Source organism: Agromyces lapidis (assembly GCF_009749405.1).
Classification (GTDB): domain Bacteria; phylum Actinomycetota; class Actinomycetes; order Actinomycetales; family Microbacteriaceae; genus Agromyces; species Agromyces lapidis.
This window is the reverse complement of sequence record NZ_WBIQ01000001.1, coordinates 624796-730151: the sequence shown is the minus strand read 5'-3', so window position 1 is coordinate 730151 and position 105356 is coordinate 624796. Positions and strand designations below refer to the sequence as shown.

At 71.4% G+C, this 105356-nt stretch carries 104 protein-coding genes and 1 pseudogene (1 of these 105 running past the window's edge); 27 read left to right on the top strand and 78 right to left on the bottom strand.

Annotation, left to right across the window (positions count from 1 at the left end; translation table 11 throughout):
• Positions 1–390: 390 nt before the first annotated feature.
• Entirely contained in the window at positions 391–1692 is a 1302-nt protein-coding gene (gene tyrS, locus GQQ93_RS03210) for a tyrosine--tRNA ligase (RefSeq protein WP_246192040.1), read from the bottom strand.
• 112 nt (positions 1693–1804) lie between these two features.
• On the opposite strand from tyrS, the gene GQQ93_RS03205 reads away from it, so the two are divergent.
• Positions 1805–2425, top strand: coding sequence for a DNA-binding protein (locus tag GQQ93_RS03205; protein ID WP_157422749.1), 621 nt, complete (start codon positions 1805–1807; stop codon positions 2423–2425).
• Positions 2422–3027, top strand: a complete 606-nt coding sequence (locus GQQ93_RS03200) for a hypothetical protein (RefSeq protein ID WP_157422748.1) — start codon at positions 2422–2424, stop codon at positions 3025–3027. The genes GQQ93_RS03205 and GQQ93_RS03200 overlap by 4 nt, the downstream gene beginning before the upstream one ends.
• A gap of 67 nt (positions 3028–3094) precedes the next feature.
• On the opposite strand, the gene GQQ93_RS03195 is transcribed toward GQQ93_RS03200, so the two are convergent.
• From GQQ93_RS03195 to infC, 17 genes are all read right to left on the bottom strand, one after another.
• Complete coding sequence (locus GQQ93_RS03195; protein WP_376863678.1) at positions 3095–3703, bottom strand: DNA-3-methyladenine glycosylase; 609 nt, start codon at positions 3701–3703, stop codon at positions 3095–3097.
• A gap of 5 nt (positions 3704–3708) precedes the next feature.
• The gene (argH, locus tag GQQ93_RS03190; RefSeq protein WP_157422747.1) at positions 3709–5139 is read right to left on the bottom strand and encodes an argininosuccinate lyase; all 1431 of its coding nucleotides are present in this window, start codon (positions 5137–5139) and stop codon (positions 3709–3711) included.
• Between the two features lie 64 nt (positions 5140–5203).
• A complete protein-coding gene (gene argF / locus GQQ93_RS03185) occupies positions 5204–6133 on the bottom strand; it encodes an ornithine carbamoyltransferase (RefSeq protein ID WP_157422746.1) in 930 nt (309 codons plus the stop codon).
• A gap of 23 nt (positions 6134–6156) precedes the next feature.
• Positions 6157–7308 carry an acetylornithine transaminase gene (locus GQQ93_RS18020; RefSeq protein WP_246192061.1) on the bottom strand — a complete coding sequence of 384 codons (1152 nt, stop codon included), beginning with the start codon at positions 7306–7308 and terminating at the stop codon, positions 6157–6159.
• A gap of 32 nt (positions 7309–7340) precedes the next feature.
• Positions 7341–8270 (bottom strand): acetylglutamate kinase, encoded by a 930-nt coding sequence (argB, locus tag GQQ93_RS18015; RefSeq protein WP_246192038.1) that lies wholly within the window; start codon positions 8268–8270, stop codon positions 7341–7343.
• A 2-nt stretch (positions 8271–8272) separates the two neighbouring features.
• Positions 8273–9430 carry a bifunctional glutamate N-acetyltransferase/amino-acid acetyltransferase ArgJ gene (gene argJ / locus GQQ93_RS03175; protein WP_157422745.1) on the bottom strand — a complete coding sequence of 386 codons (1158 nt, stop codon included), beginning with the start codon at positions 9428–9430 and terminating at the stop codon, positions 8273–8275.
• The gene (gene argC, locus GQQ93_RS03170; protein WP_157422744.1) at positions 9427–10470 is read right to left on the bottom strand and encodes an N-acetyl-gamma-glutamyl-phosphate reductase; all 1044 of its coding nucleotides are present in this window, start codon (positions 10468–10470) and stop codon (positions 9427–9429) included. Before argC ends, argJ begins: the two co-directional genes overlap by 4 nt.
• Before the next feature lie 285 nt (positions 10471–10755).
• Positions 10756–13281: a phenylalanine--tRNA ligase subunit beta gene (gene pheT, locus GQQ93_RS03165; protein WP_157422743.1), complete on the bottom strand. Its 2526-nt coding sequence runs from the start codon at positions 13279–13281 to the stop codon at positions 10756–10758.
• Position 13282: 1 nt separating this feature from the next.
• Complete coding sequence (gene pheS / locus GQQ93_RS03160; protein ID WP_157422742.1) at positions 13283–14323, bottom strand: phenylalanine--tRNA ligase subunit alpha; 1041 nt, start codon at positions 14321–14323, stop codon at positions 13283–13285.
• 47 nt (positions 14324–14370) lie between these two features.
• Positions 14371–15300 (bottom strand): amino acid ABC transporter permease, encoded by a 930-nt coding sequence (locus GQQ93_RS03155; protein ID WP_157422741.1) that lies wholly within the window; start codon positions 15298–15300, stop codon positions 14371–14373.
• Positions 15297–15947, bottom strand: a complete 651-nt coding sequence (locus tag GQQ93_RS03150) for an amino acid ABC transporter permease (RefSeq protein WP_157422740.1) — start codon at positions 15945–15947, stop codon at positions 15297–15299. Before GQQ93_RS03150 ends, GQQ93_RS03155 begins: the two co-directional genes overlap by 4 nt.
• Positions 15948–16016: 69 nt before the next feature.
• Positions 16017–16883, bottom strand: a complete 867-nt coding sequence (locus tag GQQ93_RS03145) for a glutamate ABC transporter substrate-binding protein (RefSeq protein ID WP_157422739.1) — start codon at positions 16881–16883, stop codon at positions 16017–16019.
• A 63-nt stretch (positions 16884–16946) separates the two neighbouring features.
• On the bottom strand, positions 16947–17735 hold the full coding sequence (locus GQQ93_RS03140; RefSeq protein WP_157422738.1) for an amino acid ABC transporter ATP-binding protein: 789 nt from the start codon (positions 17733–17735) through the stop codon (positions 16947–16949).
• A gap of 89 nt (positions 17736–17824) precedes the next feature.
• Complete coding sequence (locus tag GQQ93_RS03135; RefSeq protein WP_157422737.1) at positions 17825–18625, bottom strand: TrmH family RNA methyltransferase; 801 nt, start codon at positions 18623–18625, stop codon at positions 17825–17827.
• Between the two features lie 236 nt (positions 18626–18861).
• Entirely contained in the window at positions 18862–19248 is a 387-nt protein-coding gene (gene rplT, locus GQQ93_RS03130; RefSeq protein ID WP_157422736.1) for a 50S ribosomal protein L20, read from the bottom strand.
• A 32-nt stretch (positions 19249–19280) separates the two neighbouring features.
• Positions 19281–19475, bottom strand: a complete 195-nt coding sequence (gene rpmI, locus GQQ93_RS03125) for a 50S ribosomal protein L35 (protein ID WP_157422735.1) — start codon at positions 19473–19475, stop codon at positions 19281–19283.
• Positions 19476–19529: 54 nt separating this feature from the next.
• The gene (infC, locus tag GQQ93_RS03120; protein WP_157422734.1) at positions 19530–20150 is read right to left on the bottom strand and encodes a translation initiation factor IF-3; all 621 of its coding nucleotides are present in this window, start codon (positions 20148–20150) and stop codon (positions 19530–19532) included.
• A 336-nt stretch (positions 20151–20486) separates the two neighbouring features.
• Here infC and GQQ93_RS03115 point away from each other — a divergent pair, with 336 nt between their 5' ends.
• Positions 20487–20798 (top strand): DUF1844 domain-containing protein, encoded by a 312-nt coding sequence (locus tag GQQ93_RS03115; protein WP_246192059.1) that lies wholly within the window; start codon positions 20487–20489, stop codon positions 20796–20798.
• A 27-nt stretch (positions 20799–20825) separates the two neighbouring features.
• Here GQQ93_RS03115 and GQQ93_RS03110 read toward each other — a convergent pair whose 3' ends face one another.
• From GQQ93_RS03110 to GQQ93_RS03070, 9 genes are all read right to left on the bottom strand, one after another.
• Positions 20826–21620 (bottom strand): DNA-formamidopyrimidine glycosylase family protein, encoded by a 795-nt coding sequence (locus tag GQQ93_RS03110; RefSeq protein ID WP_157422733.1) that lies wholly within the window; start codon positions 21618–21620, stop codon positions 20826–20828.
• Positions 21607–26217, bottom strand: coding sequence for an ATP-dependent helicase (locus tag GQQ93_RS03105; protein ID WP_157422732.1), 4611 nt, complete (start codon positions 26215–26217; stop codon positions 21607–21609). The genes GQQ93_RS03110 and GQQ93_RS03105 overlap by 14 nt, the downstream gene beginning before the upstream one ends.
• A gap of 67 nt (positions 26218–26284) precedes the next feature.
• Entirely contained in the window at positions 26285–27730 is a 1446-nt protein-coding gene (locus GQQ93_RS03100) for a pyridoxal phosphate-dependent decarboxylase family protein (protein ID WP_157422731.1), read from the bottom strand.
• Positions 27731–27838: 108 nt separating this feature from the next.
• Positions 27839–28666, bottom strand: a complete 828-nt coding sequence (locus tag GQQ93_RS03095; RefSeq protein ID WP_157422730.1) for an SseB family protein — start codon at positions 28664–28666, stop codon at positions 27839–27841.
• A complete protein-coding gene (gene priA / locus GQQ93_RS03090) occupies positions 28650–29396 on the bottom strand; it encodes a bifunctional 1-(5-phosphoribosyl)-5-((5-phosphoribosylamino)methylideneamino)imidazole-4-carboxamide isomerase/phosphoribosylanthranilate isomerase PriA (protein ID WP_157422729.1) in 747 nt (248 codons plus the stop codon). Before priA ends, GQQ93_RS03095 begins: the two co-directional genes overlap by 17 nt.
• A 114-nt stretch (positions 29397–29510) precedes the next feature.
• Positions 29511–30149, bottom strand: a complete 639-nt coding sequence (gene hisH / locus GQQ93_RS03085) for an imidazole glycerol phosphate synthase subunit HisH (RefSeq protein ID WP_157422728.1) — start codon at positions 30147–30149, stop codon at positions 29511–29513.
• A complete protein-coding gene (gene hisB, locus GQQ93_RS03080; protein ID WP_157422727.1) occupies positions 30146–30760 on the bottom strand; it encodes an imidazoleglycerol-phosphate dehydratase HisB in 615 nt (204 codons plus the stop codon). The genes hisH and hisB overlap by 4 nt, the downstream gene beginning before the upstream one ends.
• Positions 30757–31872, bottom strand: coding sequence for a histidinol-phosphate transaminase (locus tag GQQ93_RS03075; protein WP_157422726.1), 1116 nt, complete (start codon positions 31870–31872; stop codon positions 30757–30759). Before GQQ93_RS03075 ends, hisB begins: the two co-directional genes overlap by 4 nt.
• A gap of 67 nt (positions 31873–31939) precedes the next feature.
• The gene (locus GQQ93_RS03070; protein WP_246192036.1) at positions 31940–32377 is read right to left on the bottom strand and encodes a LysM peptidoglycan-binding domain-containing protein; all 438 of its coding nucleotides are present in this window, start codon (positions 32375–32377) and stop codon (positions 31940–31942) included.
• Positions 32378–32633: 256 nt separating this feature from the next.
• Here GQQ93_RS03070 and lexA point away from each other — a divergent pair, with 256 nt between their 5' ends.
• On the top strand, positions 32634–33317 hold the full coding sequence (gene lexA, locus GQQ93_RS03065) for a transcriptional repressor LexA (protein ID WP_157422725.1): 684 nt from the start codon (positions 32634–32636) through the stop codon (positions 33315–33317).
• A 100-nt stretch (positions 33318–33417) separates the two neighbouring features.
• On the opposite strand, the gene metE is transcribed toward lexA, so the two are convergent.
• From metE to hflX, 3 genes are all read right to left on the bottom strand, one after another.
• Positions 33418–35772, bottom strand: a complete 2355-nt coding sequence (gene metE / locus GQQ93_RS03060) for a 5-methyltetrahydropteroyltriglutamate--homocysteine S-methyltransferase (RefSeq protein WP_157422724.1) — start codon at positions 35770–35772, stop codon at positions 33418–33420.
• Complete coding sequence (locus GQQ93_RS03055) at positions 35769–36758, bottom strand: methylenetetrahydrofolate reductase (RefSeq protein WP_157422723.1); 990 nt, start codon at positions 36756–36758, stop codon at positions 35769–35771. Before GQQ93_RS03055 ends, metE begins: the two co-directional genes overlap by 4 nt.
• Positions 36759–36992: 234 nt before the next feature.
• A complete protein-coding gene (gene hflX, locus GQQ93_RS03050) occupies positions 36993–38519 on the bottom strand; it encodes a GTPase HflX (protein WP_157422722.1) in 1527 nt (508 codons plus the stop codon).
• 42 nt (positions 38520–38561) lie between these two features.
• On the opposite strand from hflX, the gene GQQ93_RS03045 reads away from it, so the two are divergent.
• The gene (locus tag GQQ93_RS03045; protein ID WP_157422721.1) at positions 38562–39179 is read left to right on the top strand and encodes a class I SAM-dependent methyltransferase; all 618 of its coding nucleotides are present in this window, start codon (positions 38562–38564) and stop codon (positions 39177–39179) included.
• Between the two features lie 105 nt (positions 39180–39284).
• Here GQQ93_RS03045 and dapF read toward each other — a convergent pair whose 3' ends face one another.
• The 10 genes from dapF to GQQ93_RS02995 form a co-directional block, all read right to left on the bottom strand.
• A complete protein-coding gene (dapF, locus tag GQQ93_RS03040; RefSeq protein WP_157422720.1) occupies positions 39285–40166 on the bottom strand; it encodes a diaminopimelate epimerase in 882 nt (293 codons plus the stop codon).
• A 5-nt stretch (positions 40167–40171) separates the two neighbouring features.
• Positions 40172–41092 carry a tRNA (adenosine(37)-N6)-dimethylallyltransferase MiaA gene (miaA, locus tag GQQ93_RS03035; protein ID WP_157422719.1) on the bottom strand — a complete coding sequence of 307 codons (921 nt, stop codon included), beginning with the start codon at positions 41090–41092 and terminating at the stop codon, positions 40172–40174.
• A gap of 1 nt (position 41093) precedes the next feature.
• Entirely contained in the window at positions 41094–42689 is a 1596-nt protein-coding gene (miaB, locus tag GQQ93_RS03030) for a tRNA (N6-isopentenyl adenosine(37)-C2)-methylthiotransferase MiaB (protein ID WP_157422718.1), read from the bottom strand.
• Between the two features lie 12 nt (positions 42690–42701).
• Positions 42702–43508 (bottom strand): regulatory protein RecX, encoded by an 807-nt coding sequence (locus tag GQQ93_RS03025; protein ID WP_157422717.1) that lies wholly within the window; start codon positions 43506–43508, stop codon positions 42702–42704.
• A gap of 17 nt (positions 43509–43525) precedes the next feature.
• Positions 43526–44593 (bottom strand): recombinase RecA, encoded by a 1068-nt coding sequence (recA, locus tag GQQ93_RS03020; RefSeq protein ID WP_157422716.1) that lies wholly within the window; start codon positions 44591–44593, stop codon positions 43526–43528.
• A gap of 285 nt (positions 44594–44878) precedes the next feature.
• On the bottom strand, positions 44879–45124 hold the full coding sequence (locus tag GQQ93_RS03015) for a DUF3046 domain-containing protein (protein ID WP_157422715.1): 246 nt from the start codon (positions 45122–45124) through the stop codon (positions 44879–44881).
• 73 nt (positions 45125–45197) lie between these two features.
• Complete coding sequence (locus tag GQQ93_RS03010) at positions 45198–45506, bottom strand: helix-turn-helix domain-containing protein (RefSeq protein WP_157422714.1); 309 nt, start codon at positions 45504–45506, stop codon at positions 45198–45200.
• A 155-nt stretch (positions 45507–45661) separates the two neighbouring features.
• Positions 45662–47221, bottom strand: a complete 1560-nt coding sequence (locus GQQ93_RS03005; RefSeq protein ID WP_157422713.1) for a tripartite tricarboxylate transporter permease — start codon at positions 47219–47221, stop codon at positions 45662–45664.
• A complete protein-coding gene (locus GQQ93_RS03000) occupies positions 47214–47786 on the bottom strand; it encodes a tripartite tricarboxylate transporter TctB family protein (RefSeq protein ID WP_246192034.1) in 573 nt (190 codons plus the stop codon). The genes GQQ93_RS03005 and GQQ93_RS03000 overlap by 8 nt, the downstream gene beginning before the upstream one ends.
• The gene (locus tag GQQ93_RS02995; RefSeq protein WP_157422711.1) at positions 47783–48865 is read right to left on the bottom strand and encodes a Bug family tripartite tricarboxylate transporter substrate binding protein; all 1083 of its coding nucleotides are present in this window, start codon (positions 48863–48865) and stop codon (positions 47783–47785) included. Before GQQ93_RS02995 ends, GQQ93_RS03000 begins: the two co-directional genes overlap by 4 nt.
• A 202-nt stretch (positions 48866–49067) precedes the next feature.
• On the opposite strand from GQQ93_RS02995, the gene GQQ93_RS02990 reads away from it, so the two are divergent.
• Complete coding sequence (locus GQQ93_RS02990) at positions 49068–50711, top strand: ATP-binding protein (RefSeq protein ID WP_246192032.1); 1644 nt, start codon at positions 49068–49070, stop codon at positions 50709–50711.
• A complete protein-coding gene (locus tag GQQ93_RS02985; protein WP_157422710.1) occupies positions 50708–51415 on the top strand; it encodes a response regulator in 708 nt (235 codons plus the stop codon). Before GQQ93_RS02990 ends, GQQ93_RS02985 begins: the two co-directional genes overlap by 4 nt.
• 4 nt (positions 51416–51419) lie before the next feature.
• Here the strand turns inward: GQQ93_RS02985 and GQQ93_RS02980 are convergent, their stop codons facing one another.
• From GQQ93_RS02980 to GQQ93_RS02940, 9 genes are all read right to left on the bottom strand, one after another.
• Positions 51420–51929: a CinA family protein gene (locus GQQ93_RS02980; protein ID WP_157422709.1), complete on the bottom strand. Its 510-nt coding sequence runs from the start codon at positions 51927–51929 to the stop codon at positions 51420–51422.
• Positions 51930–51961: 32 nt separating this feature from the next.
• Positions 51962–52564 carry a CDP-diacylglycerol--glycerol-3-phosphate 3-phosphatidyltransferase gene (gene pgsA, locus GQQ93_RS02975; protein WP_157422708.1) on the bottom strand — a complete coding sequence of 201 codons (603 nt, stop codon included), beginning with the start codon at positions 52562–52564 and terminating at the stop codon, positions 51962–51964.
• 21 nt (positions 52565–52585) lie between these two features.
• Positions 52586–55510, bottom strand: a complete 2925-nt coding sequence (locus GQQ93_RS02970) for an FtsK/SpoIIIE family DNA translocase (RefSeq protein ID WP_157422707.1) — start codon at positions 55508–55510, stop codon at positions 52586–52588.
• Positions 55511–55593: 83 nt separating this feature from the next.
• On the bottom strand, positions 55594–56085 hold the full coding sequence (locus GQQ93_RS02965) for a GNAT family N-acetyltransferase (RefSeq protein ID WP_157422706.1): 492 nt from the start codon (positions 56083–56085) through the stop codon (positions 55594–55596).
• Between the two features lie 104 nt (positions 56086–56189).
• Entirely contained in the window at positions 56190–57866 is a 1677-nt protein-coding gene (locus GQQ93_RS02960; RefSeq protein ID WP_157422705.1) for a ribonuclease J, read from the bottom strand.
• Between the two features lie 79 nt (positions 57867–57945).
• The gene (gene dapA / locus GQQ93_RS02955; protein WP_157422704.1) at positions 57946–58920 is read right to left on the bottom strand and encodes a 4-hydroxy-tetrahydrodipicolinate synthase; all 975 of its coding nucleotides are present in this window, start codon (positions 58918–58920) and stop codon (positions 57946–57948) included.
• Between the two features lie 107 nt (positions 58921–59027).
• Complete coding sequence (locus GQQ93_RS02950) at positions 59028–59945, bottom strand: type IV toxin-antitoxin system AbiEi family antitoxin domain-containing protein (RefSeq protein ID WP_170296102.1); 918 nt, start codon at positions 59943–59945, stop codon at positions 59028–59030.
• A 249-nt stretch (positions 59946–60194) separates the two neighbouring features.
• On the bottom strand, positions 60195–60743 hold the full coding sequence (locus tag GQQ93_RS02945; RefSeq protein WP_157422702.1) for a dihydrofolate reductase: 549 nt from the start codon (positions 60741–60743) through the stop codon (positions 60195–60197).
• Positions 60740–61549, bottom strand: a complete 810-nt coding sequence (locus GQQ93_RS02940) for a thymidylate synthase (protein WP_157422701.1) — start codon at positions 61547–61549, stop codon at positions 60740–60742. The genes GQQ93_RS02945 and GQQ93_RS02940 overlap by 4 nt, the downstream gene beginning before the upstream one ends.
• A gap of 91 nt (positions 61550–61640) precedes the next feature.
• Between GQQ93_RS02940 and GQQ93_RS02935 the strand changes: the two genes are divergently transcribed.
• The 4 genes from GQQ93_RS02935 to GQQ93_RS02920 all read left to right on the top strand — a co-directional run bounded on the left by GQQ93_RS02935 (position 61641) and on the right by GQQ93_RS02920 (position 64004).
• Entirely contained in the window at positions 61641–62087 is a 447-nt protein-coding gene (locus GQQ93_RS02935) for a TlpA family protein disulfide reductase (protein WP_157422700.1), read from the top strand.
• Positions 62071–62556, top strand: coding sequence for a DUF4395 domain-containing protein (locus GQQ93_RS02930; protein WP_157422699.1), 486 nt, complete (start codon positions 62071–62073; stop codon positions 62554–62556). Before GQQ93_RS02935 ends, GQQ93_RS02930 begins: the two co-directional genes overlap by 17 nt.
• A 113-nt stretch (positions 62557–62669) precedes the next feature.
• Positions 62670–63095: an OsmC family peroxiredoxin gene (locus tag GQQ93_RS02925; protein WP_157422698.1), complete on the top strand. Its 426-nt coding sequence runs from the start codon at positions 62670–62672 to the stop codon at positions 63093–63095.
• Positions 63096–63098: 3 nt separating this feature from the next.
• Entirely contained in the window at positions 63099–64004 is a 906-nt protein-coding gene (locus GQQ93_RS02920) for a TIGR01777 family oxidoreductase (protein WP_157422697.1), read from the top strand.
• Here GQQ93_RS02920 and GQQ93_RS02915 read toward each other — a convergent pair.
• Entirely contained in the window at positions 63976–64416 is a 441-nt protein-coding gene (locus tag GQQ93_RS02915; protein WP_157422696.1) for a hypothetical protein, read from the bottom strand. The genes GQQ93_RS02920 and GQQ93_RS02915 overlap by 29 nt on opposite strands.
• A pseudogene (gene dapB / locus GQQ93_RS02910) lies at positions 64376–65165 on the bottom strand (4-hydroxy-tetrahydrodipicolinate reductase); the annotation flags it as partial. The pseudogene dapB and the gene GQQ93_RS02915, both read right to left, overlap by 41 nt.
• Before the next feature lie 36 nt (positions 65166–65201).
• Between dapB and GQQ93_RS02905 the strand changes: the two are divergent.
• On the top strand, positions 65202–65687 hold the full coding sequence (locus GQQ93_RS02905) for a GNAT family N-acetyltransferase (RefSeq protein ID WP_157422694.1): 486 nt from the start codon (positions 65202–65204) through the stop codon (positions 65685–65687).
• A 99-nt stretch (positions 65688–65786) separates the two neighbouring features.
• Here the strand turns inward: GQQ93_RS02905 and GQQ93_RS02900 are convergent, their stop codons facing one another.
• The 9 genes from GQQ93_RS02900 to GQQ93_RS02860 all read right to left on the bottom strand — a co-directional run bounded on the left by GQQ93_RS02900 (position 65787) and on the right by GQQ93_RS02860 (position 75125).
• Complete coding sequence (locus GQQ93_RS02900) at positions 65787–66311, bottom strand: hypothetical protein (protein WP_157422693.1); 525 nt, start codon at positions 66309–66311, stop codon at positions 65787–65789.
• 148 nt (positions 66312–66459) lie between these two features.
• Positions 66460–67062, bottom strand: a complete 603-nt coding sequence (locus GQQ93_RS02895; RefSeq protein ID WP_157422692.1) for a histidine phosphatase family protein — start codon at positions 67060–67062, stop codon at positions 66460–66462.
• Between the two features lie 29 nt (positions 67063–67091).
• A complete protein-coding gene (locus tag GQQ93_RS02890) occupies positions 67092–68477 on the bottom strand; it encodes a M16 family metallopeptidase (protein WP_157422691.1) in 1386 nt (461 codons plus the stop codon).
• 44 nt (positions 68478–68521) lie between these two features.
• On the bottom strand, positions 68522–69628 hold the full coding sequence (locus GQQ93_RS02885) for an aldo/keto reductase (RefSeq protein WP_246192030.1): 1107 nt from the start codon (positions 69626–69628) through the stop codon (positions 68522–68524).
• 136 nt (positions 69629–69764) lie between these two features.
• Positions 69765–70577: an HpcH/HpaI aldolase/citrate lyase family protein gene (locus GQQ93_RS02880; protein WP_157422690.1), complete on the bottom strand. Its 813-nt coding sequence runs from the start codon at positions 70575–70577 to the stop codon at positions 69765–69767.
• Complete coding sequence (locus GQQ93_RS02875; protein WP_212277232.1) at positions 70577–71161, bottom strand: MaoC family dehydratase; 585 nt, start codon at positions 71159–71161, stop codon at positions 70577–70579. Before GQQ93_RS02875 ends, GQQ93_RS02880 begins: the two co-directional genes overlap by 1 nt.
• A 54-nt stretch (positions 71162–71215) precedes the next feature.
• A complete protein-coding gene (locus tag GQQ93_RS02870; RefSeq protein WP_157422689.1) occupies positions 71216–72397 on the bottom strand; it encodes an acyl-CoA dehydrogenase family protein in 1182 nt (393 codons plus the stop codon).
• A complete protein-coding gene (locus GQQ93_RS02865; protein ID WP_157422688.1) occupies positions 72394–74433 on the bottom strand; it encodes an acetyl/propionyl/methylcrotonyl-CoA carboxylase subunit alpha in 2040 nt (679 codons plus the stop codon). The genes GQQ93_RS02870 and GQQ93_RS02865 overlap by 4 nt, the downstream gene beginning before the upstream one ends.
• 110 nt (positions 74434–74543) lie before the next feature.
• The gene (locus GQQ93_RS02860) at positions 74544–75125 is read right to left on the bottom strand and encodes a TetR/AcrR family transcriptional regulator (RefSeq protein WP_157422687.1); all 582 of its coding nucleotides are present in this window, start codon (positions 75123–75125) and stop codon (positions 74544–74546) included.
• 103 nt (positions 75126–75228) lie between these two features.
• Between GQQ93_RS02860 and GQQ93_RS02855 the strand changes: the two genes are divergently transcribed.
• Complete coding sequence (locus GQQ93_RS02855; protein ID WP_157422686.1) at positions 75229–75951, top strand: MBL fold metallo-hydrolase; 723 nt, start codon at positions 75229–75231, stop codon at positions 75949–75951.
• 62 nt (positions 75952–76013) lie between these two features.
• Here GQQ93_RS02855 and GQQ93_RS02850 read toward each other — a convergent pair whose 3' ends face one another.
• Positions 76014–77621, bottom strand: a complete 1608-nt coding sequence (locus tag GQQ93_RS02850; protein ID WP_157422685.1) for a carboxyl transferase domain-containing protein — start codon at positions 77619–77621, stop codon at positions 76014–76016.
• A gap of 118 nt (positions 77622–77739) precedes the next feature.
• Here GQQ93_RS02850 and GQQ93_RS02845 point away from each other — a divergent pair, with 118 nt between their 5' ends.
• Both GQQ93_RS02845 and GQQ93_RS02840 read left to right on the top strand, forming a co-directional pair.
• Positions 77740–78366, top strand: coding sequence for a TetR/AcrR family transcriptional regulator (locus tag GQQ93_RS02845; RefSeq protein WP_157422684.1), 627 nt, complete (start codon positions 77740–77742; stop codon positions 78364–78366).
• Positions 78345–78827 carry a GNAT family N-acetyltransferase gene (locus tag GQQ93_RS02840; protein WP_157422683.1) on the top strand — a complete coding sequence of 161 codons (483 nt, stop codon included), beginning with the start codon at positions 78345–78347 and terminating at the stop codon, positions 78825–78827. The genes GQQ93_RS02845 and GQQ93_RS02840 overlap by 22 nt, the downstream gene beginning before the upstream one ends.
• 74 nt (positions 78828–78901) lie before the next feature.
• On the opposite strand, the gene GQQ93_RS02835 is transcribed toward GQQ93_RS02840, so the two are convergent.
• The 4 genes from GQQ93_RS02835 to pdhA all read right to left on the bottom strand — a co-directional run bounded on the left by GQQ93_RS02835 (position 78902) and on the right by pdhA (position 83022).
• Positions 78902–79231 carry a 4a-hydroxytetrahydrobiopterin dehydratase gene (locus GQQ93_RS02835; RefSeq protein ID WP_157422682.1) on the bottom strand — a complete coding sequence of 110 codons (330 nt, stop codon included), beginning with the start codon at positions 79229–79231 and terminating at the stop codon, positions 78902–78904.
• Positions 79232–79418: 187 nt separating this feature from the next.
• Positions 79419–80828: a dihydrolipoamide acetyltransferase family protein gene (locus tag GQQ93_RS02830; RefSeq protein ID WP_157422802.1), complete on the bottom strand. Its 1410-nt coding sequence runs from the start codon at positions 80826–80828 to the stop codon at positions 79419–79421.
• Between the two features lie 5 nt (positions 80829–80833).
• Positions 80834–81844 carry an alpha-ketoacid dehydrogenase subunit beta gene (locus tag GQQ93_RS02825; protein WP_157422681.1) on the bottom strand — a complete coding sequence of 337 codons (1011 nt, stop codon included), beginning with the start codon at positions 81842–81844 and terminating at the stop codon, positions 80834–80836.
• The gene (gene pdhA, locus GQQ93_RS02820) at positions 81841–83022 is read right to left on the bottom strand and encodes a pyruvate dehydrogenase (acetyl-transferring) E1 component subunit alpha (RefSeq protein WP_157422680.1); all 1182 of its coding nucleotides are present in this window, start codon (positions 83020–83022) and stop codon (positions 81841–81843) included. Before pdhA ends, GQQ93_RS02825 begins: the two co-directional genes overlap by 4 nt.
• Before the next feature lie 165 nt (positions 83023–83187).
• On the opposite strand from pdhA, the gene GQQ93_RS02815 reads away from it, so the two are divergent.
• The 3 genes from GQQ93_RS02815 (at position 83188) to GQQ93_RS02805 (ending at position 84602) form a co-directional block, all read left to right on the top strand.
• Positions 83188–83646 (top strand): Lrp/AsnC family transcriptional regulator, encoded by a 459-nt coding sequence (locus GQQ93_RS02815; RefSeq protein ID WP_157422679.1) that lies wholly within the window; start codon positions 83188–83190, stop codon positions 83644–83646.
• Between the two features lie 78 nt (positions 83647–83724).
• On the top strand, positions 83725–84381 hold the full coding sequence (locus GQQ93_RS02810) for an ArsR/SmtB family transcription factor (protein WP_157422678.1): 657 nt from the start codon (positions 83725–83727) through the stop codon (positions 84379–84381).
• Positions 84381–84602 carry a hypothetical protein gene (locus tag GQQ93_RS02805; RefSeq protein WP_157422677.1) on the top strand — a complete coding sequence of 74 codons (222 nt, stop codon included), beginning with the start codon at positions 84381–84383 and terminating at the stop codon, positions 84600–84602. Before GQQ93_RS02810 ends, GQQ93_RS02805 begins: the two co-directional genes overlap by 1 nt.
• A gap of 169 nt (positions 84603–84771) precedes the next feature.
• Here the strand turns inward: GQQ93_RS02805 and GQQ93_RS02800 are convergent, their stop codons facing one another.
• Positions 84772–87054 carry a polyribonucleotide nucleotidyltransferase gene (locus GQQ93_RS02800; RefSeq protein ID WP_157422676.1) on the bottom strand — a complete coding sequence of 761 codons (2283 nt, stop codon included), beginning with the start codon at positions 87052–87054 and terminating at the stop codon, positions 84772–84774.
• Between the two features lie 313 nt (positions 87055–87367).
• Here GQQ93_RS02800 and GQQ93_RS02795 point away from each other — a divergent pair, with 313 nt between their 5' ends.
• Positions 87368–87559 carry a DUF5302 domain-containing protein gene (locus GQQ93_RS02795; RefSeq protein WP_157422675.1) on the top strand — a complete coding sequence of 64 codons (192 nt, stop codon included), beginning with the start codon at positions 87368–87370 and terminating at the stop codon, positions 87557–87559.
• Positions 87560–87561: 2 nt separating this feature from the next.
• Here the strand turns inward: GQQ93_RS02795 and GQQ93_RS02790 are convergent, their stop codons facing one another.
• Positions 87562–89667: a GDSL-type esterase/lipase family protein gene (locus GQQ93_RS02790; RefSeq protein ID WP_157422674.1), complete on the bottom strand. Its 2106-nt coding sequence runs from the start codon at positions 89665–89667 to the stop codon at positions 87562–87564.
• Positions 89668–89845: 178 nt separating this feature from the next.
• Here GQQ93_RS02790 and GQQ93_RS02785 point away from each other — a divergent pair, with 178 nt between their 5' ends.
• The gene (locus tag GQQ93_RS02785; protein ID WP_157422673.1) at positions 89846–90052 is read left to right on the top strand and encodes a dodecin family protein; all 207 of its coding nucleotides are present in this window, start codon (positions 89846–89848) and stop codon (positions 90050–90052) included.
• A 57-nt stretch (positions 90053–90109) separates the two neighbouring features.
• Here GQQ93_RS02785 and GQQ93_RS02780 read toward each other — a convergent pair whose 3' ends face one another.
• Together GQQ93_RS02780 and GQQ93_RS02775 are read right to left on the bottom strand one after the other, a co-directional pair.
• Positions 90110–90742, bottom strand: a complete 633-nt coding sequence (locus GQQ93_RS02780; RefSeq protein ID WP_157422672.1) for an FMN reductase — start codon at positions 90740–90742, stop codon at positions 90110–90112.
• A complete protein-coding gene (locus tag GQQ93_RS02775) occupies positions 90739–91965 on the bottom strand; it encodes an LLM class flavin-dependent oxidoreductase (RefSeq protein WP_157422671.1) in 1227 nt (408 codons plus the stop codon). Before GQQ93_RS02775 ends, GQQ93_RS02780 begins: the two co-directional genes overlap by 4 nt.
• 130 nt (positions 91966–92095) lie before the next feature.
• Here GQQ93_RS02775 and GQQ93_RS02770 point away from each other — a divergent pair, with 130 nt between their 5' ends.
• Positions 92096–92902: a glycosyltransferase family 2 protein gene (locus tag GQQ93_RS02770; RefSeq protein ID WP_157422670.1), complete on the top strand. Its 807-nt coding sequence runs from the start codon at positions 92096–92098 to the stop codon at positions 92900–92902.
• Positions 92903–92958: 56 nt separating this feature from the next.
• Here GQQ93_RS02770 and GQQ93_RS02765 read toward each other — a convergent pair whose 3' ends face one another.
• Both GQQ93_RS02765 and GQQ93_RS02760 read right to left on the bottom strand, forming a co-directional pair.
• Positions 92959–93858 (bottom strand): alpha/beta fold hydrolase, encoded by a 900-nt coding sequence (locus GQQ93_RS02765; protein WP_246192028.1) that lies wholly within the window; start codon positions 93856–93858, stop codon positions 92959–92961.
• A gap of 154 nt (positions 93859–94012) precedes the next feature.
• Positions 94013–95581, bottom strand: a complete 1569-nt coding sequence (locus tag GQQ93_RS02760; RefSeq protein WP_246192026.1) for a M28 family peptidase — start codon at positions 95579–95581, stop codon at positions 94013–94015.
• 206 nt (positions 95582–95787) lie between these two features.
• Between GQQ93_RS02760 and trxA the strand changes: the two genes are divergently transcribed.
• Complete coding sequence (gene trxA / locus GQQ93_RS02755) at positions 95788–96186, top strand: thioredoxin (RefSeq protein WP_157422667.1); 399 nt, start codon at positions 95788–95790, stop codon at positions 96184–96186.
• A 15-nt stretch (positions 96187–96201) separates the two neighbouring features.
• On the opposite strand, the gene GQQ93_RS02750 is transcribed toward trxA, so the two are convergent.
• From GQQ93_RS02750 to GQQ93_RS02740, 3 genes are read right to left on the bottom strand one after another with little or no spacing between them, the layout of a single operon-like run.
• Positions 96202–96822 (bottom strand): hypothetical protein, encoded by a 621-nt coding sequence (locus GQQ93_RS02750; protein ID WP_157422666.1) that lies wholly within the window; start codon positions 96820–96822, stop codon positions 96202–96204.
• A gap of 50 nt (positions 96823–96872) precedes the next feature.
• Complete coding sequence (locus tag GQQ93_RS02745) at positions 96873–97760, bottom strand: LLM class flavin-dependent oxidoreductase (RefSeq protein ID WP_157422665.1); 888 nt, start codon at positions 97758–97760, stop codon at positions 96873–96875.
• A 9-nt stretch (positions 97761–97769) separates the two neighbouring features.
• Positions 97770–98771, bottom strand: coding sequence for an EamA family transporter (locus GQQ93_RS02740; RefSeq protein WP_157422664.1), 1002 nt, complete (start codon positions 98769–98771; stop codon positions 97770–97772).
• Positions 98772–98849: 78 nt separating this feature from the next.
• On the opposite strand from GQQ93_RS02740, the gene GQQ93_RS02735 reads away from it, so the two are divergent.
• Positions 98850–99395 carry a CGNR zinc finger domain-containing protein gene (locus GQQ93_RS02735; protein ID WP_157422663.1) on the top strand — a complete coding sequence of 182 codons (546 nt, stop codon included), beginning with the start codon at positions 98850–98852 and terminating at the stop codon, positions 99393–99395.
• Between the two features lie 195 nt (positions 99396–99590).
• On the opposite strand, the gene rpsO is transcribed toward GQQ93_RS02735, so the two are convergent.
• Positions 99591–99860 carry a 30S ribosomal protein S15 gene (gene rpsO / locus GQQ93_RS02730; protein ID WP_022890935.1) on the bottom strand — a complete coding sequence of 90 codons (270 nt, stop codon included), beginning with the start codon at positions 99858–99860 and terminating at the stop codon, positions 99591–99593.
• Positions 99861–100203: 343 nt separating this feature from the next.
• On the opposite strand from rpsO, the gene GQQ93_RS02725 reads away from it, so the two are divergent.
• Positions 100204–101565, top strand: coding sequence for an HNH endonuclease signature motif containing protein (locus tag GQQ93_RS02725; protein WP_170296101.1), 1362 nt, complete (start codon positions 100204–100206; stop codon positions 101563–101565).
• A gap of 161 nt (positions 101566–101726) precedes the next feature.
• On the opposite strand, the gene GQQ93_RS17825 is transcribed toward GQQ93_RS02725, so the two are convergent.
• Positions 101727–102320, bottom strand: a complete 594-nt coding sequence (locus GQQ93_RS17825; RefSeq protein ID WP_170296100.1) for a TetR family transcriptional regulator — start codon at positions 102318–102320, stop codon at positions 101727–101729.
• 132 nt (positions 102321–102452) lie between these two features.
• On the opposite strand from GQQ93_RS17825, the gene GQQ93_RS02715 reads away from it, so the two are divergent.
• The 3 genes from GQQ93_RS02715 to GQQ93_RS02705 all read left to right on the top strand — a co-directional run bounded on the left by GQQ93_RS02715 (position 102453) and on the right by GQQ93_RS02705 (position 104194).
• Positions 102453–103214 carry an SDR family NAD(P)-dependent oxidoreductase gene (locus GQQ93_RS02715; protein ID WP_157422661.1) on the top strand — a complete coding sequence of 254 codons (762 nt, stop codon included), beginning with the start codon at positions 102453–102455 and terminating at the stop codon, positions 103212–103214.
• A gap of 93 nt (positions 103215–103307) precedes the next feature.
• Positions 103308–103703, top strand: a complete 396-nt coding sequence (locus tag GQQ93_RS02710; protein WP_157422660.1) for a DUF488 domain-containing protein — start codon at positions 103308–103310, stop codon at positions 103701–103703.
• A gap of 35 nt (positions 103704–103738) precedes the next feature.
• The gene (locus GQQ93_RS02705; protein ID WP_157422659.1) at positions 103739–104194 is read left to right on the top strand and encodes a CHRD domain-containing protein; all 456 of its coding nucleotides are present in this window, start codon (positions 103739–103741) and stop codon (positions 104192–104194) included.
• A gap of 4 nt (positions 104195–104198) precedes the next feature.
• On the opposite strand, the gene GQQ93_RS02700 is transcribed toward GQQ93_RS02705, so the two are convergent.
• Together GQQ93_RS02700 and GQQ93_RS02695 are read right to left on the bottom strand one after the other, a co-directional pair.
• Complete coding sequence (locus GQQ93_RS02700) at positions 104199–105071, bottom strand: CPBP family intramembrane glutamic endopeptidase (protein WP_246192025.1); 873 nt, start codon at positions 105069–105071, stop codon at positions 104199–104201.
• Between the two features lie 32 nt (positions 105072–105103).
• Positions 105104–105356: the final stretch of a hypothetical protein gene (locus GQQ93_RS02695; RefSeq protein WP_157422658.1), read on the bottom strand. It continues 638 nt past the right edge of the window; 253 of the gene's 891 nt are visible here — the last part of the coding sequence; its start codon lies beyond the right edge, outside the window; it ends in the stop codon at positions 105104–105106.

Genomic DNA, 105356 nt, shown 5'->3' with positions numbered 1-105356 from the left:
GAAATCACCGAGTCGCAATCCTGCGCCTTCGAGGTTATTTGGCTAGAACCACCACCGCTCGACCCGGGCCCCACTCTCGCGCTTCCCGGCCGCCGCGGCGACAAGAGAAAATCTACGCGACCACCCCGACCACCCACAAATCCACCCCGCATCCCGGGCGTGTCGCGAACGCCTCGATCGGCCACCGAATCGCATGATGCCCTGATCAACCGAGCAATCGTCGGCGCATAGGCGGTGTTCGTGCACAAGGTACCCGCCGAGTGCGCCGATACTCCCCCGTGCTGCGCCCTCCGCCGACCGGGTCGATGCGCGTGCCGGGCGATGCGAAAGGGCCCCGGCCGATCACGGAGTGATCGACCGGGGCCCACTGGGACTCGGCGGAGCCGGCTGCTACTCGACGAAGATGCCGGCGAGCGTCTTCTTGCCACGACGGAGCACGGCCATTCCGCCTCGCTCGACGAAGCCGTCGAGCGTCGCGGCGACATCTTCGACCTTGCGGTTGTTGACCGAGACACCGCCCTGGGTGATCGCACGGCGTCCTTCACTCAGGCTCGACACCAGCTTCGTGTCTGCGAGGAGCTGTGCGATCTGGGCGTCGGGCTGGGTCGTCGTGTTCGGCAGCTCGCGCAGCGCCGACTCGAAGACCTCGGCGTCGAGCTCGGTGATCTCGCCCTGCCCGAACAGCGCCTGCGATGCGGCGATGACCGCCGCCGTGGCATCCGCGCCGTGCACCATCGTGGTGACCTCGGTCGCGAGGACCCGCTGGGCCTCGCGCCGGAACGGCTCGCTCGCGACGAGCGCCTCGAGCTGCTCGATGCGCTCGCGCCCGAGGAAGGTGAAGACCTTGAGGCGCGTGACCACATCGGCATCGTCGGTGTTGAGCCAGAACTGGTAGAAGCGGTAAGGGCTGCACATCGCGGCGTCGAGCCAGACCGCGTTGCCCTCGCTCTTGCCGAACTTCGTGCCGTCGCTGTTCGTGATGAGCGGCGTGCCGATCGCGTGCACGCTCGCCCCCTCGACGCGGTGGATCAGGTCGGTGCCGCTCGTGAGGTTGCCCCACTGGTCGCTGCCGCCCGTCTGGAGCACGCATCCGTACTGCCGGAAGAGCTCGAGGTAGTCGAAGCCCTGGAGGATCTGGTAGCTGAACTCGGTGTAGCTGATGCCGGAGTCGGAGTTCAGTCGCGAGGCGACCGCGTCTTTCTTGAGCATCGTGCCGACACGGTAGTGCTTGCCGATCTCGCGGAGGAAGTCGATGGCGCTGAGGCCCGCCGTCCAGTCGAGGTTGTTCACGAGGCGCACGGCATTGTCGCCCTCTTGCGAGAGGAAGCGCGTGACCTGTCCCTGGAGGTAGCCGACCCACTCGGAGACGGTCTCCTTCGTGTTCAGCGTGCGCTCGGCGGTCGGGCGGGGATCGCCGATGAGGCCGGTGGATCCGCCGACGAGTCCGAGCGGCTTGTGCCCGGCGAGCTGCAGACGGCGCATGGTGAGCAGCTGCACGAGGTTGCCGAGGTGGAGGCTCGGCGCCGTCGGGTCGAACCCGCAGTAATACGTGATCGGCTCGCCCGCGAGAAGCTCTTTGAGCGCGGCCTGGTCGGTCGACACGTGCACGAGGCCGCGCCAGACGAGCTCCTCCCAGACGTCGTCGAAAGAGGCGTCGTTCTGCTGGGTGGAGAGGATCACTGGGTCTGACACCACGTCAGATTATCAGCGGGCGAACGATGAGCGTTCCATCCCTAACCCTTCAATGATTAATGCTGTATGCTTACTCACATACGAATGAAGCCTGCAGAGTGAAGGAGGAGTCATGATCGTCATCACCGCAGACCAGGTCTCGAGCCGTACTCGCGCCGATCTCGCCGGCTCCGAGCGCGACCGCATCCAGCGCGCGCACGGCGATCGCCTCCTCCTGCCCGTGGCACGCAACGCCGGCGACGAGATCCAACTGCTCACGAACGACGCGCGCACCGCCGTCGACGTCGTGCTCGAGCTCACGAGGCACGGCGAGTGGAGCGTCGGCATCGGCTGCGGCTCCGTGCGCGAGCCGCTTCCCGACGACATCAGGGAAGCGAGCGGCGAGGCGTTCTTCGCCGCCCGCGACGCGGTCGAGCGCGCCAAGAAGAGCACCCCGCGGCTCGCGGTCGAGGCGCCGGGATCCCCGCTCGACGGTGACGCGGCGCAACTCGAGGCGCTCTTCAAACTCGCCCTCATCCTCCGCGAGCGCCGGTCCGCGCAGGGGTGGGAGGTGTACGACCGCATCGTCGCGGGCGCCCTGCAGTCCGACATCGCCGACGAGCTCGGCGTCAGCGCGCCCGCCATCAGCTCACGCATGAAATCGGCCAATATCCGCGCCGAGCTCGACGCGGTGCCCGCGCTCGCTAGGCTGCTTGAGACTCTGGATGCCTCGACGGGAGCCCGCCACCCATGAATCTCTTCGTCATCGCCGACGCGATCACCTGGTCGGCGCTCATGCTCGCACTCGTGGCGGCCGCGGTGCTCTCGATCCTCGCCTCCGTCCGCCCTCGTCGCAGCTTCGTCTGGTTCGCGACGGGCTCGCTCGGCGCCGCCCTCCTCGCCGCCGCATCGGCCCACGGCCCGGCGCCGATCGGGGTGGCGCCGCTCGTCGTCGTGCTCGGCCTGGCGGTCGCGGTGTTCGGCGGCAGCGCCGCAGCGGGCACCGCCCTGGATCTCGCGATGGGAGGCGCCGTCTCCCCCGGACTCCACGGCGGCATCATCGTGACCGACCGGCGCGTCGACGCCGACCTCGCTTCGGGCGTGCACGCCGTCGAGCGACGCCGGGAGGTGCTGCGCGGCGGGCTCACGATCGGCGTGCTCGAGCGCGTCGCCTCGGCCGGTGCCATCATCGCGGGCTTCCCCGAGGCGCTCGCGATCGTCGTCGCGATCAAGGGCGTCGGCCGATTCACGGAGCTCGAGGCGCCCGAGGCACGCGAACGGTTCATCATCGGCACCTTCGCGAGCCTCATCTGGGCGTGCGCCGCGGCGCTCGTCGTGCACTTCGCGATCCGCTGAGCCGCGCCCCGCTCGCGCCCGTGCGCGGGGACGCCGGGGCCGCCGGGCGTTATGCCGAGGCACCCTCTTACTCGGCGGCGAGCCGGTGTCGCCGATAGGGCGAGACACCCTCGTCGCCGGGCAGCCAGAAGCGCCACGGGTACGCCGCGCCACCGCCGTCGCCGCTCACGCCCGTGCGCGGTCCGGTCGCGTGGTGCAGCGGAGCATCGAGGATCTCGAGTGAGAACGGCGGCGCGAGCAGGTCGCTGCCGCCCACCTCGAGCGGCACCCCGAGCGCGCGCGACAACCGGCCGGGGCCCCGCGCGAGATCGCGGTCGGCGACGCCCGGACGGCGGCGGCGTGCGAGCTCGAGCCCGCGGACGACCGTCGCCCCGCGCATCAGCACGCCCGACGAGGTACCCGCCGGCCGCGCCACGATGTTCAGGCACACGTGCATGCCGTAGCTGAAGTACGCGTAGAGGCGCCCCGGCTCGCCGAACATGACGGCGTTGCGCGGAGTGCGTCCGCGGAATGCATGCGAGCCGGGATCCTCACCGACGCCGCGGTAGGCCTCGAGCTCCGACAGTCGGATCGCCACCTCGCCGTCGGGCGCGGCGAAACTCAGCACGGCTCCGAGCAGGAGCGGTGCGAGCCGCACCGGATCCTGCTCGAAGAACGCCCGCTCGGGCGTCAGCAGAGCCGTCAGGCGGCCCCCTCGGGAAGACCGGCCACGAGATGACGCACCCGATCGGCCAGGCGAGCGAACTGCTCGTCGACCCTGACGGGGGCCGTGCCCCCGATGCCGTCGCGGCTCGCCACCGAACCCTCGATCGTCAGCACCTCGCGCACCTCGGGCGTGAGGTGCGGCGAGATCGCAGCGAGCGCGGCGTCGTCGACGGCGTCGAGCTCGAGGGCGTGCTCCTCGGCGTAGCGCACGAGCGCGCCGGTGATCTCGTGGGCGTCGCGGAACGGCACATGCCGCTTGACGAGCCATTCGGCCACGTCGGTCGCGAGGGAGAATCCGGCGGGCGCGAGCTCCGCCATCCGATCGATGTGGAAGGTGAGCGTGGCCACCATGCCGGTGAACGCGGGCAGCAGCACCTCGAGCGTCTCGACCGAGTCGAACACGGGTTCCTTGTCCTCCTGCAGGTCGCGGTTGTACGCGAGCGGGAGGGCCTTCAGCGTGGCGAGGAGGCCCGTGAGGTTGCCGATGAGGCGACCCGACTTGCCGCGGGCGAGCTCGGCGATGTCGGGGTTCTTCTTCTGCGGCATGATCGATGAACCGGTCGAATAGCCGTCGTCGAGCGTGACGAAACCGAACTCGCGCGTGTTCCAGAGGATGATCTCCTCGGAGATGCGCGAGAGGTCGATGCCGATCATCGTGGTGACGAAGGCGAACTCGGCGACGACGTCGCGGCTCGCCGTGCCGTCGATCGAGTTCTCGGCGGGCGCGGCGAGGCCGAGATCGCGGGCGACGGACGCCGCGTCGAGCCCGAGCGTCGAGCCCGCGAGCGCTCCCCCGCCGTACGGCGAGACATCGGCCCGCTTCGTCCAGTCGACCAGGCGCTCGAGGTCGCGGCTGAGCGCCCACGCATGGGCGAGCAGGTGGTGCGCGAGCAGCACGGGTTGCGCGTGCTGCAGGTGCGTGCGCCCCGGCATGATGGCCCCCCGGTGCGCCTCCGCCTGCGCGGCGAGCGCATCGATGAGGTGCACGAGCTGCTGTCCGATGACGGCTGCATGATCCTTCAGGTACAGCCGGACGAGCGTGGCGATCTGGTCGTTGCGGCTTCGGCCGGCACGGAGCTTGCCGCCGAGCTCGGGCCCCACGATGCCGATGAGGGCCGCCTCGAGGGCGCCGTGCACATCTTCGTCGCTCTCGGCGGCGACGATCTCTCCCGAGACGACCCGCGCCTCGAGGGTGTCGAGCCCCGCGAGCATCGTCGCGAGTTCGTCGTCGCCGAGGTATCCGGCCGCGGCGAGCGCCCGAGCGTGCGCGCGCGAACCCGCCAGATCGTAGCTCGCGAGCTGCCAGTCGAAATGCGTCGACTTCGACAGTCGTGCGAGTTCGGGCGACGGACCGCTCGCGAACCGGGCGCCCCAGAGCGAGCCTTCGTTGGTGCCGTGCTCGGCCATCATGCGTCCTTCCGGTTCACGAAGCGAGCGAGAGATGCCCCCGCGTTGGTGCCGTGCTCGGCCATCATGCGTCCTTCCGGTTCAGGAGCCACGTGAGCAGCGCTTTCTGCGCATGCAGTCGGTTCTCCGCTTCGTCCCAGACGACCGACTGCGGGCCGTCGATGACCTCGGCGTCGACCTCGACGCCGCGGTACGCGGGCAGGCAATGCAGGAAGATCGCCGAATCGGATGCCTCGGCCATGAGCGCACCGGTCACGCGGTAGTCGCCGAAGGTCGCGAGACGCTCCGCCTTCTCGGCCTCCTGGCCCATCGACACCCAGGTGTCGGTGACGATCACATCGGCGCCGGCTGCCGCGACGGCCGCGTCGGTGGTGACGAGCACCGAACCGCCGGTGGCGGCGGCGATCCGCTCCGCGTCGGCCACGAGGTCGGCGCGCGGCGCGTAGTCGGCCGGCGCGGCGATGCGCACGTGCATGCCGGCGGTGGCACCGCCGAGCAGGTACGAGTGCGCCATGTTGTTCGCGCCGTCGCCGAAGTACGACATCGTCAGCCCCGCGAGCTCGCCCTTCTGCTCGCGCACCGTCTGCAGGTCGGCGAGGATCTGGCACGGGTGGAAGTCGTCGGAGAGGGCATTGACGACCGGCACCGTGGTGCCGGCCGCCATCTCCTCGAGACCCGACTGCGCGTAGGTGCGCCAGACGACTGCGGCGACCATCCGCTCGAGCACGCGGGCCGTGTCGGCCACCGACTCCTTGCCCCCGAGCTGGCTCTCGTTCGAAGCGATCACGAGCGGCACGCCGCCGAGGTCGGCGATGCCGACCGAGAAGGAGACGCGGGTGCGGGTGGAGGTCTTGTCGAAGATCACCGCGACGGTCTGCGGTCCCTCGAGCGGGCGCTCGGCGAAGCGGTCGGCCTTGAGCCTGGCGGCCAGTTCGAGCACCTCGGCCTGTTCGGCGGGGCTCAGGTCGTCGTCACGGAGGAAGTGGCGGGTCATGGGGTCCGTTTCGTGTGGTGAGGTCAGGAGGCGGCGACGGTGTCGAGCGCGGTGGAGAAGTGCTCGACGAACTCGTCGATCTCGGCGTCGCCGATGATGAGCGGCGGTGCCATGCGGATGGTGGCGTCGTTGGCGGCGTTCACGATGAGCCCGGCGTCCATCGCCGCGGCGACGAGCGCGCCCGCGACCGGCTCGGTGAGCCCGATGCCGATGAGGAGGCCACGACCGCGGACGCCCGCCACGAGCGGGGAGTCGAGGCCGAGGATGCGGGCGCGCAGCTGCTCACCGCGCGCCGCCGCGTTCTCGACGAGGCCCGCCGACTCGATCTCGCCGAGCACCGCGTTGCCGACGGCGGTCGCGAGCGGGTTGCCACCGAAGGTCGAACCGTGCTGGCCCTTCGTGTAGAGCGACGACGCATGGCCGAAGGTCACGAGGCCCCCGATCGGGAACCCGCCGCCGATGCCCTTCGCGACGGTGATCGCATCGGGCGTGATGCCCGCGTGCTGGAACCCGAACCACGCGCCCGTGCGACCGGCGCCGGTCTGGATCTCGTCGACGATGAGCAGCGCCCCATGGCGATGGGTCAACTCGCGTGCGGCTTCGAGGAACCCCGCGGGCAGTTCCACGACGCCGGCCTCGCCCTGGATCGGTTCGACGATGAGCGCGGCGACCGCGTCGTCCATGGCGGCCTCGAGTGCCTCCAGCGTGGCCGGGATGTGCTCGACCCCGCCGGGCAGCGGCAGGAACGGGTCGCGCATGTGCGCCTTGCCGGTGAGCGCGAGCGAGCCCATGGTGCGCCCGTGGAAGGCGTCGACGAGGGCGAGCACCCGCGTCCGGCCTCCGCCCGAGTTGTTCAATCGGGCGAGCTTGAACGCGGCCTCGTTCGCCTCGGCGCCCGAGTTGCCGAACCACACCCGCCCCTCGTCGCCGGCCCCGGCGAGCCGGGTGATGCGCTCGGCGAGCTCGAGCGTCGGCTCGGTCGTGAAGTAGTTCGAGACGTGCGCGAGGGTCGCGGCCTGGCGTGACACCGCATCGACGAAGGCCGGATGCGCGTGGCCGAGTGCGTTGACCGCGATGCCGGCGAGGAAGTCGAGATACGGCTTGCCCGAGTCATCCCAGACGCGAACGCCCTCGCCGCGTTCGAGCTTGGCGAGGGGCATGCCGATCGAGCGCATGATGCGGGTGTCGAACCGCTGCTGCCAGTCGTTCACTCGGCGCCTCCGGCGTTCTGGGGCACGACCTCGGTGCCGATGCCGGACTGGGTGAAGACCTCGAGCAGGATCGAGTGCGGAACCCGACCGTCGATGATCGCCGCCTTCGCGACGCCGCCCTCGACGGCATCGAGACAGGCCCGCATCTTCGGGATCATGCCCGATTCGAGCTCGGGCAGCAGCGTCAGGAGCTCTGGCACCTCGATGACGGAGACGAGCGAGTCGCGGTTCGGCCAGTCGCGGTAGAGCCCCGCGACGTCGGTGAGGATCACGAGCTTCGCCGCACCGAGCGCGACGGCGAGCGCCGCGGCCGCCGAGTCGGCGTTCACGTTGAGCGACTGCCCCGGCGTGTCGGCATCGGGCGCGATGGAGGAGACCACGGGGATGCGGCCGGCGTCGAGCTGCGCCTGCACCGCCTCGGGATCGACCGCCACGACGTCGCCCACGAGGCCGAGGTCGATCTCGACGCCGTCGACGACGGCCCCACGACGACGGCCGGTGAACAGCCCGGCGTCCTCGCCCGAGAGCCCGGCGGCGAGCGGGCCGTGCCCGTTGATGAGCGAGACGAGCTCGCGGTTCACCTGCCCCGAGAGCACCATGCGCACGACGTCCATCGCCTCGGGGGTCGTCACGCGGTACCCGCCGCGGAACTCGCTCTCGATGCCGAGCCGCTCGAGCATCGACGAGATCTGCGGCCCGCCGCCGTGCACGACGACGGGCTTGATGCCGGCGTAGCGGAGATAGACCATGTCCTCGGCGAAGGCGCGCTGCAGTTCTGGGCTGACCATGGCGTTGCCGCCGAACTTCACGACGATCGTCTCGCCGTGGAACCGCTGCAACCACGGCAGCGACTCGATGAGCACCCGCGCCTTCTCGGCGGCGAGGTCGGCGCCGGAGCCCGCTGCATCCATTTCGATGTCGCTCATGCTCAGCTCGCGTAGGCGCTGTTCTCATGCACGTAGTCGTGCGTGAGGTCGTTGGTGAGAATGGTCGCGGTCGCCTCGCCGGCGTGCAGCTCGATGAGCACGTGGGTCGCGCGGGGCGTGAGGTCGACCTCGTCGCGGGGGCGGTCGGGGCGCCCGGCGTGACACACCCGCACCCCGTTCATCGACACGTCTACGAGGTAGGGGTCGAAGGGCGCCTGCGTGGTGCCGATCGCCGCGAGCACCCGGCCCCAGTTGGGGTCGTTGCCGAAGATCGCCGCCTTGAAGAGGTTGTTGCGGGCGACCGAACGGCCGACCTCGACCGCGTCGTCCTCGGTCTCGGCGCCGCGTACCTCGATCGTGATGTCGTGACTCGCGCCCTCGGCGTCGGCCTGCAGCTGCGCGGCGAGGTCGAGGCACGCCGCCGTGAGCGCCTCGGTGAACGCCGCCTCGTCGGGCACGACGCCCGAGGCGCCGCTCGCGAGCAGCGACACCTGGTCGTTCGTCGACATGCAGCCATCGGAGTCGAGCCGGTCGAAGCTCACGCGGGTGGCCTGCCGCAACGCACGATCGAGGGCGGATGCCTCGAGCTCGGCGTCGGTCGTGATGACGACGAGCATCGTGGCGAGTCCGGGCGCGAGCATTCCCGCGCCCTTCGCGATGCCGCCGATACGCCAGCCCGCGCCCTCGACGACGACGGTCTTCGGCGTCGTGTCGGTCGTCATGATGGCGCGCGCGGCGTCGGCACCCGCCTGGGCCTCGGCCGAGAGGCGGTTCGCGGCGCTCAGCACGCCCTCCTCGAGCACTTCGCCGTCGAGCTGGTCGCCGATGAGCCCCGTCGAGCAGACGAGCACGTCGCCGGCCGAGACCTCGAGCGCCGACGCGGCCGCCTCGGCGGTGCGGTGCGTGACCTGGAAGCCCTCGGGCCCGGTGAAGCAGTTCGCCCCGCCGGAGTTGAGCACGATCGCCGCGACCCGCCCGTCGGCGATGACCTGCCGCGACCAGATGATCGGGTTCGCCTGCGCGCGGTTCGAGGTGAACACCGCCGCTGCCTGCTGCGAGGGCCCGCGGTTCACGATGAGGGCGAGATCGAGCGCCCCGGTGCGCTTGATCCCGGCGGCGATGCCGGCGGCTTCGAATCCGGCGGGGGCGGTGACGGTCACGGGGCGACTCCGTTCACGGGAAGGCCGGTCGACTCGGTGAGGCCGAGCGCGAGGTTCGCCGACTGGATGGCGGCACCCGCGGTGCCCTTGACGAGGTTGTCGACCGCGGTGACGACGACGACGCGACCCGCGCGCTCGTCGACGGCGAGGCCCATGAGGGCGGTGTTGGCGCCGAGCACGTCGGCGGTGCGCGGGAACTGTCCCTCGGGCAGCAGTTGCACGAAGCGCTCCCCCGCGTAGGCGTCCTCCCAGGCGGCGCGAACCGTCTTCGCGTCGGTGCCCGGCATGACGCGCGCGGTCGAGGTCGCGAGGATGCCGCGCGACATCGGCACGATCACCGGGGTGAACGAGATGGTCGGGTTCGCCGCGCCCGCCCAGCGGAGCGCCTGCTGGATCTCGGGGATGTGCCGGTGCACGCCGCCGACGGAGTACGGGTTCGCCGAGCCGAGGATCTCAGATCCGAGCAGGTGCGCCTTCAGGCTCTTGCCCGCGCCCGACGGTCCGACGGCGAGCACCGACACGAGGTCGCGGTCTTCGATGACGCCGGCGCGGATGCCCGGCGCGAGCGACAGCGCGACGGTCGAGGCGTTGCAGCCCGGCGCGGCGATGCGGCGCGACTTCGTCAGCCGGTCGCGCTGGGTGCTCGAGAGTCGCGGTAGCTCGGGGACCCCGTAGGTCCACGCGGAGTGGAAGTCACCGCCGTAGAAGGCCGCCCAGTCGGCGGCGCTCTCGAGCCGGTGGTCGGCGCCGCAGTCGATGACGAGCGTCTCGGGCGAAAGCTCGGCCGCGACCGCGCCCGAGGCGCCGTGCGGGAGCGCCAGGAAGACGACGTCGTGGCCGGCGAGCGTCGCGGCGGTCGTCTCCTGCAGCGTGAGGTGCGTGTAGGTGCGCAGGTGCGGCTGCACCGCGACGAGCGGCTGGCCGGCGTTGGAGTGCGCGGTCACGGTGCGGACCTCGAACTCGGGATGATCGGCGAGCAGCCGCAGGATCTCTCCTCCGGCATAGCCGGACGCGCCGGAAACGGCGACGGAGTACGTCATGGAATCCACCTTAGGGTCTGTCTGGTCGGGGCGATGTTCCGGCGACGCCCCGCGACAGGCCGCTACGCCTGTGCAGGGGTCGCCGAGATTCGGCGGCCGCCACGGCGTCGGCTGCGCACGACCGAGACACACGCGAGGCGTGCGGCGGCGGCGAACCGGGTGATGGACATGGATCGACCATATCCGCGCGGCGAGGCGAGGCGCAAACCGGGGGCGAATTGCGACGGCGGCGCCGCGCGGAGTGCGCGGCGCCGCCGTCGGCGTGCTCGGACCGGGCGGTCCCGGTCAGTCGCGGATCGCCGCCCCGGTGCGCTCGGCCGCGAGCGCCGCACCGGCGAGCTTCGCCTCACTGGCCTCGGCGGCGGTCAGCGTACGGTCGGGCGCGCGGAAGCGCAGCGCGAAGGTCAGGCTCTTCGAGCCCTCGGGCACACCCTGTCCGCGGTAGTCGTCGACGAGTCCGAGGTGCTCGAGCAGTTCACCCGCGCCCTCGCGCACCGCTGCGGCGACCTCGGCGGCCGGCACGGCCGCGTCGACGAGCACCGAGAGATCCTGCGTCGCCGCGGGGAACGTGCCGATCGGCGACGCCTCGACCGCGGGGTCGGCTGCGGCGATCACGGCGTCGAGGTCGAGCTCGGCGACCGCGACCACGCGCGGCAGGTCGTTCTCCTCGGCGATGGCAGGCAGTAGTTCGCCCGCGTAGCCGACGACGCGGCCGCCGACCCGGAGTTCGGCGGTGCGACCCGGGTGCAGCGCCTGGTGGGCACCCTGCACGATCTCGAGCTCGGCGCCCGTCGCGAGCGCGACCCGGCGCACCGCGTCGAGCGCGTCGACGATGCCGACCGGCTCGGCGGCCTGCCCCGGCTGCTTCGCGATGCGTTCACCCACGAGCAGCACGCCGAGGTGGCGCGGCTGCGGCGGGATGCCCGCGTCGAGCGCGGCCAGCGTCTCGTCGCTCGGCTTCGCGTCGCCCACCGGCAGTTCGGCGGAGCCGTAGTCGCGGCCGAGCTCGGGGAGGAAGACGAGTCCGAGTTCGAACAGGTCGACGTCGACGAGCCCGCGCGAGCGGTTGCGCTTGGCCGCGGCCATCAGGCCGGGAAGCAGCGAGCGACGCAGGTACGGCGTCGACTGGTCGAGGGCGTTCGCAAGGCGCACGGATGCCACGGGCGAGCCGTCGACGCTGCCGAAGCGCGCGTTCTCGGCCTCGGTCGCGAATGGGAAGCTCAGCACCTCGGTCGATCCGGCGCCGGCGAGCACGTCGGCGGTCTGCCGGCGAAGGCGCTGCGAGCGGGTGAGGCCTCGCCCGGGAGGCGCGACCGGCAGCACCGACGGGATGCGGTGGTAGCCGACGAGCCGGGCGACCTCTTCGGCGAGCTCTTCACGACCGGTGAGGTCGGGGCGCCACGCCGGGGGCACGACCGAGAAGCCGCCGTCGACGCGGGTGAGCACCCCGCCGATCTCGGCGAGCGCGTCGTGCACCTCGTCGTTCGTGTACTCGACGCCGATCAACTGCGAGACGAAGCCGTCGGGCAGCACGATCGCGTCGCGAGCGGGCGTCGTCTGGATGAGCGAGCCGCCGGCGTCGGCCGTGCCGCCCGCGAGGTCGACCATGAGCTGGGCGACGCGTGCGACGGCGACGGCGCCGATCGTCGGGTCGATGCCGCGCTCGTAGCGCTTCGCTGCTTCGCTCGGCAGCTTGTGCCGTCGTGCCGTGCGCGCGATCGACACCGGATCCCAGTGGGCGGCCTCGATGAGCACGTTCGCCGTGGTGTCGCCCATCTCGGTCTCGGCGCCGCCCATGACGCCCGCGAGGCCGATCGGGCCGCGGTCGTCGGTCACGACGATGTCTTCGGCGTGGAGCGTGCGCTCCTTGCCGTCGAGCGTCGTGAAGCGCTCGCCCTGCTCGGCACGGCGCACGACGATGCCGCCGCGCAGCGCGTCGAGGTCGTAGCCGTGGATCGGCTGGCCGAGCTCGAGCATGACGTAGTTCGTGATGTCGACGAGCACCGAGATCGAACGGATGCCTGCGAGCTTCAGCCGCGCGATCATCCACGCGGGAGTCGGCTTCGACGCGTCGAGGTCGCGCACGATGCGCGTCGCGAACGCGTTCGAGGCGAGTCGACCGCGGAGCGGCGCCCGGTCGTCGATCACGACGGGGAAGCCGTCGGCCGATACATCCGTGGCGGGAGTCTGCTCGACGGGGTCGCGGAACACCGCACCCGTCGCGTGCGCATACTCGCGCGCCACCCCGCGGATCGAGAACGCGTAGCCGCGGTCGGGCGTGACGTTGATCTCGATCGCGGCGTCGTCGAGGCCGAGGAGGCCGATCGCGTCGCTGCCGACCGGCGCGTCGAGGCCGAGCGTCGACAGGCGCAGGATGCCGTCGTGCTCGTCGCCGAGGCCGAGCTCGCGCGCCGAGGCGATCATGCCGTCGGAGACGTGCCCGTAGGTCTTGCGCGCGGCGATCGGGAACGGCCCGGGCAGGACGGCTCCGGGGAGGGTCACCACGACCTTGTCGCCGACGAAGAAGTTACGCGCGCCGCAGACGATGCCGTGCACGGCGTCGCCGCCGTCGGCGGCCTGCTCACCGTCGGGCGCCACACGCACCTGGCACCAGCGGATCGTCTTGCCGTTCGACTGCGGCTCCTCGACGAACTCGAGCACCTCGCCCACGACGATCGGGCCCTGGAGCTCGAAGGTGTGCACGTCTTCTTCTTCGAGGCCGACCTTGACGAGCGCGGCGTGGACGTCCTCGGGCGTCGTGCCCGGCACGAGCTCGACGTACTCGGCGAGCCAACTCAGGGGTACCCGCATGTCAGACCACCATTCCGAACTGCTGGGAGAACCGCACGTCTCCCTCGACCATCTCGCGCATGTCCTGCACGTCGTTGCGGAGCATGAGGCCGCGCTCGACCCCCATGCCGAAGGCGAAGCCCGTGTAAACCTCGGGGTCGATGCCCGCCGCGCGCAGCACGTTCGGGTGCATCATGCCGCAGCCGCCCCACTCGATCCAGCGCGCGCCGCCCTTGAAGGTCGGGTGCCAGAAGTCGAGCTCGGCGCTCGGCTCGGTGAACGGGAAGAAGCTCGGGCGCAGGCGGATCTTCGCCTCGTCGCCGAAGATCGCCTTCACGAAGTGGTCGAGCGTGCCCTTGAGGTGCGCCATCGTGATGCCCTTGTCGACCGCGACGCCCTCGAACTGCATGAAGACCGGCAGGTGGGTCGCGTCGAACTCGTCGGTGCGGTACACGCGCCCCGGCGCGAGCACGTAGAGCGGCAGCTCGCGGTCGAGCATCGAGCGCACCTGCACGGGGCTCGTGTGCGTGCGCATCACGAGGTGCGCCTCGGGCGGGTCGACGAAGAAGGTGTCCTGCATCGCACGCGCCGGGTGATCGGCGTCGAAGTTCAGCGCGTCGAAGTTGAACCACTCGCTCTCGACCTCGGGGCCTTCGGCGATCTCCCACCCCATGCCGGTGAACACGTCGCACACCCGGTCTTGCAGCAGGGCGAGCGGATGCCTCGCGCCCGCCGTGATGCGCGACGGCAGGGCGGTGACGTCGACCGCCTCGGCGGCGAGCTGCGCGGCGGCCTCGGCCTCGAGGATCTCGGCCTCGCGGGCGGCGAAGGCCTGGTTGACGCGGCCTCGGGCACCGCCCACGAGCTTGCCGAGGGCGGCCTTCTGGTCGTTGGGAACGTTGCGCAGCTCGGCGTTCAGCAGCGCGAGCGCCGACTTCTCGCCGGTGTGCTCGGTGCGCACGGTCTTCAGGGCGGCGGAGTCGCCGGCCGACGCGATCGCCGCGAGGGCTGCGTCGACCGCGGATGCGACCGCGGATTCGGTGATTTCGAGGGGCTCGGACACGAAGAACGAGTCTAGCGGCGTACGTGGCGCGATTCGTCGTGGCTGACTCAGAGTCGGGTTGCCGACTCCGACTCGCGGGCTGCCGCCTTCGCGTCGGCGACGAGCAGTGCCTGGCTCGGGTCGTCGGGGGCGGGCCCGGCCTTGCCCGGGTGGTAGCGGTGGTCGCCACGCCGGCCGAGCCAGCGCGCGAACCACGAGAGCGACAGGTTCATCGCGAGGTACAGGATGAAGGCGACGCACCAGAGCGTGAACAGGTAGCGGTTGCCGTAGAAGCTTCCGAGGTTGTTCAGGGTGACGCGCAGGAGCTCTTGATAGCCGACGATGTAGCCGAGCGAGGTGTCCTTCAGCAGCACCACGAGCTGAGCGACGATGATCGGCAACATCTGCCGGAACGCCTGCGGGAACTCGACGAGCATCTTCGACTGCAAGGGTCGCATGCCGACACTGAGCGCCGCCTCCCGCTGTCCTCTCGGCAGGGCGACGAGCCCGGCACGCAGCGCCTCGCCGATGAGCGCACCGTTGTAGACGGCGAGCGCGGCCACGACCGCCCAGTACTGACCGGTGCCGGCGACGAGCAGGATGAAGAGCATCATCAGCAGCACGGGCATGCCGCGGAAGAACTCGATCAGCACGGCGGTCGGGATGCGGATCCAGCCGATCGGCGAGCTGCGCAGGAGCGAGAGCACCACGCCGAGCGCGACCGCGAGCACGGCGGCGACGAGCGCGGCCCGCAGCGTGTTCCAGACGCCCGTGAAGATGACGAAGTTCCAGAACTCGGGATCGGCGAGGATGTCCCATCGCGACGGGTCGAACATGCCGGGCAGGGTGATCCCGCCCGACTCCCGCGGCGCGTTCAGCACCATGATCCCCCACGCGACGGCGCCGAGGACCAGGACCCCGCTGACCCACGAGAGGATGGTCGACAGCCGACGCGCCCGAGGGCCGGGTGCGTCGAAGAGGACGCTGGAGCCGCTCATCGCTGCACCACCCATTTCCGCTCGAGCTGGGTCGCGAGGAAGCCGAGCGGCACGGTCACGACGAGGTAGAAGAAGGCGACCCCGATGAGGATCGCGATGACGGCGTTGCCGTGGGCGTTGGCCAATGTGCGCCCGACCCCGAAGAGTTCGGTGACGAAGCCGACGCCGCCGACCACCGACGTGTTCTTCGCGAGGGCGATGAAGACGTTGATGAGCGGCGGGATCGTCATGCGGAACGCCTGCGGGAAGATCACGAGCGCCACGGACTGGCCGAACCCGAGCCCGAGGCTGCGTGCGGCCTCCGCTTGCCCGATCGGCACGCCGTTGATGCCGGAGCGGAGCGCCTCCGCCACGAACGGCGAGGTGTAGACCGCGAGCGCGATGAAGCCGGAGAGGAGGAACGGCACGCGGGCCCCCAGCAGCGGCACGATCACGACCGAGAAGAGGACGACGAGCGTGAGCGGGGTGTTCCGGATGATCTCGGTGTAGACCGTGGCGATGCCGCGCAGCGTTGCGATCGGCGAGATGCGCATCGCCGCGATGATCGTGCCCAGCACGAGCGCGCCGAGGCCGCTCACGCCGAGCAGCAGCAGCGTCACGGCGAAGCCCTCGAGGTAGAGGGGCAGGTTCGCGATGACGACGTCCACGCGGGTCCTCTCGGTTGCGGATCGGATGGGGCGGTCCGGGCCCCGCGAGACGGGGCCCGGACCTTCGGATCAGTAGCGGTCGACGGCCGGCGGCTCGACGAACGGCAGGATGGTTCCCGCCGTCGAGTTCCAGGCCTCCTCGTACGTGCCGTCCTCGTACGACTCCTCCAGCACGTCGTTGATCCACATGCGGAAGTCGGTGTCGTCGAGTGCGAGGCCGATGCCGTACGGCTCTTCAGTGAAGGGCTCGCCGACGACCTTGAACTCGCCCTCGTTCTGGGCGGCGAGGCCCGCGAGGATCACGTTGTCGGTCGACACTGCCACGACCTGGCCGTTGCGGAGCGGCTCGAGGCAGTTCGAGTACGTGTCGGTCTCGAGGACCTCGGCGCCGAGCTCCTTGAGGTTCGCCGCCGGCGTGGAACCGGTCACGGAGCAGACGGGCTGCCCGACCAGGTCCTCCTCGGACGCGATGTCCTCGTTGTCGGCGAGCACGAGGATCGACTGACCCGCCAGGTAGTACGGGCCCGCGAACGACACGACCTGCTTGCGCTCGTCGTTGATGGTGTAGGTCGCGATGACGATGTCGACCTGGCCGTTCTCGATGAACGGCTCGCGGTTGGCCGAGACGGTCTCGACCCAATTGATGCTGTCGGGCTGAATGCCCAGCTTGCCCGCGATGATCTTGCCGATCTCGACGTCGAATCCCTCTGGGTCGCCGGACGGCCCGACCAGACCGAAGAGCGGCTGGTCGAACTTCGTGCCGATGGTGATCTCGCCCGCTTCGGCGAGTTCGGCCATGGTGGTGCCCTCGTCGAACTCGGGCGTCTCCTCGACGGTGGGCTCCGCGTCTCCGCCGCCGCCGTCACCGGCACAGCCGGCGAACAGGAGCGCGGACGCCGCCGCTGCGGCGACGAGGGCGATTCTGCTGCGTTTCATGTCCCTGCCTCTTCTCTTTCCGTTGGGTCCTCGCCGCTCGTGGCAGCGGAGGTCTTTGGGTGGTCAGTGCTCGAGGATCTTGGAGAGGAAGTCCTTCGCACGATCGGACTGCGGGTTGTCGAAGAACTCGGCCGGGGTCGCCTCTTCGACGATCTTTCCGTCGGCCATGAAGAGCACGCGGTCGGCCGCCTTGCGGGCGAAGCCCATCTCATGGGTGACGACGATCATGGTCATGCCGTCTTTGGCGAGACCGATCATGACGTCGAGCACCTCGTTGATCATCTCGGGGTCGAGCGCGCTCGTCGGCTCGTCCATGAGGATGAGCTTCGGGTTCATCGCGAGCGAACGGGCGATGGCGACGCGCTGCTGCTGGCCGCCCGAGAGCTGCGCGGGCAGCTTCTTCGCCTGGTTCGCGACGCCGACGCGCTCGAGCAGCTGCATCGCCTTCGCCTCGGCGTCTTTGCGCGACATCCGCTTCACCCTGATCGGCGCGAGCGTGACGTTCTCGAGCACCGTCTTGTGGGCGAAGAGGTTGAACGACTGGAAGACCATGCCGACGTCGGCGCGCAGCTTCGCGAGCGCCGCCCCCTCTTCGGGAAGCTTCTCGCCGTCGATCGCGATCGACCCCGAGTCGATGGTCTCGAGCCGGTTGATCGCCCGGCACAGCGTCGACTTGCCCGACCCGGAGGGCCCGATCACGACGACGACCTCGCCGCGGTTCACGACCGTGTTGATGTCGTTGAGCACGTGCAGCTCGCCGTAGTGCTTGTCGACGTGGTCGATCACCACGAGCGGTTCGCCGCGCCGGACGCTGATGTTCGAGGTCGGCGGCGCGGGCTGGGTGGGCTCCATACCCCCAAAACTAGGGAGACTTCGTACCCTGCCGCCACTGTTCGACGACGCGGTTACCGTTTCGTGACCCGCAGGGTTCGTTTCGCCGGTCAGCTGCGCTGTGCGAACGCGCTCTCGTAGAGGCACACGGAGGCGGCCGTCGCGAGGTTCATCGATTCGGCCTTGCCGTAGATCGGCACGATGACGACGCGATCGACCAGGGCGAGCTGCTCATCGGGAAGGCCTCGGGCCTCGTTGCCGAACAGCCAGGCGGTCGGGTTCGCGAGCACGCCGTCGTTGCGTGCCGTGAGCAGGTCTTCACCCTTGACATCGGCGGCGAGCACCGTGAGGCCGGCCGCACGGGCACGCTGCAGCACATCGTCGAGATCGGCGCCGACCGCGACCGGCAGGTGGAAGATCGACCCGGTCGACGAGCGGACGACCTTCGGGTTGTAGAGGTCGACGGCACGCCCGGTGAGGATCACCGCATCGGCGCCGGCGGCGTCGGCGGCACGCACGATCGTGCCGAGATTGCCGGGGTCGCGCACCTCTTCGAGGATCGCGATGAGGCGCGGCCCTGCGGCGAAGACGTCTTTGACTGCGGTCGGGAACTGACGGCACACCGCGACGAAGCCCTGCGGGGTGACCGTGTCGGCCATCGCCGCGAGCACCTCTTCGGTGACGAACTCGACCTCGACCGCGGCGCGGACGGCGCTGTCGGCGATGCCGGTGTGGCGCTCGAGCGCCGTCGGGGTCGCGTAGAGCTCGACGACCAGCTCGGGCCGGAACTCGAGGGCCTCGGAAACGGCCTGCGGCCCCTCGAGCAGGAACAGCCCGCTCTCGGCGCGTGCGGCCTTCTTCGCGAGTTTCGCGACGGCACGGACGCGCGGCGAGCGGGGGTTCTCGAGCATGATCACAGTCTATTCAGCGGGATGCCCCGGCCGAGGCATCCTCGGAATCCCGGAGTGGCGACGAACGAACGGCCCGGTCGCCCTGCTGCTGCAGGGCGACCGGGCCGTTCGAGGAGAAGAGGCTGCTTACGCGGCGGTCTTCGGGGCCGAGGTGTCTGGCCCAGTGGAGACAGTCGCCTTCTTACGCGGCGGTCTTCGGGGCCGAGGTGTCTGGCCCAGTGGAGACAGTCGCCTTCTTACGCGGCGGTCTTCGGGGCCGAGGTGTCGGCCGGGAGGGCCTTCTTGGCCGACTCGACGAGCGCGGCGAAGGTCGCGGGCTCGTTCACGGCGAGCTCCGCGAGGATACGGCGGTCGACCTCGATGCCCGCAAGGCCGAGGCCCTGGATCAGGCGGTTGTAGGTGAGGCCGTTCTGACGCGAGGCCGCGTTGATCCGCTGGATCCAGAGGCGACGGAAGTCGCCCTTCTTCTTGCGGCGGTCGTTGTACGAGTAGACGAGGGAGTGGGTGACCTGCTCCTTCGCCTTGCGGTACAGGCGCGAACGCTGACCGCGGTAGCCCTCGGCACGCTCGAGGATGACGCGACGCTTCTTGTGCGCATTGACTGCGCGCTTGACTCTAGCCATGACTCTGTTTCTTCCTTAACGGGTGTCGCGGCTCAGTGGCCGAGCAGCTTCTTGATGTTCTTGGCGTCGGGCGCAGCCACGATCTTGTCCTGGTTGAGGCGCGCCTTGCGCTTCGAGGCCTTGACCTCGAGGTTGTGGCGCATACCTGCCTGCTGCTTCTTGACCTTGCCGGTGCCGGTCAACTTGAAGCGCTTCTTGGACCCGGAGTGGGTCTTCTGCTTCGGCATCTCGTGTTTCTCCTTGGTTCTGCCGTCATGCGGGTGACGGACGGGGGTGTTGGCCTATGCCTCGGTCGGCTCGGCCGTCTGCGCGTCGGCGTCGTCCGCGGCTTCCGCCGCCGGGCGCACCTTCGCCGCAGCACGCTGTGCATTCGCCTCGGCCTTGGCCTCGGACTTGTTCTTCAGGGGCGCGATGACCATGACCATGTTGCGGCCGTCGATCGTCGGGTTGTGCTCGACCGTGCCGAACTCAACCACGTCTTCGGCGAAGCGCTGGAGGAGGCGGACACCCATCTCGGGGCGCGACTGCTCGCGGCCTCGGAAGAGGATCATCGCCTTGACCTTGTCGCCGGCCTTCAGGAAGCCGATGGCGCGCTTCATCTTGGTCTCGTAGTCGTGCTTGTCGATCTTGAGACGGAACCGGACCTCTTTGAGGATCGTGTTCGCCTGGTTGCGCCGGGCCTCTTTCGCCTTCTGCGCAGCCTCGTACTTGTACTTGCCGTAGTCCATGATCTTGGCGACCGGCGGCTTCGAGTTCGGTGCGACCTCGACGAGGTCGAGGTCGGCCTCCTGCGCGAGCCGCAGGGCCACCTCGATCTTCACGACGCCGACCTGCTCTCCGCCGGGGCCCACGAGGCGGACCTCGGGAACGCGGATGCGGTCATTGGTACGGGGATCGCTGATGCGTGTACTCCTCTACTCAAGCTGTCTGTGCGCCGAAGGAGGAGAATTCACGTACTTCGCGCGGAATCTCACCGCGACTCATACGGCACCCTGTCTACTCCCCCGCTGCGGTTCTGGTGAACCACCGCGTGGGAGCGGAGTGCAATCGACCCGGTAACCTTGATGAAGCGGTATGCGCGGGTGGGAGAATCTCCACTTTCGTACCGGGGGAAAGCCCCGGAGCCCGAAGCAGTCTAGCAGAGGAAGTCTGTGTCACATAGTTCGCCCATCACCCCGGGTTCCGACGAGTCCACCCACCGCTACGAGGAGGCCGTCAACGAGTCGGTCGACGGCGCGCTGCGCGACATCGCCGAGGTGCCCGCCGTCGAGATCATCACGACCGCAGCCGTGCACCTCATGAGTGCCGCCGCAGTGAAGCTCGGCCTGGCCGACAACCCCGAGGAGCAGCTCGACCTCGACGAGGCGCGCAAGCTCATCAACGCCCTCGCCGGGCTCATCACCGCGGGGGCGCCCGAGATCAGCGACATGCACGCTCGCTCGCTGCGCGACGGACTGCGCTCGCTGCAGCTCGCGTTCCGCGAGGCCTCGTCGATCCCCGACCCGATCGGGCAGGGCCCCGGCGAGAAGTGGACCGGCCCCGTCAGCTGACGCACGTGCGCGGCCCGGACTGCGGTGTCACCGCTGGCAGTTCGGGCACCAGAAGACCACCCGCTCCTGCGGGTCGTCGCCGGCGCGGACCGCGCGGCCGAGGGTGCCGCGTTCGATCGCCGTGCCGCAGCGCAGGCACGGCGCACCGGCGCGCCCGTAGACCCAGAGCCGTCGGCCGCGACGGTCGATCCCGGTGGTCACGCGCGCCCGGCGATCGCGGTTCGCCACGATCAGCCGGTGGGCGAGCGCCACGACCGCCGGCAGTTCGGGCACCTCGCCGACGACTCGGGTGGGGCGGATGCCTCGGAGGAAGCACAGCTCGTTGACGTAGACGTTGCCGAGCCCGGCGAGGTTGCGCTGGTCGAGGAGCGCGACCGCGATCGGCGTCGACGGGCTCGCGGCGAGGCGGCGCACCGCCTCCGCCGCATCCCAGTCGGGGCCGAGCAGGTCGGGGCCGAGGTGCGCGAGCGCCTGCTCGTCGCCGACTCGTGCCAGCACCTCGACGAGTCCGAGTTCGAAGCCCATCACGACAGAACTGCGGGTCTCGAGCACGACGCGCGCCAGGTGCGCGGGCTTCGGCCAGCGCTCCCCCGGCGCGAGGACGCGCCACTCCCCCTCCATCTTCAGGTGCGAGTGCACGGTGCGCGTCGGTGTGCGGATCAGCAGGTGCTTGCCGCGGGCGAGCACCTCGTCGACGCGTTCGCCGGCGAGGTCGACCGTCGCGAACGCGGGCACGCGGAACTCGGTGCGGGTGAGCACCTCGCCCGCGAGCGCCGAACGCAGTCGCGCCGCGGCCTGGTGGACGCTGTCACCTTCGGGCATCGAGCCGTACTCCGCGCGGGGTCTCACCGAATCCGGCCGCGCCGAGCGCCCGGCCGAATGCCGTGCCGAGCACGAACGCCCCGTTCACCGACTCGACCGCGAGGCGTCGCACCCGGCCGGCGATCACCGTCGCGGCGAGGGCCTGAGCCGCGAGCGCGAGCCGTTGCTCGTCGTCGCGGTAGACGAGCACCGTCTTGCCGCCGCGTTCGACGTAGGCGATGAGCTCGCCGTCGACGATCACCACCATAGCACCCGCCTTGCGGGCCGCCCGGTGCGAGCTCTCGCCGGGCGGTTCGGGCCACGGCAGGGCCGCGCCGTAGGCGTTCGCCGGATCGGTCGCGGCGAGTACGAGCGCCGGGCCGAGCCCGCGTCTGCCGGGCACCGAACCGGCGGCGGGCGCCGAACCGACCGCGAACTCGGACGCGACCCCGCCCTCGCCAGGCTCGTTCGCGGGATCGACGAGCGCCCGTAGCCGATCGACCGCGCCGGGGGCGGCGAACTGGGCCGCACCGAGACGCTCGACGAAGTACCCGCGCCGCGCGCGCCCCGACTCTTCGAAGCCGCGCAGGGTCTTGTAGACGAGCGCGAAGCCGCCGAGCACCCCCTCGGCCACGGCCGTGCCGCGCGTGACGACGCCGTAGCGGTCGAGCAGCGTCTCGCCGAGGGCGTGCCCGCGGCGGGTGGCGTCGGTCTCGGCGACCGGGAGGACCGACCAGCGCCCGGCGACCGAAGGCGGGCCGGTGCGGCTCGGCATGGCCGCCCGCGGCAGGCTGCGCCCGCGGAGCGCTCGGGCGCGGGCGCTCGGACGCTGCGGCTTGTGCGCGCTGCGGCCGCCGCCGACGAGTGCGCGCAGCGGGGCCGCGGTGTCGTTCGTCACGAGGCCCGACCAGACGAGCGACCAGAGGGCGTCGACGAGGGCCGCGTCGTCGGGCGGTGCCTCGAACGACCCCGCGGCGCCCACGGCGTCGGCGAGCTGTCGGAAGAAGAACCCACCGCCGGAGCCGAGCGCGAGGAGCACCTCGCGCTCGAGCGGCTCGAGATCGACCTCTGGCGACCACGGCAGGGTGAGCGGGGCGGACTCGGCGAGATGGAGGCTCACCCAGCCGTCGTCGCCCGAGAGCGCGCCCGACCCCGCCCAGAGCACCTCGCCCGAGCTCATCAGCTCGTCGAGCATGGCGGGCGAGTAGTCGGCGACGCGCGCCGGCAGCGCGAGCGACTCCCACGCCGAGGCCGGAAGCCGCGCGCCCTCGAGCTGCTCGATCGCCGAGAGCACGCCGTCGATGCCGCGGACTCCCGCGCCGACGCGCTGCCACGCCGGCAGGAACCTCGCGAGTGCGAGCTGCGGCGCCGGCTCGATCTCGTGACGCAGCGCTGCGAGCGAACGGCGCCGGAGCCGGCGCAGGACCTCGGCGTCGCACCACTCGGTCGAGGTGCCGTGCGGACGGAACTCGCCCTCGACGACCCGCCGTTCATCGGCGAGACGTCGCAGCGCCCCCCGCGCGACGGCCACCCCGACGCCGAATCGCGCGGCGACGTCGTCGACGGTGAACGGGCCGTGACTGCGAGCGTAGCGGCTCACGAGGTCGCCGAGCGGGTCGACGACGTGCGCCTCGAACGCCGCGGCGACGCCCGGCGGCACGGGCACCCCGAGCGCGTCGCGCAGGCGCCCGACGTCTTCGACCGCGGCGAGCTGCTCGCGACCGGCGAAGCCGACGCGAACCGCGCGACGGGCGGCGAGGAGGTCGGCGATCGCCGCCCCCACGTCGGTCTCGGCGTCGACCCGGGCGGCGATCTCGTCGGGCGTCAGCGGACCGAGCGCACGCAGCAGATCTGCGACGCCCTCGACGCCGCGGGCGCGCCGCTCGGGCGCGAGCCGCTGGAGCTCCGCCTCGACCTCGTCGATGACCGCAGGGTCGAGGAGCTCGCGCAGCTCGACCCGACCGAGCAGCTCGCCGAGGAGCGCCTGGTCGATCGCGAGCGCAGCGGCGCGTCGCTCGGCGAGCGGCGCGTCGCCCTCGTACATGAACGCGCCGACGTAGCCGAACAGGAGTGCGCTCGCGAACGGGCTCGGCGAGTCGGTCGTCGTCTCGACGACCCGGATCTTGCGGGAGGCGATCTCGCCGGCGACGGCGACGAGCGCCGGCACGTCGTAGACGTCTTGCAGCACCTCGCGCAGCGTCTCGAGGATGATCGGGAACGTCGGGTAGTCGCTCGCGACCTCGAGGAGCTGGGCCGACTTCTGCCGCTGCTGCCAGAGCGGCGAACGCTGCCCCGGCCGGTAGTGCGGCAGCAGCAGCGCCCGCGCCGCGCACTCGCGGAACCGGCTGGCGAACAGTGCCGATCCCCCGACCTCCTCGGTCACGAGCGGCTCGAGCTCGGCGGCGTCGAAGACGAACAGCTCGGCGCCTGGCGCTTCACCGCCGGTGTCGGGAATGCGCACGATGATGCCGTCGTCGGCCGCGATCGCCGCGCCGTCGACGCCGTGCCGCTCACGGACGCGGGTGCCGACGGCGAGCGCCCACGGCGCGTGCACCGGCATGCCGTACGGCGAATGCAGGATGATGCGCCAATCGCCGAGCTCGTCGCGCGAGCGTTCGACGACGAGCGTGCGATCGCTCGGCACGGCGCCGGTCGCGGCGCGCTGGTCGGCGAGGAAGCCCAGCAGGTTCGCGGAGGCATTGGCATCGAGACCCGCGGCGGCGACGCGTGCGAGTGCGTCGGGCTCGTCGGCCGAGGAGAGCTCGCGCATGAAGCCGCCGAGCGCGCGCCCGAGCTCGGCGGGCCTGCCGATGGCGTCGCCCTTCCAGAACGGAACCCGCCCCGGTTGGCCGAAGGCGGGCACCACGTTGACCCGGTCGAAGGTGATCTCCTGGATGCGCCAGCTCGTCGCGCCGAGCGCGAAGACGTCGCCGACCCGGGACTCGTAGACCATCTCCTCGTCGAGCTCGCCGACCCGGCGCCCGGTGGCGTCGTCGCCGACGAGGAACACGCCGAACATGCCCCGGTCGGGGATGGTGCCGCCGCTCGTCACCGCGAGCCGCTGCGCTCCGGGTCGCCCCGAGATCGTGCCGCCCTCGCGATCCCAGACGACGCGCGGCCGCAGTTCGCCGAAGCGGTCGGAGGGGTATCGGCCGGCGAGCAGGTCGAGCGTCGCCTCGTACGCCGAACGCGGCAGGTGCTGGAACGGGGCGCTGCGACGCACGGTCTCGAACCACGCCTCGACGTCGAGCTCGTCGACGGCCGCGGCGGCGATCGTCTGCTGGGCGAGGATGTCGAGCGGGTTCGCGGGCACCCTGAGGGTCTCGATCCGCCCCGCGAGCATACGCTCGGAGGCGACGGCCGTGTGCACGAGGTCGGCGCGATGCTTCGGGAACATGACGCCCCGCGAGACCTCGCCCACCTGGTGGCCCGCGCGGCCCAGCCGCTGCAGCCCGCTCGCGACCGACGGCGGTGACTCGACCTGCACGACGAGGTCGACCGCACCCATGTCGATGCCGAGCTCGAGGCTCGACGTCGCGACGACGCAGCGCAGCCTGCCCGACTTCAGCTCGTCTTCGATCTCGGCGCGCTGCTCTTTGCTCACCGAGCCGTGGTGGGCCCTGGCCACGACCGGGGCGGCACCGGAGGTCTGCCCCGACTGCGCCATGAGCGCGGCGGGCGGCCCGCTCGCCGCAGCGGCGGCGAGGAGGGCGGCCTGCTCGTCGGCCTCGAGCGCGAGCTCGTTGAGGCGCGCCGTCAGCCGCTCGGCGAGGCGCCGCGAGTTCGCGAAGACGATCGACGAGCGGTGCGCGAGCACCCGATCGAGGATCGCCTGCTCGACGTGCGGCCAGATCGACCCCGTCGCGTCGTCGCTCGCGGGCAGGCGCGACATGTCTTCGACCGGCACCTCGACGCGCAGCTCGAAGCGCTTCTCGCTGGGCGGGGCGACCACGGTCACGGGTGCGGCCGCGGAGAGGAATCGGGCGACCTCGTCGAGGGGGCGTACGGTCGCCGAGAGCCCGATGCGCTGGGCGGGCTTCGCGAGCAGGGCATCGAGCCGCTCGAGCGAGACCGCCAGGTGCGCGCCGCGCTTCGTGCCAGCGACCGCGTGGATCTCGTCGACGATGACGGTCTCGACGCCGCGCAGCGTCTCTCGCGCCTGCGAGGTGAGCATGAGGTAGAGCGACTCGGGGGTCGTGATGAGGATCTCGGGCGGCCGCGCGACGAGCGAGCGGCGCTCGGAGGCGGGCGTGTCTCCTGAGCGCACGCCGACCGAGACCTCGGGCACCTCGAGGCCGTGCGCCGCGGCGGTGCGCGCGATGCCGACGAGCGGTGCCCTGAGGTTGCGCTCGACGTCGACGCCGAGCGCCTTGAGGGGCGAGAGGTAGACGACCCGGGTGCCGGTGGTCGCCGGGTCGGATGCCTCGTGGTGCAGCCGGTCGATCGCCCAGAGGAACGCCGCGAGCGTCTTGCCCGAGCCCGTCGGCGCGACCACGAGCGCGTGCTCGCCGCGCGAGATCGCCTGCCACGCGCCGCGCTGCACCGCCGTCGGTTCGGTGAACGATTCGGTGAACCACGCCCTGGTCGCGGGCGAGAACTCCGCGAGCGCCTCGGTCATGCCTCCATTCAAGCGGATGCCACCGACGCGGGCGCCGGCGGACCCGCACTCGCGCGCCGCACCACGGCTAGCGGGCCTCGCCCGCGGCGAGCGCACGGGCGACGGCGTCGACCGTGCGGCGCACCTCCGAGGCATCCGTGCGCCAATTGCTGACCGAGAAGCGCACCACGGCGCGATCGTGCCAGCGCGAGGTCATCGCGAGCACGTCGCCCTCCGCCCAGAGCCGTTCGCTGAGCGCCTCGGTCGCGGCATCGTCGGCGAGCGCGATGCACAGCTGCGTGAAGACGACCTCGTTCAGCACCTCGACGCCGGGCAGTCGCCCGATGCCGTCGGCGAGGCCCCGCGCGGCCGCCGCCAGTCCGTCGACGAGTTCGGCGACGCCCGCCCGACCGAGCGAGCGCAGCACCGCCCAGACCGGCACGCCGCGCGCCCGCCGCGAGAGCTCTGGCACCTTCTCGTGCGGGTCGGCCCCGACCTCGGTCGCCTGCAGGTAGCTCGCATGCATGCTGAGCGCACGGTGCATGGCGCGGCCGTCGCGCACGATCGCGAGGCCCGAGTCGTACGGCACGTTGAGCGTCTTGTGCGCGTCGGTCGACCACGAGTCGGCGTCGGCCATGCCTGCGGTGAGGTGTCGGAGGCGGGGGGATGCCGCGGCCCAGAGGCCGAACGCACCGTCGACGTGCACCCAGGCGCCGGCGTCGTGCGCCGCGGCGATCGCACCCCCGAAGTCGTCGAAGGCGCCCGAGTGGATGTTGCCGGCCTGCAGCAGCACGATCGCCGGGCCCTCGCCTGCGGCGAGCGTCTCGCGAAGCGCATCGACCCGGATCCGCCCCTCCTCGTCGGGCGGCACGATGATGGGCGCTCCGAGTCCGAGATAGCGGGCGGCGAGGTCGACCGTGCCGTGCCGCTCCTCGCCGACGATGAAGCGGATCCGCGGGGCGCCCGCGAGTCCGGCCTCCTCGACGTCCCAGCCGACCCGGGTGAGCACCTCGTCGCGGGCCGCCGCCATGCACGTGAACTGGGCCATCGTCGCGCCCGTGGTGAAGCCGACCTCGCTGCCCGCAGGCAGCCCGAGCAGGTCGACGAGCCACTCGCCCGCGAGCTCCTCCGCGGCGACCGCGGCCGGGGTGATCGTGCGCAGCCCGGTGTTCTGGTCCCAGCTCGAGACCAGCCAGTCGGCGGCGAGGGCCGCGGGGTGCGTGCCGCCGATCACCCAGCCGTAGAAGCGCGGCGACCCGATCGCGATGAGCCCGGGCTCCGCCGCGGCGGCGAGGTGGTCGATCACCGCCGCTGCGGGCTCGCCGCGCTCGGGAAGGGTGCGGCCGAGCCGGTCGAGCACCTCGTCGGTGGTCGCCGACGGCGGCACCGGGCGCTCACGGACGCCGTCGAGCCAGGCCCGGGCGTGCACCGCGGCCCGGTCGAGCGCCGCGTCGTAGCCCTCGTCGTCGCCGTCGTCGCCGGCGTCGCCGGCGGCGCCGTCGTCTCGTCGTTCCGCATCGGGATGCTCGGTCATGGCCGCACCTGGATTCCGCGCCGTCGCGCCCTCCGATCATGCTCCCGGTCGGGTCGGCGGTCAACCACCGGAACGGGTCACCGGACGGGCGGCGGCACGGTCACCGGTTCAGCGGTCGGATGCTCCGCCGACGAGCTTCACGGCGAGCGAGTCCACACCCGTGGCGATCGCCTCATCGGCGGCCCAGCGGTGCGCGAGCCTGGTCGTCGTCGCGTCGAGCACCTCGCGGGTGAGGCCCGCGACGAGCTCGAGACGCACGATCAGCTCGGGGCCGGCGAGCCTCGCCGCGGGGTCGCCAGGCAGCAGCGTCACCCCGAGCACCGAGAGCTCTCGTTCGGCGGCGCGCTCGAAGGCGTCGCGCACGGCGTCGGACTCGAACGGCGGCCGCCACGGCAGCGACTGCGCCACCGCCCAGACGGCGGGACGCCGCAGCACGAACTCGCCCGGCGAGCCGGGGTCGAGCACGACGAGCTCGGTGCCGTCGTCGGCTGCCGCAAGTGCGACGCGCACGCCGTCGGCGGGCACCGGCCGTGCGACCGGATTCCACCGCGACATCGCCTCGACCGACGAGAACACCGGCAGCACCGCGCGCCCGTCGGGGCCGGCCACCGTGACGATCGAGAGCTCCTGGCTCTTGTCGACCGCGAGGCCGTGCGCACCCGTCTCGGTGCCGCCGTCGCCGAGCTCGGCGAGCAGCGGGATCAGCAGGCGCGATCGCCCGAACGCCGCGACGACCTCGGACTGCCCGCCCGCTCCCGCACGGAACCGTGCGATCGCCTCCGAGAGCTCGGCAGGAGCGCTGCCGTCATCGGCGGCGTGGGGGTTCGCTTCGAAGGAGCGCCCCGCCCAGGGCACACCGGCGGAGTCCGCAGCGGACGGCGGGGTCGCCGGGGCGTCCCCGCGCTCGCCCGCCGGGTCGTCAGCGTGAGGCGACATCCAGCGCCTCGGCCAGCGTGAACGCGCCGGCGTAGAGGGCCTTGCCCACGATGGTGCCCTCGAGGCCGAGCGGCACGAGTTCGCGCAGGGCGACGATGTCGTCGAGGCTCGAGATTCCGCCCGAGGCGACGACCGGGCGCTCGGTTCGCTCCATGACCTGGCGCAGCAGCTCGATGTTGGGGCCCTGCAGCGTGCCGTCCTTGGTGACGTCGGTGACGACGTAGCGGGCGGCGCCGGCCTCTTCGAGGCGGTCCACGACCTGCCAGAGGTCGCCGCCGTCCTTCGTCCAGCCGCGGGCGGCGAGCGTCGTGCCGCGCACGTCGAGGCCCACCGCGATCGCCTCGCCGTACTGGGCGATGACCGAGGCGGCCCACTCGGGGTTCTCGAGCGCCGCCGTGCCGAGGTTGATGCGCTTCGCGCCGATCTCGAGGGCGTGCTCGAGCGACTCGTCGTCGCGGATGCCGCCCGACAGCTCGACGTTCACGCCGCGCACCTGCCGGATGACCTTCTTCAGGATGCCGCCGTTCGAGCCGCGCCCGAAGGCCGCGTCGAGGTCGACGAGATGGATCCACTCGGCGCCCTGGTCGGCCCAGTCGACGGCCGCGTCGACCGGGTCGCCGTAGCTCGTCTCGGTGCCGGCTTCGCCCTTCGTCAGGCGGACGGCCTTGCCGCCGGCGACGTCGACTGCCGGAAGCAGCACGAGACCGGGGGTCTTGTTGAACTCACTCATCACTGTCCTCGTTCGCGGAATGCCGCCGGGAATCGACGGTCGGCACAGTCACAGAAGCTTAGTCGTCCAAGGCTGGAGCGCCGTGACCATGACACGCACGGTCTCGGCCCTCCGTCAGCCGAGGGTGCCGATCCAGTTCGACAGCAGCCGGATGCCGGCGTCGGCGGACTTCTCTGGGTGGAACTGCGTCGCCGAGAGCGGGCCGTTCTCGACCGCGGCGAGGAACGGGCCACCGTGCTCGGCCCAGGTCAGCTTCGGCCCGGGGAACGGCGGGATCACGTCGAGATGCCATTGCTGCGCCGCGAAGGAGTGCACGAAGTAGAAGCGCTCGTCTTCGATACCGTCGAAGAGCACCGAACCGGCGTCGGGGGTCACCGTGTTCCAGCCCATGTGCGGCAGCACCGCGGCAGGCAGTTCGGTGACCGCACCCGGCCACTCGCCGAGCCCCTCGGTGTCGACACCGCGCTCGACGCCGCGCTCGAAGAGCACCTGCATGCCGACGCAGATGCCGAGCACCGGGCGACCGCCCGCGAGCCGTCGATCGATGATCTCGTCGCCGCGCACCGCGCGCAGCTGCTCCATGACGGCCTTGAAGGCGCCGACGCCCGGCACGAGCAGCCCGTCGGCCTCGCTCGCCGCTCGACGGTCGGCCGTGACCTCGACCTCGGCACCCGCGGCCTCGAGCGCCTTCGCGGCCGAGTGCACGTTGCCCGAGCCGTAGTCGAGCACGACGACGCGACGGCTGCGGCTCACAGCGCGCCCTTCGTCGACGGGATTCCGGTGACGAGCGGATCGAACGCCTTCGCCTGGCGGAACGCCCGGGCGAACGCCTTGAACTCGGCCTCGGCGATGTGGTGGGGGTCGCGACCGCCGAGCACGGTGACGTGCACGGTGAGTCCGGCGTTGAACGTGATCGCCTCGAAGACGTGCCGCACCATCGAGCCGGTGAAGTGGCCGCCGATGAGGTGGAACTCGAAGCCGGCGGGCTCACCGGTGTGCACGAGGTACGGGCGCCCCGAGATGTCGACGACGGCCTGCGCGAGCGCCTCGTCGAGCGGCACGAGGGCGTCGCCGTAGCGCGAGATGCCCCGCTTCTCGCCGAGCGCCTGGCGGATCGCCTGGCCGAGCACGATGCCCGTGTCTTCGACGGTGTGGTGCACGTCGATGTGGACGTCGCCCGCGGCGCGCACGGTGAGGTCGGTGAGCGAGTGCTTCGCGAACGCCGTCAGGAGGTGGTCGTAGAACGGCACACCCGTCTCGATGTCGCTCGCGCCGGTGCCGTCGAGGTCGATCGAGAGGTCGATGCTCGACTCGCTGGTCTCGCGCTGCACGCGCACCGCGCGGTTCTGGGTCTGGCCGCTCATGCGTCGATCCTATTCTCGACGGCGCCCGCCGCCCCGACCGGGGCGAACACGGCGATCGCCTCGAGGAACGCGGTCGTCTCGGCCTCGGTGCCCGCGGTCACCCGCAGGTGCCCGGGAATGCCGAGTTCGCGAATGAGGATGCCGCGCTCGAGGAGCGCCTCGAAGACCGCGTGCGGGTCGTCGACGCCGCCGAAGAGCACGAAGTTCGATCCGCTGCGGTGCGGGGCGAATCCGAGTCGCACGAGCTCGGCGGAGATGCGCTCGCGCTGCCCGCGGATCTCGTCGACCATCGCGAGCATCTCGCCCGAGTGTGCGAGTGCGCCGAGCGCGGCCGCCTGGGTGAGCGCGGAGAGGTGGTACGGGAGCCGCACGAGGCGCAGCGCGTCGATGGTCGCAGGATCTCCGGCGAGGTAGCCGACCCGGGCACCGGCGAAGGCGAAGGCCTTGCTCATCGTGCGGGAGACGACGAGGCGCGGCCGACCCTCGAGCAGCGTCAGCGCGCTCGGCGTGCCGGGCTCGGCGAACTCGAAGTACGCCTCGTCGACGATGACGATGCCGCGGGCGGCGTCGGCGACCGCACGGATCGTGTCGAGGCCGAGCGGGGTGCCGGTCGGGTTGTTCGGGGCGCACAGCAGCACCAGGTCGGGGTCGTGCTCGAGCACGGCGGCGACCGCGGTCTCGGGGCTCAGCTCGAAGTCGTCGTCGCGGGGCGCGGCGATCCATTCGGTGCCGGTACCCGAGGCGAGCAGCCCGTACATCGAATAGGTCGGGTCGAAGCCGAGGGCCCGGCGACCGGGGCCGCCGAAGGCCTGCAGCAGGTGCTGGAGCACCTCGTTCGACCCGTTCGCGGCCCAGATCTGCTCGGGGGCGAGGCCGTGGCCGAGGTAGCCGGCGAGTGCCTCGCGCAGCTCGGTGAACTCGCGATCGGGGTAGCGGTTCAGCCTGAGGATCGCCGCGGCGACGCGGGCCACGATGTCGTGAGCGACGTCTTCGGGGATGGGATGCGTGTTCTCGTTGACGTTGAGCGCCACGGGGACGGACTTCTGCGGGGCGCCGTACGGCGAACGCCCGCGGAGGTCGTCGCGGATGGGGAGATCATCGAGACTCGTCACCGAACCATGCTAGCCACGGCGGAGGCCGGCGGCCCTCCGTGAGACCCTGTGTGACCGGGTGGCTCTGCTACTCGCCCGCCGGCACGGCGAGTCGTTGCCCGGGCACGATCGTGGCCTCGTCGAGGCCGTTGATACGAAGGATCTCGGCGATCGTGTCGCGCGGGTCGGCGGTCGGGGCGATCGACTCGGCGATCTCCCAGAGGGAGCCGCCCGCGTCGACCGTGACGTACTCGAGCGCGGCGCCAGCGTCGGCGCCCGAGACGTCAGCCGCCGCACCGCCCGCCCCGAGCACGACGACGAACGCCCAGACGATGAGCGGGAGCCCGGCGAGCGTCGTGAAGACGACGCGGCCCCGGCGGGTCAACCGCAGGCGGGTTCGGACCGCAGCCTCGTCGACCGCGCCGGCACGGGCGACGCGGTCGGGCTCGCGGAGCCGCCCCGGGCGGGTCGACACCGGGCGGGTCTGCACCGGGGCGTACCCGCCGGTCATGATCGCTGCGCTCATCTCACACCTCCTGAGTGAATCGCATCCGGCCCTCGGCCGGGAGGACCGAATGCGAATCTCTGTTCCGAATATATCTTCGAAAGAATTCGAAGGCAAGTACCCCGCACGGCCTTTCTCATGCACGAATACCCCGACACACTCGAACGAATGTTTGCCGCACCCCTGTGAGGCGGATACAGTTTCGAATGTCTGGAAACAGTGCAGCAGACACCACCGACATCCGATCGCGAGGCGATCGCAACGAGGGGCGGAGACCGTGAGCGACAGCGACGTGCGTGACATCGGAAGGGCGCGTCGACGCAAGAGCCTCAGCGCCAAGCAGCTCGCCATCCTCGAAGTGGTGCAGCGCTCCGTCGCGAGCCGCGGCTATCCGCCGAGCATGCGCGAGATCGGCGACGCCGTCGGACTCTCCTCCCTGTCGAGCGTCACGCACCAGCTCAACCAGCTCGAGCTCGCCGGCTACCTGCGGCGCGACCCCAACCGGCCCCGCGCGCTCGAGATCCTCATCGAGGTGCCCGGGCTCGACGAGCGCGCCCCGGCGACGGGCGACGCCGCCCCGGTCGGCGACGCCGCGATGGTGCCGCTCGTCGGACGCATCGCCGCCGGTGTGCCGATCACGGCCGAGCAGCAGATCGAAGAGGTCTTCCCGCTCCCCCGCCAGCTCGTCGGCAAGGGCGAGCTGTTCATCCTCAAGGTCGTCGGCGACTCGATGATCGATGCCGCCATCTGCGACGGCGACTGGGTGGTCGTGCGATCGCAGCGCACCGCCGAGAACGGCGAGATCGTCGCGGCGATGCTCGACGGCGAGGCGACCGTCAAGGTCTTCCGGCAGCGCGACGGCCACACCTGGCTGCTCCCCCGCAACAGCGCGTTCGAGCCGATCGTCGGCGACCACGCCGAGGTGCTCGGCAAGGTCGTCTCGGTGCTGCGCGCCGTCTGACGACCGCCGCGGGGCGAGCAGGTCGCGCTCACCCCGCCGAGACGCTGAAGGGGGCGGATGCCGCGTGCCACGCGGCATCCGCCCCCTTTTCGTCGTCGGATTAGCCCGCGAGTGCCGGCTGCGCCCGCGCGTCGAGCCCGGCGCGCACCGCGCGCGTCGCCTCGAGGATGTTCTCGAGCGAGGCGACGGTCTCGTCGTAGCCGCGCGTCTTCAGGCCGCAGTCGGGGTTCACCCAGAGCCGCGACGCCGGGATCTCGGCGACCGCGCGCTCGAGGAGCGCCTGCACCTCGGCCGTCGACGGCACGCGCGGCGAGTGGATGTCGTAGACGCCCGGGCCGATGCCGTGGTCGAACCCGCTCGTCGCGAGGTCGTCGACGACCTCCATGCGGCTGCGGGCCGCCTCGATCGAGGTGACGTCGGCGTCGAGGTTCTTGATCGCGTCGATGACGACGCCGAACTCCGAGTAGCAGAGGTGCGTGTGCACCTGCGTCGCCGCCGCCGCGCCCGCCGTGGCCAGCTTGAACGAGCCGACCGACCAGTCGAGGTACGCCGGCTGGTCGGCGAGCTTCAGCGGCAGCAGTTCGCGGAGCGCCGGCTCGTCGACCTGGATGACCTTGATTCCCGCCTGCTCGAGATCGGCGATCTCGTCGCGCAGCGCGAGCGCCACCTGGCGCGCGGTGTCGCCGAGCGGCTGGTCGTCGCGTACGAACGACCACGCGAGGATCGTCACCGGGCCGGTCAGCATGCCCTTGACGGGCTTCTCGGTCAGCGACTGCGCGTACGACGACCACTCGACGGTCATCGGGGCCGACCGCGAGACATCCCCCCAGAGGATCGAGGGACGCGTGCAGCGCGAACCGTACGACTGCACCCAGCCGTGCTCGGTGACGGCGAAGCCGTCGAGCAGCTCGGCGAAGTACTGCACCATGTCGTTGCGCTCGGGCTCGCCGTGCACGAGCACGTCGAGGCCGATCTCCTCCTGGAGGCGCACGACCCGCTCGATCTCCTCGCGCATGAGCTGCGCGTAGCCGTCGGAGTCGAGCTCCCCCTTGCCGAGCCGGGCTCGGGCACGGCGGATGTCGCTCGTCTGCGGGAACGAACCGATCGTCGTGGTCGGCAGCTCGGGCAGCTCCAGCTCGGTCTGCGCGGCGACGCGGGCGGCGTAGTCACCGCGGTCGAAGTCGCCGCCGACGAGCGCCGAGAGACGGTCGCGCACCGCGGGCACGCGCACGCCGGGTGCGGCGCTGCGGTCGGCGAGGGCGGCGGATGCCTCGTCGAGCTCGGCGGCGATCGCGTCGCGCCCCTCAGCGAGCCCGCGCGCGAGGGTCGCGACCTGGGCGACCTTCTGGTCGGCGAAGGCGAGCCACGAGACGAGGCGGGCGTCGAGCGCCTGCTCGTCCTCGACGTCGTGGGGCACGTGCAGCAACGAGGTCGAAGTCGACACCGCGACGCTGCCCGAGAGTCGCTGCACCGCGGTGACGCGATCGAACGCGTCCGCGAGGTCGCCGCGCCAGATGTTGTGACCGTCGACGACACCCGCGACGAGCGTCTTCGCGGCGAGCGCCTCGGCGGTGACGGGGTCGAGGCTCTCGGGCAGGGAACCGCGCACGAGGTCGAGCGAGATCGCCTCGACGGGAGTCGCGGCGAGCACCGGCAGCGCGTCGTCGAGCGAGCCGTAGGGCGCGGCGACGAAGATCGCCGGGCGCTCCTCCTGCGCGCCGAGCGCGTCGTAGGCCGCGGCGGCCGACTCGAGCACGCGGGCGCGCGGCTCGTCGATCGACTCGCTCACGAGTGCGGGCTCGTCGAGCTGCACCCATGCGGCGCCGGCGCGGGCGAGCTCGGCGAGCAGCGATTCGTAGACCGGAACGAGCTCGGCGAGCCGGTCGATCGGGCGGAAGCCCTCGGGGGCGTCGTCGGCGGCCTTCGCGAGCAGCAGGAAGGTCACCGGACCGACGACGACGGGGCGCGTGAGGAAGCCCTGCGCCTTCGCCTCGGCGAACTCGGCGAGGATTCGCTCGGCGTGCAGCGAGAAGGAGGTGTCGGGGCCGATCTCGGGCACGAGGTAGTGGTAGTTCGAGTCGAACCACTTCGTCATCTCGAGCGGGGCGTCGTCGCCGACGCCGCGGGCGATCGTGAAGTACGCGCCGAGGTCGACGCTGCCGTCGTCGCCGAGGAACCGGGCGAAGCGCGTCGGCACCGCGCCCACGGCGACCGCGGCGTCGAGCACCTGGTCGTAGAACGAGAACGACTCGGGGATCGCCGAACCGGTGCGGTCGAGCCCCTGAGCCGCGAGCCGCTCGCGGGTGGCCGAGCGCAGCTCGGCGGCGGTCGCCTCGAGCTCGTCCGCGTCGATCGTGCCGGCCCAGAACGCCTCGACGGCGCGCTTGAGCTCACGACGTCGGCCGATCCGGGGGTAGCCCAGGATGGTGCCGGTGGGGAAGGCGGGTGCGGTCATCGTGCGGTGTTCCTCTCATTGACGAGCTGGGTTGAGACGCCGAGGTCGAGCCGGGCGAGCACGCCCAGCACGGCCTCGTGACGATTGAAGGTGTAGAGGTGCAGTCCGGGCGCACCGCCCGCGAGCACCCCGGCGGCGAGCTGCGCCGCGTAGGCGACCCCGAGCTCCGCCTGGGTCCCGGGATCGGGTTCGATCTCGAGGTCGATGGCGAGCTCGGACGGCGCCTCGACCCCGGTGAGCTCGGCGAGCCGGGCGAGCCTGGCCGGCGTCGTGACGGGCATGATGCCGGGCAGGATCGGGATGGTGACGCCTGCGGCGCGGGCTCGGTCGACGTAACCGAGGTAGTCGTCGGCGTGCCAGAACAGCTGCGTGATCGCGAGGGTCGCCCCAGCGATCTCCTTCGCGAGCAGGGCGTCGACGTCTTGATGGGCGCTCCGAGAACGCGGATGCCCCGTGGGGAACGCCGCGACCGCGACGCGCTCGGGCCGGGGCCGCTCGCGGATGCGCGATGCCCCGGGAACGCCCGGCACGCCGACCTGGGCGAACGGCTCCCGCTCCTCTTGGACCCGGTGGATGAGCTGCACCAGTTCGGCCGCGCTGCCGAGGTCGCCGATGCCCGCGTCGGGGCCGGCTCCCGTCGGCGGGTCGCCGCGCAGTGCGAGGAAGCTCGTCACCCCGGCGTCGAGGAACTCGCGCACGAGCCGGTTCGCCTCCTCGTGCGAGGATCCGACGCAGGTGAGGTGCGCCATCGGCTCGACGGCGGTGTGCTCGAGCATGTAGCGGAGCACCGTCAGCGAGCGGTCGCGCGACGAGCCGCCGGCGCCGAACGTCACCGAGATGAACGCGGGATCGGCCTCGGCGAGCCGGTCGATCGTGCGGCCGAGCGCGAGCGCCGCGGCATCCGATCGAGGCGGGAACAGCTCGAACGAGACCGGCGGGCGCGCCCGGCGATCCCCATCCCTGGGGTCGGAACCGGTGGCTGCCATGGGACTCCTGCGTGGCGCAGCCGATGCGGCGGAAGCGCGGCAGGCCGCGTCCCCCGGCCGGTATCGGCGGGTGGGTCTCGCGGGCGGGTGCCGGGCTCGGCGGTCGCTCCTGGTGCCCGGCATCCGGCCGTGCACCGACGATCAGGAGCGACGATACGCGCCGATCGGAGCCGCCGAGCCTCTATGACGCGAGGTGACGCAGAGTGACGCCGAAGGGCTCGACGTGTTGCGCGATCAGGCCTCGACGGCGGCCGCGAACCCGGCCAGCTGGGCCGAGAGCTCGGGCGACACGAGCGCGCGCACACGGGTGCCCGCCTCGAGGTAGTCGACCGAGAGCACCCGGCCGGTCTCGTGCAGCGTCGACACGACGTCGCCCCGGTCGTAGGGCACGACGAGGTCGATCTCGACCGCCGGGTCGGGCAGCATGCGCGTGATCGCCGCGAGCACCTCGTCGATGCCCTCGCCCGTGCGCGCCGAGGCGAACACGGCGCCGGGCTCGAGCCCGCGCAGCACCAGGCGGTCTTCGGGCGTCACGAGATCGGCCTTGTTGAAGACGATCAGCTCGGGGATGTCCCGTGCGCCGACCTCGCCGATGACGTCGCGCACCGTGGCGATCTGCCCGGCCGGGTCGGGGTGGGCCGCGTCGACGACGTGCACGATGAGGTCGGAGTCGCCGACTTCCTCGAGGGTCGAGCGGAACGCCTCGACGAGCTGGTGCGGGAGGTTGCGCACGAAACCGACGGTGTCGGCGAGCGTGTACACGCGGCCGTCGGCGGTCGTGTTGCGACGCACCGTGGCGTCGAGAGTCGCGAACAGCGCGTTCTCGACGAGCAGGCCCGCGCCCGTGATGCGGTTGAGCAGGCTCGACTTGCCGGCGTTCGTGTACCCGGCGATCGCGACCGAGGGGATGGCGTTGCGCTTGCGGTTCGCGCGCTTCGCATCGCGGGCGGGCTTCATGCCCGCGATCTGCTTGCGCAGCTTCGCCATTCGCGAGTGGATGCGGCGACGGTCGAGCTCGATCTTCGTCTCACCCGGGCCGCGCGAGCCCATGCCCGCACCGGCGCTGCCGACCTGACCGCCGGCCTGACGCGACATCGACTCGCCCCAGCCGCGCAGACGCGGCAGCAGGTACTCGAGCTGTGCGAGTTCGACCTGGGCCTTGCCCTCGCGGCTTTTCGCGTGCTGGCTGAAGATGTCGAGGATGACGGCCGTGCGGTCGATCACCTTCACCTTGACGGCGTCTTCGAGCGCACGCCGCTGGCTCGGGGCGAGCTCGGTGTCGGCGACGACCGTGTCGGCGCCGAGCGAGGCGACGATGTGACGCAGCTCTTCGACCTTGCCGCGACCGAGGTAGGTGCTCGGGTCGGGGTGCGGGCGCCGCTGCAGCACGCCGTCGAGCACGCGCGCGCCCGCCGTCTCGGCGAGGGCAGAGAGTTCGCGCATCGAGTTCTCGGCGTCGTCGAGCGAGCCCTGCGAGTACACGCCGATGAGCACCACGTTCTCGAGCCGGAGCTGCCGATACTCGACCTCGGTGACGTCTTCGAGTTCGGTCGAGAGCCCGGCCACGCGACGCAGCGCTGCGCGCGCGTCGCGGTCGAACTGCTCGCCGTCGGTGTCGGCGCCCGCGGCGCCTTCGGATCCGTGCTCCATGAGCGCCTCGGCGGAGCCGGAGCCGAACCGGGTCAGCCCGGCCTTCGACTCAGCGCCGCGCAGCACCCGCTCGACGGCGTCGTCTGCGGTGGTCTGTTCGGCTTCATTCATCACGTTCAAGACTAGTTCCAATCGCTGCGATAGGTTCCCTGTATGAGTTCCGACCACTATTTCTCCGCGTCACCGTCGAGCAGTTCGCGCACCCGCACCATCCGCGCGACCCTCGCCGGCCGCGAGGTCGAACTCACGACCGCGGGCGGAGTCTTCAGCCCCGAGCACCTCGATCAGGGCACTCGTGCGCTGCTCGACCATGTGCCCGCTCCCCCGGTGTCGGGCGATCTGCTCGACCTCGGGTGCGGTTGGGGTCCGATCGCGCTCTCGCTCGCGCTCCAGTCGCCGGATGCCACCGTGTGGGCCGTCGATGTCAACGAACGCGCGCTCGAACTCACGCGGCAGAACGCCGCACGACTCGGTGTCACGAATCTCAACGCCGTGCTGCCCGACGATGTTCCCGAAGCGGTGCGGTTCGCCGCGATCTGGTCGAACCCGCCGATCCGCGTCGGCAAGGCCGAGCTGCACGCACTGCTCACCCGCTGGCTCCCGCGCCTCGACGGCGCCGTCGACGCGGCAGCCTGGCTCGTCGTCGCGAAGCACCTCGGCGCCGAGTCGCTGCAGCGCTGGATCGGCGCCGAACTCGGGCTCGACGTCGAGCGCGCCGCGAACGCGAAGGGCTTCCGCGTGCTGCGGGTCGCGCACGCGGCATCCGCCTGACCCATTCGCCCGCGCCGGAACACCCGACGCACGGCCGAGGCCCCGGGGTTTCCGCCCGAGGTCGGAGGCATGCACGCCGCGGGTCCTCCCGCGAGCACCGTTCGCTCAGGCGAGCGTGAGCACGCCGTCGAAGACGAGTTCGGCCGGCCCTGCGAGTGCCACGTGCTCGCCGTCGGCGGCCTCGAACATGCGCACGCCGAGCACGCCGCCAGGCACCTGCACGCGCCAGTCGTTCGGCGCCGAGGCGCCCGCCCAGTGCCGCACCGCGAGCGCCGAGGCGACGGCGCCGGTGCCGCACGAGAGCGTCTCGCCCGAACCGCGCTCGTGAACGCGCATGCGGATGCGCCCCACCCCGTCTTCGACGAGCGGCTCGGCGGGCACGACGAACTCGATGTTCGCGCCGGCCTCGGGCTCGGGGTCGAGGATCGGCGAGTAGGCGAGGTCGAGGCCCTCGAGCTCGTCGTCGTCGGCGAGGGCGACGACCACGTGCGGGTTGCCCACGTCGATGCCGAGGCCGGGCCTGGCCACTGGCAGCTGCTTGGCGCGCACGAGCGGCTCGCCGCCGGCGAGGCGCCACGGTCCGAGGTCGACCTGGAAGCCCGTCGCCGTGCGCGTGACGAGTCGGACGCCCGCGCGCGTGCCGATCGCGATCTCGGCGCCCGGGTGCAGCTCGGCGAGCCCCTGGTCGAGCAGGTAGCGCACGAAGACCCGGATGCCGTTGCCGCACATCTCGGAGACGGTGCCGTCGGCGTTCCAGTAGTCCATGAACCACACCGCACGCGGATCGGCCGCGAGGGCCGCCGCACCGTCGTCGAGGTTCTGCGAGCGCACCGCGCGGATGACGCCGTCGGCGCCGACGCCGTAATGCCGGTCGCACACCGCGGCGATCTGCGTCGGCGACAGCTCGTTCTCACCCTCGGGATCGCTGAAGAGCACGAAGTCGTTACCCGTGCCCTGGCCCTTGGTGAATCGCAGATCGAACGGCATGCGACTCAGTCTAGGGCGGCCTGGCGGGCCAGTTCGGCGCCCCGGGCGACGACGTCGTCGGCGTCGATCACGACCGCGTCGCGATAGCGCTTGAACCAGCCCACCTGGCGTCTCGCGTAGGTGCGGGTGAGCTGCTGCGTCTCGGCCACGGCCTCGGCGCGAGGCATCCGCCCCTGCAGCTCGGCGAGCGCCTGCGCGTAACCGATGGCCTTGCGCGCGGTGACGCCGCGCTCGATTCCCAGCGGCACGAGGCCGCGCACCTCGTCGACGATGCCGAGCCGCCACATCTCGTGCACGCGCTCGTCGAGCCGCTCGACGAGCGTCGCGCGATCGGCGCGCAGGTGCACGATGCGATGCTCGCGCCACGGCACCGGCTCGTCGGGCAGTCGGGCCGCCGCCGGCTCCCCCGTGACCTCGATCACCTCGAGCGCGCGCACCACGCGGCGGCCGTTCTGCGGGTCGACCTTCGCCGCCGTCTCGGCGTCGATGTCGCGCAGGCGCGCATGCAGCATTCCGGGCCCGTGTTCTTCGAGCTCGGCCTCGAGGCGCGCGCGCACCACCGGGTCGGTGCCGGGGAAGCGGAAGTCGTGGATGACCGAGGAGACGTAGAGCCCCGATCCGCCGACGAGGAGGGCGACGGCACCGCGGGCGATGATCTCGTCGATGCGCGCTCGTGCGAGGGTCTGGTACTCGGCGACCGAGGCCTCGTCGGTGACGTCGAGCACGTCGAGCAGGTGATGGGGCACGCCGCGGCGCTCGACCGGCGAGAGCTTCGCGGTGCCGATGTCCATGCCGCGGTAGAGCTGCATGGCGTCGGCGTTCACGACCTCGGCACCGCGCCCGGTGCGCTCGATCGCCTCGGCGAGGTCGAGTGCGAACGCCGACTTGCCGGTGCCGGTGGCGCCGACGACGGCGACGAGGCTCACGTCAGCGCTGACCGTCGGTCGGGTCGTAGATCGGCATGGTGCCGACCCCCGGCGAGACGAGTGGCTCGCTGCCGCGCACGCGCAACGAGGGCAGGCCGAGCGAGACACGGCCCTGGGTCGCAGTCGCGCTCGAACCGGTCGTGGGCACGCCGCAGCTCTCGGCCTGCGCGCGGTCCCACGCGTCGCCCGCGCGGGTGCGCCGCACGCGGAGCGGTGCGTCGTCGGTGGAGTCGGCGATGAGGTGGAACGGCGCCGCCTGCGTGATCACGACCGACACGACGTCGCCCGGGCGCGGCAGTTCGGAACCCTCGGGCACCTCGAAGTGCACGAGACGGCTGTCTTCGGCGCGGCCGCTGAGGCGGTGCGTCTCTGCGTCCTTCTTGCCCTCGCCGTTCGCGACGAGCACCTCGACCGCGCGGCCGACGAGCTGCTGGTTCTCCTCCCAGGAGATGCGCTCCTGGAGTGCGATCAGTCGCTCGTAGCGCTCCTGCACGACCTCCTTCGGAACCTGGTCTTCCATGGTCGCCGCGGGCGTGCCGGGGCGGATCGAGTACTGGAAGGTGAACGCCGAGGCGAAGCGTGCGGCCTCGACGACCCGCATGGTCTCGAGGAAGTCCTCTTCGGTCTCGCCGGGGAACCCGACGATGATGTCGGTCGAGATCGCCGCGTTCGGGATCTTCGCGCGCACCCGGTCGAGGATGCCGAGGAACTTCTCGGAGCGGTACGAGCGGCGCATCGCCTTGAGGATGCGGTCGGAACCCGACTGGAGCGGCATGTGCAGCTGCGGCATCACATTGGGCGTCTCGGCCATCGCGTCGATCACGTCGTCGGTGAAGGCGGCGGGGTGCGGGCTCGTGAATCGGATGCGCTCGAGTCCGTCGATCTGCCCGGCAGCGCGCAGCAGCTTGCCGAACGCCTGACGGTCGCCGAACTCGACGCCGTAGGAGTTCACGTTCTGGCCGAGCAGGGTCACCTCGATCGCGCCGTCGTCGACGAGCGCCTGGATCTCGGCGAGGATCTCGCCCGGACGGCGGTCCTTCTCCTTGCCGCGGAGCGCGGGCACGATGCAGAAGGTGCAGGTGTTGTTGCAGCCGACCGAGATCGACACCCAGCCGCTGTAGCTCGAGTCGCGCTTGGTCGGCAGCGTCGAGGGGAACACCTCGAGCGAGTCGAGGATCTCGAGCTGCGCCTCGTCGTTGTGGCGGGCGCGCTCGAGCAGGCTCGGCAGTGCGCCCATGTTGTGCGTGCCGAACACGACATCGACCCACGGGGCCTTCTCGAGGATGAGGTTCTTGTCCTTCTGGGCGAGGCAGCCGCCGACGGCGATCTGCATTCCCGCGTGGCGACGCTTGACCCCCGCGAGATGGCCGAGGTTGCCGTAGAGCTTGTTGTCGGCGTTCTCGCGCACGGCGCAGGTGTTGATCACGACGATGTCGGGTTCGCTGCCTTCGGCGGGCACGTAGCCGGCGGCCTCGAGCGATCCGCTGAGCCGTTCGGAGTCGTGGACGTTCATCTGGCAGCCGAAGGTGCGGACCTCGTAGGTGCGCGGCGCGGGCATCGTCGCCTCGGCGCGGGCGACCTCGTGAATGGTGCTCATGATCGCACCAGTTTACGAGCCCTCGCCGGACAGTGCCGCCGTCACCGCCTCGCGCACGACGTTGCCGGGATAGCCGCGGCGCTGGAGGAATGCCGACAGACGGCGCTCGGCGGTCTGCCGGTCGAGGCCGCGGAGCTGGCGGGCGCGACGCTCGGCGACGACTCGGGCGTTCTCGAGCTCGGTCTCTGGGTCGAGATCTTCGACCGCGGCCCGCGCGAGCGCCGCGTCGACGCCACGGCGACCCAGCTCTTGCAGGAGGGCGCCGCTGCCCTTGCCCTTTCGCACGCCCTGGCTGTGCACCACCTGCTCGGCGAGACGTGCGTCGTCGAGGTAGCCGAGCCGTTCGTAGCGCTCGATCCACTGCTCGATCTCGACTTCGTCGAGCCCGTGCTCGGCGAGCACCGAACGCACCTCGGAGACGGAGAGGGCCGAGCGACTCAGCCTCGAGACGACGAGTCGATCGATACGCGCGTCGCGCTCGACGCCCGACTCGTCGGGCTCGCCCTCGGGGGCGCTGCCGAAGTGGGCACTCCGGGCGGCTCGCGACCGTTTCGAACCCGTGTCGCGAGCGGCGACCGGCTCACTCGGCTCCTCTTCGCCGAACCAGCGGTCGGGAACCTCGTTGCCGGCGGCGTGCTCGGCGAACGCCTCGGATGCCCGACGAGGGCGGCGCGCCGGTGCAGATCGACTCGCCGCCGAACCCTCGTCGGGACGTTCTTCGCTCGTGGGTGCGGCGTCGTGCCGCACCCACGGCAGGTAGGTGACCGGGGCGAGGTGCTCGGACGACGGGTCGCGCATGCTGCCCTCATTCCCGGTCATCGTGTACTGCTCGCCGCTCAGGCGCCCTTGCGCTTCGCGGTGATCGACTCGACGTTCGTCGGGGCCACCGCGGCAGCCGCCGCCCCCGCCTGCCCGATGCCGAGCTTCACGAGGATCTTCTGCTCGATGTCGGCCGCGATGTCGGGGTTGGAGAGCAGGAAGTTGCGGGCGTTCTCTTTACCCTGACCCAGCTGGTCGCCGTCGTAGGTGTACCAGGCACCCGACTTCTTGACGATGCCCTGGTCGACGCCGTAGTCGATGAGGCTGCCCTCACGCGAGATGCCGACCCCGTAGAGGATGTCGAACTCGGCCTGCTTGAAAGGCGGGGCCATCTTGTTCTTGACGATCTTCACGCGGGTGCGGTTGCCGACCGCCTCGGTGCCGTCTTTCAGGGTCTCGATGCGACGGATGTCGAGGCGGACCGAGGCGTAGAACTTCAGCGCCTTGCCGCCCGCGGTCGTCTCGGGGCTGCCGAAGAACACGCCGATCTTCTCGCGCAGCTGGTTGATGAAGATCATCGTGGTGTTGGTCTGGTTGAGGCCACCGGTCAGCTTGCGCAGCGCCTGCGACATGAGTCGGGCCTGGAGGCCGACGTGGGAGTCTCCCATCTCGCCCTCGATCTCGGCCCGCGGCACGAGCGCTGCCACCGAGTCGATGACGATGAGGTCGATCGAGCCGGAGCGCACGAGCATGTCGGCGATCTCGAGTGCCTGCTCACCCGTGTCGGGCTGCGAGACGAGCAGCGCGTCGATGTCGACGCCCAGCTTCTTGGCGTACTCGGGATCGAGCGCGTGCTCGGCGTCGACGAAGGCGGCGATGCCGCCGGCACGCTGGGCATTGGCGATCGCGTGGAGCGTGAGCGTGGTCTTGCCCGAGGACTCGGGACCGTAGATCTCGACGATGCGGCCGCGCGGGAGCCCGCCGACGCCGAGTGCGACGTCGAGGGCGATCGAACCGGTGGGGATGACCTCGACGGGGGCGCGGTCTTCGCTGCCGAGGCGCATGACCGATCCCTTGCCGAACTGGCGGTCGATCTGCGCGAGTGCGGCTTCGAGTGACTTCTCGCGGTCTGCGGGTGATGCCATGATGTGGGCTCCTTCGATGCTCGTGTGCTGCTGCCTCTAGGCTGTCGTTCCACGTTGCGGGCCCCGGCTGACCGGTGCTGACCCGCGGCGTCTCGCGACAAGGCGGTTGCGGTGTGTTGCGACGAGTCGACCGTATGGCCGGCCACCGACATCGCTGCCCGAGACGGGCGGAATGTGGATGGCTTCGCCGTTCCTCCTGCTGTTGAGGAGCCTAACGCAGAACCCGAACGAATGTTCGAACCGACACTCCGCGTGTCGAACGCGTCTTCGGCACGACGAGCCGGGTCAGCGCGCGGAGCCGCCCCGCGCCTCGCCCGGCGTCGGGCGGCCTGCGCCGTGCCGGTGCGACTCGGGGACATCCGTCGCCTCGCAGAGCGCGAGCCAGACCTCGCGCGGCCGGATGCCGGCGGCGAGCGCCTCGCGCGCGGTGCGCCCGCCGAGCGAGGCGAGCACGAGATCGTTCACGACGACCCCGCCGTACCCTGCGCCGAACTCGGCGTCGACGGCGATCTGGAACTCGCTGAGCTTCACGGAACCTCCCGGACATGGCTTCGGCCGGTCCGAAGACCGGCCGAAGCGTGTGAAGACGATCGGGTCGCCGTGCTCAGCGGACCATCATCTCGGCGTCGAACTCGGCGACGAGCTCGTCGGGCAGGCTGTCGGGCACCACGGAGAGGCCCTCGAGCACTGCGATGCGGTCGCCGACCTCGTGCATGATCACCGAGATGGGCGTGTCGAGCGCCTCGGCGACCGAGGCGAGGATCTCGGAGGAGGCCTCTTTCTGACCACGCTCGACCTCGCTCAGGTAGCCCAGAGCCACGCTCGCCTTGGACGCGACCTGCCGGAGCGTTCGCCCCTTCTGCAGGCGGAAGTCCCTCAACACATCGCCGATCTCCTGTCGAACCAGAACCATCGGGGAACCTCCTTCTACACTGCCTTCGACTCCGCCGGAGCCGGAAACGGGAGCGTCAGTCTACCTGATGCTCGTGGCTTCCAATCTAGCGTCGCACACTGGGGCTTTCGTGTGAACCTGCCACATGTAACAGGGTGTTCACGAAGACTATTCCGCTACCCCCGTTCTTCCTCCCAAGCGGGCAGCGAGGCGGTGATCGGTTCGGCTCCGGATGCCTCGAAGCGGGCCTTGCGACGCTTCAGCCACACCCCGAGCACGATGATGATCGCGAGCGCCGAGTACGCGACGATCGCGAACGGGCTGTGCACGAGGTACGCGAGGTCGCCCTGGCTGATGGCCATCGACTTGCGCAGCTGCTCCTCCGCCATCGGCCCGAGGATGCCGCCGACGACCATGGGCGCGACCGGGTACCCGTAGCGCCGCATGAGGAACCCGATGAGCCCGACGAGGAGCAGCACGAAGGTGTCGAACACGTTGAAGTGCAGGGCGTACGCGCCGAGTCCGGCGAACGCGAGGATGCCGGCGTAGAGGTACGGGCGCGGGATGCGCAGCACCTTGACCCACATGCCGACGAGCGGCAGGTTGAGCACGAGCAGCATCACGTTGCCGATGTAGAGGCTCGCGATGAGCGCCCACACGAGCCCCGACTGGTTCTCGAACAGCATCGGCCCCGGGCGGATGCCGTAGGACTGGAACGCCGAGATGATGATCGCCGCCGTCGCCGTCGTCGGCAGGCCCAGCGTGAGCAGCGGCACGAGCACGCCCGCCGCGGCCGCGTTGTTCGCGGCCTCGGGACCGGCGACGCCCTCGATCGCGCCCCGACCGAACTCGGCGCGGGCGTTGCCCTTCGCGAGCTTGCGCTCGGTCGCGTACGACAGGAACGTCGCGACATCCGCACCGCCGGCCGGGATCGTGCCGATCGGGAACCCGATCGCCGTGCCCCGCAGCCACGGCCGCCACGACCGTGCGAGGTCGCGACGCGACATCCAGCTGCGCCACCCCTTCGTCACCGGGATGACCCGCACCGGGCCGTGCCGGAGCCGCGACGCGACGTAGAGGGTCTCGCCGAGGGCGAAGAGCCCGACTGCGATGATGACGACGTCGATGCCGTCGGCGAGGCTCGGCACGCCGAGCGTGTAGCGCTGCTGCCCCGAGAGCACCTCGGTGCCGATGAGGCCGAGGAACAGTCCGAGGCCCAGTGAGACGAGCCCGCGCGGCACGCTCTGCCCGAGCAGCGCCCCGACGGTGAGGAACGCGACCACGATGAGGGCGAAGTAATCGGCCGGACCGAGCTGCACCGCGAGCTTCGAGATGCCCGGCGCCAGGAAGGTCAGGGCGAGGGTCGCCGCGGTGCCCGCGACGAAGGAGCCGAGCGCGGCGGTCGCGAGCGCCGCGGCGCCCCGCCCCGCCTTCGCCATGCGATTGCCCTCGAGCGCGGTCACGATCGACGACGACTCCCCCGGCGTGTTCAGGAGGATCGACGTCGTCGACCCGCCGTACATGCCGCCGTAGTAGATGCCGGCGAAGACGATGAGCGCCCCGGTGGGGTCGAGCGAGTAGGTGAGCGGCAGGAGCAGCGCGACGGTCATCGCCGGGCCGATGCCGGGCAGCACGCCGACGGCGGTGCCGATGAAGACGCCGAAGAGCGCGTAGAGCAGGTACTGCGGCTGGAGGGCGGTGGCGAAGCCCTCGAGCAGTGCGGTGAGGCTATCCATGGAAGATCGGGGTCCAGTCGAGAAGGGGGCCCGCGGGCAGCGACAGCCCGAGCCAGGCCCCGAAGACGAGTTGCGTCACGAGCCCGAGACCCGCGCCTGCGGCGAGCGCGGCCCACCAGCGCTTCGCGCCGAGCGACCAGGCGGCACCGGCGAAGAGCACCATGACCGCGACCGGCCAGCCGGCGAGCTCGATGAGCACGAGCTGCGAGCAGAAGCAGACGACGAGCTTGCCGACCGTCAGCCAGTCGGTCGGGGCATCGGGGTCGATGTCCTCGCCGTCGTCGGGCGTGCCGCGCTGCCCGCGCAGCACCTGGCCGATCACGACGAGGGATGCCACGAGCAGCAGCACTCCGACGGCGTACGGGAACACCCGGGGCCCGAGCACGCTGGCCGAGCCCGGCGGCACCCTGATGAACCCGGCGCCCACGATCGTGTAGACGCCGATGGCCGCGCAGATCCCGGCGAAGACGAATTCGCCGACGGGCGGGCGGGTGCGGTTCGCGGCGCCCGAGGGGGTTCCCCCCGACGTGGGGGCGTCGGGGGGAACCGGGATCGGAACGGTCACTGGGAGACCAGGCCGATCGTCTGGAGGGTCGAGGTCACCTCGGCGATGTCGCTCGTGAGGAAGTCGTCGAAGTCGCCGCCGGTGAGGAACGCGTCGCTCCATCCCTTCTCCTCGAGGGCCCGGGTCCAGCCGCCGGAGGCGTGCATCTCGGTCGCGAGCTCGGTGAGCGCGGCCTTCTCCTCGTCGGAGATGCCGCCCGGCGCGAGCACGCCGCGCCAGTTCGTGAGCTCGACGTCGTAGCCCTCCTCGACGAGCGTGGGCGTGTCGGCCAGCAGCTCGACCCGCTCGGGCGAGGAGACCGCGAGCGCGCGCAGTTCGCCCGCCTCGATCTGCTCGACGAACTCGCCCACCCCCGAGATCCCCGCCTGCACGGTGTTGCCGAGCAGCATCGTGACGGCCTCGCCGCCGCCCGAGTTCGGGATGTAGTTGAGCGTCGTCGGCACGTCTGCCGCGTCGACCCCGGCCTCGACGAGGAGCATGCCCGCGAGGATGTGGTCGGCGCCCCCGGCCGAGCCGCCCGTGACCGAGATCGCGGCGCCCTCCTCGAGGATCGCGTCGACGAGGTCGTCGGTGGTCTCGTACGGCGAGTCGGCGGGCACGACGAGCACGAGGGCCTCCTCGGTGAGCCGCGCGATCGGCGTCGTGTCCTCGATGCGGCTGGCCGAGGCGTTCGTCTCGACCGCGCCGACCATGACGAGCCCGGTGACCATGAGCGTCGCCGGATCCTGCTCGTTCGCGAGGGCGGCGAGCCCCACGGTGCCGCCGGCCCCGCCGATGTTCTCGACGGGCGCCGAGCCCACGAGGTCCTCATCGGTCAGCACCTGCGACATCGCGCGGGCGGTCTGGTCCCAGCCGCCGCCGGGGTCGGCCGGGGCGATCAGGTCGACGGACTCGAGGGCGACGGCCTCGCCGTCACCACCGGCCGAGTCGTCGCCGGACGCGGGGGTGCTGCACGCCGCGAGGGCGAGCACGCCCGCGAGGCCGAGACCGAGGCCCGCGAGTCCGCGGCGAAGCGCGGGACGACCGGACGTGCTGCGGAAGTGGACGGCCGAGGTGCTCGGCCCGCTGCGAGATCGCAATTCTCCTCCTTGAGCGCCCGACGGCTTCGACGGGCGACGATCGATTCGGCTCGACGCTAGAGACGACGCCCGCCCGGCGGAATGCTGCGGTCGTAACGGTCGTAGTGGTCGTTTCGGACGCTTCGGTCGTACTGGTCGATTCGGTCGTATTGGTCGCGGTCCTCGTGCCGTCGGCGGCTCCTGCGTGCGTCACACTGGTCAGGTGGTCCGGTCGATGACGCTTGGCATGCAGCTGCTGCTGCTGCAGCTCGCCATCGTGCTCGTCACGGTCGTCGGCACGGGCCTCACCGCGATGTGGTTGCAGGAGCAGCAGCTCCGCGAGGCCTACCAGGACCGAATGATCGCGGTCGCGCAGTCGGTGGCGGGGTTGCCCGTCATCACCTCCGCCTTCGACGACGCCGACCCCGCCGCAACGATCCAGCCGGTCGCCGAGGTCGTGCGCGAGGCATCCGATGTCACCTACGTCGTCGTGTCGGACGATGCGGGCATCCGCTACTCGCACCCGAACCCAGATCGCATCGGCGAGAAGGTGTCGACCGACCCCGCCATCCCCCTCTCGGGCGAGATCTACGTGGGCACCCAAACGGGCACGCTCGGCGAGTCGTGGCGCGTGAAGGTGCCGATCTTCGACGAGGACGGCGAGGTCATGGGGCAGGTCTCGGTCGGGATCCTCGAATCCGAGCTCCGCGCCGACTTCCTCGGCGACCTCACGCTGCTGCTCGTCGCCCTCGTCATCGCCGCCGTGATCGGCGTCATCGGCTCCACCTGGATCGGGCGGCTCATCCGGCGCCGCATCTACGGTCTCGAGCCCGACGAGATCCGCGCCATGCTCGAGACGCGAGAAGCGATGCTGCACGGGATACGCGAGGGCCTCGTCGCCGTCGACGACCGCGGCCGAGTGGTGCTCGTGAACGATGCCGCCGCGCGGCTCCTCGATCTCGACTCGACCGCCGAGGTAGTGGGCCGACGGGTCGACGAGGTGCTCGACCCCGAGCTCGCCCGCTTCATCATCTCGGGCGAGGATCGCGAGAGCCCCGTGCTCTCGGGCGAACGCGTGCTGCTCGTGCACGGCGACCGGGTGCGCGTCGACGGGCGCGAGATCGGCTCGATCGCCATCCTCCGCGACCGCACCGAGCTCGAGACGACGCTGCGCGAGCTCGAGGGCGCGCAGAGCCTCGCCGACGGCCTGCGCGCGCAGTCGCACGAGTTCTCGAACAAGCTGCACGTGGTGAGCGGGCTGCTCGAGCTCGGTCACCTCGACGCCGCGCTCGAGTTCATCGAACGCGTCGGCAGCGGCGGGGCGCTCTCGACGCTCGACGACCACGACGGCCTCGCCGACCTCGAGATCGCCGCCCTCGTGCTCGCGAAGCGCACCCGCGCGCAGGAGCTCGGCATCGCCGTCGAGCTCGCCCCGACGGCGCACCTCGACGCCGCCCGCGGCGGCGAGCCCCGCACCGAGCTCGTGACGATCGTCGCGAACCTCCTCGACAACGCGATCGAGGCGTGCGTGCTCGGCGGCCGCATCGTGCTCGACGTGCGCGACGACCTCGAGCCGGGGGTCGTGGTCGTGCGGGTCGACGACGACGGGCCGGGCGTGCCGACCGTGCAGCGCGAGGCGATCTTCGAACCGGATGTCTCGGGCAAGGCCCCCGTGCCCGGCAAGGCCAGGCGCGGCATCGGCCTCGCGATCGTGCAGCGCATCGCGCACCGTCTCGGCGGCGAGGCGCGGGTCGACGACTCGCCGTCGGGCGGCGCCCGCTTCACCGTGCGGCTGCCCTGGGTCGGCGCCGGGTCGGGCGGCGGCGCAGCCATCGCCTCGGATGCCTCGACGGGGGCCGCCCGATGACCCCGGTTGCTCCCGCCGCCCCGACCGGTGACGCGCTCCGCGTCGTGGTCGTCGACGACGATCTCGCCGTCGCCCGCGTCAACCGTGCCTTCGTCGCCGCCCACCCGGGGTTCACGGTCGTCGCCGAAGCGCACACCGGGGCCGACGCGCTCACCGCGATCGCGCGACTCCGCCCCGACCTCGTCCTCCTCGACATCTATCTGCCCGATCTCGGCGGACTCGACGTGCTGCGCCGCCTGCGCGCCGCCGGCGACGAGGTCGAGGTGATCGCGGTCACCGCGGCCCGCGATCTCGACACGGTGCGCACGGCGCGACTGCTCGGAGTGCGCCACTACCTCGTCAAGCCGTTCTCGGGCGCGAGTCTCGGCGACCGTCTCGACGAGGTGCGACGCGGCATCGCCGCGGATCGCGCCGCGCCCGCCGCGCTCGACCAGCGCGCCGTCGACGAGGCGCTCGGCTCGGCGCCCGTTCGGCGCGGCGCCCTGCCGAAGGGGCTCTCGGCCGTGAGCCTCGAGCGGGTCGCCTCAGGTCTCGCCGCCCGCACGGGCGACGCCTCGGCGGCCGAGATCGCCGAGGCACTCGGCATGTCGCGGGTGAGCGCGCGGCGCTACCTCGAGCATCTCGTGGCGACCGGCGCTGCGGAGGTCGCGCCGCGCTACGGCTCGGCCGGACGCCCCGAGCACCGGTACCGGGTGCCCCGGTAGCCGATCAGTCGGCGCCGAGGCGGCGCAGGGCGTGCTCGACGAGCGCTCGAACCGTCGCACGGCGGATCTCGGCACGGTCGCCCGAGAACGCGAGCTCGACCGCCTCGGTCGCGTCGGCGTCGCCGTCGCCGAACGAGAGCCCGAGGTAGACGGTTCCCGGTGGGTGTCCGCCCTGCCAGTCGGGTCCGGCGACGCCCGTCGTCGCGAGGCCCACGTCGGCCGGGCGCGCCTCGATCGCGAGCGCCGTGCGCACACCGCGCGCCATCTGGCGGGCCACCTCGGGGTGCACCGGGCCCTCGCGGGCGAGCAGCTCGCCGTCGACCCCGAGCAGCGATCGCTTCACCGCGGTGTCGTACGCGACCACGCCGCCCGAGACCACGGCCGACGCCCCGGGCACCGAGGTGAGTTCTGCCACGACGAGCCCGCCCGTGAGCGACTCGGCGACGGCGATGCGAAGGCCCCGCCGGGTCAGCAGTTCGATGAGCGACCTGGTCGACGCATCGATGCGAGGCATCCGATCGACCGGGTCGGCATTCACGACGACGCTCAGCTCTCGGCGCCCGCGCCCCGCGCGAGGCGCACCGCGTCGCGCACGTAGAGGAGGCCCGACCACAGCGTGAGCACGAGCGCGAGCCCCATCGCCACCCAGTTCACCCACAGCACCCAGTCGCCGAGGATCGTCCACAGCGGGACGAGCGCGAGCGAGATCGCGACCGCCTGCACGACCGTCTTGAGCTTGCCGCCCGAGGATGCCGGCACGACGTTGCCGCGGCGCAGCTCGACGAGGCGCCACACGGTGATGCCGACCTCGCGCACGATGATGAGGATCGTCACCCACCACCACAGCTCGCCGAGGATCGAGAGGCACACGAGGGCGCCGCTCGTCAGCAGCTTGTCGGCGATCGGGTCGAGGATCTTGCCGAGGTCGGTGACGAGCCCCCGCGAACGTGCGATGTGCCCGTCGATGCCGTCGGTCGCGATCGCCACGATGAACAGCGCCGCCGCCCACCAGCGCAGGGGTCCGTCGGCGCCGTCATCGGCGAGGAGCAGCCAGAAGAACACGGGCGCGGCCAGGATGCGCACCACGGTGATGGCGTTGGGAAGGTTCCAGTTCGCCGATCGCCCGGGGGTGCCGGCGGAGGAGGTCATACGCCCAAGGATAGCGGCCGATCAGTCGCGGCCGGTGAGCCCCCAGGCGTCTTCGTCGCCGTCGGCCTCGACCTCTTCGAGCCCCTCGGGGATGCGCCCCACCGGGTCGTCGTAGCGCTCGTCGGGTACGTCGTACGCGTCGTTCGACGGGGCCGGCATCGACTGGGCCTGCATCGACTGGGGTGCGGCAGGCGCGCCCTGCGGTGCAGCGACCGGTGCGCTCGGCCCGCTCGGCTCGCCGCGCAGCTTCGCGAGCACGCCGGGCAGCTGCTCGGCGGTCACAAGTACGTCGCGCGCCTTCGACCCCTCCGAGGGGCCGACGATCTCGCGTGACTCGAGCAGGTCCATGAGGCGCCCGGCCTTCGCGAAGCCCACCCGGAGCTTGCGCTGCAGCATCGAGGTCGAACCGAACTGCGTCGACACCACGAGCTCGGCCGCGGCGAGCAGCAGTTCGAGGTCGTCGCCGATATCGGAGTCGATCTCCTTGCGTTCGACGGCGGCCGCCACATCTTGCCGGTATTCGGGCCGCGCCTGACGCGTCACATGCGTGACGACCTTCTCGATCTCGGCCTCGGTGACCCACGCGCCCTGCACGCGCAACGGCTTCGACGCCCCCATCGGCAGGAACAGCGCGTCGCCCTGGCCGATCAGCTTGTCGGCGCCCGGCTGGTCGAGGATGACGCGCGAGTCGGTGACGCTCGTCACCGCGAACGCGAGCCGCGACGGCACGTTCGCCTTGATGAGGCCGGTCACGACGTCGACCGAGGGCCGCTGCGTCGCGAGCACGAGGTGGATGCCCGAGGCGCGCGCGAGCTGCGTGATGCGAACGATCGAGTCCTCGACGTCGCGCGGAGCGACCATCATGAGGTCGGCGAGCTCGTCGACCACGACGAGCAGGTACGGATACGGCTTGAGCTTGCGCTCGCTGCCCGCCGGCAGGATGATCTCGTCGTTCACGACGGCCTTGTTGAAGTCGTCGATGTGGCGGAACCCGAACGACGCGAGGTCGTCGTACCGCATGTCCATCTCCTTCACGACCCACTGCAGCGCCTCGGCCGCCTTCTTCGGGTTCGTGATGATGGGTGTGATGAGGTGCGGCACGCCCGCGTACGGGGCGAGCTCGACGCGCTTCGGGTCGATGAGCACCATGCGCACGTCGGAGGGCTTCGCCCGCATGAGCAGGCTCGTGATCATCGAGTTCACGAAGCTCGACTTGCCCGAACCGGTCGAACCGGCGACGAGCAGGTGCGGCATCTTCGCGAGGTTCGCGATGACGTACCCGCCGCCGACGTCTTTGCCGACGCCGATCGTCATCGGGTGCTTCGCCCCCACCGATGCCTGCGAACGCAGCACATCGCCGAGGGTGACCGTCTCGCGGTCGGCGTTCGGGATCTCGACACCGATCGCGCTCTTACCCGGGATCGGCGAAAGGATGCGCACCTCGTTCGAGGCGACCGCGTACGAGAGGTTCTTCGAGAGCGCGGTGACCCGCTCGACCTTCACGCCCGGGCCGAGCTCGATCTCGTACTGCGTGACCGTCGGGCCGCGCGAGAAGCCCGTGACCTTCGCGTCGACCGAGAACTGCTCGAGCACCCCGGTGATCTGACGCACGACCTCGTCGTTGGCCTGCGAACGCGTCTTCGCCGGCGGACCCGCCGCGAGCGTCGACGCCGACGGCAGGAAGTAGGGCCGGTCGGGCGTCTCGGTCCCGCCGTCGAACTCGGACGCCTCTGCGGCGAGCGCATCGGCCATCGGGGAGTCGCCCGTGAAATCGGCCGCGGCGTCGTAGAGCGGCACCGCCTGGGTCGCCCCTGCGTCGTCGCCCCGAAGACCCCGGCCCGTCTGCGGCGCCTCACCGGTGAACTGCTGCAGCGCCGACTCGGCCCGCTCGAGCTCGCCGAGCACCTCGGTGCCGTACGCGCCGCCGATCCCGGCGGCAACCGCACCGGCGCCGCCCGCGCCCTCGATCGGGCTGTCGAAGCTGCCCGCGGCCGAACCCTGGCCGAATACCTCGGTGAGCCCCTCGACGCCGGGCGCCTCGAACTCGGGGTCCTCCTCGCGGTTCGACGCATTGCGGCGCCACCACGGGAGGAGGCCCGCGGGCTCCTCCTCGCCGTCGCCGTCGATGCCGTCGAGTTCGGTCTGCACGCTCTTGCGCCGGTCGCGCCGAGAGGGCTTCGGCGTGTCATCCGGCTCTGCCTGCTGCGCCTCGTCGGGCGCCCCGAACAGCCACGCGTACAGCTCGCGGAACCGCGCCGGAATACGGTTCGGCGGCGTCTTGGTGATGATGAGGAGCGACAGCACCACGAGCAGGATCACCACGATCGTCGCCCCCACCTCGGTGATGAGGAGGATGAGCGGGGCCGCGAGCATCCAGCCGAGGATGCCGCCGGCGCGCGCGAGCACGGCCATGCCCTGGCTCGGTTCGGGCTGGCCGCCGAAGATGTGGCAGAGCGCCGAGACGCTCACGAGCAGGATGCCGAGCCCGATGCCGATGCGCGTGTTGTCGTGCACCGAGCTCGGATGCCGGAACAACCAGACGGCGAAGATCAGCATGATCACGGGGAGCGCGAACGCGACGCGGCCGAACAGGCCGCCGAAGCTCCACGAGTCGAGGGTCTGCGCGACCGGTTCGTTGATGAAGAACCACTCGACGACGGCCCCGGCGATCGCCAGCACCACGATGAAGAACGGCAGGCCGTCGCGACGCTCTTCTTTCTGCAGGGTCTCGGGACCGAGCGCGCGCGCCGCGCCGCCGGCGAGGTGGGCGAGGCCCATCCACGCCTTCACGAGGAAGTTCGGGCCGGTCGGCTGCGCCGCGGGCTTCTTCGCCGATGAGCCGCGCGTCGTCTGCGCGGGCAGCTTCTTGGTCGGGGCCGTGCGCGAGCCACCGCCGCGGGACGAGGTGCCCGAGGCGCGCCCGTTCGACTTGGTGCTCGTAGCCATGGGGTCAACGTTACGGCCGACCGCCGACCCACGCCCGCAACACCGGGCGAGTGTCTGCGATCCGACCCCGGCGGCGCACCACCTCAGGCGAGGGTGCGCACCATCGTGTCGCGCCCGCCGACCGTCTCGACGACCGCGAACCCCTCCGAGCGGTAGAGCACCCCCGCGAAGTTGCCGTGCTCGACGGAGAGCGTCAGCCTCGCGAACCCGGCCGAGCGCGCGGCATCCGCGAGCCCCTGCAGCAGCGACCGCCCGACGCCCTGCGCCCGCCAGAGCGGGCGCACCCCGATGATCAACTCGGGCACGCCCGTCGCGACGAAACCGTGCGCGCGCTGCTCGACCGAGAACAGGCGGTACCAGGCGGCGCCGACCGGTCGCCCGCCGTCGTCGACGGCGACCACGCCGCGATCGGCCGGTCGCTGCCAGCCCGCGATGTAGCCGCGCGAGACGGGGTCGGCGAGCACATCGGGGCGCGGCCGCGTCGCGCCCTGCCGCCAGTTCGCCGCCTCGACGACCATGTCGGCGAGGAACGCCCCGTCGGAGGGGGCGGCTGGGCGCAGCGTGAACGTCGACATGCGCGGATGCTACGACCGGGGTGTTTCGGCCGTGTTTCGTGCGACGCGGGGAGTACCGGGGCGCGCCCGCCGACCGCCGAACCGGGCCGGCGGCGCGGCGGCTCCTACGCCTCGATGACGAGCGGCACGAGCATCGGGCGACGGCGCAGGCGCCGGTTCACCCAGGTGCCGAGCGTGCGGCGCACGAGCTGCTGCAGCGCGTGCGAGTCGCGCACGCCATTCTGGGCGGCGTCGGCCAGGGCGGCCACGATCTTCGGCTTGACGTCTTCGAACACGGCGTCGTCCTCGGCGAAGCCGCGGGCGTGGATCTCGGGTCCCGAGATGACGCGTCCGGTCGTGGCATCCACGACGACGATGACCGAGATGAAGCCCTCTTCGCCCAGGATGCGACGGTCCTTCAGGTCGGCGTCGGTGATCTCGCCGACCGTCGAGCCGTCGACGTAGACGAAGCCGAGGTCGAGCTGGCCGGCCTCGCGCACGACGCCGTCGGTCATGTCGTAGACCGTGCCGTTCTCGCCGATGAAGACGTTCTCGGCCGGAATGCCGGTGTCGCGGGCGAGCTTCGCGTTCGCCTGCAGGTGACGGTACTCGCCGTGGATCGGCAGCACATTCGCCGGCTTCAGGATGTTGTAGCAGTAGAGCAGCTCGCCCGCCGCGGCGTGACCTGAGACGTGCACCTTGGCGTTCGCCTTGTGCACCACGTTCGCACCGAGCTTCGTCAGCCCGTCGATGACGCGGTACACCGCGTTCTCGTTGCCCGGGATGAGGCTCGAGGCGAGGATCACCGTGTCGCCCTCGCTGATCTCGATCTGGTGGTCGCGGTTCGCCATGCGGCTGAGCACCGCCATCGGCTCGCCCTGCGAACCCGTCGACATGTAGACGATCTTGTCGTCGGGGATGTCGCCGGCCTTCTTGTAGTCGACGAGCACGCCCGCCGGCACGTTCAGGTAGCCGAGGTCGGCGGCGATCGTCATGTTGCGCACCATGCTGCGGCCGAGCAGGGCCACGCGACGCCCGTTCGCGTGCGCCGCGTCGAGCACCTGTTGCACCCGGTGCACGTGGCTCGAGAAGCTCGCCACGACGACCTTCTTCGTCGCCCGCGAGATCACCTGGTCGAGCACGGGGCCGATCTCGCGCTCGAGCGGGGTGAAGCCCGGGACATCCGCGTTGGTGGAGTCGACCATGAACAGGTCGACGCCCTCTTCACCGAGTCGCGCGAACTCGCGCAGGTCGGTGAGGCGGCCGTCGAGCGGCAGCTGGTCCATCTTGAAGTCGCCCGTCGCGAGCACCGTGCCCGCGTCGGTGATGATCGCGACGGCGAGCGCGTCGGGGATCGAGTGGTTCACCGCGACGAACTCGAGGTCGAACGGGCCGAGCTCCTCGTGCTGCCCCTCCTTCACCGTGTGGGTGTAGGGCGCGATGCGGTGCTCCTTGAGCTTCGCCTCGACGAGCGCGAGCGTCAGCTGCGAGCCGATCAGGGGGATGTCGCGGCGGAGCTTCAGGAGGTACGGGACCGCACCGATGTGGTCTTCGTGGCCGTGGGTCAGCACGACGCCGACGATGTCGTCGATGCGGTCGCGGAGGAATCCGAAGTCGGGCAGGATCAGGTCGACGCCGGGCTGGTGCTCTTCGGGGAAGAGCACGCCGCAGTCGACGATGAGGATCTTGCCGTCGATCTCGTAGCTCGTCATGTTGCGGCCGACCTCTCCGAGGCCGCCGATGGGGATGATGCGGAGCGTCCCGGCTGCGAGCGGAGCGGGATCGATGACGGTGTCGGGCACAGTGCCCTCCTTACGTTGCGGTGTTCAGTTCGGTGCGACGCGCACGGCGCCGCGGATGTCTCGTGGTGGGCTCGCCCGCTCAGCGGGTCGTGCCCGCGACCTTCGGCAGTGCACCGCCGGCGGCGGCGTTGCGGTCGGGTCGGAAGTTGTGGAAGTCGACGCCCGGGATGCCGCTCACGAGGTCGATCTCGTCTTCGATCAACGCGGCCTCCCACTCTTCGGGACCGACGAGGGGCAGACGCACCCGCGGGCTCGAGATGCGGCCGAGGCCGTGCAGGATGTACTTCGCCGCGACCGTGCCGGGCACGTGCGTCATGACGGCGCGCACGAGCGGCTCGAGCTGCTGGTGCGCCTCGGTGGCCGCCCTGAGGTCGCCGCGGTTCACCGCGTCGACGATCGTGCGGTACGGCGCCGGGGCGATGTTCGCCGTGACGCCGATGAGGCCCGTCGCGCCGATCGCGAGGTGCGGCAGCACGTTCGCGTCGTCGCCGGAGAAGTACATCAGGTCGGTCTGGTTCAGCACCCGGCTGACCTCGGAGAAGTCGCCCTTGGCGTCTTTCACGGCGAGGATGTTCGGGTGCTTCGCGAGCCGCAGGATGGTCTCGTACTTGATCGGCACGCCCGTGCGGCCCGGGATGTCGTAGAGGATCACCGGCAGGTCGGTCGCGTCGGCGACCATGCGGAAGTGGGTGAGGATGCCCGCCTGCGTCGGCTTGTTGTAGTACGGCGTGACGATCATGATGCCGTCGGCGCCCGCCTGCTCGGAGTGCTTGTAGAGCTCGATCGCGTGGGCGGTCTCGTTCGAGCCGCCGCCCGTGATGATCTTCGCGCGCCCCGCGGCCACGTCTTTGCCGACCTCGACGAGCCGGATCTTCTCGGGGTCGGTGAGGGTCGACGTCTCGCCGGTGGTGCCCGTGACGACGATGCCGTCGGCACCACCCTCGATGAGGTGATCGATGTGCTTCTCGACCCCGGGCCAATCGACCTCGCCGTCCGCCGTGAACGGCGTGACGAGCGCGACGAGCACCTGTCCGAAGGGGTTTTCTTGAGTCACGCCCACCAGCGTATCGGTTCGAGCGGATGCCTCGGGGCGACGTTGCGCGCGGCGGACATTCGCGAGTTGCAGGATGAATCGGCTGACATGCCGGCGGAGGCGGCGTGTCACCGACCTCGCCCTGCAACTCGAGAACGCAGGTGGAGGCCACGGTCGACCTTCGCCAGGATCGCTGCCTCCACGAGCGGCCAGTCGTGGACGACGAGGGCGTAGTCGAACCGCAGCGTCTCGAATCCGTACGCCGCCGCGACGGCGTCGCGCACGAGATCCTTGTGCCGCTTGGATGCGGCGGCGGCTCGCGCGTGCTCGGTTCCGATCAGCGAGTCGAACCCGTCGACGTGGTTCTGCTTGCCGTCGACCTCGAGGATCAGCCGATCGCCGAGCACGAAGTCGACGCGCCCGATGCCCGGGATGTCGATCTGCGAGGCGAGCGCCAGCCCATGGGCCCGGAGTCGAAGTCGCAAGAGCGACTCGAGGCCGCTGTCGGCATCCCATCGTGCGAAGCCGACGAGCCCGCGGTGCACCTTCGGCACCCGCGACCGGATGCGTTCGATCCCGGATCGCGTGATCAGTCGCTTCCGCATCGCCGATTCGAGGGCGACGAAGAACTCCTCCTCGCCTCGGCACCCGAGCACCTGCACGAGGGCTTCGTCGAGTGCCACCGCCGGCCCCGCCAGCCGTGAGTCCGACCAGTGCGTGATGCAGCGGCACTCCGAGTGGAACCGCCGGCGTCCCGTGCGCATCATCGCGACGTGGACCGAGGCGGGCTGCTCCAAGAGCCACACGCCGTCGATTCCGAGACGACTCAGGCACCCCAACCTGCCGCCGTGTCGCACCGCGGTCTGCACCTCGGCCGGCAGATCAGCGACGCCGTAGACGCCTTCACGGAGTCGGACGACCTCACCCGCGTCGACGGCGAGCCGCAACGAGTATGCGTCGACGCCGAGTTCGGCGAGTTCGGAGGTACGCGCGACGCCGGAGAGCTCTGTGCAGAGTCGGCGAACTCGAATGGCGGAGACGGGCATGCGACGAGCGTGCCGAGTCGGGCGGGGCTCGACCGATATGCACGGCATGGGCAGTGGCTGAATCGGCTCGACACGGACCTGTGGAGGACGAGTCGGCGGCGTGTGCTCGGTGAGTCGCACGATGATCCTCGCGCCACGCCCCGCTTCCGCGGCGCGCCACGCGATCCGTCGTGCAACCGGTGAACCCGCGAGGCCGACGCGACGGCGTGTCGAGCCGGATCACAGCCCGGAACGACGCCGGGCCGCAGGTCAGACGCGGCGGTAGCTGACGAAGCGGTAGCGGATGCCGGTGCGGGAGGTGTGCGCGCCCTCGGCCGGGTCGACGGCCGCCAGGCGGAACGCCGCGGGGACGGTCGGCGCCCGGACGTCGCCGGGCTCGTGCGTGAAGCCGTCGGGATGGACGAATTCGGTCACCTCGAGCCGGTCGGCCCGGTCGATCGCCTCGGCGTAGAGCTGTCCGCCGCCGATGACCCACACGTCCTCCCCCGGCGAAGCCGCGGCGAGCGCGAGCGCCTCGTCGAGCGAGCCCGCGCGTTCGGCACCCTCGTCGGCCCAGTCGGACTGGCGGGTGACCACGATGTTGCGACGCCCGGGCAGCGGCCGGTAGCGCGGGGCGAGCGAATCCCAGGTCTTCCGGCCCATGACGACCGGAGCCCCGAGGGTCACCGCCTTGAAGTGCGCCAGGTCTTCGGGCACATGCCAGGGCATGCCGCCGTCGCGTCCGATGACGCCGCCCTCGGCCTGCGCCCAGACGAGTCCGATGCGTGCGGGGACCGGCGCCGAGGCATCCCCGCTCATACGGCGACGGCCGCGCGGATCGCCGGGTGGTGCTGGTACCCCTCGACGGCGAAGTCGTCGAACTCGTAGTCGAAGATCGACTCGGGCGTGCGGGTCAGCCGCAGCGTCGGGGGCGCGTACGGCGCGCGCGTGAGCTGCTCGCGCACCTGCTCGACGTGGTTGTCGTAGATGTGGCAGTCTCCGCCGGTCCAGACGAAGTCGCCGACCTCGAGCCCGGCCTGCGCTGCGACCATGTGCGTCAGCAACGCGTAGGAGGCGATGTTGAACGGCACGCCGAGGAAGAGGTCGGCGCTGCGCTGGTAGAGCTGGCACGAGAGCCGGCCGTCGGCGACGTAGAACTGGAAGAGCGCGTGGCACGGCGCGAGCGCCATGTCGGGGATGTCGGCCGGGTTCCACGCCGAGACGATGAGTCGGCGCGAGTCGGGGTTCTCGCGGATCTGCGCGACGACGTCGGCGATCTGGTCGATGACCTCGCCCGACGGCGTCGGCCACGAGCGCCACTGCACCCCGTAGACCGGGCCGAGCTCGCCCTGCGCGTCGGCCCACTCGTCCCAGATGGTGACGCCGTGCTCGCGCAGCCAGCCGACGTTCGACGAGCCCTGCAGGAACCACAGCAGCTCGTACGCGATCGACTTGAAGTGCACGCGCTTCGTCGTGATGAGGGGGAACCCCTCGGCGAGGTCGAACCGCAGCTGGCGCCCGAAGACACTGCGCGTGCCGGTGCCGGTGCGGTCGGTCTTCGGCGTGCCGTGCTCGAGCACGTCGCGCAGGAGGTCTTCGTACGGGGTTGCGATCGTCTCGGCCATCGCATCAAGGCTAACCCCGGGGATGCTCCGCGGCGCCGTCATCCGCCGTCACAGTCGCCGTGTCACGGCGCGCGCTGCCTACGCTCTGACCATGGATCTGCTGCCCGCACTCGCGATCGGCGCCGCACTCGTCGCCGTGGCGACCGTCGCGGGCCTCGTCTGGCGTGCGGCGCAGGGTCGCGCGGTGCGCGGATCGGGTGCGCGGGTTCGCCCCGACGAGCTCGGGGCGGCGGCCGACGGCTTCGGCGAGCAGGCGACGCTCGTGCAGTTCTCGACCGAGTTCTGCGGCCGCTGCCCGGCGGCCGCCCGCCTGCTCGGCGCGATCGCCGCCGACGAGCCCGGCACCCGCCACGTCGAGATCGACCTCACGCACCGGGCCGATCTCGCCGCGCGCTTCGGGATCAGCCAGACCCCCACGACGCTGCTGCTCGACGCCGACGGCGTCGTGCGTGCACGCATCGGCGGGGCGCCGCGGGCCGACGTGGTGCGGGCCCGACTCGACGACATCCTCGGGAGGAACCATGTCGGCATCCATTGACCGATCATCGGAACGCGCGGGCGCCGACGGAGGCATCGACCCCCGCGGGCCGCGCTTCGGGGCCGCGCTCACCGCGACCCTGCTGCTCGTGACCGTCGTGCTCGCCGTCGCCGGCGCGGAGACCACGGCGTTCTGGCTGCTCGTCGCACTCACCGCCCTCTTCGCGTGGGGAGCCTTCGCCGGCATCCGCCGGCATCCCTTCGGCCTCCTCTTCGCGAGGTTCGTGCGCCCGCGGCTCGCGCCGCCCAGCGAGCTCGAGGACCCTCGCGCGCCGACCTTCGCGCAGGGCGTCGGCTTCGCCGTCGCGGCGGCCGGAGTCGTGCTCGCCCTGCTCAGCGTGCCGTACGCGGTGCCGATCGCCGCGGGCGCGGCCTTCGTCGCCGCGTTCCTCAACGCCGCGTTCGACTTCTGCCTCGGCTGCCGGCTGTACCTGCTGCTGGTGCGGGCACGGCTGATCCGCACCGCGTAGCGCGAGGCATCCGACCGTCGATCCCGTGGCGCCGCGCACCCCGCCGAATCCGCTCGGCGCGGCGCACCGGAGCCCCGCTAGGCTGAGATCCCGGCTCGAAGTGGAGGATCCCGATGGCAATCACGAGTGAAGCGACGACGGTCTGGAAGGGCACGCTGTTCGAGGGCTCGGGTGAGGTCGGCCTCGACTCCTCGGGGCTCGCGAGCTTCCCCGTCAACTGGAAGGCCCGTTCGGAAGGCGTGGCGAACACGACCAACCCCGAGGAGCTGCTCGCCGCCGCGCACTCCTCGTGCTTCTCGATGGCCCTCTCGCTCGCGCTCGCCCAGGCCGGCAATCCCGCCGAGAGCATCCAGACGACCGCGGCGGTCACCTTCGAGGCCGGCAAGGGCGTGCTCGGCAGCCACCTCCTCGTGAGCGCGCGGGTGCCCGGTCTCAGCGAGGCCGAGTTCGAGGCCTTCGCGAACGACGCGAAGGCGGGCTGCCCGATCTCGCAGGCGCTCGCCGGCATCCCGATCACGATCGAAGCCGAACTCGCCTGAGCGATGCGGGTCCTGATCGCCGGCGCCTCGGGGTTCATCGGCGCGCCGCTCGTCGAGCGGCTGCGTCACGAGGGGCACGAGGTCGTCAGGCTCGTGCGGCGGCGGGCGCAGGCCGACGACGAGGTGTCGTGGTCGCCGGCGGCGGGCATCATCGACTTCACGGTGATGGACCGGGTCGATGCGGTCGTGAATCTCGCAGGCGCGTCGCTCGCGCGGCTGCCCTGGACGAAGGGCTACCGCGGCGAGATCCTCGATTCCCGGATCGGCGTGACGCGCACGCTCGCCGATGCGATGCGCAAGTCGAGGAAGCCACCGTCGGTGTTCCTCAGCGCCTCGGCGGTCGGCTACTACGGCGATCGGCCGGGCGAACTGCTGACCGAGTACTCGAGCGCCGGCACGGGGTTCCTCGCGGAGGTCGTCGCGAAGTGGGAGCAGGCTGCGACCCTCGCGCCTGAAGAGACCCGAACCGTCAATGTGCGCACGGGGCTCGTCGTCGGGCAGGGCGGCGCGATGCAGCGCGTCGGCACGCTGACGAAGATGGGCGTCTCGGGGCGGCTCGGCACCGGCGGCCAGCACTGGCCGTGGGTCGCACTCGACGACGAGGTCGGCGCACTCGTGCACCTGCTCGATTCGAAGCTGTCGGGGCCGGTGAACTTCACGGGTCCGACGCCGGCGACCGCCGATCGGGTGATGACGGCGATGGCCGAACGCATGAAACGTCCTTACGCCTTCGCCGTGCCCGAGCGAATGCTCGAGCTCGCCCTCGGCCGTGCTGCCGACGAACTGCTGCTCTCGAGCCAGAAGGTCAGGCCGCAGCGCCTCATCGACGACGGCTACCGCTTCACCCACCCGACGGTCGAGTCGGCGCTCGACGCGATGCTCAGCGCGCAGCGCGATCGAGCTCGATAGCCTGCCGCACCGCCTGACGTGCGCGGCGGCGGTCTCCGGCCGCGTCGTACGCGAGGCCGAGTCGCAGCCAGGCGCGCCACGAGTCGGGTTCGGCCTCGGCGTCGTCTTTGAAGCGAGCGAACTCGGCGCCGGCCGCAGCGCGGTCGGCGCGGCCGCTCGGCAACAGGGGCAGCCCGAGGTCGAGCCCGCCTTCGGCCTCGAGACGCTTCATGAGCGCCTGCGAGCGGATGCCGAACGCGAGCTCGCGCCACAGCGCCCACGCCGCGATGACGGGCAGCACGATGAGCGCGACCCCCATCGCCACGGCCACCGGCTCGCCGGTCGTGATGAACTGCACGGCGCGCCAGCCGACGAGGGCGAGGTAGAGCGCGAGCAGGGCGGCCATGATCAAGGCGCCCGCCTTGACGGTCATCGGATCGCGCCCGGCAGCCCGAGGTCGAGCAGCGCGTCGAGGCCGACGCTGACCCCGGATGCCTCTGGCGCGCGCCGCAGCGCGAGCAGGATTCCCGCTTCGTACGAGCTCGGCGAGAGGGTCGAGTGGGTGAACGAGAGCGTCTCGCCGTCGCCGCCCATGATGACCCGCTGCTCGGCGAGCACGCCCGACATGCGCAGGCTGTGCACGGGAACGCCCGAGACGAGCTGACCCCGCGCGCGCTGGTCGGCGTGAGGCGCCGCGACCGGCCCGGCCGGGCCGCGGCCCTCGCCGATGAGCTCGGCGGTGCGCACCGCGGTGCCCGAGGGCGAGTCGACCTTGCCGGCGTGGTGGGCCTCGATGATCTCGATCGAATCGAAGTAGGGGGCGGCGAGCGCCGCGAACGCGGTCGCCAGCACGCTGCCGATCGAGAAGTTCGGCACGAAGAGCACTGCTCGGCCATCGTCGCGCGCACGCACCGAGCGGGCGACCTCGGCGATGCGATCGCTCGACCAGCCCGAGGTGCCGACGACGATAGGGATGCCGGCGCCCACGGCGAACTCGACGATCGACGAGCTCGCGGCGGGGTGGGTGACGTCGAACGCGACATCGGCCCCGAGCATCTCGTCGAGGCTCGAACGGGAGTCGAGCGCCGCGTGCAGTTCGAGGTCGTCGGCCGCCTCGATGAGTCGGATCGCCAGCTGCCCCATCTTGCCCGTGGCTCCGGCCACGGCGACCTTGATCGTCACCGGGCCAGCCTAGCAAGCGGCCAATATGCTCGAGGCATGCTGCGATTCCGCGACGCCGCCGTCACCGACCCCGACGCCCACGCCCTGCTCGAGGCCTACTTCGCCGAGCGTGCGCTCGGCTTCCCGGCCGAGCAGGGCGAGTACCGCCCGACCTTCCCGGATGCTGCTCAGTTCACGCCGCCCGCAGGCGTCTTCCTCGTCGTGGTCGACGACGAGCACGGCGGCGAACTCGTCGGTTGCGGCGGCGTGCGGCGCATCCAGCGGCGGCCCGAGACCAACGAGGTGCGCTTCGAGGTGAAGCACCTCTGGCTCGCACCCGCGGCGCGCGGCCGCGGCGAGGGGCGCAGGCTGCTCGAGGAGCTCGAGCGCCGTGCGGTCGAGTTCGGCGCTCAGGAGCTGGTGCTCGACACGAACGCGAACCTCGAGGCAGCGGGCGGCCTCTACCGCTCGGCCGGGTACTCCCCCGTCGAGCCGTACAACGCCAACCCGAACGCGACCGATTGGTTCGGCAAGCGGGTCTGAGGTCCGGTTCCGGCCCGTCCCAATGCTCTCCTCGCGCGACCGCCGCGGAGCTCAGATCGCGACTCTTCGGGAGGTGTGAGCGATGAGCTCTTCGCGGCTCTATTCGCCCGGTCTCCCCAATCGATGCGGAACGATCCCTGCCTGCGTGTAGCGGGACCATCCGTCGCCATCGGGCGCGTCCCATTGGAAGCTTCGGCCTGCACGATTCAGCCGATCGTGCTCGTCGGTGGTGACCCAGCACTTCTCCAGAAGACTGTCGAAGATCGCGAGCAGGTGAGCCGGCGATCTAGCTGGGCCGCCCGCGATCGGCACACTACCGGAGTTCGAGCGCGGGTCCGCCTGAGCGGGGTCAACAATCTCGATCACGATCCGTTTCATTGGGATGACGTGCTCGACAACTCGCTGATTGCGCTCGAGTCGTATCGCATCATCCGTCGCGAACGCCACTTCATGCGCCCTGTCCAGCCTCTGCAACATCTGACGGAGTCGACGCGGGTACCCGTTTGATCCCTTCGACCACAACCGACCGCCGCTTGCGAGGAACGGACGAACTTCGGCTTCAATGAATGCGAACGCTTCGGTGGCGATCCGAAGACGGCGCTCATCGTCGCTCAGGCTGTCCATTGCACAATCCTTGCACCCCGCGGTGACGTGACGCAGGCAACGATTCGAGCCGTGCGAACACCAATCCGAACTCGAACGGCTCGTTCGGCAAGCGGGTCGGAGGATCGAGCCGCGACGCGCCGCGCTGTGCCACCGCCGCCGGAGGCGATCAGATCACGTACGGCTCGGGCAGCCCCGTGCGCAGCTCGGGCGGCAGGTGCGCGAGGTCGTTGTGCGTGACGAGGCTCCACGGGCGGCCCGGCTTCTGGGTGAGCACCGTCAGCCCGCAGTTCGCCTGGTTGATCGAGACCCAGCGCCAGTCGGGTGCGCCCAGCACCTCGCGCACGAACCAGGCGATGACGAAGTTGTGGGTGATCAGCAGCTCGTGGCGGTCCTCCCGGTGCGAACGGAGGAACTCGGCGACGGCGTCGGCCATCTGCGCACTGCCGGCCTCGATCTCCTCCTCGGTGACCGAGCCGAAGAACGGGTCGTAGACCTTCGGCGTCTCAGGAGCCGGGCCGGACGGGATGCAGTCGAACAGCAGCGGCGAGGGCTCGGGGTCGAGCGCCGGCATCTTCGCCGCGATGATCTCGGCCGTCTCGGTCGCGCGCTGCAGCGGCGAATGCCAGGCGTGATCGAAGGGGATGCCGCCGAGGCGCTCGGCGAGCATCTCGGCCTGACGGCGACCGCGGGGCGACAGCGGCCCGTCGGGCAGGCCGTGCTCGGCGTCGATCTGCTCGCCATGTCGCACGAGGTAGAGGTGGTGGGCCACGGGCTTGCTCCTGTAGGGGGTCGCGTCGCTCAGGCGACGTCGGTGCTCGGCGCGAGCTGATCGGCTGCGCCGGTGAACGCCGATTCGTCGATCGCGCCGACGGCGACGAGCGAGAACGGCTGGGCGGCGAGGTCGCTCGCGAGCGCCTGCACGTCGTCGACGGTGACGCGTGCGACGCGCCGGAGCGCCTCGTCGAGGTCGACGAATTCGCCGAGCGTGAGTTCGGAGCGCCCGAGTCTCGACATGCGCGTGTCGGAGTCTTCGAGCGCGAGGGCCGATGCGCCGGCGAGCTGGCCTGCGGCGCGGCGCAGCTCATCGGCCGTCACGCCGTCTCGGGCGAGGCGGTCGAGCTCTTCGCGCATGAGGAGCGCGACGGTACCGGCCTTGGCCGGTGCGCACCCCGCATACATGCCGAAGAGCCCCGCATCGGAGTACGCCGGCGCGAAGGAGTAGACGGAGTACGCGAGGCCGCGCCGCTCGCGGATCTGCTGGAACAGGCGCGACGACATGCCCGACCCGAAGATCGCGTTGAGCACGCTCATGGTCACCCTGCGCTCGTCGGTCGCGACGAGCGCAGGCGCACCGAGGAGCAGGTTCACCTGCTCGGTGGGACGTTCGACGACCGTCAGCGGCTGCCCCGGCGCAAGCGCCGCGGGCAGGATCGCCCGACGCGCGACGGGCTCGCCCGGCTCGTCGAGGTTCCAGCCGCCGGCGGTGAGCGCGCGGCCGAGCTCGGCGATGAGCTCGTCGTGGTCGACGGCGCCGGCGACGCTCACGACCAGGTCTTGCGGGCGGTAGTTCGCCCGGTAGTGCTCGGCGACCGCGCCGCGGGTGGCTGCCTGGATGGTGCCGGTGTTGCCGCCGATCGGGCGGCCGAGCGGGTGGGCGCCGAGCACGGCCTGGAAGAAGCGCTCGTTCGCGACGTCGGCGGGGTCGTCGCCCGCCATCGACAGCTCTTCGAGGATCACCCCGCGCTCGGTCTCGAATTCGCCGGGGTCGAGGAGCGAGGAGGTGAACATGTCGGCGAGCACGGTGATCGCCATCGGCAGGTCTCGGTCCTGCACCTTGGCGTAGTAGCAGGTGTACTCCTTCGCGGTGAGCGCGTTGTGCTCGCCGCCGACCGCGTCGAAGGAGATCGCGATGTCGAGCGCGGTGCGGCTCGGAGTGCCCTTGAAGAGGAGGTGCTCGAGGAAGTGGGTCGACCCGAGACTCGCGGGGCCCGAGGCATCCGCATGCTGCTCGTCACGCGAACCGACCGCGACCCAGAAACCGATCGTCGCGCTGCGGCTGCCGGGAACCTGCTCGCTGAGCACGCGCACCCCCGAGGGGAGCACCGAACGTCGCACGCGCGAGCCGCCCGTCGCCTCGAAGGAGAGCTCGGCCTGGCCGAGAGGGAGGTCGACGGCGCCGTTCATCCTGAACAGCCTATGTCACTCCCCCGTCGAACGCAGGGTCGGGATCACGCCGAGGCGCGATCGAGTTCGACGAGTTCGGATCGGGTCAGCTCGACCGCGGCAGCGGCGAGCAGCGCATCGACCTGTTCGGGCTTCGTCGCACTCGCAACCGGCGCCGCCACGGTCGGCTTCGCGAGCAGCCACGCGAGGGCGATCGTCGCGGGCTGCACTCCCCGGGCGAAGGCCACGGCGTCGAGCGCGGCGAGCACCCGGTGTCCTCGACGACCGAGGTGGTGCGCCTGGCGCGCCCCACGGGCATCGTGCCGGACATCGGCGCGACGGCGCACCTGGCCGCCGAGGAAGCCGTTCGCGAGCGCGAAGTACGGCAGCACCGCGAGGCCCTGCGCGTGCGCCACGAGTTCGGGCGCCCCTTCGAAGGGACGACGCTCCATCAGGTTGTAGCGGGTCGTGAACGCCTGGAAGCGCGGCAGCCCGTTCGCGCCGAGCACCCGGGCCTCGATGAGGCGCTCGGGGCTGAAGTCGGAGGCGCCGATCGCGCCGACCTTGCCCGCAGCGATGAGGGCGTCGATCGCGCCGAGGCTCTCCTCCAGGGGCACCTCGGGGTCTTCGCCGTGGAAGTGCACGAGCTCGAGGCGCTCGACGCCGAGCCGCATGAGCGAGGCGTCGACCGCGGTGTTGATCTGCGCGGGCGCGAGTCCGGCGGCGTCGGGGTGGCGACCGATCTTCGTCATGACGTGAACCCGGTCGCGGGTGCCCCTCGAGTCCATCCACATGCCGAGGATCGACTCGCTCCGCCCGGCGGCGTAGCTGTCGGCCGTGTCGATGAGCGAGCCGCCGACGGCGACGAAGCGATCGAGCACGGCGAAGGCCTGCTCAGCGCCGAGCGTCCACCCGAAGGTGCTCGCGCCCAGCACGATCGGATGCGCCGTGAGTCCCGTGTCGCCGATCGCGACGCGGGCGGGAACCGTGATGGGCCCCGACAACGGGTTGGACGCGATCGTCTCGACGCGTGCGCGCGCGGCGTCTCCGCTCATGATCGCGCCGGATGCCCCCGTGCCCGCCTCGCTCGCGAACTCGTCGATCTCGTACTCGACGACCGCTGCCCCCGCAACGCTCGCCGAACCCGGCCGGTAGCTGTGTCGTCTCGCCACGCGTCCCCTCCTCCCCAGGATTGGGTTCGAGAATACGCAGGCCGTCCCCCGTTTCGGGTGCTGACGACGCAACAACGGATGAACCGTTATCGAATCGTTTGATGACGACCCGGATCCGTGCCCTCATCGGGGACGGTCACGCGCGACGCAGGACCGCCTCGGCCTGCGCGAGCAACGGCGCATCGACCATCGCGCCACGGAACGCGAAGACCCCCCGCTCGCCCCGCGCCGCCTCGAGCACCGAGCGCGCCCACTCGAGCCGATCGGGGCTCGGCCGGTACGCCTGCCGCACCACCTCGACCTGTGCGGGGTGGATGCACGCGGTCGCGGCGAACCCGACGGCCGCGGCATCCTCGGCCTCGTCACGGAGGCCCTCGGTGTCGGCGATATCGAGGTGCACCGCGTCGATCGCGGCGAGGCCGTGCGCTCCGGCCGCGAGCAGCACGCGCGAGCGCGCATGCCGGGCGACCTCGCGGTACGACCCGTCGGCCACCCGGCTCGACGACCCGCCGAGCGAGGCGACGAGGTCCTCTGCGCCCCACATGAGCGCCGACACGTTCGGAATCGCGGCGATCTCGGGCGCGGCGAGCACCCCCTTCGCGGTCTCGCAGAGCGCGATCACCTCGAACTCGGCGAGGTCGACGAGATCGGCGGTGCCCTCGCACTTCGCGAGCATCACCGTGCGGTAGTCGGTCGCGGCGAGCGCGGCGAGGTCGTCGGCGAATCCGTCGCCGCTCGCAGGGTTCACCCGCACGATCACCCGCTCGGGGTCGAGCGGCGTCGAGACGAGCGCGACCCTCGCCGCGTGCTTCGCGTCGGGAGCGACCGCGTCCTCGAGGTCGATGATCACGGCGTCGGCCCGGTCGAGGGCCTTCGCGTAGCGCTCGGGGCGATCGGCCGGGCAGAAGAGGATCGCGGGGCCGAAACGGAATACCGGATGCGTCGACATCATTCCTCCTCGTCGGTGTCCCCGTGCGCCGCGGCCCGCCGTGCCCCGCGCGCGGGCGCCGCCGGCGCGGCCGCCTGCCGCTCCCCCGCCTCGCGCATCCACATGAGGACGGAGCGGCGGGCGCGGGCGACCTCGACGCCGTGCTGGTTCCGGCCGACGTGCTGGAGCGTGACGATGCCCTGCCCCGGCCGCGACGCGGATTCGCGCACCTCGACGACGACGGTCTCGCTGTAGAGCGTGTCGCCGTGGTACAGCGGCGCCGGGAACGCGACCTCGGTGAAACCGAGGTTCGCGACGATCGTGCCCTGCGTGAGCTGCGCCACCGAGGCGCCCACGATCGTCGCCAGCGTGAACATCGAGTTCATGAGCCGCTCGCCGAACGGCTGCGTCTCGGCCCACGCGGCGTCGAGATGCAGCGACTGCGTGTTCATCGTCAGCGTCGTGAACAGCACGTTGTCGGCCTCGGTCACGGTGCGACCCGGTCGATGCAGGTAACGGGTGCCCGGTTCGAACTCCTCGAACCAGAGTCCGCGCTGCAGCACCTCGCGGTGCACCTCGGGCAGCTCGGTCGATCCCCCGGCCATCAGCCGCTCCCTCCCGCCACGGGGCGCCCCGCGGCATCCTGCTCGATTCGAACGCTACCCCGCGAGACCCAGCTCGCGCGCGATGACCATGAGCTGCACCTCGTTCGTGCCCTCGCCGATCTCGAGGATCTTCGAGTCGCGGTAGTGCCGGGCCACGAGGCTCTCGTTCATGAAGCCCATGCCGCCGAAGATCTGGGTGGCGTCGCGCGAGTTGAGCATCGCGGCGTCGCTCGAGACGAGCTTCGCCATCGCGGCCTCCTTCTTGAACGGCAGGCCGGCGTCGACCCGTCGGGCCGCGTCGTGCCAGGCGAGGCGCGAGGTGTACACGCGGGCCTGCATCTGGGCGATCGTGAAGGCGATGTACTGGTGCGAGGCGATCGGAACGCCGAAGACGTTGCGGGTCTTCGCGTAGGCGAGTGCTTCGTCGAGGCAGCCCTGCGCGACCCCGGTCGCGAGCGCGGCGATCGCGATGCGCCCCTCGTCGAGCGTGCGCAGGAAGTTGGCGAAGCCGCGACCGCGTTCGCCGAGCAGGTTCGCCGCGGGCACGCGCACGTCGTCGAAGGTCAGCGGGTGGGTGTCGGACGCGCGCCAGCCCGACTTGTCGTAGCCGGGGGCGATCGTGAATCCGGGCGTCCCGTTCGGCACGATGATGGTCGAGAGCTCCTTCGAGACCGAACCGTCGGAGCGGGTGCGCTCGCCCGTCACCGCGGTGACCGTGACGAACCTCGTGATCGGCGTTCCCGAGTTGGTGATGAACTGCTTCGAGCCGTTGACGACCCACTCGTCGCCGTCGAGCACCGCGGTCGTGCGCGTCGCGCCGGCGTCGGAGCCCGCCTCGGACTCGGTGAGACCGAATCCGGCGAGCGCGCGCCCGGCCACGAGGTCGGGCAGGAGCTCGGCCTTCTGCGCCTCGGTGCCGTGGCGGTAGATCGGCATCGCGCCGAGGCCGACGGCCGCCTCGAGCGTGATCGCGATCGACTGGTCGACGCGGGCGAGCGCCTCGATCGCGAGGCACAGCGCCAGGTAGTCGCCGCCCTGACCGCCGACCTCCTCGGGGAACGGCAGGCCGAACAGCCCGAGTTCGCCCATCTGGGAGACCACATCCATCGAGAGCGTGTGGGTGCGGTCGGCCTCGTAGGACTGCGGGGCGACGACGGTGTCGGCGAACTCGCAGACCATGTCGTACAGCTGCTGTTCCTCGGCGCTCAGCTCGGTGCTCACGGTCGTGCTCCTCATTTCTGGTGGGGTGCGGTCGGGTGCGCGCCCTCGTGGGGTGCGCCCGATGCTTCGGGGGTCGTGGTGTTCGTCTCCGCCGGAGCCTCGGCGTCGCCGGGTGCCTCGACGGCGGATGCCTCGTGGTCGGACTCGACGCGGGCGACGGGCTGGTCGCGCGACACCTGCGCGCCCATCGCGACCGCGAGCCGAACGATGCCGGCGACGGGAGCCGTCACGCGGTGCTCCATCTTCATCGCCTCGATCGCGACGACGGCGTCGCCCGGTTCGACGCGGTCGCCGTCGGCGACGAGCACGGCGGTCACGGTGCCGGGCATGGGCGCGCGCAGTTCGGGATCCGCGAGCCCGCCGCGTTCGATCATCGCGAGACGGGCGTCGAGCGCGGCACGGCGGTCGACGGCGGGGACGCGCCAGGTGCCGAGCGGGCCGTGCAGCCAGAGGGCGCCGTCGGTGTCGGTTGCGACGGCGTCTGCGTGCGCGTTCGCGGCCGTGTCGCGCTCGAGCGCGCCGCGGCCGGCGCCCCCTCCCGCGGCCCAGCCGACCGCCGTCTGCCAGGCGTGGCCGCCGGCGGCTCGTGCCGCCGCGACCGCTGTCGCGGTGCGAACGCCCTCGGCCGCGGCGAGCACCTCGTTCGGGATCGCATCGGACTCGGGTTCCGGCATGCGGTCGATGAGCCCGGTGTCGAGGTCGCCGCGCTGCACCGCCGGTTCGGCGAGCAACCGGCGCAGGAACGCGAGGTTCGTGTCGACGCCGAGCACCACGGTCTCGGAGAGCGCGGCGTCGAGTCGTGCGAGCGCCTCGGCACGGTCGGCGCCGTGCGCGATGACCTTCGCGAGCATGGGGTCGTAGTCGGCGGTGATCTGCTGGCCCGAGCGGATGCCGCCGTCGACGCGCACGCCTTCGCCGCCTGGCTCGCGCCAGACGAGCAGTTCGCCGGTCGACGGCAGGAAGCCGCGCTCGGGGCTCTCCGCGTAGACGCGCGCCTCGATCGCGTGGCCCGTGAGGTGCACGTCGTGCTGACGCAGCGCGAGCGGCTGGCCCGCCGCGACGCGCAGCTGCTGCTCGACGAGGTCGACGCCCGTCACGAGCTCGGTGACCGGGTGCTCGACCTGGAGCCGCGTGTTCATCTCGATGAAGAAGAACTCCTCGGGGGCTGCGTCGGACACGAGGAACTCGACCGTGCCGGCGCCGCGGTAGTCGACGCTGCGTGCGGCGTCGCACGCCGACTGCCCGATGCGCGCGCGCGTCGCGTCGTCGAGCAGGGCCGACGGGGCCTCTTCGATGACCTTCTGGTGGCGGCGCTGCAGCGAGCACTCGCGTTCACCGAGGTGGATGACGCCGCCGACCTCGTCGGCGAGCACCTGCACCTCGATGTGGCGCGGGCGTTCGATGAGCCGTTCGAGCAGCAGCGTGTCGTCGCCGAAGGCGGCCAGCGCGACGCGCCTGGCCGCGGGGATGGCGGTGGCGAGCTCCCGCGCATCGCGGGCGATCTGCATGCCCTTGCCGCCGCCGCCGGCGCTCGGCTTCACGAGCAGCGGGTAGCCGATCGACTCGCCGGCCGCGGCGAGCGCGGCGTCGTCGAGGGTCGGGTCGGCGATGCCGGGCACGGTCGGCACGCCGGATGCCTCGACGTGCCGCTTCGCCCGGATCTTGTCGCCCATGATGTCGAGCGCCTCGACCCCGGGCCCGACGAAGACGATGCCGGCGTCGCGGCATGCGGCGGCGAAACCGGCGTGCTCGGAGAGGAAGCCGTAGCCGGGGTGGATCGCCTGGGCGCCGCGCTCGCGCGCCGCCGCGATGATTCGCGCAGGGTCGAGATAGCTCTCGGCGGCGGCGGCCGGCCCGATGCGTACGGCCTCGTCGGCGAGGCGCACGTGGGGCGCGTCGGCGTCGGCGTCGGAGAAGACGGCGATCGAGCGGATGCCGAGGCGGCGCAGCGTGCGGATGACCCGCACGGCGATCTCGCCGCGGTTTGCGACGAGCACCCGGTCGAAGGGGCGCGGCGGTCGTTCTTCGATGACGGCGTCGCCCGTGCCCATCCGCGCCTCCCTGCGCTCGAGGTGCGCAGATCAGTTAACGCGCACTAACTGGATTCGATGTTAGTGCTCGTTAACTGGAATCGCAAGGGGTGACGCCTCAGCGTGCCGCCTCAGCGCGCCGCCGACGCGAGCGCGACGCTGATGCGCTCGATGCCGAACTCGAACGCCCGATCGACGTCGCCCCCCAAGCGGAACGCGCCCGCGAGCTCCATGCTGATGAAACCCGTGACCCAGGCGGTGAGTGTGCGCGCGGCGTCGAGGGCGTGACCGGATCCCGCGAGCTCGGCCGCCACGGCGAGCAGCGGCGCACTGGCTTCGCGCAGCACCTCGACGTCGAGACCCGACTCGTCTCCCGGCGAGAAGACCAGGCGATAGGCCGCAGGCCGATCGTGCGCGAACGCCCGCACGACCTGGGCGAGGCGGGCCGCCTCGGCGACCGCGGCGTCACGATCGTCGGCGCCGCGCGCGAGCGGAGCGTCGTCGAGCCGGTCGCCGAGCTCGGCGATCGATGCGACGGCGATCAGCCGCACGAGCTCGCTCCGGTTGCGCACGCGCTTGTAGAGCGACGGGGCGCGCACGCCCACGCGCTCGGCGACGGCCTGCATGGTGAGCCCACCGAGCCCGTCGGCCTCGAGGATGGCGCGCCCGGCGCCGACGATGGCGTCGAGCGAGGTGCGTTCAGGTGTCGGCATCGGTGGATCCTTTCGACCATTCGACTCTAGGCTATTGCGCATAGCCATGATGGCTATGTAGCATAGCCATCAACTTCCCACCCATCCCAAGCGAGGCACACAGATGAAGCTCGGCCCCTCCCTCCACCGCATCGGCTCCGACATCGTCGCGGTCTATCTCGTCGACACCTCCGAGGGCGTCACCGTCATCGACGCGGGTCTCGCGGGGCAGTGGAAGGAGCTGACCGCCGAGCTCTCCGCGATCGGCCGCTCGCTCGCCGACGTGCGCGGCGTCGTGCTCACGCACGGCGACTCCGACCACATCGGATTCGCCGAGCGGCTGCGGCGCGACCACGGCGTCCCGGTCTTCGTGCACGCCGCCGACGCCGCACGCGCTCGCGGCGAGGAGTCGACGAAGCCCGAGTGGGGCGGCATGCGACTCGGGGCGACCGCGAAGTTCCTCTGGTACGCGCTCACGCGCAACGGCCTGCGCACGACCCCGCTCGCCGAGGTCGTCATCGTCGACGACGGCGACGTGCTCGACCTTCCGGGCGCGCCGCGCGTGATCAGCATGCCCGGACACTCCCCCGGCAGCATCGCGATCCACGTGCCCGTCGCCGATGCCGTCTTCGTCGGCGACGCGCTCACGACCCGGCACGTGCTCACCGGCGCGACCGGCCCGCAGCCCGCACCGTTCACCGACGACCCGGCCGAGGCGCTCGGCTCGCTGCGCCGCCTCGAGGGACTCGGCGCCACGTGGGTGCTCCCCGGGCACGGCACCCCGTGGAACCGCGGGGTCGACGAGGCGATCCGCGAGGTCGAAGCCGCGGCGGCCGCCGCGCGCTGACCGGTTCGGCGCGCGCCGCCCACGGCGCCGCGCGCCGCCCGCCGGCCGCACGCGGCCCACGCTCACATGCGGAAGAGTCCGAACCGGGGCTCGGGCAGCGGCGTGCGGCTCGCGAGCTCGAGCGCGAGGCCGAGCACGGTGCGCGTGTCCTCGGGCGCGATGATGCCGTCGTCCCAGAGCCGCGCGGTCGAATGGTACGGGCTGCCCTGGTCGTCGTACTGGGCGCGGATCGGATCCTTGAAGGCCTGCTCCGCCGCATCCGACCAGGCCTCGCCCGCGATCGCGAGCTGGTCGCGCTTGACCGTCGCGAGCACCGACGCCGCCTGCTCGCCGCCCATCACCGAGATGCGGGCGTTCGGCCACATCCACAGGAACCGCGGCGAGTACGCCCGGCCGCACATCGAGTAGTTGCCTGCGCCGAACGAGCCGCCGATGACGACGGTGAGCTTCGGCACCCGCGTCGTCGCGACCGCGGTGACCATCTTCGCGCCGTGCTTCGCGATGCCGCCGGCCTCGGCGTCGCGGCCGACCATGAAGCCCGAGATGTTCTGCAGGAACAGCAACGGGATGCCCCGCTGGTCGCAGAGTTCGATGAAGTGCGCGCCCTTCATCGCCGACTCGCTGAACAGCACGCCGTTGTTCGCGACGATGCCGACCGGGTGCCCGTCGATGTGGGCGAAGCCCGTGACCAGGGTGTCGCCGTAGTCGGGCTTGAACTCGGCGAACTCGCTGGCGTCGACGAGCCGTGCGATGACCTCGCGCACGTCGTAGGGCTGCTGCACGTCGACCGGGACGGCGGCCGTGATCGCCGCGGGGTCGACGGCCGGCGGGCGGGGTTCGCGCACCGCCCAGGCGCGGGGCGCCTGGGCCGGCAGGGTCGCGACCATGTCGCGCACGAGTTCGAGGGCGTGCTCGTCGTCCTCGGCGAGGTGGTCGACGACGCCCGAGGTGCGCGCATGCAGTTCGCCGCCGCCGAGCTCCTCGGGGGTCACGACCTCGCCGATCGCGGCCTTCACGAGGGGCGGGCCGCCGAGGAAGATGGTGCCCTGGTTCCGCACGATCACGGTCTCGTCGCTCATCGCCGGCACGTAGGCGCCGCCCGCGGTGCACGACCCGAGCACGGCCGCGAGCTGCGGGATGCGCATCGACGAGAGCTGCGCCTGGTTGTAGAAGATCCGGCCGAAGTGATCGCGGTCGGGGAACACCTCGTCCTGCAGCGGCAGGAACGCGCCACCGGAGTCGACGAGGTAGACGCACGGCAGCCGGTGCTCCTTCGCGACCTCCTGCGCGCGCAGGTGCTTCTTCACCGTCATCGGATAGTAGGTGCCGCCCTTCACGGTGGCGTCGTTGCAGACGACCATGACGGGTCGGCCGTGCACGAGACCGATGCCCGTGATGATGCCGGCGCCCGGCGAGTCGTCGCCGTAGAGGCCGTCGGCGGCGAGCGGTGCGAGCTCGAGGAACGGGCTCCCCTCGTCGAGCAGGCGCACGACGCGGTCGCGCGGCAGCAGCTTGCCGCGTGCGACGTGACGGGCTCTGGATGCCTCGGGCCCGCCCGCTGCGGCCGCCGCGAGCCGCGCCCGCAACTCGGCCGCCAGTTCGGCGTGCGCCTCGGCGTTGGCCCGGCCGGCGTCGCCGTCGGGGTCGATCTGCGTGTGCAGGATGCCCATGCGCTCCGCTCGTCTCGCTCGGTCCGTCGTCGTCGACGGCGCGCCCCCTTGCCGCGGGCACTTGGTTTCGGTTAGTGTGCACTAACTCGATTCCCGATGTTAGCGAGCGTTAACCGAGATGGCAAGCAGCCCCGCAGCCCCCGCATCCACCGCGGCCGCGCTCACCGAGCGAGGCCGGCAGAAGGCCGATCGTCGCGCCGCCATTCTCGCGGCCGCAGCGACGCTCTTCGCCGAGCGCGGCTATGCGGGCGTCACCATCGAAGACCTCGGCACCGCGGTCGGCGTCTCAGGGCCGGCGGTCTACCGCCACTTCCCCGGCAAGGCCGCCGTGCTCGCCGCCATCCTCGAGGGCGCGAGCCGCGCGCTGCTCGATGGCGCCGAGCGGGTGCTCGACGAGGCATCCGAACCCGAGCGCTCGCTGCGTGCGCTCATCGCGCACCACGTCGACTTCGCACTCGGCGACGCCGACGTCATCCTCGTGCAGGATCGCGAACTCGAGCAGCTCGACGCCGGCGCGCGCCACGACGTGCGCCTCCTCCAGCGCCGCTACGTCGAACACTGGGTCGACGTGCTCTCCAGACTCCGGCCCGATCGGGCCGAGGCGGAGCTCAGGGTCAGGGCACACGCCGCCTTCGGCCTCCTGAACTCCACTCCGCACAGCGCCCGCATCCCCGGGCGCCGACCTGCCGACGGCACCATCCGCGGCATCCTGGAGGAGATGGCATGGGCGAGCCTCATGTCGTGACGCTGCGCGCGACCCGCGACGGCGATCTCGATGCACTGTTCCTGATCGAGCAGGACCCGGTCGCGGTCCGGATGGCGGCCTTCACCCCGCCCGATCCGAGCGACCGCGCGATGTTCGACGCCCACTGGCGCCGACTGCTCGACGACCCCGCCGTCGACGCCCGCACCGTGCGCGCCGATGGCGAGATCGTGGGCAGCGTCGCCCGCTGGTACGACGAGGGCACCCCCGAGATCACGTACTGGATCGACCGGGCGCAGTGGGGCCGTGGCATCGCCACGCGCGCGATGCACCTCTTCCTCGACGCGCTCGACGAACGCCCGGTGCGCGCCCGCGTCGCCGCCGACAACGCCGGGTCGATCGCGGTGCTCGAGAAGCTCGGCTTCGAGCAGGTCGGCACCGAGCACGGCTACGCCAACGCCCGCGAGACCGAGATCGAGGAGCGGGTCTACCGCCTGTCGTGAGCCGCCGTGAGCCGCGTCGAGGGTGCGGATGCCTCGACGCGGGCGCCGCTCAGGATCAGCGGCCGTCGACGGCGTCAGCCGTCGCCCGGTCGGTTGCCGGGGCGTGCGCCGAGCCCGTCGGCGAGCGCGTCGATGCGCCGCGCGAGCTCGAGGTCGCGGGAAGTGACGCCGCCCACGTCGTGGGAACTCAGCGTGAAATCGATGCGTCCCCAGCCGAGCCGCACGTCGGGATGGTGGCCGAGGGCGTCGGCCACGGCCGCGACCTCGTCGAGCAGCTCGACCGCGCTCGCGAAGTCGTCGGTGCGATAGGCGCCGTCGAGGCGATCGCCGGTGTGGACGAATGCCGTGCCCGCCAGGTCGTCGGCGGTCTCGGACGGAGTGAGGGTGCGCCGCGGGTGGTCCATACCGCCATCATCCTCCTCGCACCCGCCCGACGCTCGTCGAGTCACCGAGAACCGTCCTTGCGGGCGGGATTTCGAACGCTTCTTGGCGACTCGGTGAGGTGAAGGGGGCGCGTCGGGCAGGGGTGGGGGGCAGGGTTGTGGGGGCAGGGCGGGCGAGAACGGCGGCGCGCCCGCCCCGCTCCCGCGATCACATCATGGTCAGCGCACGCCCCGGTTCGCGCAGGATCGCGCCGATGTCGGCGAGGAAGCGCGAGCCCTGCTGGCCGTCGACCAGGCGGTGGTCGAAGGAGAGGCTCAGGGTCATGACCTCGCGAAGGGCGATCTCGCCCCGGTACTCCCAGGGCTGCCGTCGTACCGCCCCCATCGCGAGGATCGCCGCCTCCCCCGGATTCAGGATCGGCGTGCCCGCATCGATGCCGAAGACCCCGATGTTCGTGATCGAGATGGTGCCGCCCGCGAGCGACGACGGGCTCGTGCGGCCCGAGCGGGCCGTCTCTGCGAGCGCGGTGATCGCGTCGGCGAGCTCGAGCAGGGTCAACCGGTCGGCGCCGGGGATATTCGGCACGACGAGTCCGCGCTCGGTCGCCGCTGCGATGCCGAGGTTCACGCCGGCGAACTGCACGATCTCCTGCGCCTCCTCGTCCCACCGTGCGTTCACCTCGGGGGTGCGGCGTGCGGCGATGCAGAGGGCCTTCGCGACGACCGCGAGCGGCGTCACCCGATGCGCGGCGAGCGCGCGGTCCTCGCGGAGGCCGCGCACGAGCTCCATCGTCTCGGTGACGTCGATCGTCAGGAACTCGGTCACATGCGGGGCCGTGAAGGCGCTGCGCACCATGGCCGCCGCGGTGTGCTTGCGCACGCCCTTGATCGGGATGCGGGTCTCGGCGGGCCGGGAGCCCGTGGCGAGCGGCTGCGCCTCGCGGTCGGCGCCGCCCACGGCCTGCGCGGACGCGTCGGCACCGGTCGCGGCGGCAGCCTGTTCGACGTCGTCGCGCGTGATCAGGCCGCGCGGGCCGGTGCCCACGATGCGTTCGAGCTCGAGCCCGAGGTCGCGTGCGAGCTTGCGCACCGGCGGGGTCGAGCGCGGGCGCTCGGCGACGACCGCGGCGTCGTCGAGCTCGCCCGGGGCCGCGATCGGCTCGGCGAGATCGGCGACCGACTGCGATGCGTGTTCGGCGACCGGCGTCGCGCGGCCGCGCGCCCGGCGTCGCGGCGCGCCCTCGTCGCCGGCGCCGTAGCCCACGAGGTTCGGCCCGGGCGCGGCGTCGCGCGAGGCGGCCTCGGGTTCGCGACCCGTCGGCGCCGACGAGGTCTCGGCGGCATGCGCACCCCCCATGGTCTCCGCCTCGCCCGCGGGCTCGCCCGTGTCGCAGGAGAACAGCGGCGCGCCGACGTCGACCGTCTCGCCCTCCGCGGCGTGCAGGGCCGTGATGACGCCCGCGAACGGCGAGGGCAGTTCGACGACCGCCTTCGCCGTCTCGACGTCGGCGACGATCTGGTTGAGTTCGACGCGGTCGCCGACGGCGACGCGCCACGCGACGATCTCGGACTCGGTGAGCCCCTCGCCGAGGTCGGGCAGCGGGAAGTCGCGGATCATCGTGCTCACGCCTCCACCCCGCTCAGCGAATTCGGACGGCCGAGGGCGCGATCGACCCCGTCGAGGATGCGGTCGAGGTCGGGCAGATGATGGCGCTCGAGCTTCGCGGGCGGGTACGGGATGTCGTGACCCGTGACGCGCACCGGCGCGGCCTCGAGGAACTCGAAGCAGCGCTCGGTGATCGACGCGGCGATCTCGGCGCCCATGCCGCCCTGCTGGCCGGCCTCGTGGGCGATCACGAGCCGGCCGGTGCGCCGCACCGACGCCTCGATCGGCGCGTAGTCGATCGGCGCGAGCGAGCGCAGGTCGATCACCTCGAGGGAGATGCCCTCCTCCGCGGCCGCGGTCGCGGCATCCCGCGCCGTCTGCACGAGCGCGCCGTAGGTGACGAGCGTGACGTCGCTGCCGCGCGCGAGCGTCGCGGCGACGCCCATCGGCGGAGCGTCGGCGAGGCTGGCCGTCTCGTCGACCTCGCCCTTGACGTGGTAGCGGCGCTTCGGCTCGAAGAACAGCACCGGGTCGTCGCTCGCGATCGCCTGGCGCACCATCAGGTAGGCGTCGGCGGGGTTCGAGCACGCGACGACACGGAGGCCAGCCGTGTGCGCGAAGTACGCCTCGGGCGACTCCGAGTGGTGCTCGGCCGCGCCGATGCCGCCGCCGAACGGCACGCGGATCGTGATGGGCATCTTGACCGTGCCGCGCGAGCGGTAGTGCAGCTTCGCGACCTGGGCGACGATCTGGTCGAAGCCCGGGTAGATGAAGCCGTCGAACTGGATCTCGACGACCGGCCGGAATCCCCGGTACGCGAGGCCCACGGCCGTGCCGATGAGCCCGGCCTCGGAGAGCGGCGAGTCGACGACGCGGTGCCCGCCGAACTCGGCCTTCAGCCCGTCGGTCACGCGGAACACGCCGCCGAGGGTGCCGATGTCCTCACCCATCAGCACCACCTTGTCGTCGTCGGCGAGGGCGCGCCGGAGACCGGCGTTCAGGGCCTTCGCGAGCGTCAGCTGCGTCATCGCGCACCTCCTTCGGTACGGCCGGATGCCTCGGGCCCGGCTGCTGCCGCCGCGCCCCCGCGCTCCTCCGGCTCGTCGAACAGCGCGAGGTAGCGCGCGTAGTTCGTGCGCTGGCGCTCGACGTGGCTGTTCGGCTCGGCGTACACGTGGTCGAAGACGCTGAGCGGCTCGGGGTCGGCGAGGGTCGTGATCGCGGCACGGAGTTCGGCCGCCACACGGTCGGCCTCGGCGGTGGCCTCGCGCTCGAGCCCGGCGACGTCGACGCCCGAGCCGTCGAGGTAGGCGAGCACGCGCGAGATGGGGTCGCGCTCGCGCCACTCGGCGAGTTCGGCGTCGCCGCGGTACCGCTTGGGGTCGTCGGCGGTCGTGTGCGGGCCCATCCGGTACGTGACGGCCTCGATGAAGCTCGGCCCCTCGCCGCGGCGGGCGCGATCGAGGGCGAAGCGGGTCGCGGCGAGCACGGCGAGCACGTCGTTGCCGTCGACGCGGAGGCCGGGCATGCCGAAGCCGTCGGCGCGACGCGCGATCGCCTGCTTGGACTGGAGCCCGACCGGCTCGGAGATCGCCCACTGGTTGTTCTGGCAGAAGAAGACGACGGGGGCGTCGAAGCTCGAGGCGAAGACGAGGGCCTCGTTCACGTCGCCCTCGCTCGTCGCACCGTCGCCGAAGTAGGCGATCGCGGCGGCGTCGGAGCCCTCCCAGCGCAGTCCCATGGCGTAGCCCGTGGCGTGCAGTGCCTGCGCGCCGATGATGATCTGCGGCACGGCCATGTTGTGCTCGTACGGGTTCCAGCCCGAGGCTGCGGTGCCGCGCCAGACGCTCAGCAGCTCGGCCGGGGCGACCTTACGGTGCCACGCCAGCGCGTGCTCGCGGTAGCTCGAGAAGACGAAGTCGTCGTCGCGAAGCGCGTGGGCCGACCCGATCTGGGCGGCCTCCTGCCCCGCGAGCGGCGGCCACAGGCCGAGCTCGCCCTGACGCTGCAGCGCGGTGGCCTCCGTGTCGATGCGGCGCACCACGACCATGTCGCGGTACAGGCGGCCGAGCACCTCGAGGTCGACGTCGGCGACCCACGGGTCGTAGACGGCATCGCGCACACGGTCACCCGCGGGGGTGATCAGCTGCACGAAGGGGTCGGGACGTGTCAGGAGGCCGGTGGCGTCTCGGTCGGATGGGGTCATCGTCGATCCTCGCTCTCAGCGGGCCCGCTTCGTGGGCAGCCCGCACCGGCGACTCTGCCGGATACCGTGAGCGTACGTCGATCGGTCACACAGCTCAAGCAAGCGTGAACCGATTGAGCATGTTGCCAAGCCGACGCCGACCCGGCGGTGCTATCGTGTGGCGTTATGACCGGTTACGACGCCGTCGACCGAGCGCTGCTCGCGGCGCTCTCCCCCGACCCCCGGGCGACGGTGGTCGCCCTCGCCGATCGGCTCGGCCTCTCGCGCAACACGGTGCAGGCGAGGATGGCCCGCCTCGAGTCCTCCGGCGCGTTCCTCTCATTCGAACGCAGCATCGATCCCGCGCCGCTCGGCTACCCGATCGAGGCGTTCATCGCCGTGCACGTGCGGCAGAAGCTGCTCGGCGAGGTCGTCGACCAGATCGCCGCGATCCCCGAGGCGATCCAGGCCCACGGCCTCTCGGGGTCGATCGACCTGCTCGTGCGCGTGGTGTGCCGCGACGCGCACGACCTGTTCCGCATCGACGGCGAGATCCTCGCGATCGACGGCGTCGAGCGCACCGAGACCTCCCTCGCCATGGGTGAACTGATCCCCTACCGATTGGGGCCGTTGCTGGAGCGCTGAACACCGCCTCCCGGCCTGCAAAGAACATTTTGCAAACAAACACTTGCAAAGATTTCTTTGCAACGCTATCTTTGCACCATGACCGAGACGCCTGAGGACCTCGCGAACCAGCCCAGCAGCACCCGCCACCCCGGCATCGACCATGTGCTTTCGACGAAGGCGCTGAAGTCGCTCGCCCACCCGCTGCGCGTGCGCATCTACGACGAGCTCTCCGCCTACGGCCCGCTCACTGCGAGCGGGCTCGCAGAGCGGCTCGGCGAGTCGAGCGGTTCGATGAGCTATCACCTGCGCGAACTCGGGCGATCGGGCCTCGTGCGCGAGAACACCTCGCGGGGCAAGGGCCGCGAGCGCTGGTGGGAGCGGGTGCCCGGCTCGGTCGCGCTACCCGATGCGCGCTCGCTGCCCGCCGGCAGCGCAGAGCGCCTCGCGGCGAAGCTCGTCGAAGACGAGTGGCTGCGCGCGCGCGAGCAGAACTCCCGCGACTTCCTGTCCGAGGGCGATCAGGTGTTCGGCCCCGAGTGGCTCGACGTCGCGACGAGCGACACGATCAACCTCCGGCTCACGCCCGAGCAGCTCGCCGCACTCGTCGCCGAGATCGACGTCGTCTTCCTCAAGTACGGCGAGCTCTACAAGCACACTCCGTCGCCGGGTTCGCGCCCGGTGCAGATCCACCTCAACGCCTTCCCGCTCGTGCGCGGGGAGGTCACGCCCGAAACGACTCCGAAGGAGCGATGATGACGAACGCAACACTCTCCCCGCTCGCCCCGGGTGCCGGCCCGCTCGCCGCGCTCGCCGTTCGCGGCGGACTCGGCCTCGCGGCCTGGGGGCTGAGGCTCGCGAGCCGACGCAACGACCGCGAACGCCAGCTCGACCGACTCGAGGCCCGCGCCGCGGCGCAGCGGGCGCTCGCCGAACGCGACGCCCAGTTCGGCCGCGCGACGACCCGACTGCTCTGACACGCGGCTGCTCTGACGCGCTGCTTCTGCAGGAGATCAGGCCCCATCCCCTGCTCTGAAGCAGTTTCAGTGCAAATCTCCTGCGGAAGCAGCCGCGCCGGCGCGAAACGTCGGATGCCCCGCCCGAGAGTCTCGGGCGGGGCATCCGCGCACTGCTGAAGGGCGACGACTAGTCGTCGGCGCCTTCGGCGGGAGCCTCGGCGTGCTCACCGGTCGCGCCGCGACCCTCGGAGTCCGCGTCCTCGGCGAGGACCGGGGCGAGCGAGAGCTTGCCGCGGTCGTCGATCTTCGTGATCTCGACGAGGATCTTCTGGCCGACGCCGAGCACGTCTTCGACGTTCTCGACGCGCTTGCCGCCGGCGAGCTTGCGCACCTCCGAGATGTGGAGGAGGCCGTCCTTGCCGGGCAGCAGCGAGATGAACGCGCCGAAGGCGGCGATCTTCACGACGGTTCCGAGGAACTGCTCGCCGACCTCGGGGTTGGTCGGGTTGGCGATCGCATTGACCTGGGCACGGGCGGCCTCGGCCGACGGGCCGTCGACGGCGCCGATGTAGACGGTGCCGTCCTCCTCGATGGAGATGTCGGCGCCGGTCTCGTCCTGGATGGCGTTGATCGTCTTGCCCTTGGGGCCGATCAGCTCGCCGATCTTGTCGACGGGGATCTGCACGCTGATGACGCGAGGCGCGGTCGGCGCCATCTCGTCGGGAGCGTCGATCGCGGCGTTCAGCACGGCGAGGATCGTCGTGCGGGCGTCCTTCGCCTGCGTCAGCGCGCCGGCGAGCACCGAGGCGGGGATGCCGTCGAGCTTCGTGTCGAGCTGGATCGCCGTGACGAACTCGCTGGTGCCGGCGACCTTGAAGTCCATGTCGCCGAGTGCGTCTTCAGCACCGAGGATGTCGGTGAGCGCCGCGTAGCGGGTCTCACCGTTCACGGTGTCGGAGATGAGGCCCATCGCGATGCCCGCGACCGGCGCGCGCAGCGGCACACCGGCGTTCAGCAGCGAGAGGGTCGATGCGCAGACCGAGCCCATCGAGGTCGAGCCGTTCGAGCCGAGCGCCTCGGAGACCTGGCGGATGGCGTAGGGGAACTCTTCACGAGTGGGCAGCACCGGCACGAGCGCACGCTCGGCGAGCGCGCCGTGGCCGATCTCGCGGCGCTTGGGCGAACCCACACGCCCCGTCTCACCCGTCGAGTAGGGCGGGAAGTTGTAGTTGTGCATGTAGCGCTTCTTGGTGACCGGGCTCAGCGAGTCGATCTGCTGCTCGAGCTTCAGCATGTTCAGCGTGGTGATGCCCAGGATCTGGGTCTCGCCGCGCTGGAAGATCGCCGAACCGTGCACGCGGGGCACGACCTGCACCTCGGCGTCGAGCGGACGGATGTCGGCGAGGCCGCGGCCGTCGATGCGGACGCCCTCTTCGAGGACGCGCGTGCGCATGACCTTCTTCGTGACCGACTTGTACGCGGCCGACACCTCGGCGTTGGCCGACTCGGGCAGCTCGCCCGCCTCGACCTTCGCGGCGATGTGCTCCTTGGTGCGCGCCTTGAGTGCGTCGTCGGCGTCCTGACGCTCGACCTTGCCGGCGATCTGGTAGACGTCCTTGAGCTCGGCGGCGGCGAAGGCCTCGACGGCCTCCTTCACCTCGGGCTGGTACGGCGGGAACGTCGGGTAGTCGGCGACGGGCTTCGCAGCGGTCTTCGCGACCTGCTCCTGCGCCTCGACGAGCTGCTTGATGAAGGGCTTCGACGACTCGATGCCCTGCGCGATGATCTCTTCGTTCGGCTTGACCGCGCCGGCCTGGATCAGGTTCCACGCGTTGTCGGTCGCCTCGGCCTCGATCATCATGATCGCGACGTCCTGCGAGCCGTCGGCCTCGGTCACGACGCGACCGGCGACGACCATGCTGAACACGGCGTCCTCGAGCTGCGAGTGCTTCGGGAACGCGACCCACTGGCCGTCGATGAGCGCGACGCGGACACCCGCCACGGGGCCGGAGAACGGCAGGCCCGAGAGCTGGGTCGAGAGCGACGCGGCGTTGATGGCCAGCACGTCGTAGAGCTCGTCGGGCTCGATGGCGAGCACCGTGACGACGACCTGCACCTCGTTGCGGAGGCCCTCGACGAACGAGGGGCGCAGGGGGCGGTCGATGAGACGGCAGGTGAGGATCGCCTCGGTCGAGGGGCGGCCCTCGCGACGGAAGAACGAGCCCGGGATGCGACCCGCGGCGTACATGCGCTCTTCGACGTCGATCGTCAGCGGGAAGAAGTCGAAGTGCTCCTTCGGCTGCTTCGAGACGGAGGTCGCCGAGAGCAGCATGGTCTCTTCGTCGATGTAGGCGACCGCCGAGCCCTGCGCCTGCTGCGCGAGGCGGCCGGTCTCGAAGCGGATGGTACGCGTGCCGAACTTGCCGTTGTCGATGACGGTCTCGGCGAACGTGATTTCAGGACCTTCCAAGAGGCCTCTCCTTTGTTTACCGTCGCACCCCGTGTGGGCGCGACTCGTACGAAGGAGCAGGAACAGGCATTACGAATCGCAAGAGCTTGCGTTCACGCTGGCCACCAGTAGAAGTCCACCAAATCGAGTTGGTGATCCACCACAGGGGACCAGCTTCCTGCCGGCCTGCTCCAATGATCGCCCGGGCGAATGCACGGGCAACCGCTCCCAATGCTAGCAGAGGGCCCGTTTTCGGGCCGTGAACTGCGGATGTCCCGCGTGTGACGCGTCGGCGCGGCGCGCGCCGCGAGGCATCCGTGCAAGACTCGAGAGCATGACTTCCGACGAGCAGACGACACCCAGCGCCTCCGAGGAGACCAAGCGCAAGTTCCGCGAGGCGCTCGAACGTAAGAACAACGCGTCGAAGCGCCGTGAGGGCGAAGCGCACCTCGACGGCTCGGGCGCCGCGAACCAGACGCACGGCCCCGCCGACCACAAGCGCGAGTTCCGCCGCAAGAGCGGCTGAGCTCACCCCGCGCTCCGCGCACCGAGCGGGCTCCGCTCTGCGCCGCCTCCCGTGCGTCGCGGCGATGCCGGTCGGCGCCCGAACTCCGGGGGCAGGGCGACCGGTTCGAGCGTTGCGCGCCCTGCGACCATCCCGTCGCCGGCGGCGCGACCCCGCATCCGCCTGAGCACCCAGGGCACCGCATGACGGCGCAGCCAGGCGAGGTCGCCGAGTTCACCCGGGTCGGCCGCGTCGTCGTGGATCGCCAGTTCGAGGGCCGCGAGCTCATGGGCATCGGGGATGCCGAGCACCCTGGCCGCCGCGTACGCGAGCCCGCGGTGGCCCGATGAGTTGAGGTGCACGCGATCCTCCGCCCATCGATCGGCGGCGGTGAGCCCGGGCTCGGCGGCGACGTCGACGAAACGGACGCCCTGCGCCGTCGCCATCTCGCCGAGCACCGCGTTGAACCGGGCGAAGCGGGCGGCGAGCGGCCTCGCCTCGCGGCGGTCGGGCAGGAACGGCGTGACGAGCAGCACCTCGCAGCCCGTCGCGCGCACTCGCCCGACGGCGGCGCCGAGCTCACGTGCGAGTCGCTCGGGGTCGATGCGGCGACCGACCAGGTCGTTGCCCCCGACGAGCACCGAGACGAAGTCGGCGCCGAGCTCGAGTGCGCGCGGCAGCTGCTCGTCGACGACGTCGCGCACCCTGCGGCTGCGCACGGCGAGGTTCGCGTACGCGATCGGCTCACCCTGAGGTGCGGCGAGCGCGAGCAGCATCGCGAGCCGGTCGGCCCAGCCGCGGTACGAACCCTCAGGCGTGCGCGAGGTGTCGCAGAGGCCCTCGGTGAGCGAGTCGCCGACGGCCACGTAGCGGCGCGGCCTCGGGGGCGGCGGCGGCGCTGCCGGTGCCGCTGTCACTGTCGCCGCGATCGTTGCGGCGAGCGGGCGGGATGCCACGCGCCCGAGCTGCTCCCCCACGGCGCCGTCGGCGCGCGCCGAGCCGCGTGACGGCATCGCACGACGGAGCCCCGTGGCATCCTCGTAATGCCCGATGAGCTCGTCGCCGAGCCGATCCCAGCCGCGCCCGAGCACCGAACCGCGGGCGTGCAGGGCGAAGGCGCGGCGCTTCGCGGCGTCGCCGGCGAGGTCCTGCACGCGCGACCGCATCTCGTCGAGGTCGCCGGGGCGGTAGAGCCAGCCGTTGCGGCTCTGCTCGACGAGATCGAGCGGCCCGCCGCGCCCCGTCGCGACGACCGGCACACCGCTCGCGAGCGCCTCCTGCACCGTCTGGCAGAAGGTCTCGTGCTCGCCCGGGTGCACGAACACGTCGAGACTCGCCATCGCCCGGGCGAGCTCGTCGCCGTCCAGGAATCCGGTGAACAGCGCCGCCGGCAGCCGCCGTTCGAGCGCGGCCCGCGCGGGACCGTCGCCGACGACGACGAGCCGCACGCCGGGCATGCCGGAGAGCGCGACGAGGTCGTCGACCTGCTTCTCGGCGGCGAGTCGTCCCACGTAGCCCACGATCGTCTCGCCGCCCGGCGCGACGCGACGCCGCCACGACTCGTCGCGGCGGGAGGGGGCGAAGCGCTCGGTGTCGACACCTCGCCGCCAGATCCGCAGCCGTTCGACGCCGAGCGATGCGAGCCGCTCGACCGCCGAGCTCGAGGGGGCGAGCGTGAGTGTCGCTCGACGGTGGAGCCGGCCGAGATGACGGGTCAACGCGGGCTCCGCCGCCGGGATGCCGTAGCGCTCGGCGTACGCGGGCACGTCGGTCTGGTAGACGGCGACTGACGGCGCCCCAGCCGTCTCGGCCGCGAGCACGCCGCGCCAGCCGAGCACGAACGGAGACGCGAGATGCACGACGTCGGCCCGGTGTTCGCGCACGATCGCGGCGAGCCTCGCCGCCCCCGCGAGCGTCACCCGCACCTCGGGGTAACTCGGCAGCGGCACCGAGGGAAGGAGGATCGTACGGGCGTCGCCGTAGAGGGCCCGATCGACCGGGCCGGAGCGGGGTGCGACGACGAGGGCCTCGTGCCCGCGCCGTTCGAGATGGCGAAGCACCTGCAGCAGCGAGTGCGTCACGCCGTTCATGTGCGGGAGGAACGATTCTGCGAGGAGGACGACCTTCACGCATCCAGCGTGCGGTGCGAAGCCGCGCCGACGGGCGTCGAACGGGCCCGTGCGCGAAGGATTCACCCGACGGTCGACGCGTGTTCGCCGTGGTCCGCTCTGCGGTCAACCACTCGCGCTCCTCGGTGCACGGGCGGATGATGGAGGGAAGGCACCATCGGATTCGAGGAGGAACACCATGGCTTCCGTCGCACGTGTCACCACCATCACCGTCCGTTCGGAGACGAGTTTCGACGATGCGGTCGCCGCAGGCGTCGCCCGCGCGTCGGAGACGCTCCGCAACGTGAGCGGGGCGTGGGTGAAGGAGCAGAAGGTCGAAGCGACCGACGGGCGCATCACCGGATGGTCGGTGACGCTCGAGGTGACGTTCGTGCTCGACGACTGACGCGCACGCATCGACGGCGGGGAGGGCCTCCCGGACCTCCCCACCGTCGTCGCGCGCCTACTCCCCCGCGAGGCCGCCGATGAGGTGCCCCATGGGACGGTCGAGCTGGAACGGGTCGTTGACGAGCTGGGAACGATCGGTGCGCTCGACGAGCTCGGCGAACTCCTTCGCGCCCCGGTAGATGCGATCGGGCAGCGAACGGACGCCGTCGCCCTCGGCGCCGCCCCAGTCACCGGTCGCGGCGAACACGCCGGTCGTGACGGGGATGGCGTGCAGGTAGGTGAACAGCGGCCGCATCGCATAGTCGATCGCGAGCGAGTGACGCGGCGTGCCGCCCGTCGCGCCGAGCAGCACCGGCAGGTCGGTGAGCGCCTGCGGGTCGATCACGTCGACGAACGACTTGAACAGGCCCGCGTAGCTCGTGGTGAAGATCGGGGTGACGGCGATGAGCCCGTCGGCCGAGGCGATCGCGTCGAGGGCCGTTTCGAGCTTCGGCGGCGCGAAGCCGAGCAGCAGGTGGTTCGTGATGTCGTGCGCGAGTTCGCGCAGCTCGAAGGTCTGCACCTCGACCTGCGTGCCGTGCTCGGCGAGCACCGAGACGGCGTCGGCCGCGAGCCGGTCGGCGAGCTGTCGCGTCGAGCTCGGGGTCGAGAGCCCCGCCGAGACGACGATGATCTTCTTCGCGGTCATCGGGTCGCCCCCTGACGGATCGCCGCGGGGCCGAATGCCGAGCCGGCGGGGTTCGCCGGGGCGTCGACGGTCGCGGTGTCCTGGTAGGGCGAGCCGACGGTGAGGTTGTCGCCGCGGTTGGCGTTCGGGGTCGCCTGGCGGGGCGCCTCGGTGCCGTACTTCGCCCGCACCAGTGCCGCGTGGGTCGGGGCGTCCGGCACCTCGGCCGGGCGGCCCTTCTCGAACTCCTCGCGGAGCACGGCGACGACCTCGCCGAGCAGGTCGAGCTGCTCGAGCACCGTCTGCAGCGGAAGCCCCGCGTGGTCGATGAGGAAGAGCTGGCGCTGGTAGTCGCCGACGTAGTCGCGGAAGCCGAGCGTCTTGTCGATGACCTCCTGCGGGCTGCCCACGGTCAGCGGGGTCTGCTGTGTGAACTCCTCGAGGCTCGGGCCGTGGCCGTAGACCGGCGCGTTGTCGAAGTAGGGGCGGAAGTCGCGCACCGCGTCCTGCGAGTTCCTCCGCATGAACACCTGGCCGCCGAGTCCGACGATCGCCTGCGCGGCCGTGCCGTGGCCGTGGTGCTCGAAGCGCTGGCGGTACAGCGCGATCATGCGCTGCGTGTGCGAGGCGGGCCAGAAGATGTGGTTCGCGAAGAAGCCGTCGCCGTAGAAGGCCGCCTGTTCGGCCACCTCTGGCGTGCGGATCGAGCCGTGCCACACGAACGGCGGCACGCCGTCGAGCGGGCGCGGCGTCGAGGTGAAGCCCTGCAGCGGGGTGCGGAACTTGCCCGACCAGTCGACGACGTCCTCGCGCCAGAGCCGGTGCAGCAGTTCGTAGTTCTCGACGGCCAGCGGCAGGCCCTGGCGGATGTCCTTGCCGAACCACGGGTAGACGGGCCCGGTGTTGCCACGGCCGAGCATGAGGTCGGCACGACCGTCGGAGACGTGCTGCAGCATCGCGTAGTCCTCGGCGATCTTCACCGGGTCGTTCGTGGTGATGAGCGTCGTGGCGGTGGAGAGCTGCAGGGTCGTGGTCTGGCCGGCGATGTAGGCGAGGGTCGTGGTCGGCGACGACGACCAGAACGGCGGGTTGTGGTGCTCGCCGAGCGCGAAGACGTCGAGGCCGACCTCTTCGGCGTGCTTGGCGATCGCCACGGTGGCCTTGATGCGCTCGGCCTCGGTCGGCGTGCGCCCCGTGGTCGGGTCCTGGGTGATGTCGCTGACGGTGAAAATACCGAACTGCATGATGCTGCTCCTGAGCTCATCCGATGATAGGTGGAGTCTATGCGTTTGCATACATCTCGTCCAACCGAGGCCGTCCCCACGATATTCCCCGCCTGCCCGCAAGCACGGCCACGGCGATACACTCGGGCCGATGAGCACGATCTCGGTCGTCATTCCGTGTCTCGACGACGCGGACTTCCTCATCGCGTGCCTCGACGCGATGGCCGCACAGTCGCGCCCCGCCGACGAGATCATCGTCGTCGACAACGGCTCGACCGACGACACCGCCGCCGTGGCGCGCGCCGCCGGCGCCCGAGTGCTCCTCGAGCCCCGACGCGGCATCTGGCCCGCGACCGCGACCGGCTTCGACGCCGCGAGGGGCGAGATCATCGCCCGGCTCGACGCCGACTCCGTACCCGCGCCCGACTGGCTCGCCCGGATCGAGCGGCGCATGACCGCCCGCGACCGACCGACGGTCGTCACGAACGGCGGCCGCTTCTACGGACGCAACGCCGCCGTCCGGTGGATCGCGCGCAACCTCTACATCGGCGGCTACTTCACCGTGATCGGCGGACTGCTCGGTCATCCGCCGATCTTCGGATCGAACTACGCCATCCGGGCCGACGCCTGGCGACGGCTCGAGCACCTCGTGCACCGCGACCGCGCCGACGTGCACGACGACCTCGACCTCGCCTGGTGGATGCAGCCCGGCATGACGGTCGTGCGCGACCGTCGGCTCGTCGTCGGCGTCTCTGCTCGGCCGTTCGACACCGCGGCCGGGCTCTGGCGACGAGTGCACATGGCATTCCACACCATGTCGATCGAATCGCGCGAATGGCCGCCACTCACCCGCCGCGCCGAGCGGCGGAGGGCACCGGCCTGGGTCTGGGAGGCGCCCGAGCTCCGCGAGGTCGCGCCCGAACGCGACGCCGACGGCGACGACGCGCTGCCCGCCTGACACGCCGTCGACGAGGGGATGCCTCGCGCCCGCGCCGTGGCACGGCCTGCGTGTGCTCACTCGGCGACCGAGCGGCTCGTCTCGAACAGCGCGAGCATGTCGCGCACCAACTGATGCGGCGCCGTCTCGCAGGGGCTGTGCCCCGTGGAGTAGCTCGCAAGACGGGCGCCGAGCTCGCGGGCCGAGCGCTCGTGCAGTGCGTGCGGCCAGAGGTCATGCTCGCCGACGGCGACGAGCTTCGGGACGTTCGTCGCCGCGAGTTCTGCACGCACGTCGGGGGTCGCCATCATCAGGGCGATGATGTCGTCGACGCTCTCGCGCCGGGTCAGCGCGAAGCGCTCCCGCACGAAGGCGAGTCGGCCCGGCGGCACCCGGTTGAGGTTGTTGCGGATGCCCCACAACATGAGCCCGGCGCCCTGCCTCGGCGTCGTGAAGCCGCTCAGCCAGCCGATGCGCTTGACGCCGCGGAACGCCTGCCCGGGTTCGGGCGGTGAGCTCAGCAGCGTCAGGCTCGCGAAACGGTCGGGCCGCTCGAGCAGGGCGAGCCCCGCGAGCGTTCCCGCGAAGCTGTAGCCGAGCACGTGCGCCCCGCCGGCGCCATCGTCGAGCACGGCGATCAGATCATCGAGGAAGAGCCGCTGGTCGTAGCGTTCGCGCTGAGGCACGAGGTTCCACGGACCGGCCTCGTGCGACTCGTACTGGCCTGCGAGGTCGAACGACTCCACCCGGTACCCCGCGGCGGCGAGCAGCGGCATCATCACGACGAAGTCCTCCTTCGACCCCGTCGCACCGGGGACGAGCACGACGCGCGGCCCGTCGGCAGGCCCGACGGAGATGCGCGCGAGCGGACCGCTGGGCGCGGCGAACACGGTGCGCTCGGTGCCCCCGGGAAGCACGCGCCAGTCGCGGTCGGGCAGCGCCTCGTCGAGTGCCCTCGCCCCGTCGATCACCGTCACGAGGCTCACGATAGCGGCTGAGAAGCCGTCGGCGGCCATGACCTACCGCCGGCATCTCCGCTCGGCCCCGCCTACGGTGCGGCGGGCCCGCCGCTCGACGCGACGAGGGCGGGGGCGCCGACCAGGCACCCCCGCCCCGCGACCCGTTTCCGGCCTATCCGACTTCGCCGTGCGAGTGGCCACCATCGCTGCCGACGGTGCCCTCAGGACCCGCCGGTGCAGGAAGGACGAGCCCGCCCGGCACCTCCTTGCCGACCACGCCGTTGACCGACTCGGTCGAGTAGGAGTAGGCGAGCACGGCGAGCGCGATCGCATCCATGTTCACATCGAGCGCGTACGCGTCGACGTTGTCGATGTCATCGCAGGCCTGGTGGTAGCACTGGTCGAGCATCTCGCCGACCTCACCGCCCCAGATCTCCTGCTGCTCGGCGGTCTTGATCGCGTCGGCGCCCGTGAACAGACCGCCCGCGGCGATGCCGTTCAGGATGAACGCCTCGTAGTCGCTGCGACCGCTGAACTCCGCGTCGTCGTACGGCACACCCACGCTCGTGAAATAGCTCTCGAACAGCTTCTCGATCTCGACCGAGCCGTCGGGCACCGTCACCGGCGCCGGGAAGCCCGACTCGTCGCCGTCGTACGTCATGAACATGTAGTTCGGCGAGGCGACCATGTCGAAGTTGAGGTAGAGGGCGATCTCGTCCTTCTCAGCCTGCGAGAGCGCGGCCACGTATGCGGCGGAGCCGAGCAGGCCGTCCTCCTCGGCGCCCCACCAGGCGAGGCGCACGGTGTTCTCGGGCTTCACCTTCGACATCTGCTCGGCGATCTCGAGCAGCGCGGCCGAGCCGCTTCCGTTGTCGTTGATGCCGGGGCCCTCGCGCACGGAGTCGAGGTGCGCACCGGCCATCACGACGTTCTCCTCGTTCGCGCCGGGCAGTTCCGCGATCACGTTCTTCTGCGGGCGGGGGTCGGGTGCGGGCACGAAGACGTGCGCCGTCGAGCCCGCCTGCGCGAGCGCCTCGCCCTGGGCGAAGCTCGCTCCGACGACCGGGATGCCGTGCGAGACCGGCGTGCCGTCGGTTCGCGACGAGGCGTCCGCGACGATCAGGCCCTCACGGTCGGACGTGTTGCCCTGGTTGAAGATGATGACGCCGACGGCGCCGGCCTGCTCGGCGAAGAACGCCTTGTCGCCGAAGTTGCAGGTGCCGCGCTGGACCAGTGCGATCGCGCCCACGGGGAACCCGGCGAAGTCCGCCTCCTCGCAGCCGCTGGTCGACGCGCGCGGCGGAGTGAGGTTGATGTCGACGGGAACGACGGCCGCGGTGACATCACCCGCGCCGCTGCCGCTGAATGCGCCGGTCGGGTACTCGGCCTGCACCGGCGACAACTGCTCGAGCGTCGCATCCCCGATGAAGTCGTAGTCGAACTCTTCGATCGACACGCTCCAACCGGCCGCCTCGAGCGTGTCGACGACGTAGTCGACGCTGGCCTCGTAGCCCGGGAGTCCGGCGGCCCGATTGCCGCCGTTCTCGTCGGCGATCTCTTGCAGCGCCTCGAGGTGCTCCATCGCGCCGTCGCCGCTCACGCATTCGAGCAGCTTCGAGACGGTGTTGTTGTTGCGGTTGTCGCACTTCGCGGCGGGCGCGGCGGTGGCCGCCCCTGCCGGGAACAGTGCGACGGCGAACGCCGCGACGGTCGCGATCGCCAATCCGCGGGACGTTGTCACAGGTGACTTCATCGTCTTCCTCCAACCGGCGGCCCGATCTGGGCGCCTGGGAAGGGAGCATAGGGTGCGAGCCCTTCCCGGGAAAGGGGGTGCGGAGAACTCCGGACGAACGTCTCGACCCGGTTGGCTGCGCGGCGTCGAGTGTGCTCGGGTCGCTGCCAGCGAACATCGGGCCGCCTCCCAGCGGCGTCGCCTAGGCTGGACCAATGGCTACCGTCGCGCTCACCCTGGAGACCTTCGAGAAGACGATCCTCGAGGGCGGCACCGTCTTCGTCGACTTCTGGGCCGAGTGGTGCGGCCCCTGCCGCCAGTTCGCGCCGAACTACGAGGCCGCCTCAGAGGCGAACCCCGACCTCACCTTCGCGAAGGTCGACACCGAGGACCAGCAGCAGCTCGCGGCCGCGATGAACATCACCTCGATCCCGACGATCATGGCGTTCAAGGACGGCATCGGCGTGTTCTCGCAGGCCGGCGCCCTCCCCCGGCCGATGCTCGACGAGCTCGTCTCGCAGGTGCGCGCGCTCGACATGGACGAGGTGCGCGCGCAGCTCGCCGCCCAGGAGTCGCAGGGCGCCGACGAGGCCCAGCAGGCCGCCGGCGTCTGAATCGACCGCCGGTCGTCAGGTCGGGCCGACCCCGCCGGCCTCGAGCGACTCGAGACCGCCGAGGTCGAGTTCGACGCCGTGCGGACGCGAGTCGCCGGTGATGCGCGCCGGCACCCGGACATAGCGACCCTCGGACGCGAGCGCGTCGAGGAGCTCGCGCCACGTGGCATCCACCGCATCGCCGAGGAAGCCGGCGTGCCTGGGCGTGCCGCCGCCGACGAGCTGCACCCCGATGCGGTAACGCCGCGACAGCCACCGGCTCGCGCGCGGCACGAGCACGGCGTGCTGGTCGGCGCCGCCGTGCAGCAGCGCGAGGTCGATGGCCGGCTGGTGACGGTGGGCGTCGGCGACCGGGGCGACCTGTCGCACCTCGCGTTCACGGCGCGGCGCGTCGACGAGTTCGAGCCCGTCGATCGTCTGCAGATCGCCCCATTGGTCGGGGTTGCCGCGCCGCCGCCCGCGGACGAGGCCTGCGACCAGCCACACGAGCGCGGCGACGAGCAGCACGGTGAACGGCCAGAACAGCCACGGCGGCGACTCGGGTCGCACGCCGCCCGTCGCGATGAGCAGCACGAGCACGACGAGATACGGCAGCGGCTCCCAGTGGAGGAGCGGCTTCCGGCGGGGCGCAGACATCTGTTCAGGCTATCGCGACGGATGCCCCGCGCTGTGACCGGGACGTCGGGTCAGCGCAGGGCGTCGAGCCGCGCGGCGACCTCGTCGAGCACGCGTTCCTCGCCCGCGTAGATGCCCTCGGGGCGGGGCCAGTGCGCGACGACGTCGGTGAAGCCGAGCTCCCGCGCCCGGCCCACCGCGTCCTCGAAGGCGGCGACGCTCGCGAGGCTCGTGCGCGCCTCCGAGTCGAGCGACAGCGTGCGTGCGAGTTCGCCGGGGGCGCGGCCGGCCGCCGCGCAGGCGTCGTCGAGCCGCGCCGAGAGCCCGGCGACCTGCCGCCACCACGCGTCGGTGCCGTCGTCGTCGCCGCCCGTCGTGACCCAGCCTTCGGCGAGCTCGGCGACGAGTGCGAGCCCTCTCGGGCCGTTCGCCGCGAGGTGGAACGGCGTGCGGGGCCGCTGCGCCGGCTCACCCACCATGCGGGCCCCGTCGGCGCTGAACCACTCCCCGTCGAACGAGATGCCGCCCGAGCCCGGCTCTTCGAAGCGCAGCAGGGTGTCGAGCTCGCGCACGAACTCGTTGAAGCGGTCGGCGCGTTGCCGGGCGGTGAGCAGCGGCTGCCCGAGCACGGTCGCGTCGAAGCCGGTGCCGCCCGAACCGATGCCGAGGAGCACGCGACCGCCCGAGATCTGGTCGAGGGTCGTGACGTCCTTCGCGAAGGGAACGGGATGCCGGTAGTTCGGGTGCGACACGAAGGTGCCGAGGCCGATGCGCTCGGTCACCATCGCGGCCGCCGTCAGCGTCGGGACGGTCGCGTGCCAGCGCTGGCCGGCGAGGCTGCGCCAGGCGAGGTGGTCGTACGTCCAGGCGTGGTCGAAGCCGTACTCCTCGGCCCCGCGCCAGTAGCGCGCAGCCTCTGGCCAATCGAACTGGGGCAGGATGACGATGCCGAATCGCATGCCGGTAGCCTAGGCCGCCCGCTCGGGGCCGGGGGCGACGACCGACGTCGACGCCGTCACGGGCACCGGTTCGGCGCCGAGTTCGATCGCGGGCGCACCCGGCGGATCGACCCGCTCGAGCTTCACGCAGACGATGCCGCCGAGGATGAGCAGGCCGCCGAGGATCTGCAGCGGGCCCAGCACCTCGCCGAGCAGGATCCACCCGGCGATCGCCGCGAACACGACCTCGGAGAGCCCGAGGAACGACGACAGTCGCGCGCCGAGCATGCGGATGGAGGCGATGCCCGCCGTGTAGGCGAAGGCCGTGGAGACGACGCCGACGGCGAGGAGCGGCACGAACCACGGGACATCCGCCCCCAGGAAGGCGACCTCGCCGAACACGACGTGCATCGGCAGCAGCCCGGTGAGCCCCGCGAGCCCGAGCGCGAGGGCGCCGACGACGAAGCCTGCCGCGATGAGCGTCACCGGGGGCAACTGCTCGGCGGCCGATTCGCCGACCGCGTAGTACACGCAGACGCCGATCATGGCGAGGGCGGCGAACGCGAGGCCGAGCACGTCGAGCCCGCCGCCGCCCGGGCCGATCACGAGCACGAGGCCGGCGAGCGCGAGCACCGATCCGCCGAGCACGACCCGCTGCGGCAGCCGGCGCGTGCGCACCCAGGCGAGGAGCACGAGCGCGATCGGCGCGAGGTACTCGATGAGCAGCGTCATCGACACCGGGATGCGCTGGAGCGAGGCGTAGAAGAAGAACTGCACGCCGGCGACGGCGACGGTGCCGTAGAGCAGGATCGTCCACTTGGCACGCCACAGCCGGCGGAAGTCGCCCTTCAACGCGAGGAGGCCGGGGATTGCCAGCAGCACGGCGGCGATCGAGATGCGCGCGAGCACCGCGGCGCCGGGCGACCAGCCGCTCTCGAGCAGGGGTTTCACGAAGACGCCGCCGATGCCGAAGGCGAGGCCGGCTGCAAGGCCGATCGCGATGCCGGCGAGTCCGCCACGTCGTGCCGTCATGGTCGCGCCACCTCTTCCTCGTCATGAGTGAAAACCGTTATGCTCGTGACAGTACATCCCGACCTCGTCAGGAGTCAAATGATTTTCACCGATGACACGGTGGCGGCACTGGAGTTCATGGCGGCGCTGGCCGACACGGTGCCCGAGGCATCCGAGTCGGGCGACGACGAGCTCGCGACGATCTCGCAGCTCGATGCGATGATCGACGCCTGGAGGTACTCGGGCCGCCACGACGGCGACGACGTCGAACTCGCCGAGGTCCGCGCGGCGCGCACGCGCCTCCGCACCGTGTGGGCGCTGCCGCGCGACGAGCTCGCGGGCGCCGTCAACGACATCCTCGACGAGGCGAACGCGCTCCCCCACCTGGTGCGGCACGACGGCGCCGACTGGCACATCCACGCCACCTCGCCCGACGCGCCGCTCGCCGAGCGCATGCTCGTCGAGGCCGCGATGGCCCTCGTCGACGTGGTGCGCGCCGACGAGACCCGGCGCCTGCGCGAGTGCGACGCCGACGACTGCGAGGGCGTCTACGTCGACCTCTCGAAGAACGCCTCGCGCCGCTACTGCAGCACCCGCTGCGGCAACCGCATGGCGGCACGGGCGCACCGGGCCCGCGCGAGCTGAGCGGGCGCGCGAGCTGAGCGGGCGCGCGAGCTGAGCGGGCGCGCGAGCTGAGCGGGCGCGCCCGCCCGTCGCGGGGCCGGCGATGCCGGCACGCCCACGCGAGGCATCCGGGCATGACGAAGGCCCCCACCGAATCGGTGGGGGCCTTCGCAAGAAGTTCGCGGTGTCTTCGAGAGCCGCGCGAGACTACTCCGCTTAGCGGCGCAGCCCGAGACGCTCGATGAGCGAGCGGTAGCGCGCGATGTCGACATCGGCGAGGTAGCCGAGGAGACGACGACGCTGACCGACGAGGAGCAGCAGGCCACGACGCGAGTGGTGGTCGTGCTTGTGCGCCTTGAGGTGCTCGGTGAGGTCCTTGATGCGCTTGGTGAGCAGCGCGATCTGGACCTCGGGGGATCCAGTGTCACCGGGGTGCGTCGCGTACTCTTCGATGATCGCCTTCTTGACGTCTGCTTCGAGTGCCATAGATGGGATCCCCTTTCTCCTTGTTGCGCGCTGCCCGGGGCCGAATGCCTGGGCTCTCTTGATGCGCGGCCGATTCACGGCAACCTGAATACTCTACCAGAGCGGATGCCTCGGGGTGACCGGAGCCTCGGCGGTCGCCGCAGGCAGAGCACGTCGCGTGGCATGGCGGGTCGGTCGGTGAGCTGTCTCCATGCGTCGCGATTCGAGCGATCGATGGATGTCACGGCACGGCCATCACCCAGTCCCGAAGCTCAGGCAGGCATCGCGCAGAGGTGACGATACTTCAATTGATCTGCGGTTTCGTCGCCGCAGCAATGTCAGTGGCTCCTGCTTGAATGATCACATGCCCACCATCGTCGAAGGCCCGCCGCTCGAGGCACTGCAGTTCGAGTTGGCGGCGATCTCGGCGTTCGAGGGCATGCTCCGGCAGATCCAGGCCGACCAGTACCACCGCATCCAGCGGGCGCGTGAGCTCGCGGGCATCGTCGACGGTGTGGGCGCGGCTGCGACCGCCGCCGAGCGCGATCTCGCGGCGCGCTCGTTCGTGGCCGAGCTCGCGACGACGCTCGGGCTGCACGAGGCTTCCGCCTCTCGTCTCGTCGCCGAGGCCGAGCGCCTCACCGGGCCGCGCGCAGCGACGCTCGACGCCCTCGAGGCGGGCGTGCTCGGGCTCACGCAGGTGCGCTCGGTGCTCGAGCTGACGCAGGGCTCGCCCAGCCCGGTCGCCGACACGGTCGAGCGTGTCGCGCTCGACGCCGCGGCCTCGGCCGCCGCCGAGGGGGTCGCGTCGACCAATGCCGACGTGCGCCGGCGCATGCGGCGCGTGCGCGAGCGGTTGCACCCCGAGTCGCTCGCCGAGCGTCGCACGCGGGCGGTCGATGAACGTCGGGTGTGCGTCGACCCGGCGCCCGACGGAATGGCGTGGCTCAGCATCCATCTCGAGGCCGAGCGTGCGCTCGCGATCGAGCGACGGCTCGGCGCGTTGGCGCGCCGCGAGGCGAGCGGCGACTCGCGCACCCCCGCCCAGCGCACCGCCGATCTCGCGGCCGACCTGCTGCTCGGCGGCAGCCTCGCGGGCGGCACCGACACCGTCGACGTGCTCGCGCGCATCAATGTGACCGTACCCGTCATGGCACTGCTCGGCCTCTCCGACGAGCCCGCCGAACTCGACGGCTACGGCCCGATCGATGCCGAGGCCGCCCGGCGGCTGGCCGCGCACGCCCCGTCGATGCGACGCATCCTCGTGCACCCCGAGACGGGCGCCGTGCTCAGCTACGGCCGTCAGCACTACCGTGCGCCGGCCGATCTCGACGGTTTCGTGCGCGTGCGCGACGGGCAGTGCCGCTTTCCGGGCTGCAGTCGCCGCGCCGACCACGCCGACCTCGACCACACGACGGCATGGCAGCACGGCGGCAAGACCACCGCGACGAACCTCGCCGCGCTCTGCCGGCACCACCACCGACTGAAACACGAGAGCGGCTGGCGCGTCGAGCAGCAGGCCGGCGGGGCCATGCGGTGGACCTCACCGGCCGGGCACGTACTGCGAACGCTGCCCGAGCGGCCGTTTGCGGAGGTCGGGGCCGGTGAAGCGGCCGATCCCCCGCCTGCCCGCGCACTCGAAGCTCCGCCACCTGAAGCAGTCGCGGGCGATCGAGACGTGTTCGACCGAGTGCCGTCGGGCCTGCCCGAGTTCGCGCCGTTCTGACGGCGTCGCCGCACCCGAGACAGCGCCGCCTGCGGGCGTCGCACGGGCGCTGTCCGAATTCGGCGGCTACCGCCTGCTGAAGGTGCCCGGTGAAAGACATCGAGGGGATGCTCCGGTTCCCCTGCAAGGGACGCAAGGTCGTCCGAGCTCCCTCACATCGCTCACCCGAACTCCCCCTCGAGCAGCGAGAGCGCCGCGTCGACGGCCTCGGCCGGCGTGCCCGTGCCGCTCCGCGCCCACCAGCGCATCGCGCTGAACCCGGTGGTGAGGTAGAGGTCGGCGAGCAGGTGCGCCCGCAGTGACCCCCGCTCGCCGAGGTACGGCTCGAGCAGTTCGTGCACGGCGCCGAACTTGGCGAGCCCGTGCGCGAGCACCGCGGGGTGGGCGTCGATGATGCGCAGCCGCTGCCGGGTGACGCCGAGGAGTTCGGGCGGGAACTCCGCCATCGCGACGTACGCTCGGTGGAGTGCCGTGACCGACGGCTTGGTGCCCTCCGCCCCGAGCGACGCCTCGAACCGCGCGATGGCCTCGTCGAATCCACCCCAGACGAGGTCGGGCTTCGACGGGTAGTAGCGGAACAGCGTGCGCCGGCTCACCCCGGCCGCATCGGCGACCTCGGCCATGGTCACCTCGTCGAAGCCGCGCTCGTCGAAGAGTGCGAGGGCGACGGCGGCGAGCGCCTCGGGGTCGACCTCGACCGGTCGCCCACGCGGTGCGCGGGGCGCGCCGGGCGCTGCGGGGGCATCCATGGTCATGCTGCCATTCTCATGGGAACATTTTATGACACTGAGTGTTATAACTGGTGGACCGGCCAGGAACCCGGCCGGCGAACCACACCCGCGACGCCGCGAACCCCACGACGCCGCACTCACCCCTGAGGAGCAGCAATGAACACCGCCATCACCCCCGGACGCTTCGACGGCAAGGTCGCGATCGTCACCGGCGCCGGCTCGGGCATCGGCCTCGCGACCACTGTGCGCCTGGCCTCCGAGGGCGCCCGCGTCATCGCCGCCGACGTCTCGTCGGAACGCCTCGACGCCCTCGTCGCCGCGAACCGCTCGCTCGACATCGTGGCGGTCGCGGGCGACATCACGGTCGAGGAGAACGTGCAGGCGCTCATCGCCGCCGCGGGCGACAAGATCGACGTGCTCGCGAACGTCGCCGGCATCATGGACGCCTTCCTGCCCGCCGCCGAGGTCGACGACGCCACCTGGGAGCGGGTCATGAACGTCAACGTCACCGCCGTCATGCGCCTCACCCGCGCGGTGCTGCCGAAGATGCTCGCCGAGGGCTCGGGCTCGATCGTCAACGTCACGAGCGAGGCGGGCCTCCGCGGCGCCTCGGCCGGTGCGGCCTACACGACCTCGAAGCACGCGGTCGTCGGCTTCACGAAGAACACCTCGGTGATGTACTCGGGCTCGGGCATCCGCGTGAACGCGGTCGCCCCGGGCGGCGTGAAGACGAACATCGAAGCCCCATTCAAGTCGGAGCACGCCGGCCGCGTGCTCGGCCCGGTGCTCGGCGCCCTCGCGCTCGTGCCCGCCGAGCCCGAGCAGCTCGCGGCGGCGATCACGTGGCTCCTCTCCGACGACTCGGCCAACGTGTCGGGCGTCGTGCTCGCCTCCGACGGCGGCTGGTCGGCGATCTGATCGGCTGAGCGGTCGAACACCGGATGCCTCGTGCGCACGCCTGCGCACGGGGCATCCGTTGTCTCATCGGCCCGCGCCCGCGAGACTGGGGCCATGGCCTTCGTCATCAAGCGCGTGTACGAACCCGCTGCGGCGGACGACGGGTTCCGGGTGCTCGTCGACCGCCTGTGGCCGCGTGGCGTCAGCAAGGCGCGCGCCGAGCTCGACCTCTGGGACAAGGAGGTCGCCCCCTCCCCCGAACTGCGCACCGAGTGGCACCACGCCGCCGATCGGCAGGTCGACTTCGAACACTTCGCGGCGCGCTACCGTGCCGAGCTCGACGGCAGCGCGGCCGCCGGGGCGCTGCTCGCGCTCGGTGGTGAGCACGACCGCGTGACGTTGCTCTACGGCGCCCGCGACGAGCACAGCAACCACGCCGCGGTGCTGCTCGACTGGCTGGGCGAGCACGGCGCATCGGTCGCCCTTGAGGACCCGCCGCACTCGGCGTAGCGTGCGCATCATCCCCAAGAAAGTGAGGTCTCATCATGCTCACGACCCGAAGGACCCCCGCGGCCGCACTCGCCCTCGCCGCGATCGCCGCGCTCACGTTGGGCGGTGCCGGTGCCGCCCAGGCGAAGCCGCCGGGCACACCGGCGATCCCCCTGAACAACGAGCAGGAGTCGCAGACCACCGGAGCCAACGGAGGCGCCCACGGTTTCCTGGCCTACGACCTCGTCGGCGACGAGTTCTGCTACACCCTCGAGGTCGAGGGGCTCACGGCGGGTGCGAGCGCCGCACATGTGCATGTCGGCCCCCGCAACGTCGCCGGTCCGGTCGTGATCCCGATCGTCGTGCCCGATGCGACGAGCTTCGTCGTCGACGACTGCGTGCCCGCCGACCCCGCACTGCTCGATGCGATCGACGCGTCGCCCGGGGCGTACTACCTCAACGTGCACACGCCGACCTTCCCGGGGGGCGAGGTGCGCGGTCAGCTGAAGTAGGCGACTACGGCTGCGGCGCGAAGGGGAAGATCGCCGGCCATCCGGTGTGCGCGTAGACGATGACCGCGAACACCACCGCGTCGAAGAGCATGTGCACCACGAACACGTAGGTGAGCGACTTCGTGAGCTTGAACGTGTAGCCCTGGATGAGCGCGAACGGGATGGTGAGGAGCGGACCCCACGACTGGTAGCCGAGCTCCCACAGGAAGGAGACGAACACGATCGACTGCAGGAGGTTCGCCTGCCAGCTCGGGAAGTGCCGGCGCAGCAGCACGAAGACCGTGCAGACGAAGAAGAGCTCGTCCCACGTGCCGACGGCGGCGACGCCGACGAAGAGGCGCGCGATCGTGTCGGGCTCGGTCACGGTCGGCCAGTTCTCGTAGACCCCCGAGGAGATGAAGTAGAACGGCAGGATCAGCCAGCCCGCGAGCGTCACGAAGATCAGGTAGAGCCACTGGGTGCGGTTCCAGCGGCGGCCCGTACGCCACGGGAAGCGGATGACGTGCTCGCGGTAGACGAACCGCGAGATGACGTAGGGCACGAGCACCGCGAGGCCCAGCACGACCGCGAAGCGCACCATGCCCTCGTTGCTGAGGTCGGCCTTCAGCGACACCGTCGAGATGATGACCTGGCCGACGGCGATGAGCGCGAGGTCGGCGAGGAGGCGCTCGGTACGGCCCGAGCGGTCGCAGAGCCAGGCGGCGACGAGCCCCGCCGCGAGCATCGCGTACCCCGCGATCGGCACCATGAATCCGAAGAGCGCCACCGCGGCGCCGCAGACGAGGAGCGCCGGTAGGAGCGCAATCTGATGCGTTCGCAGCGCGGACGGCTCAGCGGGCGCACCGGCGCCGAGGCCCCGCGTGCGATCGTCGTTCATTCGCGACACCGGCTGCTCACCTGCCCCGCCGCCTACTCGTCGTCGGCGAGCTCGCCGCGATGCGCGGCCCGCACCCAGCGCGCGAGGAACTCGGCACCCGCCTCGTCGTGGATCAGTTCGCCGGCGGTGAGCACCGGGTAGCCGGTGGCCGGGATGCCCTCGGCCGGGCGCACGTCGACGTGCCGCACCCGCTCGCCGCGCTCGTGCAGCCAGTCGGCCATGCGGTAGTCGCCGCGCGAGTCGCCCATCGTGCGCCAGTGCTGCGGTCGGATGCCGCGTGCCTCG

Coding starts and splice junctions, on each gene's coding strand:
- GQQ93_RS03055 (WP_157422723.1), bottom strand. CDS start 36,758: ATGGCAGCCACCGGTTCCGACCCCAGGGATGGGGATCGCCGGGCGCGC.
- GQQ93_RS02940 (WP_157422701.1), bottom strand. CDS start 61,549: ATGGCCGAGACGATCGCAACCCCGTACGAAGACCTCCTGCGCGACGTG.
- trxA (WP_157422667.1), top strand. CDS start 95,788: ATGGCTACCGTCGCGCTCACCCTGGAGACCTTCGAGAAGACGATCCTC.
- GQQ93_RS02775 (WP_157422671.1), bottom strand. CDS start 91,965: ATGCAGTTCGGTATTTTCACCGTCAGCGACATCACCCAGGACCCGACC.
- GQQ93_RS02925 (WP_157422698.1), top strand. CDS start 62,670: ATGGCAATCACGAGTGAAGCGACGACGGTCTGGAAGGGCACGCTGTTC.
- GQQ93_RS02845 (WP_157422684.1), top strand. CDS start 77,740: ATGGCAAGCAGCCCCGCAGCCCCCGCATCCACCGCGGCCGCGCTCACC.
- GQQ93_RS02740 (WP_157422664.1), bottom strand. CDS start 98,771: ATGACGGCACGACGTGGCGGACTCGCCGGCATCGCGATCGGCCTTGCA.
- GQQ93_RS02835 (WP_157422682.1), bottom strand. CDS start 79,231: ATGGACCACCCGCGGCGCACCCTCACTCCGTCCGAGACCGCCGACGAC.
- GQQ93_RS03025 (WP_157422717.1), bottom strand. CDS start 43,508: ATGACCGGGAATGAGGGCAGCATGCGCGACCCGTCGTCCGAGCACCTC.
- GQQ93_RS18020 (WP_246192061.1), bottom strand. CDS start 7,308: ATGCGCTCGATCGGCATGCCCCTCGCCAAGCTCGAACGCGGCGAGGGC.
- recA (WP_157422716.1), bottom strand. CDS start 44,593: ATGGCATCACCCGCAGACCGCGAGAAGTCACTCGAAGCCGCACTCGCG.
- GQQ93_RS02725 (WP_170296101.1), top strand. CDS start 100,204: ATGCCCACCATCGTCGAAGGCCCGCCGCTCGAGGCACTGCAGTTCGAG.
- GQQ93_RS02810 (WP_157422678.1), top strand. CDS start 83,725: ATGACCGAGACGCCTGAGGACCTCGCGAACCAGCCCAGCAGCACCCGC.
- GQQ93_RS02965 (WP_157422706.1), bottom strand. CDS start 56,085: ATGTCGACGTTCACGCTGCGCCCAGCCGCCCCCTCCGACGGGGCGTTC.
- GQQ93_RS02805 (WP_157422677.1), top strand. CDS start 84,381: ATGACGAACGCAACACTCTCCCCGCTCGCCCCGGGTGCCGGCCCGCTC.
- pdhA (WP_157422680.1), bottom strand. CDS start 83,022: ATGACCCCATCCGACCGAGACGCCACCGGCCTCCTGACACGTCCCGAC.
- hflX (WP_157422722.1), bottom strand. CDS start 38,519: ATGAATGAAGCCGAACAGACCACCGCAGACGACGCCGTCGAGCGGGTG.
- GQQ93_RS03205 (WP_157422749.1), top strand. CDS start 1,805: ATGATCGTCATCACCGCAGACCAGGTCTCGAGCCGTACTCGCGCCGAT.
- GQQ93_RS02970 (WP_157422707.1), bottom strand. CDS start 55,510: ATGGCTACGAGCACCAAGTCGAACGGGCGCGCCTCGGGCACCTCGTCC.
- dapF (WP_157422720.1), bottom strand. CDS start 40,166: ATGCCGTTCGATCTGCGATTCACCAAGGGCCAGGGCACGGGTAACGAC.
- rpsO (WP_022890935.1), bottom strand. CDS start 99,860: ATGGCACTCGAAGCAGACGTCAAGAAGGCGATCATCGAAGAGTACGCG.
- GQQ93_RS03200 (WP_157422748.1), top strand. CDS start 2,422: ATGAATCTCTTCGTCATCGCCGACGCGATCACCTGGTCGGCGCTCATG.
- GQQ93_RS02750 (WP_157422666.1), bottom strand. CDS start 96,822: ATGTCTGCGCCCCGCCGGAAGCCGCTCCTCCACTGGGAGCCGCTGCCG.
- GQQ93_RS02950 (WP_170296102.1), bottom strand. CDS start 59,945: ATGCCCGTCTCCGCCATTCGAGTTCGCCGACTCTGCACAGAGCTCTCC.
- GQQ93_RS02825 (WP_157422681.1), bottom strand. CDS start 81,844: ATGACGCAGCTGACGCTCGCGAAGGCCCTGAACGCCGGTCTCCGGCGC.
- GQQ93_RS02780 (WP_157422672.1), bottom strand. CDS start 90,742: ATGACCGCGAAGAAGATCATCGTCGTCTCGGCGGGGCTCTCGACCCCG.
- GQQ93_RS02855 (WP_157422686.1), top strand. CDS start 75,229: ATGAAGCTCGGCCCCTCCCTCCACCGCATCGGCTCCGACATCGTCGCG.
- GQQ93_RS02715 (WP_157422661.1), top strand. CDS start 102,453: ATGAACACCGCCATCACCCCCGGACGCTTCGACGGCAAGGTCGCGATC.
- argB (WP_246192038.1), bottom strand. CDS start 8,270: ATGAGCGACATCGAAATGGATGCAGCGGGCTCCGGCGCCGACCTCGCC.
- argC (WP_157422744.1), bottom strand. CDS start 10,470: ATGACGTACTCCGTCGCCGTTTCCGGCGCGTCCGGCTATGCCGGAGGA.
- argF (WP_157422746.1), bottom strand. CDS start 6,133: ATGACCCGCCACTTCCTCCGTGACGACGACCTGAGCCCCGCCGAACAG.
- GQQ93_RS03155 (WP_157422741.1), bottom strand. CDS start 15,300: ATGAGCGGCTCCAGCGTCCTCTTCGACGCACCCGGCCCTCGGGCGCGT.
- GQQ93_RS02785 (WP_157422673.1), top strand. CDS start 89,846: ATGGCTTCCGTCGCACGTGTCACCACCATCACCGTCCGTTCGGAGACG.
- pgsA (WP_157422708.1), bottom strand. CDS start 52,564: ATGACCTCCTCCGCCGGCACCCCCGGGCGATCGGCGAACTGGAACCTT.
- GQQ93_RS03110 (WP_157422733.1), bottom strand. CDS start 21,620: ATGCCCGAAGGTGACAGCGTCCACCAGGCCGCGGCGCGACTGCGTTCG.
- GQQ93_RS02875 (WP_212277232.1), bottom strand. CDS start 71,161: ATGGCCGGGGGATCGACCGAGCTGCCCGAGGTGCACCGCGAGGTGCTG.
- GQQ93_RS02920 (WP_157422697.1), top strand. CDS start 63,099: ATGCGGGTCCTGATCGCCGGCGCCTCGGGGTTCATCGGCGCGCCGCTC.
- GQQ93_RS02700 (WP_246192025.1), bottom strand. CDS start 105,071: ATGAACGACGATCGCACGCGGGGCCTCGGCGCCGGTGCGCCCGCTGAG.
- GQQ93_RS02870 (WP_157422689.1), bottom strand. CDS start 72,397: ATGAGGAGCACGACCGTGAGCACCGAGCTGAGCGCCGAGGAACAGCAG.
- GQQ93_RS02860 (WP_157422687.1), bottom strand. CDS start 75,125: ATGCCGACACCTGAACGCACCTCGCTCGACGCCATCGTCGGCGCCGGG.
- GQQ93_RS03070 (WP_246192036.1), bottom strand. CDS start 32,377: ATGAGCGCAGCGATCATGACCGGCGGGTACGCCCCGGTGCAGACCCGC.
- GQQ93_RS03045 (WP_157422721.1), top strand. CDS start 38,562: ATGAGTTCCGACCACTATTTCTCCGCGTCACCGTCGAGCAGTTCGCGC.
- GQQ93_RS03105 (WP_157422732.1), bottom strand. CDS start 26,217: ATGACCGAGGCGCTCGCGGAGTTCTCGCCCGCGACCAGGGCGTGGTTC.
- GQQ93_RS02945 (WP_157422702.1), bottom strand. CDS start 60,743: ATGAGCGGGGATGCCTCGGCGCCGGTCCCCGCACGCATCGGACTCGTC.
- GQQ93_RS02815 (WP_157422679.1), top strand. CDS start 83,188: ATGACCGGTTACGACGCCGTCGACCGAGCGCTGCTCGCGGCGCTCTCC.
- metE (WP_157422724.1), bottom strand. CDS start 35,772: ATGACCGCACCCGCCTTCCCCACCGGCACCATCCTGGGCTACCCCCGG.
- GQQ93_RS02705 (WP_157422659.1), top strand. CDS start 103,739: ATGCTCACGACCCGAAGGACCCCCGCGGCCGCACTCGCCCTCGCCGCG.
- GQQ93_RS17825 (WP_170296100.1), bottom strand. CDS start 102,320: ATGACCATGGATGCCCCCGCAGCGCCCGGCGCGCCCCGCGCACCGCGT.
- GQQ93_RS02840 (WP_157422683.1), top strand. CDS start 78,345: ATGGGCGAGCCTCATGTCGTGACGCTGCGCGCGACCCGCGACGGCGAT.
- rplT (WP_157422736.1), bottom strand. CDS start 19,248: ATGGCTAGAGTCAAGCGCGCAGTCAATGCGCACAAGAAGCGTCGCGTC.
- GQQ93_RS03010 (WP_157422714.1), bottom strand. CDS start 45,506: ATGGTTCTGGTTCGACAGGAGATCGGCGATGTGTTGAGGGACTTCCGC.
- GQQ93_RS02915 (WP_157422696.1), bottom strand. CDS start 64,416: ATGACCGTCAAGGCGGGCGCCTTGATCATGGCCGCCCTGCTCGCGCTC.
- GQQ93_RS02735 (WP_157422663.1), top strand. CDS start 98,850: ATGATTTTCACCGATGACACGGTGGCGGCACTGGAGTTCATGGCGGCG.
- GQQ93_RS03005 (WP_157422713.1), bottom strand. CDS start 47,221: ATGGATAGCCTCACCGCACTGCTCGAGGGCTTCGCCACCGCCCTCCAG.
- GQQ93_RS03140 (WP_157422738.1), bottom strand. CDS start 17,735: ATGGAGCCCACCCAGCCCGCGCCGCCGACCTCGAACATCAGCGTCCGG.
- GQQ93_RS02830 (WP_157422802.1), bottom strand. CDS start 80,828: ATGATCCGCGACTTCCCGCTGCCCGACCTCGGCGAGGGGCTCACCGAG.
- rpmI (WP_157422735.1), bottom strand. CDS start 19,475: ATGCCGAAGCAGAAGACCCACTCCGGGTCCAAGAAGCGCTTCAAGTTG.
- GQQ93_RS02935 (WP_157422700.1), top strand. CDS start 61,641: ATGGATCTGCTGCCCGCACTCGCGATCGGCGCCGCACTCGTCGCCGTG.
- pheT (WP_157422743.1), bottom strand. CDS start 13,281: ATGCGGGTACCCCTGAGTTGGCTCGCCGAGTACGTCGAGCTCGTGCCG.
- GQQ93_RS03100 (WP_157422731.1), bottom strand. CDS start 27,730: ATGACCGAGCATCCCGATGCGGAACGACGAGACGACGGCGCCGCCGGC.
- GQQ93_RS03135 (WP_157422737.1), bottom strand. CDS start 18,625: ATGCTCGAGAACCCCCGCTCGCCGCGCGTCCGTGCCGTCGCGAAACTC.
- GQQ93_RS02745 (WP_157422665.1), bottom strand. CDS start 97,760: ATGCGATTCGGCATCGTCATCCTGCCCCAGTTCGATTGGCCAGAGGCT.
- GQQ93_RS02880 (WP_157422690.1), bottom strand. CDS start 70,577: ATGTCGACGCATCCGGTATTCCGTTTCGGCCCCGCGATCCTCTTCTGC.
- GQQ93_RS02890 (WP_157422691.1), bottom strand. CDS start 68,477: ATGAACGGCGCCGTCGACCTCCCTCTCGGCCAGGCCGAGCTCTCCTTC.
- GQQ93_RS02795 (WP_157422675.1), top strand. CDS start 87,368: ATGACTTCCGACGAGCAGACGACACCCAGCGCCTCCGAGGAGACCAAG.
- GQQ93_RS02900 (WP_157422693.1), bottom strand. CDS start 66,311: ATGGACAGCCTGAGCGACGATGAGCGCCGTCTTCGGATCGCCACCGAA.
- GQQ93_RS03095 (WP_157422730.1), bottom strand. CDS start 28,666: ATGTCGCCTCACGCTGACGACCCGGCGGGCGAGCGCGGGGACGCCCCG.
- priA (WP_157422729.1), bottom strand. CDS start 29,396: ATGAGTGAGTTCAACAAGACCCCCGGTCTCGTGCTGCTTCCGGCAGTC.
- GQQ93_RS02905 (WP_157422694.1), top strand. CDS start 65,202: ATGCTGCGATTCCGCGACGCCGCCGTCACCGACCCCGACGCCCACGCC.
- miaB (WP_157422718.1), bottom strand. CDS start 42,689: ATGAGCACCATTCACGAGGTCGCCCGCGCCGAGGCGACGATGCCCGCG.
- GQQ93_RS02710 (WP_157422660.1), top strand. CDS start 103,308: ATGGCCTTCGTCATCAAGCGCGTGTACGAACCCGCTGCGGCGGACGAC.
- hisB (WP_157422727.1), bottom strand. CDS start 30,760: ATGAGCGGCCAGACCCAGAACCGCGCGGTGCGCGTGCAGCGCGAGACC.
- GQQ93_RS02865 (WP_157422688.1), bottom strand. CDS start 74,433: ATGGGCACGGGCGACGCCGTCATCGAAGAACGACCGCCGCGCCCCTTC.
- GQQ93_RS02930 (WP_157422699.1), top strand. CDS start 62,071: ATGTCGGCATCCATTGACCGATCATCGGAACGCGCGGGCGCCGACGGA.
- GQQ93_RS02985 (WP_157422710.1), top strand. CDS start 50,708: ATGACCCCGGTTGCTCCCGCCGCCCCGACCGGTGACGCGCTCCGCGTC.
- argH (WP_157422747.1), bottom strand. CDS start 5,139: ATGGCCGAGCACGGCACCAACGAAGGCTCGCTCTGGGGCGCCCGGTTC.
- GQQ93_RS02980 (WP_157422709.1), bottom strand. CDS start 51,929: ATGCCTCGCATCGATGCGTCGACCAGGTCGCTCATCGAACTGCTGACC.
- GQQ93_RS03145 (WP_157422739.1), bottom strand. CDS start 16,883: ATGAAACGCAGCAGAATCGCCCTCGTCGCCGCAGCGGCGGCGTCCGCG.
- GQQ93_RS02850 (WP_157422685.1), bottom strand. CDS start 77,621: ATGGGCATCCTGCACACGCAGATCGACCCCGACGGCGACGCCGGCCGG.
- GQQ93_RS02770 (WP_157422670.1), top strand. CDS start 92,096: ATGAGCACGATCTCGGTCGTCATTCCGTGTCTCGACGACGCGGACTTC.